We start from the raw sequence: 112756 nt of genomic DNA, 5'->3' as shown, positions 1-112756 counted from the left end.
AACGTCGATGCCGCCGTCAGCGTCATCGGGCTGATCGGCGAACGCGGCCGCGAGGTGCAGGAATTCTTGCAGGACGACCTTGGCGAGGAGGGCCTGGCCCGTTCCGTGGTCGTGGTCGCGACCTCCGACGAGCCGGCGCTGATGCGCCGCCAGGCCGCGTATCTGACGCTTGCGATTGCCGAATATTTTCGCGACGAGGAGCAGGACGTCCTTTGCCTGATGGATTCGGTGACGCGCTTTGCCATGGCCCAGCGCGAGATCGGCCTGTCCGCGGGCGAGCCGCCGACCGCCAAGGGCTACACGCCGACCGTGTTCACTGAGCTGCCGAAGCTTCTGGAGCGCGCGGGTCCGGGTCTCGGAGAGGGCGCCATCACCGCCATCTTCACGGTGCTGGTCGATGGCGACGACCACAACGAGCCGATTGCGGATGCCGTCCGCGGCATCCTCGACGGCCACATCGTGATGCAGCGCTCGATCGCCGAGCGCGGCCGCTACCCCGCCATCAACATCCTCAAATCCGTCTCCCGCACCATGCCGAAATCGGCCGACCCGCAGTTCTGGCCGACCATCCAGAAGGCGCGGGCGGTGATGGCGACCTATGCCGACATGGAAGAATTGATCCGTCTGGGCGCCTACCGCGCCGGCTCCAGCCCCGAGGTCGACGAGGCGATCCGCCTGCACGAGCCGCTGGAGGCCTTCCTGCGCCAGCGCAAGGACGAAAATGCATCCCTGGCGGACGGCTACCGCCAGTTGGCGCAAATCCTTGGTGATTTGGAAACGGAACGCTAACTTTGTCCCGTCATCATCCCATCCCACAGAGTAGTAGAGCCGGTCTTGGCCCCCGTCGGGCCTGTGGGGAGACCGGTGTTGTCCCACGTGCAGCCAAGGGACTTCTGGGGAGTACGAGTCGATGAAGTCACGTGATACACTCATCCGCCTGAAGAAATTTCAGGTCGACGAGAAGCGCCGCCGGGTCACCCAGATCGAGACCATGATCGCCGACTTCCAGCGGATGTCGACCGATCTTGAACGCGAGATCTCGACCGAGCAGGAGCGCGCCGGGATCAACGATCCCTCGCACTTCGCCTATCCGACCTACGCCAAGGCTGCCATCCAGCGTCGCGAGAACCTGACCCGCTCGGCCGACGAGCTGAAGGGCCAGCTCGACGAAGCCAAGGCTGCGCTGGCCGAAGCCTTCGAGGAGCTGAAGAAGGTCGAGCTCCTTGACGAGCGCGATCAGGCCCGCGAACGCGCCGAGGAAAACGCCCGCGAGCAGGCCGATCTCGACAGCATCGGCCTGATGCGTGCCCGCATGGGCGCCGTCGCCTGAGACGCTAGCCGCCAGACCTGCGAGAATTTGCAGAACCCGGACCCCAAGGTCCGGGTTTTCGCATGCCCTGTCCACAGTGTGGCGCCGCGCCCCCTTGGTGGTCGGCTTTGTCGGGCGCTATGGTGGCGGAGTGCCAGCGCCTGCGCGGAATGCGACGGGCCGCGCATTGGGGGGCTGAATGCTGACGCCAGCAGAGCTGGTCGGGCTGATTGGGGCGATGGCGCAGGGCGATCAGGCCGCGTTCGAGCGCCTCTACGTCGCCACGCGCGCGAAACTCTATGGCGTCGTGCTCCGTATCTTGCGCCGACAGGATCTCGCAGAGGAGGTCATTCAGGAGACCTACGTCAAGATCTGGAACAGCGCCGGCCAGTTCAATCCCGCTCTCGCGTCGCCGATCACATGGATGGCGTCGATCGCGCGCAACCGCGCCATCGACATCGTGCGCAAGAAGACGGAAGTCTCCATCGAGGAAGAGCCCCAGGCGATGGAAGTCGCAAGCGACAGCCCCGATCCGCTGGCGCGGAGGGAGATGACCGAGGAATTGAAGCGGCTGCTGGAATGTATCGGCCGGCTCGAGCCGGACCGTCAGAGGCTCGTGCTTCTCGCCTATTACAACGGCTGGAGCCGCGAGCAATTGGCGGAGAAATTCGCGGCGCCCGTCAACACGGTGAAGACGTGGCTTCGGCGCAGCATGATGGATATTCGCGAATGTCTCGGGCTATGAGATTCGGGCTACGGGAGCTCATACGGTGAGGGTGGGTCTGGACCGCAAGTGATGGCCTATACGGAGGACCATATCGCGCTCGCCGCGGAATATGCGCTCGGCACGCTCGACGCCGGCGAGCGCGCGCAGGTCGAGACAATGATGGCGGTGGACAAGGCGTTCGCCGATGTCGTGCAGGCGTGGGCATTCCGGCTCGGCGTCCTCAACCAGATGGTCGGCTCGATCGAGCCGCGTCCGATCGTGTGGGAGAACATCAGGTCCGAGCTCGCGCGGACGGGCTTTGCGCAGGATCCGCCAGCACTGCCGGACGCAGCGCCGCCGCCACCTGTGCCGGAATATTCCTCGCCCGAGACCGTGCCTCCGCAGGTGCCGTCGGAGAATATGCAGCCGGCGCCGCAGCCTCCTGAAGCGGAGCAGCCTGCCGCGGCGCGACTTGAGACCGATGCGATTCCCGACGTCGTGCCGATATTCATGCCGCAGGTCCACGCGCCGGACCCGGAGGTCGCGCGTGCGCCACCGCCGCCGGTTGCCGACAACAGCAACGTGATCCGGCTCGAGGGCCGCGCGAAGCGCTGGCGCACCATCGCATCCGCCGTCGGCGCGCTCGCGGCCGCGCTGCTCGTGACGCTGTCGCTTCAGATCTTCCTGCCCGACGCGCTGCCGGGCGGCCTGCGACCGGCACCGCGCATCCAGACCGTCGAGGTGAAGACACCGGCGCCGCTCCCGGCGTCGTCGCAATATGTCGCCCTGTTGCAGGGCCAGGGCGGAGGTCCCGCCTTCATCCTCACCATCGACGGCGCGACCAAGAACTTTACGGTGCGTAAAGTGGGCGCGACACCGGAGCCCGGCAAGAGTTTCGAGCTCTGGCTGATCTCCGACAAGCTGCCGCGTCCGCGTTCGCTCGGCGTGATCGGCGCCGGCGATTTCACCGCACGACCGGTGCTCGGCTCGTACGATGCCGACGTCGTCAACGGCGCGACCTACGCCGTCACGCTCGAGCAGGCGGGCGGTTCGCCCAACGGCCAGCCGACCTCGGCGCCAGTGTTTTCCGGCAAGCTGATCGAAACCGTGCCGCCGTCACAGCCGCAGGCGCCCGCGAAGAAGTAGGTTTCCATTGTCGTCCTGGCGAAAGCCAGGACCCATTGCCCCAAGAGCTTATTGCAAGAGTGAGCGCTGGCAACACGGGTGAGCAACCACTCAATCTCGGGGTAATGGGTCCTGGATCGGCGCTCGCTCTGTTCGCTTGTCCAGGACGACACCGGGGGCATTGGACGCTTCAACATCGTGGTGGCAATGCCTGATCGGTTCTGTCGCCAAGGTCCGTCCCGCCGTCGTCTTCCGACAAATTCCGCCGAATCCGCCCTCGATTTGAACCTCTCCGCGCTTCGCGGCGTCAAATGCCCGGAATTTGCAGTCGGCGCCCCCCAATCATGGTGCCGGAGAGGGGCGAGAAATCAGATGGATGCAGCGAAAACGTCGGGCATCTTCATTCACCAATATGCGGGGCTGCCACACGGCCCGGCCTTCGAGCATTGGCGCGAGCGGACTTTCGGGGCCTGCGGCCTCGATATTGGGCCGAGCCGAGGCGATAGCATCGATTGCCGGCTCCAGGTCAGCGTGGTCGACAATATCGCGCTCGCCATTCCCGAAGGCGCCTCCGCGCAATATTCACGCACCCAGAGCCATCTTGCCGACGGCAGCGACGATCTCGTCCTGATCGCCGCGCATGCGGGCCTCGTCCGCGTCGGGCAGAACGGCCATGCCGTGGAGCTTGCGCCCGCGCAAATGGTGCTCGTCGACATGGGCATCACCGGCACCGTCGGCCACACCGAGGAAGATCGCTTCACCACCATCCGCATGCCGCGCCGCGCGCTGCTCGACATCAATCCGCGTGCCGAGGACAAGCTGTCGCAAGTGCTCTCGGACGGCGCGGTTGCCGAGACCATCTTGCGCTACCACTCCCTTGCCGCCCATCATGCGCCGCATCTCGACGCCGTCGGCCAGCGCCTCACCGCGCAGCACATGGTCGATCTCGTCGGCCTCCTGCTCGGCACCGACGCCGAACATGCAAGTCTCGCGCGCGGGCGAGGTCATGCGGCGGCCCGTCTCGATCTCATGCGCGCCGACGTGATGGCTGCGCTTGGCCGCAACGATCTCTGCCTGTCCGAGATTGCCACGCGCTCCGGCTTGAGCCCGCGCCAGGCACAGCGTCTGTTCGAGCAGGCCGGAACGACCTTCACCGAGTTCGTGCTGGAACAGCGACTGCTGCAGGCGCGCAAGCTGCTCAGTGATCCCCGCGCCAGGACCCGCAAGATCAGCGACATCGCGCATTCGTCAGGCTTCTCCGATCTGTCCTATTTCAACCGCGCCTTCCGCAAGCGCTTTGCCGCGACGCCGTCGGAACTGCGCGAGGCCTGAGCCGCGCCGAGAATTTGTGCGGCGCGCCGGTGCCACCGCAGTTGGTCCGCCGGGCTGGATGAGTTATATCTGTCTGCGCGGTCAGACCGCCTGATCGTTCGTCGCTTCGTCGTCGCTCTCTTGGGAAATGCAGTCAACGGACATGGCGCGTATCGTCGTGCTCGGCGCCGGGTTTGCAGGTCTGTGGGCGGCCATCGGTGCCGCACGCAAGCGCGAGGAGATCGGCGCGGCCGGCGGTGACATCGAGATTCGTGTCATCGATCGCAATCCCTATCACAACATCCGCGTCCGCAATTACGAGGCCGACCTCAGCGAGGTCGCGCTTCCGCTGCCGCAACTGCTCGATCCGATCGGCGTCAGTCAAGGGATCGGCGAGGTCGAAGCCATCGATCCGGTACGGCGCGAGATTTCGCTGGTGACGGATGGCGGCGACGAGACGCTGGCTTATGACCGGCTGGTGCTGGCGCTCGGCAGCGAAGTGATGCGTCCGGACATTCCCGGCCTTGCCGAGCATGCTTTCGATGTCGACACTTATGCAGCAGCGCTCCGCCTCGAGGATCATCTCAATTCGCTCGGACGCAGCGCGCCTTCGCCGGGGCGCTCGACGATCGTCGTGGTCGGCGCCGGCTTCACCGGCATCGAGGTCGCGGCCGAGATGCCCGACAGGCTGGCGCGCGCCGGCATCACGGGGAGCCGCCGCGTCATCCTGGTCGATCCCAATCCTGCGGTGGGCGCCACGATCGGCGCACATGCACGTCCCGTCATTGATACGGCGTTGGCCGCGCTCGACGTCGAGACACGGCTTGGCGTCCGCGTCGTCTCCGTCGAGGCCGCCGGCCTGCGCCTGAGCTCGGGCGAGTTCATTCCGACACGGACGGTGATCTGGTGTGCCGGGATGCGCGCGAGCCCCTTGGCGGCGAGCTTCCCGGACGCACGCGATCGCCTTGGGCGGCTTCTGGTCGATCCCATGATGCGGGTCGCGGATGTCGGCGGCGTGTTCGCGGCCGGCGACGTCGCCTCGAGCGTGGTCGACGGCTTGCATCCAACCGTGATGTCCTGCCAGTTCGCGCGTCCCATGGGCCGCTTCGCCGGCCACAATGTGGTCGCCGATCTCGCGGGCCTGCCGATGCTGCCGCTGCGGATCGACTGGTACGTGACCGTGCTCGATCTCGGCGGCTGGGGCGCGCTCTACACGGAAGGGTGGGACCGCGAAGTCCGCGCCACCGGCGCGGCCGCGAAGGCAACCAAGCAGACGATCAACCGCAAGCGCATCTATCCGCCGTTGTCGGGCAGCAAGGACGAGCTATTCGCTGCGGCAGTCCCAACCGTGCAGGCGCCGCCGCCGACGTATGGGGCGCGGTAGTATCCGTGCCTGTTGCGGGATGACGGCGGTACGTTTTCCATCGTCATTGCGAGCGTAACGAAGCAATCCAGAATGTCTCTGCGGAGGGATTCTGGATTGCTTCGTCGCAAGAGCTCCTCGCAATGACGCAGCTGCACGCGCGTGCGCTCACGGTGACGACATACCCCAGACATGAGAAAGCGCCCGTGGGGGGCGGGCGCTTTCTGTAGTCGACTTGGGGTTGGGGTCGTCTACATATCCACGTGGCGACTTTGGGGGGCTGATAAAGAGCCGCGTGAATTCCTGAAACTCAAATCTCCTTAGCGAACGAGGGAAACGTTCGAGCTGGTGATAGCGATCGGCTTGCCCGCCTTCATGACGCGAGCGGTCTGGGTCAGGCCTTCATCTGAACTCGTACGCGCGGTGATCCCGAGACCCGCCACCGTGATGCCGGCAACGAGCGCGACAACCACGATCTTGAGGTGGGTCGAGCGATCTGCGCTGTAAATCGAGTGGTTCATGGAAGGCTCCTGCCGCCATCTACCCGAAGTAGTCGCCTGCGTGCTTGGACAGGTTCATGCTTCCGGTGCCTAACAACCTAGTATTGGGGGGATTCGTTCCCAAGAGGCGATCACAAGGGCGTGACAGGACGTGAGAAGCCGCGATCAGAAACGACCCTCGATCGTGCAATTTAGCAATTATTTCAAAGCTGTAATGTGTCTGCCAAGCGCCTTGCCCGCCGTCGATCGGCAAGGCGCCAAAACCTGAAAAACCATTTGCCTGTGGCCAAAAAACACACGGCTTCTTAAGGCAAATCAGATGCTTCCGACCGTTTTCAACCTCGCCCTGGGGTGGATTTCAGCCTGCGACAGCACGGTCGTCTGGGCCCGGAACCGCTCGACCAGGGAACGCACGAAGGGACGAATTGCCGCAGAGGTGACCAGCACCGGGGCCTCGCCTTCACGCGCCGCGCGCTCGAAGGCGTCGCGCACGCCGGTCATGAACTCCGACAGCTTCGAGGGCTGCATCGCGAGGCTGCGCTCCTCGCCTTGGCCGATAATGGATTCGGCGAAGGCTTGTTCCCAACGGGCCGACAGCGCGATCAGCGGCAGGTAGCCGCTGTAAGAGGTGTTCTGCGCACAGATCTGCCGCGCCAGGCGGGCGCGGACGTGCTCGACCATGGTGGCCGGATTGCGCGAGAAGGCGAGCGAGTCGGCGATGCCTTCGAGGATGGTCGAGAGGTCGCGGATCGAGATGCGCTCGGCGAGCAGCAGCTGCAGCACGCGCTGGATGCCGGAGACGGTGACCTGTCCGGGCACGATGTCCTTGACCAGCTCGCCCTGCTCCTTCGGCAGCTCCTTGAGCAGCTTCTGCACCTCGCCATAGGAGAGCAGGTCCGACATGTTGGCCTTGAGCAGCTCGGTGAGGTGGGTCGAGAGCACGGTCGCGGCGTCGACGACGGTATAGCCCTTGAGCGAGGCCTCCTCCTTGAGGCTGGCATCGACCCAGGTTGCGGGCAGGCCGAAGGTCGGCTCGGTGGTGTGGATGCCGGGCACCTGCACCTGGCTGCCGCCGGGGTCCATGACCATGAACTGGTTCGGCCAGATCTTGCCGGTGCCGGCGTCGACCTCTTTGATCTTGATGATGTAGGTGTTGGCTTCGAGCTGGACGTTGTCGAGGATGCGCACGGCGGGCATCACAAAACCCATCTCGATCGCGAGCGAGCGGCGAAGCGCCTTGATCTGCTCGGTGAGGCGGTCGGTGCCGTCGGGGCCATTGACCAGCGGCAGCAGGGCATAGCCGAGCTCGATCTTGAGATCGTCGATCTTCAACGCCGCGGAGATCGGCTCCTCCGCCGCAGCGGAGCCGGCTGCGCCCGGCGTTCCCGGCGCAGGTGCGGTCTTCGCGACTTCCTCAGCCCTGGCAGTCGCCCGGTTGCGGTTGCGGGCGTGCCAGGCGAGCGCACCGGCGCCGGAGCCGAGCGCCAGGAAGGGAAGGGTCGGGATGCCCGGCAGGGCCGCCAGCACCAGCATGACCGCCGCGGACATTGCGAGCGCCTGCGGATATCCGGAGAACTGCTTCATCAACGCCTTGTCGGCGGCGCCGGACACGCCGGCCTTGGAGACGAGCAGGCCGGCCGCGGTCGAAACGATCAGCGCCGGCACCTGGGTGACGAGGCCGTCACCGACGGTCAGCAGCGTGTAGCTGCGGCCGGCATCGGCAAAGGACAGACCCTGCTGCGCCACGCCGATGATCATGCCGCCGACGACGTTGATGAAGACGATCAGGAGGCCGGCGATGGCATCGCCGCGGACGAATTTGGAGGCACCGTCCATGGCGCCGAAGAAGCCGCTCTCGTCCTCCAGATCCTTCCGCCGCTGCTTGGCGACCGTCTCGTCGATCAGGCCGGCGGAGAGGTCGGCGTCGATCGCCATCTGCTTGCCGGGCATGGCGTCGAGGTGGAAGCGTGCCGCGACTTCGGCGATACGGCCCGAACCCTTGGTGATGACGACGAAGTTGACGATGATCAGGATGGCGAAGACGATGATACCGATGACGAAATTGCCGCCCATCACGAAGCTGCCGAAGGCTTCGATGACATGACCGGCGGCATCCGTGCCCTCGTGCCCGTGCGACAGGATCAGGCGGGTCGAGGCCATGTTGAGCGACAGCCGCAGCATGGTCGAGATCAGCAGAACGGTCGGAAAAGCGGAGAATTCCAGCGGCGCCTGGATGAACAGCGACGTCATCAGGATCAGGATCGAGAGTGTGATCGAAATCGCCAGGAACAGGTCCAGCACTATCGCAGGCAGCGGAAGGATCAGCACCACCAGGATGGTGAGAACGCCGAGCGCGAGCGCGATATCGCCGCGCTTGAGGATGTTGCCGACTTCGGCAAGGGTCGGGAAACCGGCGTTCGTGCTGCCTACGCCCTGTCCTGCGGTGACGTCGACCATGGTAGCTGCCCCTCCGCGCGACTGCCGTCCGCGCGCCCCAAATGTCTGCGCGGCGGCCGAGGGGCCGCCGTTCCGAAAGTGAGGCACCGCACTGGCGTCCACGGGAGCTCCCGTTCTACGCGGCTGACGACACTCGACTCCACTGGGCAATTCTTGCCGGGTGTATGGTTAGCAAAGGGTTAATAAAGGGTGCGGCATGGGGGCTGACCGGGGTATTTCGGCCATCTGGCAGGCAAGCAGTCGTCATGCCCGGCTTGTCCCGCCGAAGGCGTGGATGGCCGGGACGAGCCCGGCCATGATTTGTGGAAGCGTCTGGGGCCGATATCGGCGGACGGAGGAAGTGGCCCTACTTCGCCTTCTCCATCCGGGTCACCGTATAGCCCGAAGTCGCCTCTTCGGCTTCGAAAGTCACCTTGTCGCCGACCTTCACCTGCTTGAGCACGGCCGGGTCCTTGACGCGGTAGATCATGGTCATGGGTTCATCCATGCCGAGGTTCTTCGCGGGCCCGTGCTTGAGCGTGATCTTGCCGGCGCCCTCGTCGATCTTCTTGACCTCGCCGCTGATCGCGGCGCCCTGGGCTGCCAGGGCACCTGTGGCAAGGCCGACGGCCAGCGCCAGCGCGGCGGCGATACGGATGATGCGGTCCATGGGAGCCTCCCTTGCGTTACTTCACGGTGACGTGGCCGACCATGCCGTAGTCGCGGTGGTCGGGAATCAGGCAGGAAAATTCGAACGTGCCGGCCTTGCTGAACTTCCAGAGGATCTCGGCTGTCTTGCTCGGCGCGAGCCTGACCCCGTTGGGATCGTCATGCTCCATGTGCGGGTGCTTCTTCATCTCCACCGCATGCGCGAGATTCTCCTTTGTGGTGGCGAGCAGGAATTCATGGTCCTCCTTACCGACATTGCGCAGCACGAAGCGAATCTGCTCGCCGCGTTTGACCTCGATCCTGGCGGGGGCATAGTCCATCTCGTTCAGCAGGATCTCGATGGTGCGCGCGGGCTTTTTGGGATCGCCGGGCTCGCCGGCCGAAAAGGTGCCGTGCCCGTGCTGGTCGTGGGCCAAGGCCGGCGCGGTGGAAAGCGCGGCCAGCGCGAGACCGAGCTTGATCGTCGTCTTCATTGGTAGCTCCAGTTGGTGGTGGTTCATCGAAACGCTCACATCTTCATGTTCTTCATCGGCGGTCCGCCTGGTTGTTGCCGCACGGGCTCCGGGGCCGGCGGCGTGACCTCGTAGGCGACGGTGCCCTGCGGGAATTGGTAGGGGCCGGGATCGCGATAATCGTCCCGCGCGAGGCCTTCGCGGATCTTCATCACCGTGAACATGCCGCCCATCTCGATCGGGCCGAACTGACCGGTGCCGGTCATCATCGGCAGCGTGTTGTCGGGCGCGGGCATCTCCATGTTGCCCATCGCCATGCCGGTCGAGCCCATCGCCATGCCGTCAGGCGCGAGCTTGCCGACCGCCTTGGCGAGATCCTTGCGCGACACCCCGATCATATTGCGCATGTCGTGTCCCATCGCATTCATGGTGTGATGCGACTTGTGGCAGTGGAACGCCCAGTCGCCGGGGTTGTCGGCGAGCACGTCGAACACCCTGACAGCGCCGACCGGTACGTCCGTCGTCGTCTCCGGATATTGCGCGCTCTCCGGAATCCAGCCGCCGTCGGTGCAGGTCACCGCAAAGCTGTGGCCGTGCAAATGGATCGGATGGTTGGTCATGCTGAGATTGCCGATGCGCACGCGCACCTTGTCGCCGAGCCTGACCGGCAGCGGATCGATGCCGGGAAACACCCGCGCATTCCAGGTCCACATGTTGAAGTCGGTCATCTCGTTGACCTTCGGCAGATAAGTGCCGGGATCGACGCGATAGGTGCTCATGACGAAGACGAAGTCGCGGTCCACGGCCCGAAAGCTCGGGTCGCGCGGATGCACGACGACCATGCCCATCATGCCCATCGCCATCTGCACCATCTCGTCCGAATGCGGATGGTACATGAAGGTCCCGCTCTTCCTCATCTCGAACTCGTAGACGAAGGTTTTTCCCGGCTGGATGTGCGGCTGGGTAAGTCCGCCGACACCGTCCATGCCGCTGGGAATGATCATGCCGTGCCAGTGCACGGTGGTGTATTCGGGCAGCCTGTTGGTCACGAAGATGCGGACCTTGTCGCCCTCGACGGCCTCGATCGTCGGGCCCGGTGACTGGCCGTTATAGCCCCACAAATTCACCTTCATGCCCTCGGCGAATTCGCGCACCACGGGCTCGGCAACGAGATGGAATTCCTTCCAGTCGCCGTTCATCCGGAACGGCAGCGACCAGCCGTTCAGCGTGACGACGGGTCGATAGTCCGGCCCGCTGACGGGGTGCAGCGGCGGCTTCATCACGACCTTGTCCATGTGCGGGGCTTCCGGAATCGAGGCGGCCTGGGCGCGGCCGCTGACGACGGATGCGCCGGCGAGCGCGGCGCTACCCAAAAATCCTCGGCGGGAAAACATGTTGGCCTCCATGTCAGTGACCGCCATCGGCAGGCGCTGCCGCGGCGAGAGTGGTTGAATTGTCGCCGTCAGCAGGCGCGCCGCCGCCATTGACGGCGGTCTGCAAGTCGGATTGGGCAAGGAAAAATCTTTGCCTGGCATCGATTGCACCGCGCAGCGACGCGAGCCGCTGCCGCGCCTCGGTGAGCAGCGCGAAGATATCGACCTGCATGCTGGAGAAGCGGAGCTGCATCTCCTCGGTGATGATTTTTCGCAAGGGGATGATCTCGCGCTGATAGTGGCTGGCGATGTCGTAGCCGGAGCGATAGACCCGATAAGCATCGCGCGCCTCGGAGCGTACATTCACGGCGCGTTCGGTCAGCCGGTTGAAGGCGAAATTGTAGGTCTCCGCCGCCTGCCGCACCCGCACTTCTCCGCCGTCGAAGATCGGGATCTGAAACTGCACGTCGAAGCCGCGCTCGCGGAACGGCGCGCCTTCCGGATCCCGGGTGCGGCGGGAGATGCCGGCGAGATCGAGCAGTGTCACGAAGCGCGTCGCCTCCGTGAGGTTCAGCGACTTTGCGAGCGCGCTCAGCTCGAGCCGCGCGATCTGCAGGTCGATGCGATGGGCGACCGCGTCGGCTTCGATCGACGGCAAAGCCTGCGGCCGGCGCGGCAGCGGCGGCAGTTGATTGGGCAGCCGGAAGTCGAGCCCGCCGTCCCACAGCCCCATCAGGCGCGCCAGCTTTTCGCGCGCGCTCGTCGCCGTCTGTCGCGCGGTGGCGAGGTCGGCGGTGGTTTCGGCGTAAAACACCTGTTCTCGGGCCTGATCGAGCTTGTTGATCGAGCCAGTTTCGCCGAGCTTGACCGCGAGCTGCGCGGTTGATTCCGCCGTCGCCTTCGCATCCGTCAGCAACGCCACCATCTCGTTGCCGCCAACGGCGCGCCAATAAGCGCGGCGGACATCGGCGGCAAGCCGCAACGTCGCCAGGCTTGCGCGCAATTGCGCCTGGCGGAAACGGTCGCGGGCGATTTCCGAGCGGAACGGCAGGGTGGCGAGCGCGAGGATGTCGCCGACAATTTGACGCTCGATTTCGCTGGCGCCGTTGCCCGAGATCCGGGAGACCGAGAACACGGGATTGGGCGGCAGGCTCTGCTCGACGAGATCGGTCTCGGCCAGCGCCAGCTCGTTATAAGCGGCCTGAAGCCCCTTGTTGTTGAGCAGTGCGATCTGCACGGCGGTCTCGATGCTGAGTGTTCGCGACAGCAGCTGGCGAACGCGCGCGTCGACCGCGCCGGCTCCTTCGGTTGTTCGCACAAAGGCGACATCCTTGTTGATGGTCTGGCTCGTCAGTTCCGAGACGGCCTTCATGCCGCTGTCGGGCGAGAAGGCGGCGCAGCCTGCAAGTCCAAACGAGGTGAGACCGAGCAGGCTTAGCGCGAGACGATGTGTCATGGCGCGCTCCTACCGGTCTTGCTTGAGCTGCGGCGCGACGCTCTCGTTGCGCTCGCGCCATGGTGCCGGCGTCGCGGGCCGCAGGCTGGTGTAGGGCGCAATCGTCGAACGATAGCCGGCGCGCGCGATCTTGGCCGCGGGATCGGCAGGATCAGCGCCAGCGACTTGTATCGTTGCCGGCATGCAGCCGGACAACGCCAAGGCCGTCGCGGCCAGCAGCGGCCAATTGAATCGAAAGTGTCGTCCCCGCGCCGCGGATGCAGCGGCGGACTTCGCCCCGGAAAGCGTAAGCATGAGTCATCCCTGATCTGTCTGGAGACCACAGGTGCGCGCGCGCGGATGCGCGCTCGGCCTGACGTCGTCGCGCGTCAGATCAGGCGATCGGAGGGCGGTAGTGCAGGGGCGGCGCCGCGCTGTGCAGGCTGGCCACGATCTCGGGCGAGCAGGCGGAAACCGGCTGAAGCGACTTTGCGACGCTGGGCAGGTCGGCCGGCAGCGCGCTCACGCACATCATCGCGCAGCACGGTCCCGCCGTACCCTTGCCGCCGTGATGATGAGGGGTGGGGGGCGCGTCCTGCGCGGCGGCCTGGTGATGCGCATGCGGCCCGGCGTGGTCATGCGAAGCGCCGTCATGCGTGTGGCTGGCCTGCATCTGGTGATGCACCGGCACGCGATCGGCGAGGAGCGCGTCGTCGAGGCACGGTGCTGGAGCGCTACCCCAGGCGAGGCTTGCGGCCGGCGCGATCACGCAGAACAGATAGGCGAAGGCAATGAAGCGCCCCACCTTGATCCGCATCGATCGTGTCAATCGCAGCAACATTCCGCCGACATGCTCTCCGCGCCGCCGTGTTGCATGCGCTGATTTGCAAAATAATGACAAAACGCGCGTTCGCCAAGCTCCATCTTACCGCAGTGCACCGTGCATGCCCAATATCGCGCCACAATGGTTGACCCTGTGGTGATCCGCGGGCCATGGTCCCGCCCGTGCACGCACCAAATCAGTCTGGACAAACACCCGAAGCATTCACCCCTGATTCGCGTCAGGCCTGGATGCGCCTCGTCATTGCGCTTCTGATCGGCTCGATCGGCGGCGTCGGCATGTGGGCGATCGTCGTCATGATTCCCGCGGTGCAGGCCGAATTCTCCGCCACGCGCGGCGCGGTGTCGCTGGCTTTCACCCTGATGATGTTCGGTTTCGGGCTTGGCGGCGTCATCGCCGGCAGGATCACCGACCGCTTCGGCATCGTGGCGGCTATGGCGATCAGCATTGCCTTCCTCGGGGTCGCCAATGTGCTGGCGGGTCTGTCGACCCAGCTCTGGCAGTTCGTGGCGGCGTATTTCCTGATCGGGCTCGGCACGTCGGCGACCTTTGCGCCGCTGATGGCGGAGGCCTCGCACTGGTTCGAGCGCTATCGCGGCCTGGCCGTGACGATCGTCGCCAGCGGCAATTATGTCGCCGGCACGATGTGGCCGCCGCTCGTGAGCACGGGCATGCAGACGATCGGCTGGCGCTTCACTCATATCGGCATCGGCCTCGTCTGCGTCAGCCTGATGACCATCCTGGTGCTGGTCCTGCGCGCGCAGATGGGCGACGACAAGGTTCACGATCATGCCAATGCAGCGCCGCCGCGGGTCGACCTCAAGCTCTCGACCAACACGCTGACGGTGCTGCTCTCGATCGCCAGCATTTCCTGCTGCGTCGCCATGGCAATGCCGCAGGTGCATATCGTCGCCTATTGCGGCGATCTCGGATATGGCGTGGCGCGCGGCGCCGAGATGCTGTCGCTGATGATGGCCTGCGGCATCGTCAGCCGGATCGGCTCCGGCTACCTCGCCGACAAGATCGGCGGCATCCCCACACTGCTGATCGGTGCGGTGGCGCAAGGCTTTGCACTCGTGTTCTATCTGTTCTTCGACGGCCTGACCTCGCTCTATTTGATCTCCGCGATGTTCGGCCTGTTCCAGGGCGGCATCGTGCCGAGCTATGCCATCATCGTGCGCGAGGCGATGCCGGCGAGCGAAGCCGCAACCCGCGTCGGCATCGTGATCTTCGCCTCCGTGTTCGGCATGTCCTTCGGCGGCTGGGTCTCGGGCGTCATCTTCGATGCGACAGGTTCCTACGCCGCGGCGTTCGCCAACGGCGTGGCGTGGAACGCGCTCAATATCGGCATCGTCTTGACGCTGCTGATCCGCTCGCGGATCAATGCAGTCAGGACCGGTCCGGGTTTTGCGACCTAGACTGCCTGTCCCGCCTTCAGCAGCGAACAACCCGTGATCTTGTAGCTGCCGTCTGCCTGCTGCTCGAGCGTGTAGAGCGCTTCCCAGGCCTCGCCATTGGCATCGATGATATGGACGTGCTGGGCAATCCGGCTGCCCTCGCTCTTGCTGTCGCCAAATTCAAAGCTCTTGTGCCGGTACACCGGCGGGTAGCCGTTTTGCACCATGGACATGAAGATGTCGGGCGCGGGGAAGATCTCCTGGATCGCAGGAGCGGCGTAGGAATAGGCCCCGCGCGCGTCGTCGCGGCCGAATGCCTGCTCCTGGGCGCGGATGATACTCTGTGCCGTCGCGACATCGTCGGCGCGCGCTGAGATGGGACCGAAGGCGACACTGAGAAAGACCAGCAAGGCGGCGATGCGCATGACAAGCTCCGCGTTGAAATCCCGGCGGCGCGGATCCTAGCACATCTCGAGGGCTATCGCTTCCGCTTTGCAGCCGGCTTCGCAGGCTTGGCGGACGCGCGGACCTTGGCTTTCATGGCAGGCTGCACCCGCAAACCGTCAACGAACACGTCGAGCATCCGCAGCACCGAGCATTGCCAGCCGGGCTGGTCGTGCATGTAGCACATGCCAAAGAACGCGCGCAGCAAGTCCTCGGGACTGACGTCCGCGCGCATCGCGCCGGCCGCGGCTGCGCGATCGAGCAGCGAGCCGATCGCCTTGGTCAGGCGCTCAAAGGAAAAGGCATGCAACTCCGACCCGCTCTGCACCGCGAGTGCCAAGGCTGCCACCATGCCCTTCTTGGTGGCAACGAATTCGACTCCTGAGCGCAGCCAGCGCCTGAGCGCGTCGACCGGGTCACTGGCGTTCTTCAACTGCTCGGCGAGCTCGCTGAGCTGCTCGACCTCGCGCCGGTACACCGCCTCGAACAAATCCTCGCGGGTCGGGAAATGCCGATAGAGCGTGCCGATGCCAACGCCGGCGCGTTTTGCCACCGCCTCCAGGCTCGCCTCCGGACCACCCGCGTTGAACACGGCCTTGGCCGCCTCGAGCACGCGCTCGCGATTGCGCACGGCATCGGCACGGGGCTTGCGGGTCTGGTCGGTGGTGTGGTCGTCCATCCACGCAATGTAGATCACGAATTGGTTAGATTGAACCCTTACGGGGCTGCATCGCGTTGATGCGCACGGGCTTTTGACGAATTCCAAATATTTCCCGCCGGCCCTTGTTAAGCGGAGGCTGCCTCCGTATCTTCGCTGAAGTCGTTGCCCCGGATGATGTTCGGGGGGCGCATGTCGACGGCGGCCACGGCGGTGGCGCGCTGCGCGACGACTCATGTCCATATCTGATCGGAGCCTTGTATGAACCACTCCATCAGCCTCACCGTGAACGGTGCGCGGCGCGACTTCGTCCTCGACGATCCGCGCGTCACGCTGCTCGATCTCCTGCGTGAGCGCCTCCATCTGACCGGAACCAAGAAGGGATGCGACCGCGGCCAATGCGGCGCCTGCACCATTCTCGTCGACGGCAAGCGCATCAACTCCTGCCTCGCGCTCGCGATCAGTCATGACGGCGCCGACGTCCTCACAATCGAAGGCATCGCGCGCGGCGACCAGCTTCACCCCGTGCAGGCTGCCTTCATCGCCCATGATGGATTTCAGTGCGGCTTCTGCACGCCCGGCCAGATCATGAGCGCGATCGGCATGATGAGCGAGGCGCAGGCCGGCAACGATCCCGAGCGCATTCGCGAATGCATGAGCGGCAATCTGTGCCGCTGCGGCGCCTATGCCGGTATCGTCGATGCCGTGCTCGACGCGCAGGCCGGCATGGACGAATCCAATCAGAGGCGCTCCGCATGAAGCAATTTGATTACGTCAGGCCGGCCACGGTCGCCGAAGCCGTCGCGGCCGCGACGCAGCCGGGCGCGGTCTATCTCGCCGCCGGCACCAATCTGCTCGATCTGATGAAGGGCGGCGTCAGCCGTCCGGATCGTCTGGTCGACGTTACCCATCTCGACGGACTCGATCGGGTCGAGCGCCTTGCCGACGGTGGTATCCGCATCGGCGCACTGGTGAGCAACGCCGATCTTGCGCATGACGCAGACTTTGCCAAGGCCTATCCGGCCGTCGCCGAAGCGCTGCTCTCCGGCGCATCGGCGCAACTGCGCAATGCCGCGACCGCGGGCGGCAATCTACTGCAACGGACGCGCTGTGCCTATTTCTACGACACCGCAAGTCGCTGCAATAAGCGCGAGGCCGGCAGCGGCTGCGACGCTCGCGACGGCGAGAACCGCACCCACGCCGTGCTCGGCTGGAGCGAAAACTGCATCGCCACGCATCCGTCCGACTTCTGCGTGCCGCTGGTTGCGCTCGACGCCATCGTCGAGATTGAGGGCAGGAACGGGCGGCGCGAGATCGCGCTCGACGAATTGCATCGCCTGCCCGGCGATACGCCCGAGCGTGAATCGGCGCTCGAACCGGGTGATCTCATCGTCGCGGTGCGCCTGCCGCCTGCGGCGCGGGGCTTTGCCGCGCATGCGCGCTATCTTAAGGTCCGCGATCGAACGTCCTACGCGTTTGCCGTCGTCTCGGCTGCGGCTGCGCTGCGGATCGAGAACGACAAGATCGTGGAGGCGCGGCTTGCGCTCGGCGGCGTCGCGGCAAAGCCCTGGCGCGCCCGCGCTGGAGAGGACGTGCTCAGGAACGTCGCGCCCACGGTGGACGCTTTCCAGGAAGCCGCCTCGCGCGCGCTCGCCGACGCAAGACCGTCGGGCGACAACGCCTTCAAGATCGAGCTCGCGCGCCGGATTGTCGTGCGCGCGCTGAGCCTCGCCGCCGCCGGTACGCCCGTGCGCATCCCCGCGCTGCCGGCCTCTCCCTTTGCCTCGACGTCCGGAGCCATTCATGCCCGAGCTTAATCTCACCAGCGCACCCGCCCATCTGCGCCATGGCTCGAACATCGGCCAGCCGCTGACCCGCCGCGACGGCGTCCTCAAGGTCAAGGGCCAGGCAACCTACGCCGCCGACAATCATCCGCCCGGCATGCTGTTTGCGGTGATGGCCGTCGCCAGCATTTCGCGCGGCCGCGTGACTTCGCTCGATGTCGCCGCTGCCAAGCGCCACCCCGGCGTCGTCGATGTCATGACGCCAGACCACAAGCCTGGGCTCGCGATCGATCCCGAGATCAAGACCAACCCCTTCGTGTTCCGGATGGAGGTGTTGCAGAGCAATGAGGTCCGCTACGCCAACCAGCCGATCGCCGTCGTGATCGCCGAGACGCTGGAGGCTGCGACGGAAGGCGCGGCGCTGCTGGCGCCGCGCTACGAGACGCTGCCCGCGCTCATCGGCCTCGATGCGGGTGAAAGCTTCGTGCCGCCGGTCGTCGGTGTCGGCAACCCCACGGAAAATCACCGCGGCGATGTCGAGGCGGGGCTTGCCTCCGCCGACAAGCGGATCGACGCGATCTACGAGACGCCGCCGCAATATCACAATGCGATGGAGCCGCATGCGATCGTGGCTGCCTGGGACGGCGACAGTCTGCAGATCGACATGCCGACCCAGGGTCTCATGCTGTCGCTGGCGCGCGTTGCCGAATTATTCGGCATCGCGCACGACAAGATCCACATCCGCAGCCCGTTCCTCGGCGGCGGCTTCGGCTCGAAGGGGCTCATGGCCGGCCCTCCGGTGCTCGGCATCATGGCGGCAAAGCTCGTCGGCAAACCGGTCAAGCTGGTGCTGCGCCGTGAGCAGATGTACGGCCCGGTCGGCCATCGCGCGCCGACGCGGCAGCGGCTGCGCATCGGCACAGATGGCGAGGGGCGCCTGACCGCGCTCGATCACCATGCGAGGACCGTGTCGAGCACGTTCGACGATTTCTACGAACCCGCGGCTGATGCCTCGCACACCCTCTATGCGGCGCCCGCGATCCGCACCTCGCATGATGCCGTGCGCGTCAACACCGGCACGCCGTTGTTCATGCGCGCGCCCGGCGAGGCCACCGGCTCGATCGCGCTAGAGAGCGCGATCGACGAGATGGCGTGGGCTTGCGGCATCGATCCGCTCGCCTTTCGTCTGAAGAACTATGCCGAGGTCGAGCCCATCACCGGCAAGCCGTTCTCGTCCAAGGCATTGCGCGCCTGCTACGAGCAGGGAGCGGCGCGCTTCGGCTGGGCGAAGCGATCGCTCCAGCCGCGGCAGATGCGCGACGACGATGGCCTTCTGGTCGGCTGGGGCATGGGCACCGCGACGTTCCCGGCGCTGATGTTCCAGGCCGAGGCACGCGCAGTGCTTCGCCGCGACGGCTCCGGCGCCATGGAAATCGGCGCGCATGACATGGGGCAGGGCGCCTGGACGGCGCTGGCGCAGATTGCGGCCGACGAACTGGGGCTTGATATCGACCGCGTCGAGTTCAAGGCGGGTTCATCCGACCTGCCCGATGCCGGCATCGCCGGCGGCTCGGCACACACGGCAACCGCGGGTGCCGCGATCCACAGCGCAGGCGCGGCCGTGATTGCAAAACTCGCCGATCTCGCCACCGGTGACGAGCGCTCGCCGCTGTTTGGCGCCGGCAATGCCGGGGTGATCGCGCGCGATGGCAGGTTGATCCGGCGCGACGACGAGAGCCGCGGCGAAAGCTACGCCGAGATTCTCGCGCGCGCAGGCGTGGCCGAGGTCGAGGCGCGCGGCACCGGCACGCCGAATCCGGCGGAAATGGAGGAGTATGCGATGCATGCCCATGGCGCGGTGTTCGCGGAGGTGAAGGTCGATCCCGAGCTCGGCCAGGTCCGCGTCACCCGCATGGTCGGCGCTTTCGCCGCTGGACGCATCGTCAACCCGCGCATGGTGCAGAGCCAGCTGTTCGGTGGCATGATCTGGGGCCTGTCCTTCGCGTTGCACGAGGAAGCCATCACCGACCGCCGCACGGGCCGGATCATGAACGCCAATCTCGGCGAGTACCATATCCCGGTGAATGCCGACGTGCCGCCGCTCGACGTGATCACGGTCGATGAGCACGACCCGCACGTGAACGCGCTCGGTATCAAGGGTGTCGGCGAGATCGGCATCACCGGCAGTGCGGGCGCGGTTGCCAACGCGGTGTGGCACGCGACGGGCGTCCGTGTCCGCCGCTTCCCGATCCGGATCGAGGAGTTGCTGACGTAGCCTTTAAGCAGCGGCGGGCGAGGCCGTCTCGCTCTCCGCCTGCTAGTGCAGCTTCTTGCGAAGAGCCTTGAGCGCTTCTCGCTGCGACTCGATGTAGTTCGCGATGGCCTTGCGCAGCTCCTCCGAATGGAGCTTGTCGTTGTCGCGCTGCACTTCATCGAGTGCGGCCTCTGCATTTGCGAGCGTGATCTTCATAGCGAGCCCTGTTACGAAGCGGCTCCGGAAAGCGGAGGCTGCTTGGCTATGGCTCGAAATATATAGAGGATCAGGCTGCGGAAATTGAGATGGCTCAAGCTCCGTAAGATACCGGTGGCTCCGTAGGATCGCGGATAACTTCAAAATGTCGGCGGTGTGCAGGCCGAGATCACCTCGCACGGCTTGCCGCCGACGCAGCGGAAGCGATGCGGACGCCGGCTCTCGAAGTAATAGGCATCGCCCGGATTGAGGATGCGGCGCTCGTCCTCGACGGTGACTTCGAGCTTTCCTGAGATCACGATGCCGCCTTCCTCCCCGTCATGGACGAGGTGAACGCGCCCGGTGTCGCTGCCGGGCTCGTAGCGCTCCTTCAGGATCTGCAGGCTGCGACCGAACAGATTGTCGCCGATCTGCCGATAGGAGATCGGCTTCTTGCCGACCTCGGTCAGCTCTTCGCCGCGGTAAAATATCTTGCGCCGGCTCTCCGGCTCCAGCGCGAAGAATTCGGCGAGCCCCATCGGAATGCCGTCGAGGATGCGCTTGAGGGCGCCGACCGACGGGTTCATCTGGTTGGATTCGATCAGCGAGATCGTCGAATTGGTGACGCCGGCGCGCTTGGCGAGTTCGCGCTGCGACAGCTTCTGGCGCGCCCGGATGAATCGCAGCCGTCCACCGATATCGACGCTCATGTCCCTGTCCCGTGTTGCAGGTGTTGCGGATCGCGCAAATATGGACCGGCAGCCCCAGTCAAATCAATGGCTTGCAGCCTCTCAGAAAAGGACTTGTTGCGCTTTTCAAGCCGTGCCTCTGGTAGCAGGTCAGCAAAGGAGCGTGGCCCGTGACCCTTCATCAGATTCCGAACACCATCAAGACCGACTCGTTCTGGATGCCGTTCACGGCCAACCGGCAATTCAAGAAGGCGCCGCGCCTGTTCTCCTCGGCCGAGGGCATGCACTACACCACCGTCGACGGCCGCAAGGTGATCGACGCCTCCGCCGGCCTCTGGTGCGTCAATGCCGGCCACGGCCGCAAGCAGATCGCCGCCGCCGTCGAGCGCCAGCTGATGACGCTGGACTTCGCACCGTCGTTCCAGATGGGCCATCCGCTGGCATTCGACTTCGCCGAGCGTCTAGCCGAGATCGCGCCGAAGGGTCTCGATCGCATCTTCTTCACCAATTCCGGCTCCGAGTCGGTCGACACCGCGCTGAAGATCGCGCTCGCCTATCACCGCGCCAACGGCCAGGCGAGCCGCACCCGTTTGATCGGCCGCGAGCGCGGCTATCACGGCGTCGGCTTCGGCGGCACCTCGGTCGGCGGCATGGTCGCCAACCGCCGCGCCTTCGCGACCCTGCTGCCGGGCGTCGACCACATCCGCCACACCCACGATCTCACCCGCAACGCCTTCGCCAAGGATCAGCCCGAGCATGGCGCCGAGCTCGCCGATGATCTCGAGCGGTTGGTGGCCCTGCATGGCGCCGAGACCATCGCCGCCGTCATCGTCGAGCCAGTGCCCGGATCGACCGCGGTGTTGCCGCCGCCGAAGGGCTATCTCCAGCGCCTGCGCGAGATCTGCGACAAGCACGGTATTCTCCTGATCTTCGACGAGGTCATCACCGGCTTCGGCCGCCTCGGCACGCCGTTCGCCGCCAACTTCTTCGGCGTCACGCCTGACATGATGACGACGGCCAAGGGCATCACCAACGGCACCGTTCCCTGCGGCGCCGTGTTTGCGAGCCGCAAGGTTCACGACGGCCTGATGGTCGGCCCGGAGAACGCGATGGAGCTGTTCCACGGCTACACCTATTCGGCGCACCCGGTCGCCTGCGCCGCGGGCATCGCGACGCTCGACATCTACAAGGATGAAGGCCTGCTGACGCGCGGTGCTTCGATCTCCGAATATTGGCGCGACGCGCTGCATTCGCTGAAGGGCCTGCCTAACGTCGTCGATATCCGCAATTGCGGCCTGATGGGCGCGGTCGAGTTGTCGCCGCGTGACGGTACGGTCGGCGTGCGTGGCTACGACGTCATGGTCGACTGCTTCAATCGCGGGCTGTACTTCCGCATGAGCGGCGATAGCTTTGCGCTGTCGCCTCCGCTCATCGTCGAGAAGAGCCACATCGACGATATCGTGTCGATCCTCGGCGATGCCATCAAGCGGGTGGCCCGATAATTGCTCTCGCCGTTGCGGAGTTCCCTTTTGCAGCGGCGAGCGTGATGCCGCAGGAGTTTGACCAAGCGTGAAAGTTCTGATCCTCGGCAGCGGTGTCATCGGTGTCACCTCTGCCTACTACCTCGCGCGTGCCGGCCATGAGGTGACGGTCGTCGACCGTCAGCCCGAACCGGCGCTCGAGACCTCCTTTGCCAACGCCGGCGAAGTGTCGCCCGGCTATTCCTCGCCCTGGGCCGGTCCCGGCGTGCCGGTGAAGGCGGTCAAATGGCTGCTGATGAAGCACGGCCCGCTGGTGATCCGGCCGAAGCTCGATCCCGGGATGTGGGTCTGGCTGCTCAAGATGCTGCGCAACTGCACCAGCGAACGCTACGCGATCAACAAGAGCCGGATGATTCCGATCGCGGAATACAGCCGCGATTGCCTGCGCGACCTGCGCCGCGACATCGGCATCCAGTATGACGAGCGCTCGCAGGGCACGCTGCAGCTGTTTCGCTACCAGGCCCAGCTCGACGGCACCGGTGAGGACATCGCCGTGCTCAAGCAATACGGCGTGCCGTTCGAGGTGTTGAGCCGGGAAGGCTGCATCGCGGCCGAGCCGGCTCTGGCGGGCGTGAAAGAGAAGGTCGCGGGCGGACTACGCTTGCCGCAGGACGAGACCGGCGACTGCCACATGTTCACGCAGGCACTGGCCAAGCATGCCGAAGCGCTCGGCGTGCGCTTCATGTTCAATACCGGCATCGACCGCATCGTCACCGACGGGGCGCGCGTCAGCGGCGTCGCGACCAGCGCTGGGATGTTGCAGGCAGACGCTTACGTGCTCGCGCTCGGAAGCTGGTCGTCGCGGCTGGTCGCGCCGCTCGATATTTCGCTTCCAGTCTATCCCGTGAAGGGTTATTCGATCACGGTACCGATCAAGGACGCTTCCGGCGCGCCGGAATCGACGGTGATGGACGAGAGCTATAAAGTCGCCATCACGCGCCTCGGCAATCGCATCCGCGTCGGCGGCACCGCCGAAATCTCCGGCTTCTCGAGCCAGCTCTATGGTGCGCGACGCGCCACGCTCGATCACTCGCTGACCGATCTGTTCCCGCGAGGCGGCGATCTCTCCAAGGCGACGTTCTGGAGCGGCCTGCGCCCGATGACGCCGGACGGCCCGCCCGTGATCGGCCCGACGCAATACGCCAACCTTCACCTCAACACCGGCCATGGCACGCTAGGCTGGACCATGTCCTGCGGCTCCGGCCGCGTGCTCGCCGACATGCTGTCAGGCAAGAAGCCGGACATTGATGTGAGTGCGCTGACAGTGGACCGGTACAAGTACCGGTTTGGCTAAGACTCTATCCTCCCGTCATTGCGAGGAGCTCTCGCGACGAGGAATCCAGAGTGTCTCCGCGGTGAGAATGTGGATTGCTTCGCTTCGCTGGCAATGACGGCTGCGCTACGCCGTCCCCGTCACGCAATTCACCCACAGCACCACCGCCTTCGCGTCATTGGCTGGATTTGAAAACCGGTGCGGCCGACGGCTTGCAAACCGAAAACTGTCGCCCGTCTTCAGCGACCACGTCTCGCTGTCCACCGTCAGCATCATCTCGCCTTCGAGAACGAGGCCGGCTTCCTCGCCGTCATGGGTGTAGAGCTCGTCACCGGTGGAGCCGCCCGGCTCCAGATGCACCAGGAACAGGTTGAGCCGGTTGTCGGGGCTGGCGGGGCTCAGCAACTGCTTGGACACGCCGGTGCGCCAGAGCTTCAGCTCGGGCCGCTGCAGTCCGCGCGTGACCACCTGATCTGGTGCACCGTCGGCGTTCGGGCTGGCGCCGAACAGCGCGGCGATGCCGACGCCGAGCACGTCGGCGAGCGTGGCCAGCACGCGCAGCGACGGCGACGACAGTCCGCGCTCGATCTGGCTGAGGAAACCGATCGACAGCTCCGTGCGCGAGGCGACCGTCTCGAGCGAGAATTGCCTGATGCGCCTGAGATCGCGAATGCGGCGGCCGACCGCAACATCCATCGCCGGCTCGGCCGCTTTGGCGATAGCCCGGGCGGAGGCTTTCACCTTCACCTTCTTCACCGGCTTTGCGGCGGCCGGCCTGTGCATTCTCTTGCCACCGCTCACGTCAAACCGCTTCCTTCATGTGCATGAAAACCACTTGCATCGGCCGCAGAAGTGTGACCAAATTTTCATACTGGTGAAAATAGGCCGAAACGGCTTTGCCCGCAACGTCTGCGATGAACGAGGTTTGCGAGCGCCGCCATCGGTCGGGCCCAAGGGGGATGCGATGAAGCGTTTTGGTCTGGCCGCGCTCGCGGCACTCGCGATTGCCGCAGCAGCGCCGGCTTCGGCGCAGCAAGTGCTGAAGGTCGGCTCGACGCCGACAGGCATTCCCTTCACCTTCCTCGACACCAAGACCAATAGCATCCAGGGCATCATGGTCGATCTCGTCACTGAAGTGGGCAAGGATGCCGGCTTCAACGTGCAGATCGAGCCGATGCAGTTCTCGGCCCTGATCCCGTCGCTGACATCAAGCAAGATCGACATCATCGCGGCCGCGATGTTCATCACAGCGCCGCGCAAGGAGGTCGTCGACTTCTCCGACCCGATCTACACCTATGGCGAAGGCCTCGTGGTCCCCAAGAGCGACACCAAGGCCTACGCCACCCAGGACGATCTGAAGGGCGAGACGGTCGGCGCTCAGGTCGGCACCGCCTTCGTCGACGCGCTGAAGAAGTCCGGCCTGTTCGCCGACGTCAAGGCCTACGACACCATCCCCGACATCCTGCGCGACGTGAACACCGGCCGCCTCAAGGCCGGTTACGCCGACTATCCGATCCTCGCCTACAATCTGAAGCAGGGCGGCTTCCCCGAGGTGCGCCTGGTCGATGGCTACAAGCCCGTCACCGTCGGTTCGGTGGGCATCGGCGTGCGCAAGGGCGAGGCCGCGCTGCTCGGCAAGATCAACGCTTCGCTCGCCAAGCTGAAGGCCAACGGCACCATCGACAAGATCCTCGATAAATGGGGTCTGAAGGCACAGGGTTGATCGGCAGAGGCCATCGATGAAAGCTGATCGATGAAAGGCTTCTGGCACGACGCGGCCGAATTCTTCCCGATCCTGATGAGCGGCGTCGCGCTGACGATCGTCGTCACCATCGGCTCGCTGCTGCTTTCGACGGTTCTTGGCCTCGTCTGGGCGATGATGCGGGTCTCCGGCATCCGCGTCCTGTCGCTGCTCAGCGCCAGCCTGATCAACGTGATCCGCGGCATTCCGATCATCGTGCTGTTGTTCTACCTCTATTTCGTGATGCCCGATCTCGGCGTTACCCTGTCCGCGTTGCAGGCCGCGATCCTCGGGCTCGGCATCGCCTACTCGGCCTATCAGGCGGAGAATTTCCGCGCCGGCATCGAGGCCATCGACAAAGGGCAGATCGAGGCGGCGCAATCGATCGGCATGGGCTGGTGGCTGACCATGCGCCGGGTCGTGCTGCCGCAAGCGGTGCGGATCGTGCTTCCGCCCTACGGCAACGTCATGATCATGATGCTGAAGGACTCTTCGCAGGCCTCGACCATCACGGTCGCCGAGCTCGCCCTTCAGGGCAAGCTGATCGCGTCCTCGACCTTCAAGAACACCAACGTGTTCACGCTTGTCGCGCTGATGTATCTCACCATGAGCATTCCGCTGATCCTGCTGGTCCGTCACTTCGAGAAGCGGGCCGGCAAGAAATGATCGAGTTGACCGACGTCCACAAGAGCTTCGGTGCGAACGAGGTGCTCAAGGGCATCACGGCGTCCGTCCAGAAGGGCGAGGTGGTCTGCATCGTCGGCCCCTCCGGCTCCGGCAAGTCCACCATCTTGCGCTGTATCAACGGTCTCGAAAGCTACGACCGCGGCGAGATCAGCGTCGAGGGATTGAAGGTCGACCGCGACGCGCCGTCGATCGTGAAAGTCCGCACCCAGGTCTCGATGGTGTTCCAGCGCTTCAATCTGTTTCCGCACCGGACGGTGCTGGAGAACGTGGTTGAAGGTCCGCTCTATGTGAAGCAGGAGCCACGCGCTGCCGCATTCGAGCGTGGCCGCGCGCTGCTCGCCCAGGTGGGCCTTGCCGAGAAAGCCAACGAGCATCCGCCCCAGCTCTCCGGCGGCCAGCAGCAGCGCGTCGCCATCGCACGGGCGCTGGCGATGCAGCCCAAGGCCATCCTGTTCGACGAACCGACCTCGGCGCTCGATCCTGAATTGGTCGGCGACGTTCTCGGCGTGATGCGCAAGCTCGCCGACGACGGCATGACCATGGTCGTCGTCACCCATGAGATGGGCTTTGCCCGCGACGTCGCCGACCGCGTGCTGTTCATCGACGGCGGCGTCATCGTCGAGCAGGGGCCGGCCAAGTCGCTGCTCAATCAACCCCAGCATCCGCGCACGCAGGACTTTTTGCGCCGCGTGCTGCATCCGCTCTGACCGGTCTTCGCCATGACCACGCGCCTGCCTCTGCCGCCGTCCCTCTACGCCGACACCGCCGTCGTGCCGCCGACTACGCCGCCGCTCGACGTCGACAGGACGGTCTCGGTCGCGATCGTCGGCGGCGGCTACACCGGCCTGTCCACGGCGTTGCACCTGGCGGAGCAGGGTGTCGAGGCACTGGTGCTGGAGGCGCAGGAGCCGGGCTGGGGCGCATCCGGCAATAATGGCGGCCACACCAATCCGGGACTGAAGCACGACCCCGATCAGATCGAGGCCGATTTCGGCGCTGAGCTCGGCCGCCGCATGATCGACTTCTCCTACGGCACCACGAATTTTACGCATGATCTGATCCGCCGTTACCAGATCCCGTGCGAAGCGCGGCAGAACGGTACGTTGCGCGCGGCCTATAACGAGGCCAGCGCGGCCGCCATCGAGAAAACCGCACAACAGTGTATCGCCCGCGGAATGCCGGTGTCGTATCTCAATCGCGAGCAATTGCGCGGGATGACCGGCACGGATCGCTATATCGGCGCCATGCTGGATGCGCGCGGCGGCGATCTGCATCCGCTCAGCTACGCCCGTGGTCTCGCGCGTGCTGCAATCTCGGCAGGCGCGAAGGTGCACGGCGAAACACCCGCACTATCACTCCGTCGCGAGGGCAGCCGCTGGCGCATCGAGACGCCGCGCGCGGTGGTGCATGCCGACAAGGTGCTGCTCGCGACCAACGGTTTTACCGACGATCTCTGGCCGGCGCTTCGCCGCACCATCGTGCCGGTGTTTTCCTCGATCGCGGCCACGGCCCCGCTCTCTGACGACGTGGCCCGTTCGATCATGCCGACGCGTCCCGTCCTTTACGAGAGCGGCCACATCACCGTCTATTACCGCATCGATCAGCAGAACCGCCTCTTGATGGGGGGCCGCGGCCCGATGCGCTGGATCAGTTCGCCGCGCGACGTCGCCTATCTCATGCGATACGCCGAACGGCTATGGCCGCAGCTCAAGGGCGTGGCCTGGACCCATGGCTGGAACAGCCGGCTCGCCATCACCGCGGATCATTACCCGCACGTGCACGAGCCCGCGGACAACATCCTGATCTCGCTCGGCTGCAACGGTCGCGGCGTCGCGCTCTCGACCGCGATGGGCGCGCAGCTCGCGCGGCGTCTGATCGGCGGCGCCAAGGCCGAGCTCGACATGCCCGTCACCGGCATCAAGCCGATCCCGATGCATGCCTTCTGGCCGGTCGGCGTGACGACGGCAGTGATCGCTGGTCGCCTGCGCGACCGGCTGGGGATCTAGGCTCAGCCCTCCGCCACCGCGTCGGCCCAGGGCTGGAAGATCTCGACCGCGCCGGAATTGGTGTCGCCGTCGCGCATCACGACGCTCGGGCAGGCGAACTTCTGCGGCAAGGACTGCACCCGCGCTTCCTCATAGTCGAATCGCGCCGCGAGCGTCTCGCGTGTGTCCGCCGGCAACCTGGTATCGCCGATCACGATCGCGCCTTCGCTGGCGTCGATGCGCGGTTGATGGATTGCGGCATCGAGATCCATGCCAAAATCCATCGCAAACGACACGATCTGCATCACCGACGGGAGGATGCGGCGACCGCCGGAGGCACCGACCGCGAGCCGTCTGCCGTCCTTGGCCTCGGCGATGACGGGCGTGTAGTTGGTGAGACAGCGCTTGCCAGAGGCGAGCGAGTTGGTGGTGCCTGGCTTCGGGTCGAACCACATGATGCCGTTGTTCATGGCGATGCCGGTGTGCGGCGTGACGTATTTCGAGCCGAAGGACGACAGCAGCGTCTGCGTCACCGCCGCGATGTTGCCGTGGCGGTCGACCACGGAGAAGTGCGTGGTGCAGGCGGGCGCCAGATAGTCCGCGCCGTGCGAGCGCTTGCCGTCGGCATCGCCCATATCCTTGAGCCGCTCGCGATAGGCCGATTGCAGCGCGGCGGCATATTCGGCATAGGCGCCCGCATCGGGCGCGCTTCCCGGCTTCAGGTTCTGCTGCAACAGGCGCAGCGCATGCGCCATGGTCGGTCCGGCCGTCAGCTCCGGTGTCGCAAACACCTTGCCGCCGCGATAGGGGATCGCCAGCGGATCGCGCAGATGGGCTCGGAACGCGGCGAGGTCCTCCACCGATAGCGCGCCGCCGTCAGCCTTGATGTCGGACGCGATGCTCCTGGCGAGGTCGCCCTGGTAGAAATCGCGCGGACCGGCGTCGGCGAGGTGCGCCAGTGTCGCCTTCAGCGTGTCCAGCGGCAGCCGCGTCTCGGACTTGATGCCCCACGGCGCGCTCGGCGGGAGGCCGTCCTTCAGGAACGTTGTCGCGCTCGCGGGATAGCGCCGAAGATCGGACGCCGATGCCGCGATCGTCAGCGTGGTCCACCAATCGACCAGCAGGCCTTCGCCGGCGAGGGCGACGGCCGGCGCGACCAGATCCTTCCACGGCAGCCTGGCGTGACGGCGATGCGCCTCCTCCATGCCGGCGACGACGCCGGGCACGGCGATCGAGCCGGGGCCGTGGATGTTGCGGTCGTCCTTCACCCGCTGCCAGGGAAACAGGTCGGAAGCCGCGCCTTCGCCGCTGAGCGGATAGTCGGCGGCGCGCAGGCTTTGCGGCGCGCACATGCCGTAGTCGATCACCTCGTAGAGATTTTCCGCGGCACGGTAGAGCACCATCGCGCCGCCGCCGCCCATGCCGCTGTTCCAGGGCTCCAGCACGTTAAGCGCGAAGGTGGTGGCGACGATCGCGTCCACACAGTCGCCGCCCGCCGTCAGCACTTGCGCCCCCACTTCGGCCGCCCGCCGCGATTGCGCGGCGACGATGCCGCCTTTGGATGTGACGGCGGGCTTGCGGACGGTTTGGGTGTGGCTGAACTGGTGCGGCATGATGATGTCTGTGTGCTGTCTTCGGTTTGGCTTCGTTGCGCTGAGCTCCGCGAAGAATGGCACATCGCCCCCATCGAGAACATCGAAAGGGCGACGCGGCATGGCTGGTGTGTAACAGCGGGGGTGGCGCAGTCGGCAAGACGTAGATGCCAAGACGAGAAAGCCCGGGACAGGCCCGGGCATGACGAGTTATGAGACCGATCAGTGGGAAGCGGAAGCCGCAGGGCTCAGCGCGCGCGATCCAGCCGGCTGGCCTGATACCTGGCGTGCCATTTCGGGCCAGGCCCGCGCATGTAGTGGAGCTCGGGGCGGTAGGGATTGCCCGCGATCCGGATCAGCGTCAGCCATTTGCTGGCGATGAAGTTCAGGGGCTGGCGGAGCAGGGTCAGTGACGCGAGCAACATGGCATCACCTCAGTGCGGCTTGCCGAGCATGGCAGTGAAGGGGAGGTCGAAGATCTCCTCGCCGTCGGAGCCGCTGACATGGATTACCCAGTCGCGCCAATCCTCAGCGCCGGGCGTCAGGATCATCGCGTTCATGATCTGGGCGGCACGGTCGCGCGCCTCGGTCAGGTTGGTCACGGCTGTGCCGCTGCGATCGATCAGCGTGCCGTCCAAGTTGGAGCAGTGAAAATAGACCTGGACCATATGCGTCTCCTATTGGGAGCGATTGGGACGGCAAACCGATACCATTCCAAGCCTTCGCGAAACATTCGGGTCGAGCCCGGTAAGGGAATCTACGGAGATTGGTCGGCGCCAAGCCCCCTGCTGGTTTGATCACAAGGGGGTGTTGATCAACTGGACGGCGTTCCCGCGGCATGGAACAACCCTGGACGGAACGTCCGGGAGGCGCCGTGAACCACCTCACATTTTGGCGTGAAAGCCGAAGCCTGCGCGCATGCACGGGCGCGTTGGTGGTCCTCCTGACCCTCGCCTCGGTAGGCTCATCAGAACCGGTCCGCAAGAGCGGCTATGCGATCGGCACGGAGACCTGCGGCAGCGCCGATCTCGCCTTTCCCAGAATCCAGATCGACATGAAGGCGGGATTTTGCGCTGGCCTCGTCGCCAGCGAGGAGGATCGGCTGAAATTCCCGCGCTCGATCATCCAGGTGCCCGGTCGTGACCTGTTCGTGGTCGCCGACATGGCGGGCTGGGGCCATACCGATGGCCGGCTGCTGTTGCTCGACCCGCGGGCACCCCAGGGACAGCGGTTCAAGGAGTTGCTGACTGCAATCGAATATCCGTTCGGCCTCGCGATCGGCCCGGACAAGAAGCTCTATGCCTCGAGCGCGGAGACGATCTTCCGGTTCGATCCGCTCGCCGACAATCCGCGCGACACGGTCGAGACCGTCGTCCGTCACATGCCCGGCCGCCGGATCACATTGCCCGACGGCAAAAAGCTCGACGAGAGCGCGCATCCATTCAAGCAGTTTGTCTTTGATAAGAACGGCCGGCTGTTCGTCAATGTCGGCTCGCAGAGCGACGACTGCATCACGCCGGCGCCGATCACGAGACCTTGCGCGGCGGCCGAGGGCGTTTCCGCAATGGCGTCGATCTGGCTGTTCACGCCGCCCCCGGGCGGTATCTTCCCGGCGTTGAAGCCTGGCGAACCCGACCCGCCGCACGGTGTCTATGCGCGCGGCCTGCGCAACTCGATGGCGCTGGCGCTGCATCCGAACTTCCCTGATGCGGGCTATGCCTTTCTGCAAGGCGAGAACGGCCGCGACCTGCCTGACATTTTCAAGCCGAACGAGGAGATCAACGCGATCGAGCAGGGCAGGCATTACGGCTGGCCCTATTGCTACGATTTGTCGACGCCGAGTCTAGAATTCAGGATCGTATTGCGGTCGGGGGTCTACAAATCGCTGTGCACCGCCAACGCTCTCTACAAGGCGCCGTTCTCGCTGCTGCCGCCGCACGGCGCGCCGCTCGCGATGCTCTATTATCACGGCGCGAAATTTCCGGAGCTCGAGGGCAAGCTGCTGGTCGGCCTGCATGGCTACCGCCCGACCGGCAGCCGCGTCATCGTCTATGACGTCGACGATCACGGCTTCCCGAAGCCCGCCCCGGCGCCGGTACGCTATCATGTCAGTTGCGCGGCCGATCCGACCCACAGCTTTCAGACCGAGGCCGGCGCCGTCGCCGCCGCGCCGTTCGAGGAGCTGATCGCAGGCTGGCACCGCGTCAACGGCGCGCGGCCGCAAGGTGCGCCGGTCGGCATGACGGTCGCGGAGGACGGCGCAATCTGGCTGGTCGAGGACAAAAACCAGACCGTGATCCGGATCGACCGCGCCGCGGGCGATGCGCCGTCGCCGCTGCCCTGCGACGTGCGTAGCCAGGCGCTGATCGAGCAACTGGCGGTCTTCGTGGCCAGGGACGCGCAGAACAGCGTCCGGCTCACCAATTTGCGCAAGGGCCTCGTCGAAAAGCACTGCGTCGGCTGTCACTCGGATTTCGGCCTGAAGCCGGGCCTATCGGACGCTCAGAAGGACGCGACGGTGCTTCGCTTCATGCTGTCGCAGGATGGCTGGATCTATCCTGGTGATCCCGATTCCGGAAAGTTGCGCACGCGGCTTCGTGGGTTGGGCGCGGAGAAACTGATGCCGCCGGGTGGCGACGGCCTGCCGAAGGCCGAACCCGGTTACACGCGCCTGCTCGACACGGCGGATCTGCTGGTGTCAAGAATGGTTCCAGGCATCCGGATGCGGATCAAGTCCGGCCCGCCGCAGCGCAAGTTCTTTGGCAAAACGAACAAGGAATGCGGCGAAATACCGGCTGCCAAGGTCGTCGTCGTGACACAAAGGAATGCTGTAGACAAACCCGGTTTCAGCCGCTTCTTCCGACCGGCCGATGCCTATCTGAATGGCGAGTGCAGCGACGGCGATGGCTATTACATCCGGCAGGAATTTCTGGTGCCTGTGCAGTAGCGTTGTTCTCGTCCTTGCGACGGCACCGGCCCGAGCGGAAACGAAACTGTTCGAAAGCGTGCAGGTGACGCCATCAGGCGAATACACGTTCGGCATCGAAGGGCCGGCCGCCGATCTCGACGGCAATCTCTTCGTCGTCAATTTCGGCAAGCCCGGCACCATCGGTAAGCTGCCCGTCGGCGGCACGGCGTCCGAGCCGTTCACGGCGCTGCCCGAGGGCAGCGTCGGCAATGCCATCCGCTTCGCGCGCGACGGCACCATGTTCATCGCCGACTACAAGAAGCACAACATCTTCGCGATCCCGAAGGGATCGACCGAGCCCGCCATCTGGTTTCACTCCGACGAGATGAACCAGCCCAACGACATCACCATCGCCCGCGACGGCACGATCTACGCGAGCGATCCGAACTGGAAAGGTCGCGAAGGCCACATCTGGCGCATCGCGAAGGGAGCCGACGGAACGGTGCAGGGACAGCTGATGTCGGCGCCGCGCGCGATGGGCACGACCAACGGCATAGATCTCAGCCCTGATGACAAGACGCTCTATGTCGGGGAATCCAGCAGCGGTCAGATCTGGTCCTATACGGTCGCCGGCAACGAGCTCACCAGTCCAAGACTCGTCAAGGCATTTCAGCCCGACACTGTCGACGGCCTGCGCACCGACATCGCTGGCCGCCTGTATGTTGCGCGCATCCTCAAGGGCACGATCACGTTGATGAAGGCCAATGGCGCGGTGGAGCGGGAGATCACGCTGAGAGCCAAGGAGCCGACCAACCTCGCCTTCGGAGGCCACGACGGCAAGACGATCTTCGTCACTCAGCGTCAGGGCGGCTTCGTCGAGTCCTTCCGCACCGACCAGCAGGGCCGCGAGCACTGCCTTCAGCGCGGGCGCTGCTGAGCTTCACGAGGGATCTGCTTCCGGCGCAGGGCGGTGCGACAGGGGCGGCATTCTTCTTGCTTGCATCTCGCCGCCGCGGGGATTTAGACATCTGTGGCACCCTCAAAGCGACCACGGAGTGTTCGAGTGAAAGCCGTCCATACCGAGCTGCATCGCAGCCACGATCCGCAATTCTTCCTGGTTCGCGGTGTGGTCAAGCGCACCACCGAGCAGCCCGAACGTGCCGACCGCCTGCTCAAAGGGCTCAAGGACGGCAAGCATCAACTGGTCGAGCCGACCACATTCGGGCAGGGACCGCGTGCGCGCATCCACAGTCCGGAATATCTGTCGTTCCTGAGCGAGGCCTGGGAGGCCTGGACCGCGCTCGGCGATTCCGGCCCGGAGATGATCGGCAATATCCATCCGGTGCGCCATGCCGCGACTTATCCCACCCATATCACCGGCAAGCTCGGCTGGCACACCGCCGACACCGCGGCGCCGATCGGCCCGGGCACCTGGGCTGCGGCCTGCGCTGCGACCGACGTCGCGGTCACCGCGGCACAGATGGTGATGGACGGCGAGGATGCGACCTATGCGCTCTGCCGGCCGCCCGGCCATCACGCCTATCGCGACATGGCCGGCGGCTTCTGCTTCCTCAACAACAGCGGGATCGCGGCGGCGCATCTGCGGCAGAGGCACGAGCGTGTCGTGATCCTCGACGTCGACGTCCATCACGGCAACGGCACGCAAGGAATCTTCTACGCGCGGCCGGATGTCTACACGGTCTCGATCCATGCCGATCCCGTCGCGTATTATCCTTACGTGTGGGGCTATGCGCATGAGCGCGGCGAAGGTCCCGGCCTTGGCACAAATCTCAACATTCCCCTGGCGATCGGCACCGGCGATGACGGCTATATCCAGGCGATGGACGTCGCGCGCAAGGCGATCGAGTCCTTTGCGCCCGGCGCCCTCGTCATCGCGCTCGGCCTCGACGCCTCCGAGCACGATCCGCTCAAGGGTCTCGCCGTCACCACGCCGGGCTTCCGCCGCATCGGACAGGCCATCGCGAAGATGGGCCTGCCGACCGTGTTCGTGCAGGAGGGCGGCTACCTCTCGGACATCCTCGGCGCGAACCTGACCTCGGTGCTGGCCGGATTCGAAGAGGCGCGCTGATTCTCGCTGAGTGGCCCATCATTCTCCGTCATTGCGAGGGTAGCGAAGCAATCCAGAATCTTTCCGCGGAGGGACTCTGGATTGCTTCGCTACGCTCGCAATGACGATGTGGATGGTTAGGTCGACTTCATCCACAACTCAAAACATCCCGCTTGCCGCGAGCGCCTTGCAGACGTGCTGCATCTCGGTCTCGTCCGCGACCATGTCGAGCATGATCGTGGTCAGCCCCTTCGCGGCAAACTCCTTCAGCTTCGCGCCGATCTCCGCGTAGCTGCCGACGAGGTAGGGGCAGTCGGCCTGGAAGGTCAGGAACGGCAGCAGCCAATAGCCATTGTCCGCGAGCTCGCCGCTCTGGCTCTCGTAGAGGCGCCGTTTCCACACGGAATCGCTGTTCTCCACGGTGAGCGCGAGCAGCTCGCGATCGTCGGCATTATCGCGGAAACGCGCCTTTGCCGCTTGCCGCGCCTCGTCGCGTCCCTCGCGGGCGAAAATTCCAAAATTCATGCCCGGCGCATCGAGGCCGCGGTCGAGATCCGGCGGCAACATCTGCATCTTGATGCAGCCGGTCTCCTTTGCGACGCGCTGTGCCGGCTCGGACTGGCCTGCGACCAGAAATTCCGGCATCAGCTCCGGCGGCAGGCGCGGCCGCAGTTGCAGGTTGCTGGCGCGGTAGAACCGGCCCTCGAAAGTCGTCGGACGCGGGCTTGCCAGCAGCTGGCGCATCAGCGCAACGAATTCGCCGAGCCGGACATAGCGATCGGCGTGCGACTGCTCGTCGCCGAGCCCCTGCAGATCGCTGACCGCCGTCCCCGTGATCATGTTGAGATAGACCTTGCGGCCGTGGAGCTGCGCAAAGGACGAGACGAATTTTGCCGCCGTGAACGGGTGCATGTAGACCGGATTGACCGCGATCAGCGGCGAGGATCGGGTCGTCTCGCCGATGATGTGCTGGGCCATCGCCCAGGGCTCGACGAACACGTCGTTGCCTTCGAATAGCAGGATGCCTTCGAAGCCGTTGCGATCGGCGAACTGCGCCACCCGCATCAGCTCGTCGACATATTTCTTGGGGTCGCGGTTGCGCGAAATCGCGGGAAAGACGCGCAGCCGCCGCGGCGTCATTCAGCCGCCTCCTGTAGCGGCCATCCATTGCGGGTGATGGGAAGGCCGCCGGTGGCGCGGGAGCCGTCCGCGATCGCGAGACGATGCGAGGGCGACGGCGAGATCAGCTGGAATCGCCAGCCTTGCGGATCGTCGGGGATATCGGGCTTGAAGCTGATCTCGATGGCCTCGCGCGATACCTGCATCGCGAAGGCGTCGAGCGGCAAATTGAGGCCGAAACCCCTGGCCTTCAGATAGGCTTCTTTCAGCGTCCAGTAGTCGAAGAAGCGCTCGGTCGCGGCGGGCTCCGGCAGCCTGCGCAGCGTTTCGACCTCTTCCGGCGCGAAGAACCGAAGCGCGGTCGACAGCGGCGCCACCCGACGCGACACGGTCTCGACATCGACGCCGACGGTCTCATGCCCCGACACGACGCAGGCGACGCAGCCGTCGGCGTGCGACAGGCTGAAATGCAGCGTGCTCGATGTCCTGGGTGATGCGACAAACGGCCGCCCGTAACGCCCGGCCGCAAATGACCAGTCGGTCGGTGCGACCTCAGGTGCGACGTGCGAGAGCGCAAGGCGCAACATCGAGTGCGCGAAAATATACTGTCGCTGGTGCCGCTCGAACACGAAGCGGTCGGCTCGTACCCGTTCGTCGACCGAGAGCAGGCGCCGGCACGTATCGATCGCACCTGGCGTGTCAAAATTCTCGATCAATCCGACAAACAGTTCAATTCTGTCGTCTGCCATCAATTGGGCCCATGGCGCCAGGCCGGGGCCAAATCCCCTGCCATGACGGAAGAATCAACTGAGCAAGAATCAACTAAGCGGACCGCTTCTAGCGGTCCACTCGGGCGAATCCTTGTCGATTGCTGGCCGGTTTACGGGCGCAAGCTTGTGCGAGACCCCAACTCGACACGCGAGCGGCCAAATGTGAAAAATGAAGCCCGAAAACTGAAGCCTGAAGATTCGTGCGGCGTCCCGGCCGACGAGTCTTACGTCTTCTTCTTCTTGGACTTCTTGGAGCCGCCCAACATCGAAATGCTGGCGTCGACGTCCTTCAGCGCGGACTGCAGCTTCTTCTTCTCGGCGCCGAGCAACTTCTGCAGGGCCTTGCGGTCCTTGTCGCTCAACGAGGTGCCCTTGGTAAATTTGATGAAACCCATAACGAACTCCCCGGTTGAAAATACTCGTCCAAATCAAAACGCGAGAATAATCTTGCGCGATGGCGCCAAATAATCAAGATGCAACTTGGTCATTCACAGCTTTGACGAGTGACCCCGTATTCGTCCGTGATGTACGGTCGGTCATGCCGCCCTGCGATTGAGCAATCGGCCGAGCGGTGTGTTGGGTTGGGCGAGGGCGGCCGCGAGCAGCGCGACGAGATCCTCCATCCACTGGCCGACCGTAGCGCCGTCGAGCAGCTCGCTCTTGTAATTGCACGAACCGGTGATTCCCGTCGGCCGCTCCTTGAGCATCAGCGACAGCCATGTCTGGTCGATCGGCAGCACCGGCTGGCCTTCGCGGGCGATGTTGCCGATCGATCCTGTCGTGAGATCAGGCAGATCGAGCGGCTGGCGCAGCGGATTTTGCAGGGTGAAATAGACCTGGAGCAGCGAGGCTGGATTGACCCCCTCCTGCTCCAAATGATCGGCCAGGATGTTGAAAGGCAGCTCCTGGCGCGCATGCGCGTCAAGCACGCTCTGGCGGACCCGGACTACGGCTTGCGCGAACGACAGCTCCGGCGTGATTTTGGTACGAACAATCACCGTGTTCTCGAACGGACCGACGATCCGGTCGGTGTCCGGCTGGGCGCGATTGGCCATGGCGGTGGCGATAGAGATGTCGTGGCGGCCGGTCCGCGCCAGCAGCACGGCTTTCAAGCCGGCCAGCAGGCACATGAACGCCGTGCAATTGTGCTGGCCGGCGAAAGCCGCGAGCCGGCCGATCAGCTCACGCTTGAGACTGACCGGATGGTGCCCCCTGGACGGGCCCGGCCTTGATTCGCCCTCGAAGAGGGGAGCCGCCCCGCGCAAATTCTCGGTCCAGTCGGCCGCCTGACGGCGGGCGGCATCGGTGCCGCACCACCAGCGCTGCCAGCGCGCCACGTCCGAAAAGGCCGGCGGCGGTTTCGGCAGCGGCACCGACGAATATCCGGCCAGCGCCGCATAGCGGTAGGACAATTCCTCGAACAGCACGCCGATCGACCAGCCATCGACGACGGCGTGGTGCAGCGTCAGCAGCAACACGTGATCGCCATCGTGGAGCCGCAACAGCCGGGCGCGCAGCAGCGGCGCGCGCGTGGTGTCGATCGGGACATAGGTCTCCTGTTCGATCAGGAGATTGATCTTGCGGAGCTCCAGCGCCTTGCGCCGCTTGTTGTTGTGGGGCTGACCGTCGCCGATCGTCCCGACAGTCAGGACACGGCCGAGGGCGCCGGGCGCGGCGATGCGGCTGACGGGCTCCCCGCCGCTCCAGCCGAAATGAGTCCGCAGCGATTCGTGCCGGCGCACGATGTCGTCGATCGCCTGCGCCAGGGCGGCCGGATTCAGCGGCCCCTGGAGGCGGAAAGCGAAAGGCAGGTTGAACAGCGGCAGTCCGCGAAGATTCTGCTCGATCCGCAGCATCTGGTCCTGCGCGATCGAGAGCGTGGGTGGGCTGCCTTCGGCCAGGCTCGCGCCAGCCAGCCTTGCAAAACTTGCAGCCGGCTTGCGCGGCTTTGCCGCCACGACCTCGTCGACCCGCCGGGCAAGCTCGTCGATCGTCGGTGCCTCGAAGATGGTCTTGATCGGCAGCGACGCGCCGAGCGCCCGAGCGACCCGCGCCATGACTTGGCCCGCCAGCAGCGAATGGCCGCCGAGGTCGAAAAAATTGTCGGTGACGCCGAGGCTCTCGACCTTCAGCAGGTCGATCCAGATGTCGGACAGCACCTTTTCGGTGAAGCGCCGCGCCGGCACGGCCGCATCCGGTCCGAACGTTTCCTGCTGCGCCGGCGCCAGCAGCGCGGTCCGATCGATCTTGCCATGGGCATTGAGCGGCACCTGATCCAGGAACAAGAACGCGGACGGGATGGCATGGTCCGGCAGCCGGCTCTTCAGGAAGTCGCGCAGCTCGCTGGCGCTGCTCCGGCTGCCGGATCTTGCGACGATATGGGCAATCAGCCTGACATCGCCGCTCGCTTCGCGACGCGGCTCGACGATGCCGGCGCGCACACTGGGATGGTCGGCAAGCGCGTTCTCGATCTCCTTGAGCTCGATACGGTAGCCGCGGACCTTGACTTGATGGTCGGCGCGACCGAGGCATTCGATCGTGCCGTCGGCACGGCGGCGGGCGAGGTCGCCGGTCCGGTACAGCCGGCTGCTTGCTTTGCGCGAGCACGGATCGGGCAGGAAGCGCTGCCGGTTCTGCGCGGGATCGTTGACATAGCCGCGGCCGACACCGGCGCCGCCGATGCAGAGCTCGCCGGTCACGCCGACCGGCTGCGGCTGCAGGTTTGCGTCGAGCACGTAGAGCTGCATGTTCGGCAGCGGCGCGCCGACCGGGACATGGCCTATGTCGGTCGCCGGCGCCTTGGTCAGGCGATGCAGCGAGACGTCGTCGGAACATTCCGACGCACCATAGGCGTTGATCAGCGGCACTTTCGGACAGCGGGCGAACCAGGCCTTGCACAGATCGACGGGCAGCGGTTCGCCCGTCGAAATCAGAAGGCGCAGCCTCGCAAAGGCGCGTCGGACCTGTGCCTCGTCCATACGATCGAGGATCACTCGCAGCAGCGACGGGACGATCTCGAGCACCGTGATGCCCTCGCGCTCGATCTCGCGCGCGAGCAAAATCGGGTCCTGCACGATCGCGGTACCGCAGACATGGACGCGCGCGCCGACCATGGGCCCCGCGAGGAACTGCCACACCGAGATGACAAAACTCTGTGGCGCGGTCTGCGCGATCACGTCCCGGGACGAGAGGTTCAGCTCGGAGATGAGCGAGGCCAGATGGTTCGAAAGCCCGCGCTGCTCGATCATAACGCCCTTGGGCGCCCCGGAGGACCCGGAGGTGTAGATGAGATAGGCGAGGCTCGAAGCCGCGCGCCGCGCCGCACGGGCCGGCTTGGTCGACGCTGGCGCGATCGCGTCCTCGAGCTCGGCCATTTGGATGCGCTCGACCAGCGGTTCGAGCAGCGCCTCCGCCATGGATGACTGCGCCCGTCCGATCAGCAGCATGCGGGCCCCGCTCGATCCGAGGATGGTTGCGAGCCGTTCCCGCGGCTGGTCGGGATCGAGATTGAGGAAGGCGGCGCCCACGCGTTGCACGGCGATCATCGCGGCGAGCAGGTCGGGCCCGCGATCTGCAAGCAAGGCGACCACGGCCTCGGCGCCGACGCCTTCGAGAGTGAGCCAGCGCGCAGCCGCTTGGCTGCGGCGCGCCAGCTCGCGGTAGCTCAGGGATGTGCGGCCGTCCGACACCGCGATCGCGTTCGGCGTCTTCTTGACCTGGCGATCGAAACCTTCGCTCAAATTGCCGCGCGCGACGAAATTGGCCAGCACGCCCCGGCCCTGCGCCAGCAGCTGCCGGCGTTCGGCCTCGGTCAGGAGTGCCAGGCGGGAGATGCGCTGCTCCGGATCGGCGATGACGGATTTGAGCAGGGTTTTGAACTGAGCGGCCATGCCCTCGATCGTCGCCGCGTCGAACAGATCGGTGGCGTATTCGAAGAAGCCGGTGAAACGGCCGTCGGCCTCGACCAGTTCGAGCGTGATGTCGAATCGCGCCACTTTTGGATCGATCTCGATCCGCCGCGTCGACAGACCGGAGAATCGTGCCGCCTCGATCGAGGCATTCTGGAGGATGAACATGATCCGGAACAGCGGATTGCCGTCCGTCCTTCGTGCGATCTGAAGCGAGCGCAGGACTTCCTCGATCGGGAGATCCTGATTGCGATAGGCATCGAGCGTGACCTGCCGTACCCGGCGCAACATGTCGCCGAAGCTCGGATCGCCGCCAAAATCATTGCGCAGGATCAGGGTGTTGGCGAACAGTCCGATCAGGCGCTCGCTCTCGATCTGATTGCGGTTGGCGATCAGCGATCCGGTCGCGACATCTTCGTGTCCGGTGTGACGGAACAGCAGGCACTGGAACACGGCGAGCAGGGTCATGAAGGGCGTGACGCCCTGGTTCTGGCTCAGCGCGCGCAGGTCGGCCGACAGGGTTTTGGAGAATTCGAGATAGTGACGGGCACCGTGGCCGCTCCAGACCTCCGGCCTTGGGCGGTCGGTTCGCAGCGGCAGCGTGATGACGCCGTCCAGTTGCACCCGCCAGTAATCGAGCTGCTCCTTGGCCGCCGGCGTCTGCGCCCAGCTCTGCTGCCAGAGCGCAAAGTCGCGATACTGGAAGGCGGGCGAAGGCAGTGCCGCCACGTCGTTCTTGCGCGCTGCCGAATAATGGGCGGCGAGTTCTTCCCAGAACAGCCGCTGCGACCAGCCGTCGGTGACGAGGTGGTGGACGTTGACCACCAGCACATGGCTGCTCTTGTCGAACGAGAGCAGCGTGACCTTCAGCGGTGCCTCGTTCGCAAGGTCGAACGGATGTTGCGCGAGCCGGAGTGCTTCGCGCCTGACAACAGCGACCCGCTTGTTCGCGGGGCAGGGCTTGAGCTTGATCCGCTCGAACCGCGGTGGCGATTGCAGCACAAGCTGCACCGGCTCGCCCTCGCGTTCGACGATGACCGACCGCAACGCCTCATGGCGCGCCGATACGGCGGTGAGGCTCGCAGAAAGTGCGGCGACGTCGAGCCCACCCTTGAGGAGCGCGACTTCGACGACGTTATAATTGTAGCGCGTGGGGTCGAGCCGCGAGAGCACGTACATCCGCTGCTGCTGGAACGACAGCGGCGCGTCTGCTTCCCCGGCCTGGCGCCAGGCCGGTAGCATCGTTTCGCGATGGATTGCGGCGGTCTCGATCCGGGCCGCAAGCGCGGCGGCCGTGGCGCAATCAAAAACGTCCTCGAACGAGAAATCGACATTGAAGCGTTCGCGCAGGCGCGAACGCATCTGCGTCACCGCGAGCGAGTCGGCACCGAGCGCAAAGACGTCCTGATCGCCCCCGACCTGCGGCAGCTCCAGCAGATCGGCCCAGATCCCGGCGAGCTCGGTCTCCAGCGCGTTGCGCGGCAGACGGGCCTCCTCCTCGCCGCCGTCCGTTGCAATCAATTCGGCGAGCGCATTGCGCTTGACCTTGCCGCTGGCGCCTTTCGGCAGCGTCGCGACGCTGCGGATCAGGCTCGGCACCTTGTAGGCCGCGAGTCGTTTCCGGGCGAACTGGCGCAACTGGTCCGAAGTCGCCTCGGAATTCGGCCGCAGCACCACGATTGCGGCGACGTTCTCGCCGAGCTTCGGGTGCGGGACGGCAAACACGCCGGCCTCCAGCACCGCCGGATGGCTGAGCAGAACCTCTTCCACCTCCAGAGGCGAGATCTTCTGCCCGCCGCGGTTGATGACGTCCTTGATGCGGCCGACGATGAAGAGATAGCCGTCGGCATCGAGATAGCCGAGATCGCCGGTCCGGAACCAGCCGTCGCGGAAGGCAGCCTGCGTCGCCGCCTCGTCATTATAGTAGCCGCGGCTCATGTTGGGTCCGCGCAGCATGATCTCGCCGTGCTGGCCGCTGGCGAGCGCGCGGCCCGTCTCGTCCATGATTGTGATCTCGGGGCCCGCGGCGCGGCCGACCGATCCGACCTTGCGCAGCTCGAACGGGTTGGCCGCGATCTGCGAGGCCGCCTCCGTCATGCCGTAGGTTTCGAGCACGGGAACGCCGAACGTCGCCTCCAACCCGTCGAGGATCGCAGGCGCAAGCGAGGCCGAGGCGGAGCGGATCACGCGCAGCGACGACGATCGGGCAAGATCCGGGTTGGCTTCCGCCGCCGTCAGCAGCGCGCGATGGATGGTCGGCACTGCCGTGTACCAGGTCGGTTGCAGCTGCCGCATCCAGCCGAAGAAGGAGGCTGCGTCGAAACCCTCGGTACAGACTACGCTGGAGCCCGCGGCCAGCGCCGTCAGCAGGCCGGAAATCAGACCATGGGCGTGAAACAGCGGCAGGACGTTGAGCAGACGATCGTGGGACGCGAGCGAGAGCGCGCGGCCGGCATTGTAGGCGGAGAGGCACACATTGCGATGCGTCAGCGGCACCATCTTCGGTCGCGCCGCCGTGCCCGAGGTCAGCAGGATGAACGCGTCGTCGTCGCCGCGCGAGGCGCCGCTGCTGCTCGCCGGTCCGACCGCCGGCCCGACCAACGCGCAGCCGCCGAGATCGTCTTGCGGCCCCGGCACGAAATCGATCACCGCAATATCGAGCGCCTTGGCGACATCGCGGGCCGCCGAGTTCGTGTCGGCCCGGGTGACGAGCGCCGTCAGCTTCAATTCGCTGAAATAGCGTTGCAGCTCGTCCGCCGTCAGATCGGGATTGACGGGAACGCAAGCGCAGCTCGAGGCTACCGCGATCAGGGCCAGTGCGCTGTCGGCACCGCGCGGCAGCGCAATCGCGATGCGGTCGGTAGAAGCGATGCCAAGCCCGCGCAGCGTGCGGACGAGATCCTGCGTCCGCGCGCCAATCCCGCCGTAGTTGAGGACCGGCCGGCCGGGGGCGAGGAGGGCGGGGGCCACCGGCATCTTGCGGGCATGGAAATCGAGAAGACCGCCGATATCCTCGAATATCTTCGCTTCGGCCGTCGTACTCGCTTCCCGCGGGGCTGGGCGTGTGGCGTCCGACAATTCCGTTCCCTTTTGATCCGATTGGGCTATTCTTCCAAGAAGTTAGGAAACGCGTCCAGTCTGAGGTGAAGTTTTGGCCCCAAAATCTGTGGTTGCGGGGCCCTAAGCCCTTCGACGGAGTGATTGGTCGGGCGGAATCACCATGCTGGAGAATGAGCCGGGCACGGGAGCGGAAGGCGGGCTGAAGCGCTGGCTCGAGGGTATCGGTCTTAGCCACTATACCGATCTCTTCGCGCAGCACCGTCTCGATCTCGACGTCACGGCGGACCTGACCGAATCCGATCTGGTCGAGCTCGGATTGCCGCTCGGCGATCGGAAGCGGCTCCAGCGCGCCATGACCGCGTTGTTCCGGGCCGAAACCGCGGAGAAGCCCGACGCGACGGCGCGCCCGCAAATCCGGACGGAGGTCGGCGCCGAGCGGCGTCAGCTCACCACCATGTTCTGCGACATGGTGGATTCCACCTCGCTCTCGGTGCAGTTCGATCCGGAAGACGTGCGCGACATGATCGCGAGCTTCCGCGAAACCTGTGTCCGCGTCGTGAAGCATTACGAAGGTTTTGCTGCCCGCTTCGTCGGAGACGGTATTTTGGTCTATTTCGGCTATCCGACCGCACATGAGGACGACGCCGAGCGCGCCGTGCGTGCGGGGCTGGAAATCGTCCGGGTGCTGTCGACCGCTCGCGCGATCGAGCCGCGTGGCGCGCTCAGCCACTCACCCGCCGTCCGCATCGGCATCGCAACCGGTCTCGTCGTGGTTGGCGACCTCGTCGGACAGGGCACCGAAGAGCGCGACTCCGCGGTCGGAGAAACCGTCAATCTCGCCGCGCGCCTGCAGGGCCTGGCGCCGCCCAACGGTGTGGTGATTTCCACGTCGACCCAGTCGCTGCTGAAGGGGAAGTTCGACTACCGCGATCTCGGCGTCCACGTGCTCAAGGGAATCTCGGAGAAAGCCCAGGCCTGGCACGTGATGCGCGCCTCGCGGGTGGAGACCCGCTTCGCCGCCGCCATGGGCACGCGGCTGACCCCGCTCGTCAACCGGGAGGAGGAGATTGCGCTGCTGATGGGGCGCTGGCAGCAGGCCAAGGAGGGCGAGGGCCAGGTCGTGGTCAAGTTCGGCGAGCCCGGCATCGGCAAGTCGCGCATCATCCAGGAGATCTTCGACCGGATCGCGGGCGATCGCCATGGACAGGTCTCGTTCCAGTGCTCGCCCTATTACACCTCCACGGCGTTCTATCCGTTCGCCGAGCAGCTCAAATTCTCTCTCGGTCTCGATCGCGAGGATGCGTCCGTTCAGTCGCTGGCGAGCCTGGAGACCGCGATCGCCGCCGCTCATGGCGACATCGAGCAGGTTGCGCCGCTGTTTGCCGTGCTGTTGTCCATTCCGACCGGCGACCGCTATCCGCCGCTCGAGCTGTCGCCGCAGCAGCAAAAGGATGCGACCGTCGCGGCGCTGGTCAATCATTTCCTCGGCCTTGCGCGCGAGCAGCCGCTGGTGATCGCATTCGAGGATCTGCACTGGATCGACCCGACGTCCCGTGAGGTGATCGATCTCCTGGTCGACCGGGCACAGAACCGGGCAATCCTGGTCATCATCACCGCGCGCACCGAATTCCAGCCGAGCTGGAACGCCCATTCGCATATCACGACCCTGGTGCTGAACCGGTTGAGCCGGCAGTTGCGCGCGACGCTGGTCGAGCGCGTGGCGGGACGCGAGCTTCCCAAGGAGGTCATCGAGGAGATCATCGTCAAGACCGACGGCGTGCCGCTGTTCCTGGAGGAGCTGACCAAGACGGTTCTCGAATCCAACCTCCTGACCGAACGGCACGGGCGCTACGTGCTGTCGGGTCCGTGGCGGCAGCTTGCGATCCCGGCGACGCTGACGGACTCGCTGATGGCGCGGCTGGACCGGATGGGGCCGTTCAAGCGGATCGCGCAAATCGGTGCCACCATCGGCCGCGAATTCTCCTACGAGACTCTGCACGCGGTCGCCAACACACCCGCCGAACAGATCGAGGCCGCGCTCAATCATTTGGAGGAGGCCGGACTGATCATGCGCCGCGGCCATCCGCCCGACGCGCTCTACTCCTTCAAGCACGTGATGATTCAGAACGCCGCGCATGCGAGCTTGCTGCACAGCGAGCGGCGCAAGCTGCATTCCCGGATCGCCCAGGTGCTGGCCGAGATGTATCCCGAGAAGACCGAGCGCGAACCGGAACTGCTCGCCCATCATATGACCGAATCCGGCCAGAGCGAGAGCGCCGCCAGCTTCTGGCTTAAGGCCGGTAAGCAGGCGGCCAAGAGTGGCGCCAATCTAGAGGCGATCGGGCATCTGGGCCGCGGCCTCGGCGTCGTGCAGGCCAATGCGCGCATGCAGGGCGCCGATGAGATGGAGCTCGAATTGCGCATCGCGCTCGGCAACGCGCTGATCGCCGCCAAGGGCTATGCCGTGCAGGAGGTCGAGGAGAACTACGTCCGCGCCCTCGAACTCGGCCAGCAGCTCGACGACGACGAAAAGGCCTTCGCCGCCACGCGCGGGCTCTGGGTCTGTCATTTCATCCGCGCCGATCTGACCCGCGCGCACGATCTCAGCGTCGAGCTGTTGAAGTTCGCCAAGCGCGAGCGGCTGAACGAGGGGACGCAACCGGCGCAGCAGACCGGCTATCTGATCGAGGCGCATCGCTCGATCGCGATGACTATGCTCTATCGCGGGCGCTTTGCCGCGTCCCAGCATCATCTGCACCGCTGCATCAACCTCTACAGCCCCGACCTGCACTCCGATCTGATGGAGCGGCACGGCACCGATCCCGGTGTCGTCTCGCTGTCCTATCTCGGCTACCTCCTGTGGTTCCTCGGCCGGCCCGACGCGGCGCGCCAGCACAGCGAACAGGCGATCGCGAACGCCGAGAATATCCGCCACCCATTCACGCTCGCCTTCGCGCTCGTGTTCGGCGCCTATCTCTGCCAGCATTTGCGCGATGTTGAGGGCACGCGCGACCATGCCAACCGCGCCATGATCATCGCCACGGAGCACAATTTCCTGCACTGGAAGCAGCAGGCGGCGATCCTGCGCGGCTGGGCGCTGGCGCAGCTCGGCGAGGCCGACGAAGGCCTCAGCCAGATGCGGTTCGGCCTCGACGAATACGAAGCGATGGATTCCTGGCTCGCCGGCTGCTGGTTCCGCTGCCTGCTCGCGGAGGCCTACGCCAAGGTCGGAATGCGCGATGCCGCCTTGCGCGCGCTGGACGGTGCGCTCGCGACCGCAAGACGGACCGGCGACCACTCCTACCTCGCCGAAGTCTACCGCCTGCAAGGCGAGATCACCCTGTCGGATGAGAATCCGGCCTCGGTGCAGGAGGCCGAGGACCTGTTCAACCTGTCGCTGGAGATCGCGCGTAAGCAGGGCGCTCTGTCCTGGGAGCTTCGCACCGCCGTCAGCCTCGCGCGCCTGTCGCACCAAGCCGGCAAGCGCGAGCACGCTCGTCTCCTGCTCGTACCGATTGTGGCCAAGTTCAGCGAGGGCTTTTCCACGCCGGACCTGAAACAGGCGATGCAACTGATCGACGAGCTCGGCGTGGACGCGCTTGTTCGTAAACAGGCCGATTCCGTGAGATGAGCGATCTTGCCGCCGCGCGTGCGCGTTACGTGGAGCTGATCTCAAAACGCGAGCGGATCTCTTCAACGCGCCTGCTCGAAGCCCTCGGCACTGTTCCGCGCGAAAAGTTTCTGGCGAAGGGGCCGTGGCGCATCAAGACCGAGGCGGCGCGCAACTATCGGCTGACGCCGGATGCTGATCCCGTTCATCTCCAGGACAATGTGCTGGTCGCGATCGATGCGCGCCGCAAGCTTGATACCGGACTTCCGAGCCTGTGGGCGCATTTCATCGATTTGCTCGACGTCGGGGAAAAAGACCGTGTGGTCCAGATCGGCTGCGGGCTCGGCTATTTCTCAGCCGTGCTGTCGAAGATCGTGGGGCCCAAGGGCAGGGTGCAGGCAATCGAATGCGACGAGCGGCTTGCGGCGCGCGCCGCAACCTATCTTGGCGCCTATCGCAACGTCGCGGTCGTCCATGGCGACGGATGCGAGGACATCGGCGAACCCGCCGACGTGATCATCGTTCATGCCGGCTTCTCGCAGCCGCATCCGCTCTGGCTTCGGTCGCTTCGTCCGCGCGGCCGGCTTCTGGTGCCGCTGACCCAGCGGGACCGCGAAGGCGCCGCCCTCAAGATCACCCGCAAGGGCAGGGGGTTCGAAGCCGAGGCGGTGCAGCAGATCCGGATATTTCCCGGCCAAGGCCGCGGTCTGACCGCGCTCGACGACCGCGTCGCCGACTGGTGGCAGCGCGCCTCCGCGCTGGCGCCGCTGCGCTTTCGCGGCATCGCGCAGGGGTTGCCGTCGGATGGCTAATGCTTCGTTTCATTTTACCTTGATTGCGAATGTAAGTATCCAACGCGTCTCGGCGCCGCTATGACTGCGGCCTGATCGCCATACGAGCGCGCGCCATGCATTCCGTTGCCCTGCTGACCGCCAGCTACGCCAAGGATATCGAGCGCTTTTCGCTGCTCAGCGAGAGCATCGACACCTGGTTGACGGGCTACACACGGCATTATGTTCTCGTTAACGATGAGGATCTGCCGCTGTTCGCGCGGTTCGCTTCCGACAAACGCGTCATCGTTCCGGCCTCGCGCTATTTGCCGAAATGGCTGTGGGCGTTGCCGCCGGCTCTGCAGTTCATCAGCAAACGGCGCGTCTGGCTGTCGCTGCTGTCGTCACCTGTTCATGGCTGGCACATTCAGCAGATCCTCAAGATCGCCGGCGTCCTCAACGCGCCAGAGCAGCGCGTTTGCATCCTGGATTCGGACAATCTGTTCTTCCGCGAATTCGACGTCGGTGAGTATGCCGGCGCCGAGAAGACCCCGCTGTTCGTCACGCGCAACGGGATCGACGCCGCCCACCCCTTGCATGTCCTGTGGCTCCGCACCGTCGATCAGCTCCTTGGCATCAAGGACCGGTCCTTCCCCGCGGACGACTATGTCGGCAACGCGCTGGTCTGGGACAAGGACACCGCGCGCGCGATGACCGATTCGATCAAGTCGGCAACGGGATTGAACTGGGTTCTGGCACTGTGCCGGAAGAAGAAGTTCTCGGAATATCTCATGTACGGCCATTTCGTCGCGAACGCGCCCGCGCATCTGGCCACTCATCGGGTCACCGAGGACAGCATCGCGGTCTCGCATTGGGACGACACCCGCCTCGACCGTCCCGCCATCGAAGCGATGATGCGCGCCGCTTCGCCCGACCAGGTCGCGCTGTGCATCCAGTCCTATTCGTCGACCTCGATCGACGACATCCGCGACGTGTTCCGCCTCAGCTCGCGCGACCGTCGCGGTCCGAGTCTTTCGCCCGAGCACATGGGCGACGAGGCTCAGTTCGAAGTGCCGAAAGCTCGCTAGACCTTACACGTCTCTCGTGAACTTGCTGATCACGTTCATGAACGGCTTCGGCTTGAACTCGCCGTCGAGCGGCAAAGGACGGTTCGGCTGCTTGTCGGCGCGGGCAAAGGTGCCGTTGATCCAGCTGTAGCGGTCCGAGAGGCCCCAGGTCAGGATCGAGCGCACCGGTCCGCTGGTCGAGATCGCGGTCAAGAGATCATCGACGCGCTTGGCGACGATGGCATCGCGCTCCGCCGGCGTCCCCGTCAGCTTCTGGTCGTCGACATCGAGCTCGGTGACGAGCACCTCGAGGCCCCAGGCGCGCAGCTCGGTGACGAATTCGGCAAGCCCATGGGTGTCGATCTCGAGCTCGGCATGCAGATGCGCTTGCAGTCCCACGGCGTGCAACGGCACGCCCTGGTCGAGCAGCTCCATGATGAGATGGCGGTAGGCAGCGCGCTTCGCGACGAACGTGTCCTTGGCCGACTCGATGTCGTATTCGTTGATCGCGAGCTTGACGAAGGGATCGGCCGCGGCCGCCGTGCGGAACGCCAGCGGAATCCAGCGGTTGCCCAGATGCTGCGTCCAGAACGACTCGCGTCGGTCTTTCGGGCTGTGCGGATTGTCCGGGATCGGCTCGTTGACGACGTCCCACGACGTCAGCTTGTCCTTGTAATAGGAGACGACGGTGCCGATGTGGTCGACATAGGCGCGCTCGACGCCCTTGGTATCCTTGATCTGCTTGGTCCAGTCCGGAATGTCGTGATACCAGGCGAGCGCGTGGCCGCGCATCGTCAGGTCGTTCTGCCGGGCGAAATCCAGGATCGCGTCGGCGCGTTCGAAGGCAAAGGTGTGCGCGTCCGGACGCAGCATCGGCCATTTCAGCTCGAGCACCGGCACGACTTGTGTGCAGTAGGTGCTGATGGCTTCGCCGAGCCTGGGATCCGCTTGCAGATCCCAGAGCGTGGCCGCGGCACCAAATCCCTGATAGCGCTGGGCGAGTTTCGACGCCGGCGCTGCGGACGCCGATGCGGCTGCCGCGAGTGCTGCGGCGCTGCCGAGGAGAAATTCGCGTCTGTCGAGCCTGGTCACGGCATTCCTTATCGGAGCCAACGCGCCACCGTACCAAGCGACGCCTTGCAACGCCGGGGATTTCCCTCGTTGGGTTAACTTTGCCAGTGCGAAATCACGGTTCCTTTCGGTGGCCGTGGCGCCGTCAGGGAAGGGCAAATTTAACGCTAACCCGCGAAAGCGGCTTCAAAACCGGATTCGCCGCCCGATCTCCAGACTTATGTGACACTCTTGAGAGATGTTGCGGCGCAATTCGTTCGCCCGCCATGGTCCAATTGATGAACGGCCGTCACACTCGCAACAATGTTGTCGGTCCCGTGCTCGCATGCTGAACCGCCATTTCTCGATTTATCTCGTCGCCTACATCCTGCCTGCGGCGGTGGGTTTCTTCGCCGTCACGGCCTACACGCGACTGCTGACGCCGGCGGAGTACGGCGTTTATGTCGTCGGCATCAGCCTGGCCGGCATTCTAGGCGCGATCTTCTTCGCCTGGATCAAGCTGTCGGTGTCGCGCTATCAGGCGATGTCGGCCGAGGTGGATTTCCGCGGCACTGCAATGGTCGCCTTCGCGCTCACCGTTGCCGTCCTCTGCGCCACCACGCCGCTGGTTTTCCTGTTCCGCAATGATCTCAGCGTTGGGCTGCTACTTGCCAGCATGTTCGTCGCGATCATGGCGAATGCCGTCGATGTCGGCCAGGAGTTCGAGCGCGCAAAACTGCGCCCTTACAGGTTCGCGGCGATCTCGATCGTGCGCAGCGTGTCGAGCGTCGGTTTCGGCCTGCTCGGCATCTGGCTCGGCTGGGGTGGACTGGGACTGCTCGCCGCATTCGGCCTGGGTTCGCTCGCCGGGATCATCCTGAACCTTCTCGGTGACCGCACCAGGATCGCGCGCTTTCAGCGCAGCCAGTTCGTGCAGCTCGCGCGCTACGGCCTGCCGCTGACGCTGGCCGGATTGTCGGTTGCGGTCTACTCGGCCTGCGACCGCCTCATCGTGGCTTATTTGCTCGGCAAGGACGCCGCCGGAATCTTTGGCGTCGCCGCCGATCTGCCGCGACAGTTCATGGTCATGATCGCCTCCAGCGTCGCCGCGGCGACCGTGCCGTTGGTGTTCCGGTCATTGTCGGACAAGAACATCGAGACGACGCGGGAGCGGCTGACCGAGAGCCTCGAACTTCTGCTCGTCGTAGTTGCGCCCGTCGCGGTCTGGCTCGCGCTCGCAGCCGACCAGGTCGCCGGCACGCTCGTCGGCGTCGACTTCCGCGCCGGCGTGTCGGTATTGCTGCCGACCCTGGTGCTCGCGCGCTTGTTCGGCATCGCCAATCAGTTCTATGTGCAGATCAGCTTCCAGCTTGCCGAGCGACCGTTCATGCTGGCGGCGCAGTCGTTCCTGACGCTGGTCGTCAGCGTGGCGTTGATGTTCGTGCTGGTGGCCGGCCATGGTCTCTACGGCGCGGCGCTGGCGACCCTTGCAACCGAAGCGATCGGTTTCCTCGTTGCCGTCGTGCTGATGCATCGCGCCCATCCGGTCCCGTTCGACCTCCACCGCCTCGCCGGCGTTGCGGTCTCCGCCGCGGCGATGGCGGCTGCGATCCTCGTGGCACGATCCCAGGTCAATGGCATCGGCCTCGTCCCGCTCATGCTCGTGAGCCTCGCCGGCGGGCTCGCTTATGCCGCTGCCGCGTGGTTGCTGAACATCGCAAACGTCCGGACGCTGTCGCTGCGTTTCCTGCGAACCTTCAACCGCAAGGCGCTGGGCGTTTAAGCCGCGATGCCTGACGAGGCTCGGCCTCAGCGTCTGAAGCTCTGAAAGCGCCGCCTGGCCTGGCGATGGCTCGGTTCCGACCGGAAGCGCACAGCCGCCCGGGTCTAGGGCGGAGGGCGATTTTGTTGCGTCCGTGGCCATAACTGTGCTTCTTGGGCGGCATGTCGGGAGCAGAGCAGATATGACCCAAGGAACGCCGGAAATCCGCGCATCGGCGCAGTTGCTTGCCCGCTATCGCGAGCCTGACAATACGCGGGGTGTCCTCGAACTGGCGATCACGGCGATCCCGTTCGTCGTCATCTGGGCTCTGATCTGGGTCGCTCTTGACCAGGGCTATTGGTTTGCCCTCCTGCTCGAGGTGCCCGCGGCGGGTTTGCTGGTCCGCCTCTTCATGATCCAACACGATTGCGGACACGGCTCGTTCTTCCGCGGCCGCGTTGCCAACGATTGGGTCGGCCGTGCCATCGGCGTGATGACACTGACGCCATACGGCTACTGGCGGCATAACCATGCGGGCCATCACGCGAATTCCGGCAATCTCGACCACAGGGGCTTGGGCGACATCGATACGTTGACCACGCGCGAATTTCTCGGGCGGTCGCGATGGCGCCGGACGCTGTATCGCTTGTATCGACATCCCCTCGTGATGTTTGGCGCCGGTCCCTCGTATTTGTTCATCTTGAAGCACCGATTGCCGGTCGGGATGATGCGTCGCGGCTGGAAACCCTGGCTGAGCACGATGGGCACGAACATCGCCCTCGCGGTTCTCGCCGTCACGATGATCTGGCTGGTCGGCTATGGGCCGTTGCTGCTTGTGCATCTGCCGATCGTTGTCCTGGCGGCGTCGATCGGTGTGTGGCTGTTCTACGTCCAGCACCAGTTCGAGCACACGCATTGGGCCCACGACGAGACCTGGAACTTTCACGACGCCGCGCTGCACGGCAGCTCTCACTACCAATTGCCGGGTGTCTTGCGATGGTTCACGGCAAATATCGGCGTCCACCACATCCATCATTTGTCCAGTCGAATTCCCTGCTATCGCTTGCAGGACGTATTGCGCGACCATCCGCAGTTCGCTGGTGTCGGGCGGATCACGCTGCTCCAGAGTTTGCGGACCGTGCGGCTGACCTTGTGGGACGAGGAACGGCAGCGGCTCGTCTCCTTTGGAGAGGCAGCCTTGTTTGGCAAGGCAGCCTTGTTTGAAAAGGCAGCCTTGACTCCAGTGGCTTAGCTTTACGCCGCCCCGCGCGGCCGCCGACCGGCGTGAATTCGCGCGATCGGAACGCGATGGGCGTCTAGCGGCCGTTCAACGTGGCTTCGCCGTCCGACGCCGGGCGCTGGCAGCCGTGTCACCGATCCCCGGTCATTCTGTCGCAGCGATAGACCGCCAGCTTCGGCCGCGCGGCGCCCTTCCGCCTGCGTTAACCGTCGTATATGAGATTTATCGCCGGAACGTGCCGAATGTCGCCACAGACGGAACGTAAGGCGGCGGCGATTTCTTAATTCAAAGATCGCAATCTGATCAATGACCGGCGGACTGGCATTTCGACCGAGGATGGCATGAGAAACCTGATGACAACGGCGCAATCCACCGTGGCGATGCGGCGTTGGGGGCCCCCCGGAATTGTGACCCTGGCGGCAATGCTCGCCTTTGCGGCCGTGGCTCCGGCCAATGCGGCCAAGCAGGCGCGTCAGCCGGCCGAGGCGGTGGCACCGCGCGAGGCTGGCGAACCGATCATGGCGATCGTGTCGATCAAGAGCCAGCAGGTCACCTTCTACGACGCCGAGGGCTGGATTTTTCGCGCGCCGGTGTCCACCGGCACGACGGGACGCGAGACGCCGGCCGGCGTCTTCGCCATCATCGAGAAGGACAAGGACCACCACTCGACCATGTATGACGACGCCTGGATGCCGAACATGCAGCGCATCACCTGGAACGGCATCGCGCTGCATGGCGGGCCGCTGCCCGGCTACGCCGCTTCGCATGGCTGCGTGCGGATGCCGTTCGGCTTTGCGGAGGGCCTGTTCGACAAGACCAACATCGGGATGCGGGTGATCATCTCGCCGAACGACGCGGCTCCGATCGACATCGTTCATCCCGCACTGTTCATGCCGAAGCGGGACGCCATTGCGGCGGCGCCGGGCCAAATTGGCAGGCTCTCCGGCGAGGCCGAGGAGGCCACAAGGGCGGCCGACGAGGCCAAGAAGGCCGCGACGGCGGCCGCGAAAGAGGCGGCATCGCTGCCGGCCTCGTTGCGCAAGCTGGAACAGCAGAAGACCCGCGCCGACGCCGAGCTCGCCTTCGCCGACAGGCAGCTCGCGGCCGCCAAGACCGATCAGGCCCGCGCCAAGGCCGAGGAGCTGAAGCAGAAGGCCGCCACCAAGGCCGCCGACGCGGCGACGCAGCTCGATGCCGCCAAGAGCGCCGCACAACCGAAGCGCGACGCGGTGGCTGCCACGAAAGAGGCCGCCAAGGCGGCAGCGGCCAGGAAGGCCGATGCCGTGAAGGCCGCGACCGACGCAAAGCTCGCACTCGAGCCGGTCTCGGTCTACATCAGCCGCGCGACGCAGAAGCTCTACGTGCGGCGGAACACGCACAAGCCGGCACCGGACGGCGGCGGCGAGGTGTTCGACACCAGCATCGAGGTTCCCGTCGCGATCCGCAATCCGGATCAGCCGCTCGGCACGCATATCTTCACCGCGATGGCGAAGACCGACACAGGCCTGCGCTGGAGCGTGGTCACGATCGAAGACAGCGACAACGCCAGGAACGCACTCGACCGCATCACCATCCCACAGGAGGTGCTCGATCGCATCGCGCCGACCGCGTTGCCGCGCTCCTCGATCATCATCTCGGACGAGCCGCTGAGCAGCGAGACCAACTACCGCACCGAGTTCGTCGCAGTGCTGAGCAACCAGCCCCAGGGCGGTTTCATCACGCGCAAGCCGACCGCGCCTCCGATGGCCATGGCGAGCGATGACGGCTGGGACAATGGCGGCAACGGTTTCGGCTTCTTCTTCCAGCGCGATCCGAATCCGCAGCCCGTCAATCCGCGCCGGCGCGGCCAGTATCAATATTATCAGCCGGCACAGCCGATGCAGCGGGGCTTCTGGTAGGAGCGGGCGGATCGAAGCTCGCCACTATCGCCGCGCCTCGATGACGATAGCCTGGATCTTGCCTTCGATCGGTCCGGACCCATGGCGCGTTCGGATCGCCTCGGCAACGATGTCGGTCGCAGCCTGAAGCTTGCTGGCATCGCGTGCCTCGATCTCGCTGCGCAGCGGCGTGCCCTGGCAGAGCGCGATCGCGACGTGCTCGGGCGACGGGGCCCGGCTTATTTCAGCTCGCGTTTCGATCGATATGTCACGGAAGCCTGCGCGTTCGAGGTCGGTTCTGATGACGGCCTTGTCGTGATAGCCGTGCGGCGTCCGGGCCATGAAACGAGGCGGGTCGTCGGGAAACAGCTTTTCGAGCGCGACGGTCGCTTCATGCGTCAGCACATTGTCCTCGATGCGATCCCAGACGTTGAACACGAACGTGCCATTGCCGTTGAGGACGCGCTTCACTTCCCCGTAGGCCTTCACGCGGTCCGGAAAGAACATGGCGCCGAACTGGCAGCAGACCACGTCGAAGGCTGCATCGTCGAAGGGCAGGGCCGATGCGTCGGCCTGGCGCCACGAGATGCGATCGTCGTCTGCCTGACGCTGCGCCGCGACAGCCAGCATCGGCTCGTTGAGGTCGGTCGCGACATAACGAACGCCGCGCGGCAGCGCCGCCGCCACCGCGCGCGTCACGGCGCCGGTGCCTGCCGCGATCTCGAGCAGCACGGAGGGAGACCGGGCCGCGACACGTCTTGCCATGTCGTCGGCGTAAACGGCGAAGATCATCGGCACCAGATATTCGTCGTAAAGCTTCGGGATCGAGCCGGCGAAAACCTTGTCAGTGTTGGACATGCTTGCCTCGCTGAAGTTCGGAGACGAGGCTCACGTTACCATGGATTGCCGTCTACCGCGCCAGCAGCACGGTGAACCCGGCTGATTCCTGCATCGCCTTGCTGGCCGCCTGCGTCATGGGCTCCCGCCGACCTCGCGGATCGGCCGCGTGCCGTCCCAGCTCAAAGCAGCCTGCCGGACCTTCTCGAAGAACGGCCCCTTGGTGCCGCTGATGTCGGAGATCTCGATCACGGTGCCTGGATGGGCCTGGGTGTCGAAATAGGCAAAGCGCCCCTTGTCGCCGCCGATCTGGCCCTCGTGGCCGATCCTGTAGCCGAGCCCGAGCGCCCTGTCGTAGAGCGCCTGGTAGTCGTGGCTCCAGTAGGACATGTGCTGAAGGCCTTCGTGGCCGGACTCGAGGAACTCCCTGTACAGCGAGGGCGCGTCGTTGCGCTGCTGGATCAGCTCGATCTGGAGATCGCCGGAATTGGCCAGCGCGATGCTCATCTCGACGGCGGAGTTTTCGCCGCGATGGCAAAACCAGTCGGTCTTGACGCGGTCCATGTAGTACCAGGGACCGACGCCCATCACCTCGATCCAGTGCTTCATCGCGGAGTGGATGTCCCGCACCACATAACCGTTCTGGCGTACCGCGCCGAAGATGCGGCTCATGCCCGCGCTCCTCTTGTCAGCTTGATCACTTCAGTTCAATGCCCGCGTCCTTGGCAACCTGCTTCCAGGCCGCGATGTCGCGGGCGTTGATGTCACGCTGCTCGTCGCCCGGCACGAATTGCGGCGTGATGCCAAGCCCCAGCAGCTTCTCCTTCACCTCGGCATCGGCGAGCGCGTCCTTCAGCGCCGCGGACAGCTTTCTTGCGATCGGTTCGGCAAGCCCCGCAGGCGCATACATCGCCCAGGACAGGCTGCGGTCGAACGGCACGCCTTGTTCCTTGTAGCTTGCGACATCCGGCAGGCTCGGCGAGCGTTCGCCGCAGGCGGCCAGCGCCTTGATCGAGCCGTCCTTCACCAGCGGCGTCGCGGTCGCCATGTCGAGTGTCGCCAGCGAGATGTGGCCGCCGAGCAGATCGCCGGCCAGTTTGGCGATGCCGTTGAACGGCACGTGGTCCATCTTGATTCCGGTCTGCTGCATCAGGATTTCCGCGCAGAACTGTCCGGTCGAGCCGACGCCCCAGCTTCCGTACTGGATCGGCTCGCCCTTCCTGGCCAGCGCGATCAGGCCCTTGATGTCGTTGGCGGCAAAATCCTTGGTCGCCACCAGCATGATCGAGGACGTGCCGATGCGCCCGATCGTGGTGAAATCCTTGATCGAATCGTAAGGCAGTTTCGGATAGATCGCCGGCGCCAGCACATGCGTGGTCATGCCGCCTACGGTGATGGTGTAGCCGTCATTCGCCGACGCCGCGACCATCTGGGTGCCGAGCGTGCCGGCAGCCCCGGTGTGGTTCTCGATATAGACGCTCTGTCCGAGCGTCTTGCCCATCCTGTCGCCGAGCAGTCGTCCGATCACGTCGCCGCCGCCACCGGCCGCATAAGGCAGCTCTTGTGCGTGGGATAGGCGGCCGGATCCTCGGCCCGCGCAGGCAGCATTGCCGAGAACGTTATGACCAATGACAAAGTTGCGGCGCGCAGCAGACGAAAATGGACGAAGCGCGCCATGACCTGATCTCCCCAGATTGCTCTCCGCTTCTTTTGAGAGCGGAGTTGAAGCGCAAGACCGAACGAGCGATCGTGCCGGCGGTTGACTAGCGAACGATCGTTCGTTAGTCAAGCCCGCATGGCTGTCCACACCACCAGCGCGGCGGAAGCGGCTGCGCCCACGACCCGCGCGCGCATTCTCGCCGAGGCGCTCGATCTGTTCGCGCAGAGCGGCTATGGCGGCGCCTCGATGCGCGAGCTCGCGCGTCGCGTCGGCATTCGCGAGAGCAGCCTCTACAATCACTTCGCCGGCAAGGCCGCGATCCTCGAGGCGATCGTCAGCGAGCACGGCCCGGCCAGCTCGGCGAGCCGGCTGGAAGAGCCGCGCTACAAGCAGCTCGCGCGCCAGCCCGCCGCGTTCTGCCGCCAGTTTGCACTGGATCTCGTCGAGCAATGGTCCGATCCGCGCGAGCACCAGTTCCAGAAAGTGATCACCGCCGAGCGCAACCGCGTGCCCGGCATCCGCGCCAAATTCGCCGATCATTTCTATGCGCGCGAGCAGAGCATGATGACGGATTATTTCCGCGGCTTTGCGCTCGCCGGTCTCGTCTCGACGCCGGACCCACGCGAGACCGCGCGGCTGTTCGCGGCCGGGCTGATCTACATCCGTCTCGAGCATTACGTGATGGGCGCGGCACCGTCGCCGCGGCCGAAGGTGATCGAGGCGATCGACTGCTATCTCGCCTTCTTCCTGTCGCTGATCGCGGCGGATGGCGGGACACAGGACAATAAGAAACGAAAAGCCAAGGGAGAGACTCGTGGCAAGGCTGCCCCTGATTGATCCGGAGACGACGAGCGGCGACATCCGCGCCTCGTTCGACCGCATGCCGGTCAAGCTGAATATTTTCCGCATGATGGCCCATGCCGAGGCCAACATGATCCCGGCGATGCGGCTCGGCAATTCGATCCTGCACAAGCAGAAGCTCAGTGCGGTCCATCGCGAGCTCCTGATCCTTCAGGCCGCCCAGCTCGAAGGCGGTGCCTATGAATGGCGCCAGCACGTGCCGATCGCGCTCGGAATCGGCTGCACGCAAGCACAGATCGATGCGGTCGAGCGGGCCGACTACGATGCCGCCGGCCTGAGCGAGGCCGAGCGCGCGCTGCTGAAATTCGGCCGCGAAGTGGTCGAGCACGTTCGCGTTCCCGAGCTGATCTTCGCCGCCATGCGCGCGCATTTCAGCGACCAGGAGATCGTCGAATCCATCGTCGCGCTCGGCTTCTACATGATGATGGCGCGTGTCACCGAGGCGACCGAGACCGATCTCGACCCGGCAGCCGGCATGAAGGTCTACGACAGCGGCAAGAGATAAGCGGCGCGCATGCGTGAGAATTCCGAGACCAGGCCGGAGCGCTATGTTCTCCCGCCGAGCGCGGAATCGCTGGGCGAAGCGCCGGGCAGGGGACGCCTTGAGAGGCGTCGCATCCTGATCGTCGGCGGTGGCCAGCGTGTGTTCGACGCCGCCACCGATCCGATCGGCAACGGCCGCGCCATGAGCATTCTTTGCGCGCGCGAGGGCGCGAAGGTCGCGGTCGCCGATCTCAACCACACCTCCGCGCAGCAGACGGTCAAGCACATCACCGACGAAGGCGGCGAGGGCTTTGCCATCACGGCCGATGTCACCTCTGAATCCGACGTCCAGCGCATGATCGAGGAAGCACATCGCGCCATGGGCGGGCTCGACGGCATGGTCCTCAACATCGGCACCTTCGGCAAGGTCGGCCTCGACGCCGTCAGCCCCGAGGAGTGGAATGCGATCTACGACGTCAACGTTCGCGGTCCGATGCTGTGCTGCCGCGCGGGCCTGCCGAAATTCGGCAACGGCGGATCGATCGTCTTCATCTCCTCCATCGCCGCTCTGAAGGCCGGCTCGCAGATGGCGGCGTATGATTCCTCGAAAGCCGCGCTCGGCGGCCTCATGCGCAACATCGCCCATCTCGGATCGCGCCGCGGCATCCGCGCCAACCTCGTCTATCCCGGTCTCGTCGACACGCCGAACGGTCGCGAGGCCGGCGCCGGCCGCCCCTCGCGCGGCAAGGGTCACGTCCCGTTCGGCCGCCAGGCCACCGCCTGGGAAATCGCCTATGCCGTGCTGTTCTTCCTCTCGGACGAGAGCGTCTACGTCACCGCGCAAACGCTCGCGGTCGATAGCGGCCTGAGCGGGATGTGACGTCGATCCGTAACAGGCTGCGGCTCGACGCGACAGTTTCGCAGGGCCTGCTCATCTGATAAGCCTCAAAGGCATGAAAACCGCACTGCTGAAATCCGAAGACTACGCCCGCTCGCCCTGGAAGAACGGCGGCGGCATCTTCACCGATATTGCGGATGCCCATCGCGCTGAATCCGTGAAGGATTGGGACAGCCTGCTCTGGCGCTTCGCGACCACGCCGATTGTGGCGCCGGGGCCATTCTCCCATATGCCCGGCATCGACCGCCTGCAGATGGTGGTCGGCGGACGCGGGCTGGTGCTGAAGTCGCCCACCGAGGAATTCGACGAGCGCGAGCCGTTTACGACGGTGCGCTTCACCGGCGAGCTCGAGATCGTGACCCGGCTCGAGGAAGGGCGAGTCGAGGTGGTGAATTTGATGGGCCGGCGCGGTGCGGTCGCGCTTGAGCTCGAAGCGCTTAAGGAGCCCGGTGAGCGGCGATTGTCCGCCGGCACGCATCTAATTTATGCGGCGCGCGGCGACTGCACTATCCGTCTCGAAGGCACGGATTTTTCGATTTCGCACGAAAACACCTTGAAAGTCGAACTGACGGGGGCATCGACGCTTGCGCTCGTCTCGGGGCTGGCCGTGCTGGGCTCTATCCAGATCGTCGGCTGAACGGCGTTCCAGCCCACCAGAGCGATGCGCACAATCCGTGCAACTGGCTAGGTTGACGCCGTCGCGCCGGAGCACGATATCTGCCCTGATGCAGCCGCCGCCCAAAAGCCAAAGCACGATATGGGCGGCCACGATATGAACGGGCAGATATGACCGCGCCAGAGAACAAATCCGCCACGCTGTCCGACGGCGTCGTCGACTGGTTGATCAACGGCACGCGCGACCAGCGCTTTATCGACAATATCTTTGCCGAGATGTGCATCCGGCTTCAGCAGGCCGGCATTCCGCTGGCGCGCTCAACCCTTCACGTGCTGATCCAGCACCCGCAATGGCTGGGCGCCCGCTTCATGTGGGCCGACGGCATGCGCGAGGCAGAGATTGCACGGGTCGACCATGACGTCCGCGAGCGGTCTGAATATATCGGCAGTCCCGCCAACGAAATGTTCGACGGCGCGACCGAGTTGCGCGAAAATCTCGAGCAGGACCCAGCGCTCGGCCGCAAGCACGCGCTCTACCGCGAGATGCGCGCGCAGGGCCTCACCGACTATGTGGCTTGGCCGCTCTATCATACGCTCGGCAAGCGCCATCTCGTCACCTTCGCGACCAACCGGCCCGGCGGCTTCGACGACACCCATGTCGCTGCCCTCAAGAACTTGTTGCCTGTGCTGGCGCTGGTCAGCGAGATCCGCGTTAAGAATCGATTGGCGCGAACGCTGCTCGAGACCTATGTCGGCTCCCATGCCGGCGAGCTCATCCTGGCCGGCGCCACGCGGCGCGGTACCGGTACGACGGTGCGCGCCGCGATCATGATCTGCGATCTGCGCGACTTCACCAAGATTTCCGACAATTGGCCGCGCGACGACGTCATCGATCTGCTCAACGATTATTTCGACGCGATGTCGGAGCCGATCGCGCGGCATGGCGGCGAGATCCTGAAATTCATCGGTGACGGCCTGCTCGCCATCTTTCCGCTGAGCGAGCCCAAGGCCTGCGCAAACCTGCTGCATGCCATGACCGAAGCCAGGCAGGCCATGATCGCGTTGAACGCGCGCAACGACGGCACCGGCCGAGCGCCGCTGAACTACGGCATCGGCGTCCATGTCGGCGACGTCATGTACGGCAATATCGGATCGTCCACCCGGCTCGACTTCACCGTGATCGGTCCCGCCGTCAACATGGCCTCACGCCTCGAAGCCTTGACCAAGCAATTGGGAAAGAAAGTGTTGCTGTCACGCGACTTTGCCGAGCTGGTCGAGCGAGAGTTCGAGCTGGAGCATGTCGGAAAATATGAGGTGCGCGGCTTCAGCGATCCGATCGAGCTTTTTGCGTTTTGAAGATGACGGAGGCCCCCGGCTAAGCAGCGGGCGATCATCGAGTCCTGTTGCCAACGCAGGATTGTGTGACTACGCTCGGTGCGAAGCGCAACCAAGCGTTTCGTCCAAGCGTGTCATCGATCGGCCGCAGTACATGCCAAAATTCCTCCGCATCGGAATCCATCAGTCGAACGTATCGGGTTACACGTCGAAGGCGTGGTGTGTCCGGCGCGTTGGCACGGCGATCCTCCTGAAATGGGGCGCCGTGGAAGTCCAGGGCGCGGGTGACGGACGAAAGGTCTACTGGACGCGTCTGCCGCAGCAGAAGACAATTCGCTGCGGCAGCGCGCAGCGTGCCCAGGATTACGCCAAGGCCGCGATCGCGCGGCGCCGCAATCATCGCTATGAACCGCTGACCGGCGCGATCGTGCTCCGGCGCCGACCGGCCGCAGGCAACACCGAGCTCAAGCGGGCGCTTGCCACGATCCTGATCGTCGATATCGTCGGCTCCACCGCAAAAGCCGCAAAGCTCGGCGATGTCCGCTGGACCAAGATCATGGGCCATTATTACGCGGCGGTCCGCAAGGAGCTGAAGAGCTCGCGCGGCAAGGAAGTCACGACGACGGGCGACGGCGTGCTGGCGACGTTCAAGACGCCGGCCGCCGGAATCAATTGCGCGACCGCGATCCAGAAGGCCGTGCGTACGCTCGGCCTCGAGATCAGGGTCGGCCTGCATGCCGGCGAATACACCGTGAGCGGCACTGAGGCGGTCGGCCTGGCCTTCCACATCGGCACCCGCGTCGCCGCAAAGGCGAGCGCCGGCGAGGTGCTGGTGTCGAGCGCGGTGAAGGAGCTGATGGCGTCGCAGTCGGCGATCAACCTGAAAGATCACGGCATTCACCGGCTCAAGGGCGTGCCGGAAAAATGGAGACTCTATAGAGTGGAGGGGTGAGAGTGGGTGAAGCTCTCACCGTCCTTCGTAAACGGGTGGACGCTTCTGTGCCTCGGCATCCCGCCCTTCCTGGAAGTCCCTGGTCGTGAGCAGCGCACGATATTGGTCGCCAAGTTGGGCAAGCGCGGCCTCGGGGTCTTCGAGCGCAAGGTGCGAGGACGCAATCGAGGTCTTGATGCCGAGGGGAGCGCATGCGGCGATCTTCTCGGCGATCTCGACGGCCTTCGCGCGAGCGGCGTCGCGGTTTGTTGCCACCTCCTGAACCGTTCCCATCCGGAGCGCTTCGTTCGCATCCCAATGATCGCCCGTCAGAATGAACCGCATGGCATTTCCCCAGCCGGCTTCTCGTGGGAAGCGAACGGTTGAGCCGCCGCCGGGAAAGCGGCCGTGCGTGTTCTCGTCCTGGCCGAAATCCGTGTCTTCCGATGCTATGCGGATGTCCGCAACGAGGAAGATTTCGTGCGCCATATTCCAGGTATCGCCATGCACCGCGACAATCAGCGGCTTGGTGAGCGCCGGTTTGGTCCGCCCGAGAGGGTCGATGAAGCCGGGTCCCTCCATCATCGTCTTTCCCGATTGAGCAAATGCCTTGTAAGCGTCGACATCGACACCTCTGGAGAAGCGTTCGCCGTAGCCGAACAGAACCGCTGCACGCAGCGAGGGATCTCGATCGTACTGGTAGTAGGCTCTCGCCAGGCTCTCTGTCGCCTCCGGGTCCAGCCGATTGTCGATGCCAGGCCGGTTGATGCCGATCAGCACGATGTGGCCTTTGCGCTCGATGGTGATCTTCGTCCGCTCACCGTACGGAATGTCCGCCATCGGCGCGGACTCGTCAGATTGTGACATCATGGATTCTGTCTTCCCGTGCTGATGAGAGCGCTGCAGCGATGATGTGGTATCATGCAGAAGATTGCATCAGGCCCGACATGGGCGATATGCGTATCGGAAAACGCATCTGCGTTTTCGAAACGACGATGAACGAGGGTGTGGGCTCAAGAGCGTGCCGGAGCGGTGGCGGGGTGGGGACTGAGGCGATTGCGCGCGGGGCGGATCCACGCCCTCATCTCATCTGGACGACGATTTTCCCCCTGGCTCGTCCCTTTTCGAGATAGGCCAGCGCGTCTTTCGCCTGTTCGAACGGAAAGACCTTGTCGATCACCGGCCGGATACGCTCCGCCTTGAGAAGCTCGCCGATCTCGGCGAGTTGCCTGCCGTCCGGGTGGACGAACACGAACGAATACTCCGCGCCGATCTTGCCGGCGCGGCGAATGATCTTGCGGCTCAGCCATCCGAACAGGAACACCATGACGACGTTCATCCCGCGGTCGCGCGCGAACGCGGCGTCCGGCGGCCCGACCAGCGAGGCAATCCTGCTCCCCCGCTTCAGGATCCGAAGCGATGTCTCGACCGCATCGCCCCTGAGCGTGCCCAGCACCGCGTCGTAGTCCCGCAGCACTTCCTCGAATTGCTGGGTCTTGTAGTCGATCACCTCGTCAGCCCCGAGGCTGCGCACCAGATCGATATTTCCAGTGCTGGTCGTCGTCCCCACTTTGGCGCCGAAATATTTCGCGAGCTGGATCGCGAACGTGCCGATCCCGCCGGCGCCGGCGGGGATGAAGACTTTCTGGCCGGGTTTGAGACGTATGCGCTCCCTAAGAGCTTGCCACGATGTCAGGCCGACCATCGGGATCGAGGCCGCGTGCACGAAGTCCAGGTTCGGCGGCTTGAGCGCGGCGGCATCCTCCGGCACGGTCGCGAATTCGGCGAGAGCGCCTGTGCCGAGATCAAAGATGCTGGCGAAGACGGCGTCGCCCGGCTTGAAGCGGGTCACGCGGCTTCCGACCTCGACGACGACGCCCGCCAGGTCGCTGCCCAGCGTGGCCGGCAGTTCAAACTTCAGGATCGGCTTGAACGTTCCCTTCGGAATCATGTTGTCGATCGGGTTCAACCCCGCGGCATGAACCTGGACCAGGATTTCGTTCGGCTTCGGCGTCGGCCGCGGGATATCGGCCAACGCGATCTGGTCCGGCTTGCCGTAGCGCTTGAACACGAGGGCTCTCATTTTTTCTCTCGGTCCGAAGGTTCTTCGCACTGGCAAGATTGCGGCCCTCAGAAAGCCCGCGCGGTGCGGGCGGGCTGCAGCGCCGCCGTCGCATCCAGCCGCAAATCCTTTCGGATTCCGGCATCCACCAGGGCTGCGGGCGCGAACCGGCGCAGAAATCGCAGGCGCTTCGCAAGGCTGCCGGCCGCGTATTTGAGTTGCGGGCGCACCGCGCTCGCGGCCTTCAGCACGGCATCGGCCACGACGCCGGGCTGTTCGGCCGTCGCCATCACCTCGTTCACCCGCTTGGTCGCGCCGGCGCGCGCCTCGCGATATTCGTCGAGCGTGGCGTCGGGCTCCATGAAGTTCGCGTCGAACGGCGTCTTGGTGTAGGCGGGCTCGACTACGGAGACCCGGATGCCCCGCGTGCGCAGTTCATGGTCGAGCGATTCCGAATAGCCTGCCGCGGCGTGCTTGGTCGCGGCATAGAGCGCGCCGTAAGGCATCGGCAGAAAGCCGAGCACTGAGCCGATGTTGATGATGCGGCCGCTTCCATGGCGCCGCATGTGCGGCACGACGGCGCGCGTCATCCGGATCAGGCCGAAGAAGTTCGTCTCGAAAATCGCGCGCGCCTGCTCCATCGAGCTCTCTTCCGCGCCGGCAGGGGCAACGCCGAAGCCGGCGTTGTTGACGAGCAGGTCGATGCGACCCTCGCGCCGGATCACTTCGCCGACGGCGGCTTCCACCGATGCATCGCTGGTGACGTCGAGAGCCAGCATCTCGAACGCCTGCTTGCCCGCCTGCGCGCCCCGCCTGCTGGTGCCGAACACCTTGTAGCCGGCGTTCGCGAGTCGCTCCGCCGTCGCCTGGCCGATGCCTGAGGAGGCGCCGGTCACTAGCGCGATCTTCGGTGTAATCCTGTTCATAATGCCTCTCCGACGCCACTACCGGGCCTGAAATCGTTTGATTACGATCGTAACTATTGATATACATGACGATCGTAATTATAAAAGTCAAGCCCCGCCTCTAAGGATCGGTCCCATGCGCGTCTCAAAGGAACAGGCCGCCAAAAATCGCGAGCATATTCTCGAGACTGCCTCGCGCCTGCTGCGGGAGCGCGGCATCGCCGGCGTCGGTGTCGACGCACTCGCCGAGGCGGCCGGGATGACGCACGGCAGCCTCTACAGCCAGTTCGGCTCCAAGGAGCGGCTGGTCGAGGAGGCGGTGGCCCATGCGATCGACGCCAAGGGTCAGGAATTCCCCGAGGCCTTCGAGCTCGAGGACTATGTTTCGCACTATCTCTCGCCGGGGCATCGCGACGATCCCGCCGCCGGCTGCCCCTTCGCTGCGCTCGCCTGTGAAGTGTCACGTCAAAGCAGCGGCCTGAAGCAGCGTTTCACCGCCGGCGTGCGCGGCGTGATCGGCTTGCTGAGCAGCCGAATGGCCACCGATCTGAAGCCACGCCAGCGCGAGGACAAGGCGCTCGCCGCCGCCGCCTCCATGGTGGGAGCCCTCGTGCTTGCCCGCGCCGTGGACGATCCCAAGCTGTCGGACGATATTCTTCGCGCGACGAGGAATTCGCTGGCGGGGTGAGGCCGCGTCCCGGCGGGGCGCCGAAAGTCCGGAACAAAATTCCGGTGACGACGTTCGACGTCGCGGACAGCCAAAAGCGATGGCTGCCGATCTTCGACATCGACATACTTTCGAACGCGCATGGATGACTACAGCGATCTGGTGCTCGGCATGTTGGCCCTGGCCGTCGCTGCCCTCCTGTTGGTGGCGGGCGAGCTCTATCTCGTGACCCGGCCAGAGCCGCCGCAAACTCACGCGCCGGCCCCACCGGTCGTTACATCGTCGGCCGAAACCATTTTTTGTCATGTCGATTTTGGAGCGTAAGCAGACCAACTCGAAGAGGTGGGCAATGGGAAGCACTGCAACTGTTCCGATGCTGTCGTCTGAGGGCGGATTGACACATTACCTGGCGGAAATTCGCAAGTTTCCGATGCTGCGGCCCGATCAGGAAATCGCCTACGCCAAGCTATGGCGCGAGCACGGCGACCGCGAGGCAGCCTATCATCTCGTCACAAGCCATCTGCGGCTCGTTGCCAGGATTGCGATGGGATATCGCGGCTACGGCCTGCCGGTTGCGGACATCATTTCCGAAGGAAACGTCGGCCTGATGCACGCCGTCAAGCGCTTCGAGCCGGAGCGCGGCTTTCGGCTCGCGACCTACGCGATGTGGTGGATCAAGGCGTCGATCCAGGAATACATCCTGCGGTCCTGGTCGCTGGTCAGGATTGCCAACAGCGGGGCGCAGAAGAAGCTGTTCTTCAAGCTTCGCCGGACCAAGGCGGAAATTTCCGCCCTGGAGGATGGTGATCTCCGCCCCGAGCACGCCAGCCGGATCGCGCGGCGGCTCGGCGTGCAGGAGAACGACGTCATCGAGATGAACCGGCGCCTCGGCGGCGACCTGTCGCTCAATGCCTTGGTGCGCGACGCCGACGGCGGCGAAGTCCAGGACTGGCTCGTCGACCCCGCGTCCAGTCCTGAAGCCGCGTACGCCGAGCAGGAAGAAACCAGACGGAGGCGTGAAGCCCTCGCCGGCGCCATGGGCGTCCTCAAGCCGCGCGAGCGCGACATTCTCGAGGCGCGCTGGCTCTCCGAGCCGCCGCTGAGACTTGAGCAGCTCGCGGCACGGTATGGCGTTTCACGCGAGCGGGTGCGGCAGATCGAAATGCGCGCGTTCGAAAAGGTTCGGGCTGCTATCGGCGGACGCCTCGCAGCCGGCTCTTGAAACCAAATCGGCGCCTCCTAATTCTTTTGGCAGCCGCATGCGAGTGCGGTGCCGGACGCCAAAGCAGGGTCCGGCAAGGCCATCGGGGCTCGCCCCGGTGATGCTCTTAATCCATGTTGCTCACAGGAGGATGTGGTTATGAGAACCGACGATATGTCTCCCCTCTGGCGTTCGACCATCGGTTTCGACCGCCGTTCCGCCGCGTCGCATCGCGATCGATGCTGCCGGCAATGCCGACCCGAAATCGAGCACAAGCAGGCGGCCTGACGAGTTGATCGTCCGGGCTTTGCAGCGCGTGCGTGGCCCTCGCCGCGCGCCGAGCTGCGCCAATCGACAATTAAGACAGGAGATAAGGAGAAACGACAATGGCACTACGCGATCTCATTCCGTGGAACAACGGCTCACGCAACATGGCCGTTCAACGCGGCGAAGCCGGCAACCCGCTGCTTGCGCTTCATCGTGAGATGAACCGGCTGTTCGACGACGCCTTCCGCAGCTTTGATCTCAGTCCGTTCGGCTCCTCGACCGCAATGGGCTGGCCGAACGTCGAACTCGACGAGAGCGACAAGGAAGTCAAGGTCGTCGCCGAGCTTCCCGGTCTCGAACAGAAGGACGTCAACGTCGAGCTTGCAAACGGCGTGCTGACGATCAGCGGCGAGAAGAAGAGCGAAACGGAAGACAAGGAGCGTCTCTTCAGCGAGCGTTACTATGGCCGTTTCGAGCGGCGCATTCCGGTCGATGACGTCGACCAGGACAATGTCGCGGCTTCCTTCAACAACGGCGTTCTCACCGTCACCCTGCCGAAGTCACCGGCGGCACAACAGAAGGTGAGGCGCATCGCGATCAAAGGCAAGTAAGAACGATGTGTAAGCATGGCCGTGGGCGGGAGCCGCCGCTCCCGCCCGCGTCCGGCCGGCGGCCGCATTTGCGTCCGTCGGCTCGCTGCAAATTTTCCGGAACGCTCGGAAACTTCAATTCCGGTCTGGCGTTTTGCGGTCGGTTTCCAAGTTCTGGGAGTCGCACATGAAGAAACTTGCTTTGGTCCTGACGATGATCTCGGCCCTGTTCGTGGCGGCGGCCTCGCCGGCGGAAGCCCATGGCTGGCGCGGCGGCTGGCACGGCCATTGGGGCGGTCCCGGCATCGGCTTCGGTCTTGTTGCCGGTGCGCTTGCGGCGGGGCTGGCGGCCGATGCCTATTATGGCCCGCGCTTCTATGGCCCGCCCTACGGCTATTATGGACCGCGCGTCGTGCGGCGGGCCTATTATGTGCCTTACGCCTACGCTCCACCGCCCTATTGGGATCCCTGGTGGTGACGAGACAAGGCCCGGACCATCATCCGGGCCTTTTGCGTGAGGGTCATCCACTGGATGCGCGTCGCGCCGCGTCTATTTGCGGTTCGCTCCCGTCGAGCCTGAGCCCGGCATGGCCTGCTGACCGCCCTGGGTTTGCCTGGTGTCGTTGTCGCCTGGCCGGGTCGTGGAGGACTTGGCCGGTGCGTTCGCGCCGCCGCCATTGTTGTCCGATGACGTGTTGAGGCCGGAGGCTCCCGCTCCCGTTGTGCCGCCGGTGCCTGAGGAGTCGATGCTCGACCCGGTCCTGGACGCACCCGCGCCGCCTTGCGCGAATGCGGAAGAGGGGAATGCGAGAGCCGCAACGAGCCCTGCGAGAACCAGCTTTTTCATGTCCGCTCCTGTGCTTGACGTCGTCACATGCCGTGCCGAGGCAAAGATCTCGGCACGCACCTGTTCCTGGGCGGGAGCGGAAATCCCGCGACAGCGACGATGAGTCATCCCGAGCTCATCGCACGCGGGGCGATCCGTTCCTGCGCCTGCGGCGTCAACTCGTAGCGATCGCCGGCTTTCACCAGCCAGCCCGCCTCGATCATGCGTCGCGTCATGCCCGCGCTGCACAGCGGGTGGCTGCCGCCGGGATGAAACAGCGCGCCCTCGCGTTCGATCAGGTAGCCGTAGAGCCGCGCCTGTCGAAGCGGGTTTTGCATCCCTGGTGTGGGCGCCTCCATGGTCTCTCGCGCAGTCCTCCAAGACGGCCTGAGATGCCGGGCCGATCCCCCGTCAGGCGGCCCCGGCCTGTGGCCCGGGGGCGGGGCTTCGAGCCGAGGCCGCCATTGCCGGAATCGCAAGGACCCGGCGCGGCCCAATACGCAACGGCCCCAGGTCGTTCCAACGACGTCGTTCCTGCGAGCTCGGTCCTACAAACTATCCGTTGCTCTTTCCGGATGGGTGTCGGCAAGGCGAATTGCCTAGGCCGACCAACGATCCTGCTCTTCCTGGTGAGCATGCTCGTTCAGCCGTTCGACGATCTGATCCGCGATCGTGTCCGACTCGGCCGAGGCCACCGGCTCGCCCTTGTGGGTCCTGAGCTTGTCCTTGTCGGCTTCGATGGGGAAATCGTCGGGCTTCAGTCCGGCATCTTTGGTCATGGCGCGCCTCATTGTGTCTCGCATCCGGAAAACACGGGCGAGGGCCGTTCGTTGCTGGAACAATGAAGGCGCAATCGAAAGCCACAGCCTGGCGCAAGCGCCGCGCGGCCCGCGCTTTGCTCAGGCCCCGCCGACGGCCCGGATCACGGTCCCGCTGCCGCCGCACGTCGCGCAGGGCGCGCCGTCGATCCGCCCCTTGCCATGGCAATCCGGACACACATCTTCGCCGGTGCCCATCGTCCCCGGTGCGGCTTCGTCCCCGGGGTTGAGCGCCGCCGAACCCGTCGGCGGTGTCCCGGTCTTTACGCCCTCCGTGTCGGTCTTGGTCATCTGCAGCTCCCTCGAAAAGACCGCAACGCGTCTTGCCGCAGGAAGTGCCAATCGTGATGTCAGATGCGGTGCACGTCAGTCGCGAGCCTGCGCAACCTGGGAAAGTACGCCGTCCGCATTGGAGGCCATCACCTCATCATCACCGCACGCCCGTGCCTTTGCAGCGCTGGCACTTCACCACCTTGTCGCCCTTCTTGAGCAGGCCTTTGCCTTCGCAGTTCTTGCATTTCTGCTTCTTCTTGATGTTCGGGCCTTTTTCATTGGTCATGGACGGCTCCTGCCGCGAAAGGGCGGTTGATTGAGCATTGTATGGGCGGGTTCTCGGCGAGAACACGCAGCGTTTCTGGTGGGGCAGCCCAGCGGAACAGCCGAACGGTGCCAGATAAGCCCTACGCTCATGTCGGCTTCGGCACCACCCGCACAACGATGGCGCGTGATCGCGCCGATTGTTCGTCGCCACACGGCTCCCCGGCCTCGGAACGTTCACCGCCTAAATGCATTTAGGTGGTGTCAGATGATGGAGGCCCGAATGGCGAGCGGACTGGCGCACCGGCGCTTGGCGTTGAACGGGAATGTCGATCTTCTATCGCGAAGCGGGGCGCGCCGGCGCGCCGGTCCTGCTGCTGCCGCACGGCTATCCCTGTTCCTCCTTCCAGTTCCGCCGGCTGATGCCGGCGCTCGCCGACCAATGGCGGACGACGTCGCCGCCCGGGTGCCGCCCGACCTCTGGAAGCTTCATTGGCCACTCATGGACACGCCAGTGCGCCGACAGGTCTGCGTCGGGCTGATGGAGAAGCTGGAGGAGAATCTCGGCTGGTTCGCGCGCTATCAGGCGTATCTGCGCGAGCACCGTCCTCCAACGCTCGTGGTGTGGGGCCTCGAAGACGGATACATGCCGGCCGAGTCCGCCCGCGCCTATCGCCGCGACTTGCCCGATGTCGATCTGCACCTGCTCGACGGCGCCGGTCACTGGCTGCTCGAGACGCATTTCGATGAGGCGCTGCCACTGGTCCGCGCCTTCCTTGCGCGTGTCCATGCCTGATCGTCCCACGGCGCGGCCTTCGCCGCGCTGGTGTCCCTTCGCCGCCTAAAGGAGGAAGCAAGCATGCCAACCAATCCTTCCATCGCACGAATCTGGCGTGGTCGTACCCGGCGGGACATCGCCGACAGCTACGAGCAATATCTGCGCGCTGAAGGCATTCCGCCGCTCGAGAAGACGGCGCTCGGCGTCCAGCTGCTGCGCGAGGACCTTGACGAGGAGACATGGTTCACGACCATCTCCTACTGGTCCGACATGCAGGCAATGACTGCCTTCACCAAGGGCGAGCCGACCAAGGTGCATCACCTCGACCGCGATCCCGAACTCCTGATCGAACTCCCTCAAAGGGTGGAAATCCACCGCGTTCTGGTCGATCGGTACGGCATGCGCTGAGCACGACGGTGCGCAACTTTGTCCTGTTCGCCGCAATGTCGTTGATCTGGGGGCTGACCTGGGCCGCCATCAAGGTCGGGCTCGGCGATCTGCCCCCGCTGCTGCTCGCCGCCGCGCGATACCTGCTGGCGGCCGCACTGCTGGCCATCGGGGTGCGCGGGGCCGGCGCCGCATTCGCCGAAGGCCGCGCACGGCCAACGATCGTTTCAGCTCTGCTGGTCAACACCGACACCTACGGCTTGCTGTTCTGGGGGATGCAGCACGTGCCATCAGGGCTGTCGGGGCTGGTCAACCTTACCCTGATTCCGGTCCTGCTGTTTGCCCTCGCCGCGTTGACCGGCGAGGAGAGGCCGACCTGGCATCATGCCGTCGTGCTCGCGATCGGTTGTGTCGGTGTCATCGGGCTGTTCTGGGCGCGGCTCGGGGCCGGGTCCGATGCGAGCGGCCTTGGGCTCGCGGCGATCGTCGCCGCGACCGTGAGCTATTGCGTCGGCAGCGTGGTCGCGCGTCCGTTGGTCGGTCCGGTGAAGCCCCTGGCGCTGACGATGGTGCAGGCGGCGATCGGCGGCGCCGCCCTGCTCGGCCTTTCGCTGGTGCTGGAACCCGTATCGAGAGACACGCTCGACGCTTTCCTCACTCCGGCGGCAATCGGCAGCCTGTTGTTCCTGTTGCTGCTCGGAACGATCGTGGCTTATACGATCTATCTCGTGCTGCTGCGTGAATGGGGTACGATGCGCGCAGGTCTGTATGCCTTTGTCTCTCCGATCATCGCGCTTGGCACCGGTGCGTGGTTGTTCGGCGAGGCGATCGGCTGGCTCGAGATCGGCGGCGCTGCCCTCATGCTGGTGGCCGCCGCGATGGCGCTGCTCCGGCCTTGGGAAGAACGTCCGACGTGAAGCGTTTGCGCAGCATCGCCGATCGACCGCCGCCGCTTCACCGCGTAGCGGGGAATCTGGCGCTCGATTTCGCCAACACGATCAGCTGGCGCGGCACGGACCAAGAGGTCGATCACTTGCGCGACGCCGAGGGAATGCTGGCCTGGGCAAGGGATGCTGGACTGGTGGGCGTCGATTTTTCGCTTAATGCAAGGCAGCGGGCGTTGCTGGCCGACGATGGCCGGCGCCTGCGCAACGCGATCGACAAAGTAGGCGCTGCGATCGCGGACGGCGATGAACCGCCGGCGCTGGGCATGGCGGTGATCCACGATGTTGCGGCCCGTACCTTCACGGCCGCATTGCTGACCGGTTCGCCGGCCACCATCGAATTCACGCACGGGGACCGGATCCTTGGTCCGCTTGCCTGGGCTGCGGTCGACCTGCTGCGCGGCGACGAACTCGACCGATTGAAACGATGTCCACAGCACGACTGCCACTGGCTGTTCATCGATCGCACCAAAAACAGATCCCGTCGCTGGTGCGAAATGGCCACCTGCGGAAACCGCGCAAAGATGCAATCGCGCCGGTAAGCCGACAGCCGCCTTGAACAACAAGCCTTCAGCTCTATTTTGCGCTCGAGAAAGCATCCGCTGCGTAGACGACCTTGCCGCCCACGACCGTCAGCAGAGACGCCGTGGCGCCGATCTGCTCGACGGGGATGGACATGAAATCCCGATCGAGAATCGCGAAGTCGGCGAGCTTGCCGGTCTCCAGCGTGCCGCGCCGCGTCTCGTCGAAGCAGAACCACGCGCTTCCCACGGTGTAGAGGCGCAAGGCATCTTCGCGGCTGGGTGTTTCGTCCGGGCCGCGCGTCGAGAGTCCGCCGACGGTCTTGCCGTCGAGCATCCATTGCAGCGCCACGAACGGATTGTAGGATGCGACCCGATGCGCATCCGTGCCGGCCCCGACATGGACTCCCATGCGCAACGCCGTGACGAGGGGTGGCATGCTGCGGGCGGCTTCGCCGACCTGCGCCACGATACGGTCACCTCCGAGATACATCGCGTCCTGCATGGTCCAGCCGATACCAAGGGCTTTCATGCGCGCCAGCGTTTGGGGCGAGGTGTTGTCGAGATGGGCGATGGACCAGCGCAACGGCGCGAGCGGCGTCTCCTTGTTGACCTCGTCATAGAGGTCCAGGAGGTGATGGACGGATTTGTCTTCCTGCCAGTGGATGGTGACTGTCAGCCCTTGTTTGGCCGCCCAGCGAATGATCTCGCGGAACTTGTCCTTGGCGGCCGCGTCAGGCGCATTGTTGTTGTACATGGCGCCGGTGATCCGCTCGCCTAGTCCGTTGAACCGCAGCATGTCGTCGCCGAATCCCATCGGCAGGAACGGCGTGAGAGTCTTGTACTCGTCGAATTCCGCGCCGACATTCTGGGCGAACAGGCTGAAGGCAACGCGAACCGACAATGATTTGTCACGCCAGAGCTTTTGCAAGGCCGCGTAGTGGCTGGGATAGATGCTGAAGCCGCCGGGATCCACGATCCCGGTCACGCCGAGACGATTGAGCTCCGTGAAGAACTGCCGGGTCCCGGCGACATTCTCTTCGAAATTCGGCCTCGGCAGCCGATCGAACAGCGCGGAGATACTGACGATGGAGCCGTTGAGCCACCCCGTGGCGTCGCCCGATGCGGCGCGCTCAGTCGTGATACCGGCCGGCAACTGATCCGCGGACATCCCGAGGGCTTGCTGCGCTTTTGGCGTCATCAGCACCGCCGAATAGAACAGCTGGATGTAAGCCGGATTGTCGGGAACGGCCGCCATCACCTCGGCGAGCGTTGGCCGCCGCTTCTCAGTAAACTGCAATTCGCTCCAGCCGCCGGCCACGATGATCCAGGATGCCGGGCGCGCTGTTGCCGCCTGGCGCAAGCGTTCCATGGCCTCGGGAATCGTCTTTGCGCCGATCCAGTTGACCTCGGTTGCGTAGGTGAGGCCGGCGCGCACGGCGTGAATATGGGAATCGATCAATCCCGGAATGATGGTGCGTCCACCTGCGTCGACCCGGCGCGTCGCGGGCCCGATCAGGCCTTCCACGGCATCGTTGCCGCCAATAGCAACGATCCTGCCGTCGCGGACTGCGAGAGCCTGCGCGATCGTCGATGCGGGATCCAGCGTCACGAGCTTTGCGTTCGTGACAATGAGGTCGGCCTTTTGTGCGTAAGCCAAACTGGCCCAGCACGAGATCAGCAATATTGCCAGAAGCTTGCGCATGGTCAGTCCCGAAATGAGAGAGGCAGGTGTGAAAGAGGCCGAAGCGGCGCCACACATCCGCCGCTGGATGCGCTCGCGGACATCGCGTGTCGCAACGGTGTCGTGATATTGATCATGTCTAGCACCAACAAAATCAGCCGGCCCACCGAAAAATTTGGTGGCGGCCCAAGCAATTGATGTTGCAGCCGCCTTCGCCCGCCTCGCAGCAGTTCGTCCGTCTTCGCTCTCACTTCGTTCAATCTACGCCGGACACCACGCTTCGCCCTCGTTCTCCGCGCGGCTGCGCCACCCGTAGCCCGAGGTCAAGATAGAACCGCCCGGACGCATCGCATCACAGGCGCGCCCGCATCCAAAGCGCTCGACGAGGCCGGCGACGAGAGCGCCCGAACGACGCCTTGCCTTCGAACGGCACGACCCGTTTTTCCGGTGGATTGTGGTAAGCGGAAAGAAAAGGCCGCGCCTTCGGGTGCGCGGCCTTCGTTGCGTTCAGACGGACCGCTCTCACCAGTGGTGGCGATGCCAGCGGTGCCGAACGACCGGGTAGGATCCGCGGTAATAGGCGTATGCAGGTCGCACGACTCGACGGTAGCGGTAGCCGTAGGACACGGGCGCCGTGTAGTAAGTCGTGGTGGCGTACCCGCCACCCCAGCGATACGGCTCGTCATACCCGTAGTCGTACGCATAGGGTCCGCCGTAATAGCCCGCTCCATAGTAGCCGGGGGCACCGTAGTAGCCATAACCTGGTCCCCATCCATACGCCGACGAGGCAAGCCCGCCGATCACAGCGCCGGCCAACAGGCCGCCGGCGATGCCCGGTCCCCAGCCCCCTCGCCAGTGGGCTTCTGCAGGAGACGTGGCGGCCACCGAGGACAGACCAAGAGCGCCGACCAGCAGCGCCGACATCGCGATCTTCTTCATCGAGATTCCTTTCACATTGCTGCGCCCTGTCGATAACGGGAAAATAGGCAATGGTTGCAGCTGCACCCCCGCGGCGAGGGGGCAATGGATCCTCGCCTCCTGACTCACCTCCTTTCGTATACTTCCGGGAAAAACTGGAAACCTTCCAGATTGCCTTGAGTTGGCAGCGACTGGGTTCGGTCTCCGGAGACAGTAAGTATGGTCGACGAAGTCGTCTTGAAGAACGCCACGGAGACCGCCTGGACGGTGTATCGGGCGCGGCACCCCGAGGTCGATGCGCATGACAGCCGGCGCTGCCTTCTGGAGCGCCACCTCCACAGCAGGTCGGAAGCGCGAGAGAGCGATACCGAAGAACTCGCTGGCTTGGGATAGCCTACCTGCAGCGGCTTCCTCCAGACGAATGTTGACGATCGTGAAGACGCTCGCAGCGCGCGTGGTCCGTGGAAGCACGAGGCCCAATTGGACGCTGCTTGCGATTTCATCCCTCATTTCCGCTGGCATCGTCACGGTCCTGCGGTCCGTGTTCGGGGCCTAGCCGATGCGGATTGCCCAGCTTGCTCCCTTGGCCGAGAGCGTACCTCCAAAGCTCTACGGCGGCACCGAGCGTGTGATAGCCTGGCTGGTGGACGAACTGGTCGAATCCGGGCACGACGTCACCCTGTTCGCAAGCGGGGACTCGAAGACGAAGGGAAAGCTCCACGCGGTGTGGCCGCGCGCGTTGCGCCTGGGGCGGAAGGGTGCGGATCCGAACGCCGCCTGCGCGCTTCTGATCGAGGCCATCGCCGAGCGCGCGCGCGACTTCGACGTGATCCACTCCCACGTCGACTGGTTGCCTCTTCCGGTGCTGAGCCGGACCGGCGTGCCTTTCCTGACGACGATGCACGGTCGGCTCGATCTGCCCGGCCTGCCCCAGGTAATCGGTGCCTTTGCGGACGCTCCATTCGTCTCGATTTCCGCCGACCAGCGTCGGCCGCTTCCGGAAGCGAACTGGATCGCGACGATCCAGCACGGACTGCCCAAGGACATGTTTAGGCCCTCCTACGAACCAGGTTCGTACCTGGCCTTTCTGGGGCGGCTGACGGCGGACAAGGGTCCGGAGGACGCTATACGAATCGCGCGCGCGGCCCGGATGCCGCTGCGGATCGCGGCCAAGATCCCTCGGGCGGAGACGGCCTACTTCAAGAACGAGCTCGAGCCGAACATCGATGGCCAGGCGGTTCAGCTCGTCGGCGAGGTCGACGACGCGAAGAAGCAGCCGTTTCTCGCGAACGCAGCGGGCCTGCTGTTTCCGATCGATTGGCCCGAGCCGTTCGGTCTGGTGATGATCGAGGCGATGGCCTGCGGGACACCCGTGATCGCTTATCGATCAGGCTCGGTACCGGAAGTCGTGGAGGATGGCGTCACGGGCTTCATCGTCGACGGTGAGGAGCAGGCGATCAGAGCAGTGAAAGAACTGGGCCGGCTGGACAGACGAGTGGTCCGCGCCCGGTTCGAGGAGCGCTTCGCCGCAAGCCGGATGGCGAAGGAGTACGACGCCCGATATCGCGACTTGGTCGCTCGCAGAGGACGCCTCGCGTGAGAGATCTATTGCGCGGCTGGTTTGTCGGACAGGCGCGATCGAATCCTTGGCAATCCGTTCCCCGTCGGGAACAAGCGGTAATTCGGGGCGTTGAAGCCGGGCATCCGAACGGATGCGGCTCACGTTGGAGGAGATAATCCATGAAAAGCTTCCTTGCCGTCGCGTTGCTTGGCACTGCTGTGATCGGCGGCGCTGCTTTCGCGCAATCCACTCAGCCCGTCGATCGCACGGCGCCGGCGGCCACCGCCCACCCCGCCGATGCGAAGATGGCGTTCAAGGGAAATTGGCGCGCCTCGAAGCTGATGGGCCTGAACGTCTACAACGAGGCCAACGAGAAGCTCGGCGATGTCAACGAACTGCTCGTCGACAAGAACGGCAAGATCAACGCGGTGGTTATCGGCATCGGTGGCTTCCTCGGCATGGGCGAGCACGACATCGCGGTCTCCATGGACAAGCTGAAGTTCGTTGAAGAGCCGGTTCGAACGAGCTCGAGCGGCACGTCGACCCCGGCCCGCGACACCACCACGACCGGGACCGCGTCCACAACCACGACGAACCGCACCGCGAACGATTGGGTTCCTGACCACGCCGTCATGAGCGGCAATAAGGAGCAGTTGAAGGCGCTACCGCAGTTCAAATATTCGGACTACAACTAAGCGCGACGAGTGCTCTCGGCGAATTGGGGCCCCATTACGGGGCCCTTTTTTGTGCCCACAGGGCTAGTGTACCGATCTGGCGCAATGAAAAACGGCCCGCCCAAATCATTGGGCGGGCCGTTCATCCGTGCGGGGTCATCCGCTCAGTGCATGTGAACCAGGAAATAGCCGACGCCGCCAACAACCAGGACGGCTGGAACGGCCCACAAAATCAGTACGGGCATTTTTTCCTCCAATCGTTGTCAGAATGCTTAAACGGCTCTTACCGCCGTCGCGACTATTACTGCTCGGTGCAGACCTTCGTGGTCTTGACCGCGGACTCTGCCTCTACCTTGGTCTTGTAGACGCCGTCGCCCACGACCGTCGTGGTGGTTGTGGTCGGCTTGGTGTCGACGATGGTGCACTTCTTGGTGGTGGCATCGCGCACGATGTAGAACTCGGCGGCGCTGGCGGCCTGCGTGCCGAGGGCGAAAGCGGCAAGAGCGCCGCACACGATAAGCTTCTTCATGGTGTTCTCCTCAAAGTGAAAATGACTCGTAAGTAGTCATTGCCAACGACGCTGCGCGACCGAAGTTCCCACTCTCACGATTTGCACAATTCGGGATAAAAGAAAATGCACATCTCGCGCAATTGCCTAGTTTTCCCCGAATGGAACCACGCGTCTCGCCCCAGGTTGTCCGACGTCCGCATTAAGGAGGTTCAGATGAACAAGCGTTTATTTTTGGCTACCACCGCTGCAGTCGCGATCGCGACTTCCGCTTTTGCCCAGTCTTCTCCGAGCACGTCGAACTCCAATCCGCCGTCTCGTCAGCAGGATTCCACATCCACGACGCCGTCGACTTCGCCGACCAATTCATCTTTGGGATCCGCACAGTCCGCCAATCCTTCGACGAATTCGGCCCAGACGCAGTCGCCGTCCTCGAGCGGTCAGACCGCTGCAGGCCAGCCGTCCAATTCGGGTACCGGCACCAACACCACGCAGGCGCCTGCCTCGAACAACTCGACCAACCAGGCTCAGACCAATCAGCCGTCCAATCAGACAACTACGCCTTCCAACCAGGCGCAGACCAATTCTCCTTCGAACACGAATACCCAGACGCAGAGCGCCAATCCGCCTGCTCCGGGCAATAACCAGGCACAGTCCCCGGCGGGCAGCGGTTCGACCAACACGGCGCAGCAGCCGAACAATCAGCAGAACACGGCCGATCGCTCCTCGAACACCAACGTGAACGCGTCGGTGAACATCAACGATCAGCAACGGACCCGGATCAGCACGTCGATTTCGCATCTGAACGTGCAGCCCCTCAACAACGTGAACTTCTCGTTGTCGGTGGGCACGGCGGTGCCGCGCGATGTCCGCTTGCAGCCGCTCCCGGCGGAGGTCGTCGAGGTCGTGCCGCAGTACAGAGGCTACAACTTCGTGTTGGTGAAGGACGAGATCGTGATCGTGGAGCCTTCGAGCTACCAGATCGTCGCGGTCCTCCCGTACTCGGGTCGTTCGACCGCGGCTGCGCCGGCCCGCACCGAACAGCGCAAGGTGACGTTCAGCGATCGCGATCGCGAAGTGATCCGCAAGCACGCCAAGGCGCGTTCCGAGGCGCGTCCCGTCGAGCGCGAGCGGCAGACCACCGGCAGCACCGCGCGCACCGAAATCCGCAGGGGTGAGCGCCTGCCGGCAGACGTAGACGTGGAGACGTTCCCCGAGGAGGTCTATCGCGACGCACCGAGCCTGCGGGAGTACCGGTACATCAACCGGGATAGCCGGACTTACATCGTCGAACCGCAGGAACGTCGCGTCATCGAAGAGATCGATTGATCTCGTCACAACAAGGAGAACGAACATGAGGACTATTGCTCTCGTAGCGTTTGCGGCCACCGCCATGCTCGCGTCGGCGGCCTCGGCAGCTCCGCTCAATCCCAGTCTGGTTGGATCGGAGGAGGCGGCAAACGTCGATCAGGTTCGCCTGGTCTGCAACGAGTACGGCCGCTGCTTCCGCACCCGCGGTCCCCGCTATGTGCAGCGTTACTACGGCGACGATGACAGCTACGTCGTGCGCAGGAGCTATGGCTCCTACGGCGGTCCGGGCTATTACGATCGCGGATACGGCTATTACGGAGGCGGGCCGAGCATCGGCTTCAGCTTCGGTACCGGCCGCTGGTGATCGATGATCTAGGCGCCGCCCGCAAGGGCGGCGCCATTCTGGATGGATCGACAGTTCAGTCTGCCGCTCCAGCGGGCCTCGTGTGGCTGCCAACGATAGGCAGCCGATCAGCCTCGCGCAGCAGTCAGGCTCAGGCTCATCACGCGTACGACGAGGTTCTGAGAGCGCTACGTCGATCCGCAAGGGAACGATCGGCATTCCACCGCGTCGAGTCCTTGCTCTCGGCCCCCTTGCCCCCCAAAGCCCCAGCCGGGAGCAAAACCTAGCCCATAGGTTGGCGACCTCGACCCCGGTCGAGGTCGTTTATCCGTTTCCCTCGTGAATTCCGGGCGTCGTGCCGGCCGCTGCGGGAGCATCGACCTTCTCCAAGGATCCACGTGAACCGCCCCAGACGATCTTTCTTCCTCGTCGAAGACGAAGCCTTGATCCGAATGATGCTCGTCGACATGATCGAGGAGCTTGGACACGCTGTCGTCGCCGAGGCAGGGCGGATCGAGGATGCGGTGCGACTTGCGCACGATCCGGCCTTCGATATTGCCATCCTAGACATCAACCTCGGAGGTCCGACAAGCACTCCCGTCGCGGAAATTCTCGCGAAGAGATCTGTTCCGTTCGTCTTCGCGAGTGGCTACGGGCAAGAAGATATACCCGAGGGCTTCAAGAATAGACCGATGCTGCGCAAGCCCTTCCAGTTGGATGGTCTTGACCGAGCGATCCAAGCGGCCGTGGCGGAGCATGAGAACTAGCCGCGTTCCACCTTCGAACCGGTCTCCTGCCGCTGCGGATTCAGATCTGCTTCGAGTTCGGATATAATGTCCTGCAGCAGCCGCGCAGCCAAAGGATCCGTCGTCTCGGCGTGAAGCTTGCGGAATCGGTCTAGTTCCTCGGCGTGTTTTGGTGATCGATCGACCATAGTGTTCTCGCAAGCTCCGACATCATCTACGTCACAAGCCGTCCATGGTTGCAGAGGAAATCCGAAAATGCTTCGCGGTCTTCAGCTGTCGAGCGCGATCGAGACTTGCACCTCGCAGCCTTGCGAAAGAGGCTTCCTCGCGACGGTGCCCTTCATGTGGGTGGCGAGGAGGTTGATGAGCCGAGTGCCAAGTCCGCTCTTCGCTTCCGCGGAGCAACCGATTCCGTCGTCCCTCACCGACACCAGAACGTGGGTTTCCTTGGCCCGCAGCTCGACCTCCACCGAGCCGTGGCGGCCCTCCGGAAATGCGTACTTGAAGCAGTTCGTTGACGATCAGCCCGATCGAGGCCGCCTGCGAACTCCTCACCCAGATGTCCTCGCAGCGGACCCGGATCGAGATCGTGCGCACGCCCCGGTGAAAATCCGCAAGGCTGGCGCATAAGGACTCGATGTCCGGCGCCAGCGCGATCCGGCTGGTGTCCGCCGTCTCGCGCAGCCGGTCGTGAACCTTTGCGACGTCCACCCGGCTTACCGCGGACGCAATCGCCCTCTGCACGCCCGGGTCGGTTTCGGAGCGGGCCTGCAGCCTGAGAATCGATACGATAGTGGCGAGGTCGTTCCCGCGTTCGATGTGCGAGCTCCTGGAGCAGAACGTCCCCCGGCGGTCGAGGCCGGCCGGGGTATGAGGTACGTCATGGCGAGAACGGCGGCCGCGGCTGTCGCAACAATTCCACACCCGCGGCCGAAAAGGACAGATGACAAGAAGATGGCGGGAATGAAAAGCAGGAGCGGGTAGGATCGAAGGTATTCATCCGCCATCACCCTGGCGAAAAAGGCGAGACCGACGAGGCCGAGGGTGAGGAGGTAGCGCACCCAGACCGGAAAATCTGACTTGGCCGTGAAGAGGCGGTGCAGAAAGGCTTCCATGGAAGGCCAACGTTCCGCCCAGCCGCGCTGTTCCGAGGAAGGATTGCTCGTCGCTCGGTACTCCGGACTTCAGTGCGGTAATACCTTCTTAGGCCGCGTGTGCGACGGCTCTCGGCGCCGCGAGCTTGTCAGGGACAACCCGGACGGGCTTGAACTCGGTTTCGGTTTCAGCAACGCCTTCGCACCGGACTCACAAAGCCATGGACGATCGTGGTTACCGGCTCTTGGCGCTCCAGCTTCGACATGAACCATCGCATCTCGATCCTGCACCTCATGCAGGTGGGCGACTCCAGTTCGGACAGTGAATTCTTCAGACGATCTACCATTCGGCGAAGTCTGCTGCGCGGTACGATACCACGGCCGTTCGAGACGTCTGTAGGATTTGGGACGCAAGCGGCCGGCAGTCTATTCCTCTGGTCGCAACTGAACCTCACATAGGGAGCCACTTTGCCATGCAAGAACGTTCGGGAGGCAAAGCGGTCCGCACAAAAGTGCTTTCATTGGTGGGCCCGGCAGGACTCGAACCTGCAACCAGACCGTTATGAGCGGCCGGCTCTAACCATTGAGCTACAGGCCCCGCCGCGAGACGGCCGCGAAAGCTGCGGCCGGCAACGGTGCGCGGTTCGTTTACAGGGACGGAGGCGGGGGTGCAATGCTGGCGCCGGCGGTTGCAAACGTTGGCGCGGCAAGCCTTGGGATTTTTGAATAACCGAAATTGGCGATGATGCCCTTATAGTCCTGTTTTGCCCGACGGCGCAAGCCCATCTCGCCGAGCCTTCGTCCCCGCCCTCTGGCAATCGCGCCAGGGGGCTCGGTTTTCGATTCTGTAACCCCTTGTAATGCCAAGATCTTTCTACTGTGCATGGGGTTGTTTTCGCACATTTTGTTGGAGAGGGGTCTTCCGATCCCCTCCGATGTCGCGTTGGCGCGCTGCAGGCGCGCGGCAGTTCCGCAGGCCTAGTCCACCGACACGCCGGCGAACTCCACCACCTTGCGCCACTTCTCGGTCTCGTCGGTGACGAGCTTGCCGAACTCGGCCGGCGTCATCGGCTTGGGGATGCCGCCGGTCTCGGTGAGGCGCGCGACCAGCTTCGGGTCCTTCAGCGCCTCGTTGACGGCCTTGTTGAGGATCTCGATCACGTCGGCCGGCGTGCCCTTCGGCGCGGAGATGCCGTAGAAGCCGACCGATTCGAAGCCGGGCAACGTCTCGGCGATCGCGGGCACATCGGGCACGCTCGGCCAGCGCTGCGGCGAGGTCACGCCGAGCGCGCGGACATTGCCGCCCTTGGCCTGCTCCATCGCGGAGGGCAGGTTGTCGAAGATCAGCTGCACCTTGTTGGAGATGATGTCGGGGAAGGCGATCGCAGATCCCCGATAGGGCACGTGCACCATGTCGCACTTGCTCATCACCTTGAACAGCTCCGCCGACATGTGCACCGAGGTGCCGTTGCCGGACGAGGCAAAGGAGATCTTGCCGGGATTGGCCTTGCAGTAGTCGATGAACTCCTGAACCGTCTTGGCGGGAAACGCGTTGGAGACGACCAGCATGTTGGTGAGCTGCATGATGCTGGCGACCGGCACGGTGTCGCGCAGGAAGTCGAACGGCAGCTTCTTGTAGAGCGAGGTCGAGATCGCGTTGTTGGGCGCGACGAACAGCAGCGTGTAGCCGTCCGGCGGCGAGGCGATCGCGGCAGCGGCCGCGATGTTGCCGCCCGAGCCGGTGCGGTTCTCGACGATGAATTGCTGGCCGAAGCGGTCGGTCAGCCACTGCGCCATGATCCGCGCCACGATATCGACCGGGCCGCCGGCGGAGAAGCCGATGATCCAGTGCACGGGACGGTCGGGATAAGCGGCGGAGGCGGGAGGTGCGGCGCCCAACAGCGTTGCAAGGAAAACCAGCCCGAAAACACTGTTACGCAAAATTCGCAACATGACGCCTCCCATTGTTCTATTGTCGTTGGGCTGCATGCTTTCACAAAATCGGGGCGCTGCCTACATCGCCGCAAGTCGATGTTGACGCGCCCCCGCCGGGACCGACCATGAGATTCGCTTTTGTTTTCCTGCTCGGCGCGGCGCTGCTTTCAAGCCCCGCCGCCGCTCAAACCGGAGCCAACGCCATTCCGACCAACACACCCAGCCTGACGATCAGCTTGGGCACTGCGACGCCCGGCGGCGGCTTTCCGCTCTATGGCAACGCCTTTGCGCAAGCGATGAACGCAGCCGATCCGCAAACCATCATTGCCCCGCGCAACACCAAGGGCAGCAACGAGAACATCCCGCTGCTGGAGAAGGGCGAGCTCGATCTCGCTCTGGTCGCGGGCGAGCCGGCCTATGAAGCCTTCGCCGGCATCGGCCGTGCGAAGGTCTCGTTGAAGATTCTCACGGCGATCTATTCCAACCCCGGCATGTTCGTGGTGCGCGCGGACAGTCAGTACAAGACCATTCGCGATCTCGTCGGTCAGCCCGTCGCGTTCGGCGCCAAGGGCTCCGGCCTGCCGATCCTGGCGCGCTACGTGCTCGATGGCCTCGGCCTGAAGCAGGACGAGGACTTCAAGGCGATCTATCTCGACCGCGCCGGCGACGGCCCCGCGATGGTCGAGGATGGCCGCGTCGCAGCACTCTGGGGCGCCGGCATCGGCTGGCCCGGTTTCGCGGCGGTGGCCTCGAGCGTATCAGGCGCGCGCTTCATCGCGCCCAGTGCCGAGGAGATCGCGCGCATCCGCGCCAAGCATGCGTTCCTGAAGCCGCTCACCGTGCCGGCCGGCAGCTACCCGAACCAGTCCGAGCCGATCGCCTCGCTCGGCTCCTGGAGCTTTGTGCTGACACGCGAAGATTTGCCTGACGATGTCGCCTATCGCCTGGCGAAGACGCTTCACGGTGTCGAGCCGACCTTCTGCAAGCAGCTCGCGCAAGCCTGCGAGACTACGGCCGCGAACACCGTCGCCGCCGCGCCGAAGCCCGAGCTGATCCATCCCGGCGTGATCAAGTACTTTCGCGAGATCGGGGTGGTGAAGTAGCGCGCTTCCTTCCTTCTCCCCCTGTGGGAGAAGGTGGCGCGAAGCGCCGGATGAGGGGTATCTCTCCGCGAACTCAACAGCGAGTTGGACTCGCGGAGACGACCCCTCACCCGGCTTCGCTTCGCGAATCCACCCTCTCCCGCAAGGGGAGAGGGTGCACCGTCAGCGCGGCGTCGCTACACCCTCACTTCTTCACCATCGCACACGCCGGGTCCGGCGGACCGAACGCCTTGTCGCCCGAGATCGTGGTGAGGATCTTGTAATAGTCCCACGGATATTTGCTTTCCTCCGGCGTCTTCACCTGCACCAGCCACAGATCGTGCACCATCAGATTGTCTTCGCGTAAGCGGCCGTTGCGGGCGAAGAAATCCTCGATCGGCTTTTCCCGCATCTTGGCGGCCACCTTGAGCGGATCGTCGGTGCCGGTGTCCTTGATGGCGTTGAGATAGTGCATCACGCTCGAATAGACGCCGGCCTGCCACATCGACGGCATCTTGTTCATCTTGGCGAAGTAGCGCTTCGACCATTCGCGGGTCTTGTCGTCCAGGTCCCAATAGAACGACGTCGTCAGCAACAGCCCTTGGGCGGCCTGCAGGCCGAGGCCGTGGATGTCGGTGATCAGCGCAAGCAGTGCCGCCATCTGCTGGCCGCCCTTGAACACGCCGAACTCGGAGCCGGTCTTGATCTCGTTCATGTTGTTCGGCGGACCCGCCGCGATGCCGATGATCTTGGCCTTGGAGGACTGCGCCTGCAGCACGAACGAGGAGAGGTCGGGCGTTGCCAGCGGCGGCTTCACCGAGCCCAGCACCTTGCCGCCATTGGCGGTCACGACCGCCGAGGCGTCGCGCTCCAGCGAATGGCCGAAGGCATAATCGTCGGTGATGAAGAACCAGCTGTCGCCGCCGCGCTTGACCACCGCGTCCGCGGTGCCGACCGCGAGCGCGCGGGTGTCGAACACCCACTGGATCGCATAGGGCGAGCAGAACTTGCCGTGGAAATCGGCGGTGCCGGTGGAGTGGGTGATGAACAGCCGCTTCTTCTCGTTGGCCATGTTCTGCACCGCGAGCCCGACCGCGGAGACCGGTACGTCGACGATCAGATCGACCTGGTCGACGTCGTACCAGCGCCGCGCGATGGCGCCGCCGATATCGGCCTTGAGCTGGTGGTCGCCGACGACGATGCTGATCGGCTTGCCGAGCACGGTGCCGCCGAAATCGTCGATCGCCATCTGCGCCGCCGTCACCGAACCCTGGCCGGTCGGCGCCGAGGCCGGACCGTTCATGTCGGTGAGCACGCCGATCTTGACGACGTCATCGGACACCTGCGCCATTGCGGCGCCCGGCAGCAGCGTCGCCGCCAGGAACGTCGCTGCAAAGCCGGCAGCGACCGGCAGTCCAAATCTCGTTGGCTTCATATTTGTCCTCCCCTGATCCGGCGCGTTGGCCGGTGTACCCCGGGTATGGCCCGGCTGAATTGGTTTCTTTTGCAACTATTTGGGGGCGGGCGTCAACGTCAGGCGGCGAAGCGGATTTGTCCGGCCGGGGAGGGATCGTAGCCGGTCAGCTCCTCGGCGCGCTGGAGCAACCGCTTTTCGCCGAGGAACCGGATCAGGCCCTTCATAGCGGGGCGGAAATAGCTGCGCTGCCGCATCGCGAGGTCGAAGTTCTCCCAGACCAGCGGCACGAAATCGAGGCCGGCCGAGCGCGCGGACGCACGCGTCGCGATGCCGCAATCGGCCTGTCCCGCGCGAACGATCTCGGCGAGATCCGGCCCGGTCAGGGCCGGCATCTCGATCCGGCGCAAATCGCGCGTCGAGGCGCCGGCGCGCTTGAGCAGCACATCGAGCAGCATCTGCGCGCCCGTGCCCTGTTGCCGCATCGCCATCCTGGCGCCGAGCGCGAGCACGTCGGAAAGGCCGCGCAGCCGCTTGGGATTGCCCGGCGGCAGCACGAGACCCTGCTCGCGACGCACGAACGCGACCAGCAATGCATCATGCAGGTCCGGAGCGTCTCGCAGGACCGTTGCATTGGCGTCGGCGGCGAGATTGCCGTCGGCATCGAGGCTGTGGAAGTGCACCGCCACGGCCATCACCTCGTCGCGCTGCAAGCGCTCGAGCCCGCGCGCGCTGCCCTCGCTCATCGATCCCAGGCCCGAGCCGGATTCGCGCAGAGCCCAATCCAGCAGCTCGTCCTGGCTGCCGCCGACGACCGGCGGCGGCTCAGCGATCAGCATGCCGGCCGGGCGCGCCAGTCCGGACAGCACCCAGAGGTCGAGCTCGTGCCGCGGGAAGAGCCACTTTCCGGTCACCTTGGTGCATGGGATCGCGCCGGTGGTGACGAGTTCGTAAAGCTTGCGTTCGCCAAGCCGAAGATAGTCGGCGGCTTCGCTGGTCGTCAGGAATTCCATCCTGCATTCCTATGCAAATTCTTGCTTCTTTTTGACGTTCGACGCAGGTGGAATTCTGCATTTCAAGTTTTGTCCGCCACGACCATGCCCGATCATCTCGCTGCTTTGCAACACATCCCCACGCGCGATCTCTGCCTTGGTGAACGATCCTGAATCGCTCGCGTGGTGCGGATCTTGCGGTCTTCGCGCGCGGCGCATTGCCGGAATTTCCCGACGCTGCGGGCACAATGTGCAAACGCGTCACGAGTGCGGCGCAATCCATCAGCATCATGATCGCGTCATAGCCAGTGGGAACCCGATCATGGCCGTCCGCCGCCTCTCCGTTGCACTCGCGCTTCTCTGCGGCCTCGTCGCCGGCGTTACAGCGTCATCCGCGGAGGACCGCGCGATCGTGCTCGCCACGACCACAGCGACGCAGGAGTCCGGCCTGCTCGACTATCTGCTGCCGATGTTCCGTGAGAAGACCGGCATCGAGGTGACGGTGATCGCGCGGCGCGCCGACGAGGTGCTCGAGGGGGCACGAAGGGGCGAAGTCGACGTCGTGCTGATGCATGCACGGCCGCAGGAGGAGAAATTCGTTGCCGACGGTTTTGCGGTGAAGCGCTTTGACGTGATGTACAACGACTATGTGCTGATCGGGCCGAAGAGCGATCCCGCCGGCGTGAAGGGCAAGGACATCGCGACCGCGCTGAAGGCGATCGAGGGCAAGGGCGCGCCGTTCGTGACGCGCGGCGACCGCTCGGGCACGCATGCCGCAGAGCTCGCGCTCTGGATCGTCGCCGGCATCGACATCGCCCGTACCAAGGGCGCATGGTATCGCGAAGCCAAGCAGGACATGGCCTCAGCCCTTGATGCAGCGCGCACGGCGAACGCCTATGTGCTGTCCGACCGTGGCAGCTGGATCGCTTTTCGGGATCGCGGCGATCTCGACATCGTCGTCGAAGGCGACAAGCGGCTGCTCAATCAGTACGGCGTGATGCTGGTGAACCCCGCGAAGTTTCCGAACGTCAAGAAGGAATTGGGGCAAGACTTCGTCGACTGGCTGATCTCGCCGGACGGGCAGGCGGCGATCGCCGGATACAAGGTCGACGGACAACAACTGTTCTTCCCCAATGCGGACAAATCGGGCGGCTGACGTTCGTGTCGCCAGCGGTTGCCAAACCGGGCGATGCATGGTCCATCATGGCGCATGACCCAGCGCCTGCCGCCATCGCTGACGCCACTCGACACCGCGCTCGCCGCGTTGCTGAAGGGGCTTGATCCGCTCACGCCGGTGGAGTTGCCGCTGAGCGAAGCGGCCGGCTGCATCGCCGCGGGCAATCCGCTGCTCGCGCCTCGACCATCCTGTGACGTCGCTGCCGCGGACGGCTGGGCGTTATGCGCCAATGATCTGGTCGGCGCGTCCTCCTATTCACCGCTGCCGCTGCCGACAGCGCCCGCCTGGGTCGATGCCGGCGACGCGATGCCGGCGGGATGCGACTGTGTGCTCGATGCTGACGCAGTCGAGGTGTCTGGTCCGCTCGCCCAGGTGTTGGCGGAGGGCGTGCCGGGGCAGGGCGTCAGGCGCGCAGGAAGCGACATCGACGGACGAACGCCTGCCGCCGCAGAGGGGTATCCGGTCGGTCCTGCCGCTCTTTTGCTCGCGCGCGCCGCCGGGCTGGACCGGCTGAGCGTGCGCCGTCCGCGGCTGCGCATTGTCAATGTATCAGGTGCAACGCTGACCATGCATTTGATCGCGGACATTGCTCGCGCCGCTGGACTGGATGTGCAGACGAGCGAGGCCGGCGCGCGAGACGCGGGATCGATCGCGGAGACGTTGGGGACGCCTACCTGCGATCTCCTGCTGACGATCGGCGGCAGCGGCGTCGGTCGCAAGGATGCCGCGGTCACGGCGCTGGCCCAGGGTGGTGACGTGATCGCCCATGGTCTTGCGCTCCAGCCCGGACGCACCGCCGCGATCGGGCGGCTGGGAACCATTCCTGTCGTCGGCTTGCCCGGATCGCCGGACCATGCGCTCGCGGTCTGGCTCGCGCTCGTGCTGCCGCTCGTCGACCTTCTGTCGGCGCGGCAGCCGCGCCGACAGATAGTCTTGCCGCTCGCGCGAAAAATTGCATCCAGCGTCGGCATCGCCGAAATGGTCCTGCTGGCCGAGGAACATCATGCGTGGGTGCCGCTTGCGGTAGGAGAATGGCCGCTCCAGGCAATGGCCCGTGCTGATGCATGGCTGCTTGTTCCCGCCGGCCACGAGGGATTTGCAGCGGGCGCGCCGGTCGATGCCTATCTGATGCGGGAATGATATGGGTTTAGCATGACCATGATCCCGCAATCGCAAGTCCGCAGCGCACTCGAACAGGAACAGTTCCTGAAAATCCTTTCCCGCGAGGAGGCCCAGGCACGCTTCGAGGCTGCGCTGTTCCCTCGCGCGATCTCAAGCGAAAGACGCAAGCTCGCAGCAGCGCTCGGCGCGTCGCTTGCTGAAGACATCACTGCGCCAATCGACGTGCCACCGTTCGACCGTTCCAACGTCGACGGCTTCGCGGTGCGCTCAGCGGACCTTGCGACAGCCGGCGAAGGTGCGCAAGTTCGCCTCGGGCTGAATGGCGAGACTATTCACTGCGGCACCGTACCCGCGCTGCAGGTGGCGGCGGGAACGGCAACGCCGATTGCCACCGGCGGTCCGCTGCCGCGCGGTGCCGATGCCGTGGTCATGGTCGAGCATACCCAGCCGGCGGGATCGGCCACCATCGACGTCCGTCGCGCCGCCTCGCCCGGGCAATTCATATCCTACGCAGGATCCGATATCGCGCGCGGCGAGGCGCTGCTGCGCGCCGGCACGATCGTGGGCTCGCGCGAGGTGGGCATGCTGGCGGCTTGCGGTCTTGCCGAGGTGAGCGTCGTGCGCAAACCTCGTGTGGCCGTGATCTCCACCGGCGACGAACTGGTTCAGCCCGGCGAGGTGCTCGCGCCTGCTGCGATTTACGATACCAACGGCGCGATCGTCACTGCTGCGATCGACGAGAACGGCGGAGAGGCGGTTTTCCTCGGCGCCATTCCCGACGACGAAGCTCAGCTCGAAGCCGCCATGCGGCGTGCGCTGGCGGACGCCGACATGCTAGTGCTCTCCGGCGGCACGTCGAAAGGCGCCGGCGATCTGTCTCATCGCATCATCGGCCGGCTCGGCCAGCCCGGCATCATCGCGCATGGCATTGCGCTCAAGCCCGGCAAGCCGCTGTGTCTTGCGGTGTGCGACGGCAAGCCGGTGGTGATCCTTCCCGGTTTTCCGACCTCGGCGATGTTCACCTTTCACGACATGATCGTGCCGGTGTTGCGCAAAATGGCCGGACTGCCGCCGCGCTCCGATGCCAAGGTGAACGCGACCGTGCCGGTGCGCATTGCTTCCGAGCTCGGCCGCACCGAATTCGTCATGGTCTCGCTGGTCGAAGGCAAGGACGGCTTGATCGCTTATCCCTCAGGCAAGGGGTCCGGTGCGATCACGTCGTTCGCGCAGGCCGACGGTTTTCTGCGCATCGACGCACTCGCCGACCAGATGCCGGCCGGGACCGAAGCCGAGGTGACGCTGTTCACGCCGCATGTGCGGGTGCCCGATCTCGTCATCGTCGGCAGTCATTGCGCCGGCCTCGATCTCGTCACGGCGCAACTCGCGCATGCCGGGCTGACCGTGCGCTCGATCGCGGTCGGCAGTCTCGGCGGACTTGCGGCGGCGCGGCGCGGCGAATGCGATCTGGCGCCGATCCATCTGTTCGACGACAAGAGCGAGACCTACAATGCGCCTTACCTCGTCGAAGGTCTCGAACTCGTGCCGGGCTGGCGACGGATGCAGGGCATCGTGTTCCGCAAGGGCGACAAGCGTTTCGAAGGCCACAGCGCGAAGGACGCCGTCGTCGCGGCGCTCGCTGATCCCTCCTGCATCATGGTCAACCGCAACCAGGGCGCCGGCACGCGCATCCTGATCGACCGGTTGCTCGGTGGTGCGCGCCCGGAAGGCTACTGGAACCAGCCACGCTCGCACAACGCGGTGGCCGCGGCGGTCGCGCAGCATCGCGCCGACTGGGGCATGACCATTGCGCCGGTCGCCAAGGCGGTCGGCCTCGGTTTCATTCCGCTCGCGGAGGAGCATTATGACTTCGCGTTGGTGACGGCGCGGAAGCAGCGTCCGGCGGTGCGGGCCTTTCTCGATGCGCTCGGCTCGGACGAAGCGCGTGCCGCGCTGGAGCGGGCCGGATTCCGGCCGGCGTAGAGCTTGGTTAGGACGCCGCATCCAGTGCGGCGAGCCGCTCGGCTTCCGCGATATCCTCGACCGTATTGGCATTGAAGAACGGATCGAGCGGTTCGGTCGGCCACGTCACGGTCGCGAGCGGATAACGCGCGGTCCAGCGGTCGATCTTGCGGAGATCCTCGACCACCAGCGCGTGACGCAGTTCGTCGCGCAAGCCAACGCGCCACAAGCCTATCACCGGATGCGACTGGCCGCCCGACGCCGCAACGGCGAGCTCGGCATTCGCCGCGATGCGTTCGTCATGCAAGCGTGCAACAAGATCGCGCGGCAGAAAGGGGCAGTCGCCGGCGGCGCTGAGCACCCACTTCGCCTCAGGCCGGTTCGCCGCGGTCCAGTCGAGTGCGGCAAGGATGCCGGCGAGCGGACCGGGAAAGCCGGGCACGTCGTCGGCAACGACCTGCAAACCGAACGCGGCGAAGCGGGCGGGATCGCCGTTGGCATTGAGGATCAGCCCGCTGCATTGGGGTGATAGGCGCGCGATCACGCGTTCCAGAATGGTGCGGCCGCCAATGGTGCGCATCGGCTTATCGCCGCCGCCCATGCGCCGCGCGAGGCCACCGGCGAGCAGCACGCCTTGCGTGGTCGGAAAGCTAATCGTCACCACCTTCACCCTTGCGCTTGTGCTTGGCCGCTTCCTCCTCGACGTAAGCGAGGTTCTGGTCGTAGACGATGCGCTCTTCCCCCGACAACGCGATGAAGCGTTTGCCGCGCGCGCGGCCGACCAGCGTCAAGCCCACCTGCCGGGCGAGATCGACGCCCCAGGCGGTGAAGCCGGAGCGCGACACCAGGATCGGAATTCCCATGCGGACCGTCTTGATCACCATCTCAGAGGTGAGCCGTCCCGTGGTATAGAGGATCTTGTCGGATGCATCGACGCCGTGGCGGTACATCCAGCCCGCGATCTTGTCGACGGCGTTGTGACGGCCGACATCCTCCGTGTAGCAGAGCGGCTCCCCCTCCCTGCACAGCACGCAGCCGTGGATCGCACCGGCCTCCAGATAGAGCGAGGGCATGGTATTGATGGTCTGCGTCATCTGGTACAGCCAGGAGGTCCGCAGCTCCGCCTTCGGCAGCGCCACGCTCTCGACCGCCTCCAGCAGATCGCCGAAGGCGGTGCCCTGCGCGCAGCCCGATGTCTGCGTGCGCTTCTTCAGCTTGGCTTCGAAATTGGTGTGATGCTCGGTGCGCACCACCACGACCTGGAGGTCGTCGTCGTATTCGACCTCGGTGACCGCGTCATTATACTTCAGCATGTTCTGGTTGAGCAAATAGCCCAGCGCCAGATATTCCGGATAGTCGCCGATCGTCATCATGGTGACGATCTCCTGCGAATTCAGGTAGAGCGTCAGTGGCCGCTCCACCGGCACCTTGATCTCGATTCTGGCGCCGGACTGGTCGGTCCCGGTCACGCTCTCGGTGAGGCGCGGGTCGTCGGTATCAGGGACGATCAGGGGCACTGGGGCTTTGTCGATCTTCATCATGGCCGCGACGTTAGCATGACATTCGGGTCAAGCCGATATAAGCATGCTAGCGAGCGAACGAAATGCCGCCCATTCGTCATTGCGAGCGAAGCGAAGCAATCCGGGCTGCCGCTGTGGATCCATTCGTAGATGCTTCGCGGCGCTCGCAATGACGGAAGAGAGAGTGGTTCCATCAGGGACCTGGTCGCTCGCGGAGACGGAGCTGGAATGAAAGTCATCGGCCTTGCGGGCTGGAGCGGTGCGGGCAAGACCACGCTGTTGACGCGGCTGATCCCGCATTTCAATGCGCTCGGGTTGCGCGTCTCGGTCATCAAGCATGCGCATCACCAGTTCGACGTCGACGTTCCCGGCAAGGACTCCTGGCGCCATCGCGAAGCCGGCGCGGCCGAGGTGCTGGTTGCTTCGTCAAATCGCTGGGCGCTGATGCACGAATTGCGCGGGGCGGCGGAGCCGCGTCTGCCGGAACTGTTGAGCAAATTGTCAGCCGTTGACCTCGTCGTGGTCGAGGGTTTCAAGCGCGAGCCGCATCGCAAGATCGAGGTGCATCGCGCGGCCAACGACAAGCCGTTGCTGTTTCCCGATGATCCCGGAATTTACGGGATCGCGGCCGATGTCGCCATTGAAACGCGACTGCCGACCGTCCATCTCGACGATATCGCCGCTGCCGCGGAATTGCTGCTGCGCGCGGCGATGCCGGTCGAGGAAGCGGTCGCGAAAAGCGCTGCGATGCGCTGACGAGGCACCATGGCGCAATTGTCGGACGATTGTTTTGCCTTCGGCGGACCGATGATGTCGGTCGACGAGGCGGTTGGCCTGATCACGACCCGCGTCAACGCGATTGTCGATCTCGAAACCGTAAGGCTCATCGATGCTGATGGGCGGGTGCTGGCCCGCGATATCGCGGCGCCGCTGCCGTTGCCCCCCTTCACCAATTCCGCTGTTGACGGCTACGCCGTGCGCAACGCCGATCTTCCGGACAGCGCCGAGCGGGCACTCCCGCTCGACGGCCGCATCCAGGCTGGCGGTCTGGCACTAGCGCCGATCAAGGCCGGCCACACCGCGCGCATCTTCACCGGCGCGCCGATGCCGCCGGATGCCGAAACCGTCTTCATGCAGGAAGACGTCCGCGTCGATGACGCCGGCCGAATTGTGCTGCCGCCGGGGCTGAAGCCGGGCGCGAATGTCCGCCCTGCGGGAGAGGACATCCCCCAGGGCCACGTCGCGCTGCGCGCAGGCCAGCGCTTGCTGCCGCAACATGTCGCGCTCGCGGCGGCGTTCGGCCTGGTCGGGCTCGACGTCGTCAGGCGCATCCGTGTCGCGGTGTTCTCGACCGGTGACGAATTGACCTCGCCCGGCGAGCCGCGCGCGGCCTCGCAGCTGTTCGATTCCAACCGCTTCATGCTGATGGCGATGCTGCGCCGGCTCGGCTGCGAGGTCAGCGATCTCGGCATTTTGCGCGACGAACGTACCTCGCTTGCGAATGGCCTCAAGCAGGTCGCAGGCACGCACGATCTGATCCTCACCACCGGCGGCGTCTCGACCGGAGAGGAGGACCACGTCAAGGCCGCGGTCGAAAGCATCGGCTCGCTGGTGTTGTGGCGGATGGCGATCAAGCCGGGACGGCCCGTGGCGATGGGCATCATTGAGGGCACGCCGCTGATCGGATTGCCGGGCAATCCCGTCGCGAGTTTCGTCACCTTTGTGCATGTGGTGCGGCCGACGGTGCTGGCCCTTGCGGGCAGCCTGCCGGCGCCGCTGTTGCCGATCCCGGTGCGTGCGGCATTCACCTACAAGAAGAAGGCGGGCCGACGCGAATATGTTCGCGCCTCCTTGCGGCGCACGCAGGACGGCGCACTCGAGGCAATCAAGTTTCCACGCGAGGGGGCTGGGCTGTTGTCCTCTCTGGTCGACACCGACGGCCTCATCGAGCTCGATGAGGAGGTCACGCGTGTCGAGCCGGGGCAGAGCGTGGGTTTCCTGTCCTATGCCGATTTGCTCTGAGTCTGAACGTGATGCTGGTGCTGGCTCGGCGTTGACGCCATCGGTCGCTCCCGCCATGTTGCGCCGATGACCAGAACGACGCTCGATCTCACCGGACTGAAATGCCCGCTGCCCGCCCTGAAGACGCGCAAAGCGCTGAAGCCGTTGCATCCGGGGGATCAGCTCGAAGTGTACTGCACCGATCCGCTGTCGGTGATTGACATTCCGAACCTGATCCGGGAGACCGGCGACACGGTGGAGATCACCGAGCGCAACGACGCGCGCATCGTGTTCTTGATTGAGAAGGCCGATCGATCGATAGAAAATATCAATGGTGCGCCGCCCACTTAGCTCGCGGTCACTCGGTTGATACCTACCTTTTGTCTATCGACATCGATCATCACTTCTGCCCCAATTGACGTCCTCCGCCGAGACGCGGAGGTCGAGTCTTGCCTGTGATATGCGGAGCGAATGGGCCATCGAAAGAAGCCCGGCCGTGGCCTCGGGCATAGTCCCCACGGTTAGGGGTTTAACGTCTCGGATGCGCGTGACGATCCTGGCGCGCGCGTCGATCATTGTGCGGAGCAGCAGGGACAAAGGCTGCGCCGCAGGCTGAGGAAACAGGACCGTCGTGGCAGGCCGTTCAGAAGGGCGGCTTTAGGGGAGGAATGCATGTCTACCATCGAGAGCGCTGGAACACTTTCGGGTGCCGGCGCAGGTTTTCTGGATCGCGAGCGGACCATCGCGACCGCCGGGTTCAATCGCTGGCTGGTGCCGCCGGCTGCGCTGTGCATCCATCTCTGTATCGGCATGGCCTACGGCTTCTCGGTCTTCTGGTTGCCGCTGTCGCGTGCGATCGGAGTCACCGCGCCGAAGGCGTGCGCAGACATGTCACTGTTTCAGGAGTTGTTCACGACCAGCTGCGACTGGAAGGTCGCCAGCATGGGGTGGATGTACACGCTCTTTTTCGTGCTGCTCGGTATCGCGGCTGCGGTCTGGGGCGGCTGGCTGGAGCGCGTAGGCCCGCGCAAGGCCGGCTTCGTCTCGGCCTTGTGCTGGTGCGGCGGCCTCTTCCTCGGTGCGATCGGGGTTTACACCCATCAGCTCTGGCTGTTGTGGCTGGGTTCGGGCGTGATCGGCGGCATCGGTCTCGGTCTTGGCTATATCTCGCCGGTCTCGACGCTCGTGAAGTGGTTCCCGGACCGTCGCGGCATGGCGACCGGCATGGCCATCATGGGTTTCGGCGGCGGCGCCATGATCGGCGCGCCGCTGGCTAACCTCTTGATGAACTACTTCAAGACCCCGACCTCGGTCGGCGTCTGGGAGACCTTCGTCACGATGGGCGTCATCTACTTCGTGTTCATGATGATCGGCGCGTTCCGCTATCGCTTGCCGCCGCCCGGCTGGCAGCCCGAGGGCTGGACCGCGCCGTCGAAGGCCAACGCGATGATCTCGAAGGCCAACGTCCATCTCAACGATGCGCACAAGACGCCGCAATTCTGGCTGATCTGGTGGGTGCTGTGCCTGAACGTGTCGGCCGGCATCGGTGTGATCGGCATGGCATCGCCGATGCTGCAGGAGATCTTCGCCGGCAAGCTGATCGGCCTGCCGGAGGTGGGCTTCAACGCGCTCGATGCGGGGCAGAAGGCGCAGATCGCCGCGATCGCCGCGGGCTTCGCCGGATTGCTGTCGCTGTTCAACATCGGCGGCCGCTTCTTCTGGGCATCGCTGTCGGACAAGATCGGGCGCAAGAACACCTACTATACGTTCTTCATCCTGGGCATCGTGCTCTACGCGCTGGCGCCGACCTTTGCGGCGATGGGTTCGAAGCTCCTGTTCGTGCTTGGCTTCGGCATCATCCTGTCGATGTATGGCGGCGGCTTCGCCACCGTGCCGGCTTACCTCGCCGACATGTTCGGAACCCAGTTCGTCGGCGCCATCCATGGCCGGCTGCTGACGGCGTGGTCCACCGCAGGCATCATCGGTCCCGTCGTCGTCAACTACATCCGCGAGTTCCAGCTCGCGGCAGGCGTGCCGCGCGATCAGCTCTACAACACGACTATGTACATCCTCTGTGCGATGCTGATTGCGGGCTTGATCTGCAACTATCTGATCAAGCCGGTCGATTCGAAGTGGCACATGAAGGACGCCGATGTCGCCAAGTTGCAGGCTGCAAGCGCCAGCGCCGCCGCCGCGGGGCCGCACGGCTCCTACGGCATCGGATTTGGCGGGCTTGACGCCAAGGCGGCGCTGTTCTGGGCGTTCGTCGGCGTCCCCCTGCTTTGGGGTGTTTGGAAGACATTGGAGAGCGCGGTCAAGATCTTCTGACCGTCGTCGAGACAGAAGCGGGATGCTCATCAGGCGTCCCGCTTCGTTGGCCTTTCGGACATCACCAGAAATGGGACTTAGGGGGATTGAAATGATTCGCACCCGAATTTGCCTTCGAATTTGCCTCGCGGCCGTGTTGCTCGTCGCTGGCCTTCATGCCGCATCCGCGCAGACGGCGACGCCGTCGGCGGCGCCTGCTGCAGCGACGCAAGCCAAACCTGGCAAGATGAAGCTCACCATGCAGAAGCTGAAAGACATGAAGGCGAAATGGGCAACCAACAAGCCGAAGCTGAAAGCCTGCCGCGCCGACGTGAAGTCCAAGGGCCTCGCCGGCGACGATCGCTGGTTCTACATTGAAGAGTGCATGAGCAAGACTTGAGATCGGGTTCCATCCGACGCTTGCGCAAAAGGGCACGGCGGGCGACCGCCTGCCTCGCTGGTGAAGGCGACTGACCTTGACCACCCTAAATCATTCTAGAGACGCTCTAAATTCTCTTGCATCTGGCATACCAGAGATTAGAGTTGCGTCGAATTTGGCTTGATCGGCGGGACGCAGGAACCGGTGGTTCCGTTTGATCGAGTCGGAAAATGAAGACTGATCGCCTTGGCGGTCCGGTCCAAACTCATCACGCATTTGAAGAGAACGCGACGTCTCCATGAGCAGCAACGACGACGTTCACAAGGTTCGCGAGTTCGAACATCCCGGCCAGGGACGGAAGCGCGCCAAATCCACACCCAAGGGACGGCAGGTCGATCCCACCGCCTCTCATGAGATCGCGCAGTTGCTCGGCGACCGACCGCGGCGTCGCGACCTGTTGATCGAATATCTGCACCTGATCCAGGATCAGTACCGCCAGATCTCGGCCGCGCATCTCGCCGCGCTCGCCGACGAGATGAAGCTCGCCTTCGCCGAAGTGTTCGAGACCGCGACCTTCTATGCGCATTTCGACGTGGTAAAGGAAGGCGAGCCCGATATCGCGCCGCTGACGATCCGCGTCTGCGATTCGCTGACCTGCGCGATGCTCGGCGGAGAGAAGCTGCTCGCGGATTTGCAAGACGCGTCAGGTCCCGGCATCCGCGTGGTGCGTGCGCCCTGCGTCGGCCGCTGCGACACGGCGCCTGCCGCGGAAGTCGGACACAACTTCGTTGATCACGCCACGGTCGCCAATGTCATGGCGGCGGCGAAGGCTGGCGATACCCACGCGCATCTGCCCAACTATATCGGCTATGAAGCCTATGTCGCCGGCGGCGGCTACAAGCTGCTCAATCGCCTGTGCTCGGGCGAACTACCGACAGACGACCTGCTGAAGGCGCTCGACGACGCCTCGTTGCGCGGTCTCGGCGGCGCCGGCTTCCCGACGGGACGTAAATGGCGCGCGGTGCTTGGTGAACCCGGCCCGCGCCTGATGGCGATCAACGGCGACGAGGGCGAGCCCGGCACGTTCAAGGATCGCGTCTATCTCGAGAGCGATCCGCACCGTTTCCTCGAGGGCATGCTGATCGGTGCGCATGTGGTGCAGGCCTCGGATATCTACATCTACCTGCGCGACGAATATCCGGCCTCGCGCGAAATCCTCGAACGTGAGATCGCGAAGCTGCCGCCGGGCGGTCCGACGCTGCACATGCGCCGCGGCGCTGGCGCCTATATCTGCGGCGAGGAATCCTCGCTGCTGGAAAGCATCGAGGGCAAGCGCGGCTTACCCAGGCACAAGCCGCCTTATCCATTCCAGGTCGGTCTGTTCGGCCTGCCGACCTTGATCAACAATATTGAGACCTTGTGGTGGGTGCGCGACATCATCGAGAAGGGCGCCGACTGGTGGAAGGGCCACGGCCGGCATGAGCGGCACGGCCTGCGCAGCTTCTCGGTTTCGGGCCGCGTCAAGAATCCCGGCATGAAGCTCGCGCCTGCTGGCATCACCGTGCGCGAGTTGATCGACGAATATTGCGGCGGCATGGCCGATGGCCATCAGTTCTACGCGTACCTCCCGGGTGGTGCGTCCGGCGGCATCCTGCCGGCGGCGATGGACGACATCCCGCTCGATTTCGGCACGCTTGAAAAATACGGCTGCTTCATCGGCTCTGCCGCGATCGTGATCCTGTCGCAAAAGGACAGCGTGCGCGCGGCCGCATTGAACCTGATGAAGTTCTTCGAGGACGAGAGCTGCGGCCAGTGCACGCCGTGTCGCGTCGGAACCCAGAAGGCCGCGCTGCTGATGCAGCAACCGGTCTGGAACCGCGCTCTCCTGGACGAATTGAGCCAGGCGATGCGCGATGCCTCGATCTGCGGGCTCGGACAGGCGGCATCGAATCCGCTTGCCACCGTGATTAAATATTTCCCTGACGAGTTCAAGGAAGCGGCCGAATGACGAAGATTACGTTCGAGCTCGACGGCAAGCAGGTCGAGGCCAATGCAGGCGAGACGATCTGGCAAGTCGCAAAACGCCAGGGTCGCGAGATTCCGCATCTGTGCTACTCGCCCGCGCCGGATTATCGCCCCGACGGCAATTGCCGCGCCTGCATGGTCGAGATCGAGGGCGAGCGCGTGCTCGCGGCGTCCTGCAAGCGCACGCCATCGGTCGGCATGAAGGTGAAGACCGAGAGCGCGCGCGCGGTTTCCGCGCAAAAAATGGTCATGGAGCTGCTGGTCGCCGACCAGCCGGCGCGCGAGACCTCGCACGATCCGGACTCCAAATTCTGGCACTGGGCCGAAACCACTGGGGTCACCGAGAGTCGCTTCCCCGCCGCCGAGCGTTGGGCGACCGACGCCAGCCATCCGGCCATGCGCGTCAATCTTGACGCCTGTATCCAGTGCGGCCTGTGCGTGCGCGCCTGCCGCGAGGTCCAGGTCAACGACGTCATCGGCATGGCCTATCGTAGTCACGGCTCGAAAATCGTGTTCGATTTCGACGATCCCATGGGCGAGTCCACTTGCGTCGCCTGCGGCGAATGTGTGCAGGCCTGTCCGACCGGGGCCCTGATGCCGGCCGTAATGCTGGACGAGAAGCAGACCCGTGTCGTCTATGCCGACAAGAAGGTGGACTCGCTCTGCCCGTTCTGCGGCGTCGGCTGCCAGGTGACTTATGAGGTCAAGGACGAGAAGGTGATCTATGCCGAGGGCCGTGACGGCCCCGCCAATCACAACCGCCTTTGCGTCAAGGGCCGCTTCGGCTTCGACTACATCCATCATCCGCATCGCCTGACCAAGCCGCTGGTGCGGCTGCCCAACGCGAAGAAGGATTCCGACGACCAGGTCGATCCGGCCAATCCGTTCACGCATTTCCGCGAAGCGAGCTGGGAAGAAGCGCTCGACATCGCGGCCAAAGGCTTGGTCAAGATCCGCGACGAGAAGGGCGTGAAGGCGCTGGCCGGCTTCGGTTCGGCGAAGGGCTCCAACGAGGAGGCCTATCTGTTCCAGAAGCTGGTGCGCACCGGCTTCGGCTCCAACAACGTCGACCATTGCACCCGTCTGTGCCACGCCTCGTCGGTCGCGGCGCTGTTCGAAGGTCTGAGCTCGGGCGCCGTGTCGGCGCCGTTCTCGGCTGCGATGGACGCCGAGGTCATCATCGTGATCGGCGCCAATCCGACCGTGAATCATCCAGTCGCCGCGACCTTCATCAAGAACGCGGTCAAGCAGTACGGCGCAAAGCTGTTCGTCATGGACCCGCGCCGGCAGACGCTGTCGCGCCATGCGACCAAGCATCTGCAGTTCAAGCCGGGCTCCGACGTCGCCATGCTGAACGCGATGATCCACACGATCATCACCGAAGGGCTGACCGACGATCAGTACATCGCCGGCTACACCGATGGGTTCGAGGAGCTCAAGGAGAAGATCAAGGAGTTCACACCGGAGAAGATGGAGCCGATCTGCGGTGTCCCGGCGCAGACCCTGCGCGAGGTCGCGCGAACCTATGCGCGGGCAAAATCGTCGATCATCTTCTGGGGCATGGGCATCAGCCAGCATGTCCACGGCACCGACAATGCGCGCTGCCTGATTGCGCTGGCGTTGATCACCGGCCAGGTCGGGCGTCCCGGCACCGGCCTGCATCCGCTGCGCGGCCAGAACAACGTGCAGGGCGCTTCCGATGCCGGTCTGATCCCGATGTTCCTGCCGGATTATCAGCCGGTCGGCCGCGACGACATGCGCGGCGCCTTCGAGAAGCTGTGGGGCCAGGATCTCGATCCCGTGCGCGGTCTGACCGTGGTCGAGATCATGAACGCGATCCATGCCGGCGAGATCAAGGGCATGTATATCGAGGGCGAAAACCCAGCGATGTCCGACCCCGATCTCCAGCATGCGCGCCAGGCGCTTGCCATGCTCGACCATCTCGTGGTGCAGGATCTCTTCGTCACGGAGACCGCGTTCCACGCCGACGTCATCCTGCCGGCCTCGGCGTTTGCCGAAAAGGAAGGCTCCTTCACCAACACCGATCGCCGCGTGCAGCTCGCACGCCAGGTGATCAAGCCGCCGGGCGATGCGCGGCAGGATCTCTGGATCATCCAGGAGATCGGCAAGCGCATGGGGTTGCCGTGGAATTATGCCGGTCCCGGCGAGCTCTTCACCGAGATGGCGGAGTTGATGCCGTCGCTGAAGAACATCACCTGGGAACGGCTGGTCCGGGAGGGCGCGGTCACCTATCCCGTCGACGGTCCCGACGTGCCCGGCAACGAGATTATCTTCACCACGGGCTTCCCGACCGCGAGCGGCCGCGGCAAGATCGTTCCGGCTCACGTCATCCCGCCGGACGAGATCCCCGACACCGAATATCCGATGGTGCTCTCAACCGGCCGCGTGCTCGAGCATTGGCACACCGGCTCGATGACCCGCCGCGCGCAGGTGCTCGACCAGATCGAGCCCGAGGCGGTCGCGTTCATGTCGCCGAAGGACATGCACAGGAAGAAGCTCGCGCCGGGCGATTTCATCCGGCTCGAGACCCGCCGCGGCGCGGTCGAGGTCAAGGTCCGCTCCGACCGCGACGTGCCCGAGAACATGGTGTTCATGCCGTTCTGCTACGCTGAGGCGGCGGCCAATCTCCTGACCAACCCGGCGCTCGATCCGTTCGGCAAGATCCCGGAGTTCAAGTTCTGCGCGGCCAGGGCGGAGCGGGCCGAGATGCGCGACGCGGCGGAGTAGGCTGCGCGCTCGCCGGTTATTTGGTGACACAATGCCTGCGGTGTCGTCCCGGCGAAGGCCGGGACCCATACCGCGAGGTGTCTCGTTAGCGGATGGTGGGCGTACCGAACGACGAGTCTTCTCCAAACTCCTCCCTGTGGTTATGGGTCCCGGCCTTCGCCGGGACGACGCTGAGGCTGTGGTGCATGTGTCCACCCGTGTCGCCGTCCCTTCGCTCCTCGCAGCGGCGGTGCTAGACATCGTCCATGTCCAAAGCCACCCCAGCCACACGCGCGCTCACGGCCGCCGGTGTTGCCTTCACTGTCCACACCTACGACTACGATCCCGACGCCGAGAGCATCGGCCTTCAGGCTGCATCCGCACTCGGCGAGGATCCCGCGCGCGTCTTGAAGACGCTGATGGCGCTGGTCGACGGCAAGCCGGTCTGCGTGATCGTCCCGTCCGATCAGGAAGTCTCGATGAAGAAGCTCGCCGCTGTTGTTAGCGGCAAGTCGGCGCAGATGATGAAGCCGCCTGAGGCCGAGCGCCTCACCGGCTACAAGGTTGGCGGCATCAGCCCATTCGGGCAGCGGAAGCTTGTGCGCACCGTGATCGAGCAGAGCGCGCTCGCACATGATTACGTGTACGTGAATGGCGGTCAGCGCGGACTGCAGGTGCGGCTCAGTCCGGGCGATGTGCGGGACGTGTTGAAGGCGATCGTCGCGGAACTGGTCGCCTGAGCGCGGCGCTCTGCTATTGTTTTTGCAACAGCTTCAGCCGACAGCGCAGCGCTTCGCGGATGTGTGTGCGCGCGAGCTGCTCCGCTTTGCCGCCGTCGCGAGCCGCGATGGCGTCGATGATGGCCTGGTGCTCGCCGTGGCTGGTCGACGGGCGACCGGATACGGTGAACGTGGTTGGACCGAGCAGGGCGATCCAGTCCTGCAATTCCCGCGAAGCGTTGTCGAGATAGCGGTTGCGCGCGGCGCGGCAGATCGCCTCGTGGAAGGCGCGGTTGAGCCGCGCCATCTCGGCGGGATCAGTCCCCGACGCTTCCACGAAGGTCTGCTCGATGTCCCTGAGCGCGTCGACCTCGGTCGCAGACGCGTGCTCGGCGGCAAGTCGGGCGGCGGCGCCCTCCATGATCTCGCGCATGGCGTAGAGCTCGAGCACCTCCGAGATGTCGAGGTTGCGTACGATCAGGCCGCGGCCGCCGGCAGGTTCGACGAACCCACGTGCGGCAAGCCGCCCGAGCGCTTCCCGCACCGGGGTGCGGCTGACCTTCAGCCGCTGGGCGACCTCTTCCTCGCGCAGGCGGTCGCCGGCGCGGTAGCTGCCGGCCTGCAGCGCCTCGCAGAGCGAGCGGAACACTGCTTCGCCGAGCGCCACGCCGCCGCCGCGCGCGATCGAGCCGCCTGCTTTTGTCGGGCGTCTTGCCATGCATCCTCGTGCTCGCCACGCGCATCCTTCCCATGCAGGATAACGCTTGCCGGACATTCGTATATCTTTGTATACAAAGGTGCGCAATGACCAGCCGGATTGGCCGGGGCCGGCGGGCAGAATGTCTCCAACTTCGTCGCATCGGACAGACGGCATGAGCAGCAAATACGATGTGCTGGTGATCGGCGGCGGCAACGCGGCGCTGTGTGCGGCGATCAGCGCGCGACGCGGTGGGGCATCGGTGCTGGTGCTCGAAGGCGCGCCAAAGTTCTATCGCGGCGGCAACACGCGCCACACCCGCAACATGCGTTGCGCACATGACGAGGCGACCGAAATCCTCACCGGCCCCTACACTGAGGAAGAGTTTTGGGAGGATCTCCTGCGCGTCACCGGGGGCCAGACCGACGAGGTGCTCGCCCGGCACATGATCCGCGAGTCCAAGGACATCTTGAACTGGATCGTCGAGCAGGGCGTGCGCTGGCAGCCCTCGCTCGGCGGCACGCTGAGCCTCGGCCGCACCAACTCATTCTTCCTCGGCGGCGGCCGCGCGATGTTGAACGCACTTTATCTCACCGCCGAGAAGCTCGGCGTCGAAATCGAATACGACGCCGAGGTCATCGACCTCATGATCGAGGACGGCATGTTTCTCGCCGCCCACCTCAGGCGGCCGATTAAAGGCGACACCGAGATCCGCGCGACGTCGCTGGTCGCCGCCGCCGGCGGATTCGAGGCCAACATCGAATGGCTGAAGCAATATTGGGGTGAGGCCGCCGACAATTTCCTGATCCGCGGTACCCCCTATAACCGCGGCTCGATCCTGAAGATGCTGCTCGACAAGGGCGTGCAGGAGGTCGGCGATCCCACCCAGTGCCATGCGGTCGCGATCGACGCGCGCGCGCCGAAATTCGACGGCGGCATCATCACGCGGCACGATTCTGTCGTGTTTGGCATCGTCGTCAACAAGCACGCGCAGCGCTTCTATGATGAAGGTGAGGACATCTGGCCGAAGCGTTACGCGATCTGGGGCCGGCTGGTGGCCGCGCAGCCCGAACAGATCGCCTACATCATCTTCGACTCCACCGTGGTCACGAGCTTCATGCCGACGCTATTCCCGCCGATCGCAGGGCAGACGGTGGCTGAGCTTGCCGGCAAGCTCGAGCTCGATCCGGCCGCGCTGGAAAAGACGATCACCGAATTCAACGCCGCGGTGCAGCCCGGCACCTTCGACCACACCATTCTGGACGATTGCCGCACGGAAGGCATCACGCCGCCGAAGACGCATTGGGCACGGCGGATCGAGACACCGCCCTACCTTGCCTATCCGGTGCGGCCCGGCATCACCTTCACCTATCTCGGCACGCGCGTGACCAGGGAAGCGCGCATGCTGATGGCTGACGGCAAGCCGTCGGCCAACATGTTCGCGGCCGGCGAGGTCATGGCCGGCAACGTGCTCGGCAAGGGCTATGCCGCCGGCATGGGCATGACCATCGGCAGCGTGTTCGGGCGGATCGCAGGACGGGAAGCGGCACGCCACGCGAAGAATTAGGCGGAAGAACAGACACGAGGGAGGAACCATGTCACGCATTGCCATTGCTTCGATCTCGGCGCTGCTGACCGTCGGCTACGCCCACGCGGCCGAGCCGATCACGCTGCGAGACATGGGCTCGTTCCATGTCGGTGGCCGTCTTGTCGAAATCTCGGGCCAGCCGGTGAGGGAGGTCGTGTTCGCGCCCGGCGGAGTGCCGGCCAAGGTTGATCCCAACGGCACGTATCAGGTCGAGCAGATGTATGTTCAGTATTTCCTGCCGGCAAACGAGAAGGGTGCCTATCCTTTGCTGATGTGGCATGGCGGCGGACTGACCGGCGTCACCTACGAGACCACGCCTGACGGACGCGAAGGCTGGCTGAATTATTTTCTACGCAAGGGGTGGGGGGTCTATAACTCCGACGCAGTAGAGCGCGGACGCGCGGGCTGGGGGCAATATCCCGATATCTTCAAAGGCGAGCCGGTCTTCCTGACCACGGCCAACCCGTTCGAGCGTTTCCGCATCGGCGATGGGCCGAACTCGTACGATCCCGATCCCGCCAAGCGAAAATTGATGCCGGGCAACCAATTCCCCGTCGAGGGTTACGAGAATTTCGTCAAGCAGAACGTACCGCGCTGGACCACGACCGACGATGCGACCATCGCCGCCTATATCGCTGAGATCGATCGCGTCGGCCCCTCGGTGCTTCTGTTCCACAGCCAGGCCGGCACCTTCGGCTTCAAGGTCGCGCAAGCCCGCCCTGACAAGGTCAAGGCGCTGATTGCGATCGAGCCGGCCGGCATCGGCGATCCCGCCAAAGCGGATGTGCTGAAGAACATCCCGACCCTCATCATCTACGGCGACTATATCGAGCGCGATTCGCGCTGGCCCAAGATCCGCGCCAACGGCATCGCCTTTGCGGACGCCATCAAGGCGGCCGGCGGCAGCGTCGACATCATCGATCTCCCGCAGACAGGCATCAAGGGCAATTCGCATATGGTGATGATGGACAAGAACAATCTCGAGGTCGCGGCCCTGATCCAGAAATGGCTCGAGGGCAAAGGCCTGACGAAGTAAAGCCATGCACGGAAGCAGAATTTTGGATGAAGGCGACCGCCTGATGACGATCTGCAATTCCTGCCGTTACTGCGAAGGCCTTTGCGCGGTTTTTCCCGCCATGGAGATGCGCCGCGCCTTCTCCGACGGCGACCTCAATTATCTCGCCAATCTCTGCCATGGCTGCGGCGCCTGCTACGTCGACTGCCAGTTCTCGCCGCCGCACGAATTCAACGTCAACGTCCCGCAGACGCTGGCGATCGCGCGCGCGGAATCCTATGCGACCTATGCCTGGCCGCAGGCGCTGTCCGGTGCCTTCGCCCGCAATGGTCTCGTCATCAGCATCGTCGCCGCGCTCAGCATGGCCGCCTTCATACTCGGCTTCGCTGCCCTAAACGACCGCAGCGTGCTGTTTGGCGTGCACACTGGCCCCGGCGCGTTCTACAAGTTGATGCCGCACAACGCGATGGCAGCGTTGTTCAGCGCCGCCTTCCTTTATGCGATTTTCGCGCTGGTGATGAGCGTGCGTGCCTTCTGGCGGGATATCGGCCCGCCGATCGGCGGCCGTGCGGACGGCGGCTCGATCTTTCAGGCGATGCGCGACGCTGGTGAGCTGCGCTACCTCCATGGTGGCGGCGTCGGCTGCTACAATGAGGATGACAAGCCGACCGACCGGCGCAAGCTTTTCCATCACCTGACCTTCTACGGCTTCCTGCTCTGCTTCGCCGCGACCTCGGTCGCAACGCTGTATCACTATCTGCTCGGCCGCGAGGCGCCGTATCCGTGGTGGGATCTGCCGGTGGTTCTCGGCACGCTCGGCGGCATCGGCCTGATCATCGGGCCGATCGGCCTGTTCGTCGCCAAGATGCGGCGTGATCCGGCGCTGCTCGACGAGCAGCGCTACGGCATGGATGTCGGCTTCATCGCCATGCTGTTCCTGACCGGGTTCACCGGCATGCTGCTTCTGATTCTGCGGGAGACTGCCGCCATGGGACCGCTGCTGGCACTCCATTTAGGTGCAGTGTTCGCGCTGTTCATCACCATGCCCTACGGCAAGTTCGTGCACGGCATCTATCGCTTCGCGGCGCTGGTGCGTTATGCGCAGGAGCGACGCGGAGAAGCCGGTTCTTGAGATTCAGGCGGCGCGGAAGCGGCCGATCGGGGCACCGCGCCTCGCCTGATTGAGGCGCCTCGTGCATCTCTGTTATGCCACCTCGCGCTCTGGTCCAGACGCCTGCTCGCGGGCCATCGTCGTTGCCGTGACGTAGTCGGTCTTGCCGGTCCCGAGCAGTGGCACCTTGTCGACCACCATGATCGCAGCGGGAACGGTCAGCTCGGACGCGCCGATCGCCTTGGCGTGGCCTTGCATGGCGCTGCGCTCGGCGTTCTTCTCCGTCGTCAGCAACACGATGCGCTCGCCCTTTCGCTGGTCCGGGATCGACACGGCGACTGAACCGGCCTGCGGCCACAGCGTTGTCGCGATGTTCTCGACCGCCGACAGCGAGACCATTTCGCCGGCGATCTTGGCAAAGCGCTTGGCGCGACCCTTGATGGTGATGAAGCCGGCCGGGTCGATCGCCACGATGTCGCCGGTGTCGTGCCAGCCGTCGGCGAGCGGCTCGAGCACGCCGGGATTTTCGGCCCGCAAGTATCCGAGCATTACGTTGGGTCCGCGCACCGACAGGCGTCCGCCTTCCTCGATGCCGGGGACCGGGTCGAGGCGGCTTTCCATCAGCGGCGACAGGCGGCCGACCGTGCCTGGACGATTGGCCATCGGCGTGTTCATCGCCAGCACCGGTGCCGTCTCGGTGACGCCATAGCCTTCGAGGATGCGGATGCCGTAACGCTCCATGAAGACCTGCCGGGTGCGATCCTTGACCGCCTCCGCGCCGGCGATCACCAGGCGCAAGGTGCGGAAGTCGTAGGCATGGGCCGAGCGTGCATAGCCCGTGAGGAATGTGTCGGTGCCGAACAGGATCGTGGCTCCGGTCTGGTAGATCAGCTCGGGCACGATCCGGTAGTGCAGCGGCGAGGGGTACATGTAGATCGGAATGCCCGCGAGCAGCGGCATCATCATTCCACCGGTCAGCCCGAAGGAGTGGAACACCGGCAGCACGTTGAACACCTTATCATTGGCGTTGGCATCGACCCGCGCCAGCGCCTGTGCGGCGTTCGCAAGGATATTGCGGTGGGACAGCACAACGCCCTTGGGCGTGCCTTCCGAGCCCGACGTGAACAGCACGACCGCCGGATCGCTCGCCTGGCGGGCGACGCGGGGCGCGGTGCCGGCGAGCAGGCCCTTGATCTTGTCGGCCGTGCCGATCGAAGCACGGACGTCCTCGAGGTAGACCACGCGAACTTCCGCGGAGATCGCCGCCATCAGCTTGTCGAGCTTGCCCTTCTCGATGAAAGCTTTCGACGTCAGCACGGTTTTGACCTGCGCGGCTTTCATGGCGGCAAGCACGTTGACCGGGCCCGCCGAGAAGTTGAGCATTGCCGGCACCCGGCCGATGTTTTGCAGCGCCATGAAGACGACGGCGACGCCAGCGGAATTCGGCAGCAGCACACCGACATTCTCACCGATAGCGGTGCCGTTCTCCAGCTTCCGGCTCAAGACCTGCGCGCCCAGGATCAGCTTGCGATAGGTCAGCTTGGTACCGAGCGCGTCCTCGACGATGACCTTGCCGGTGTCGCGGTCGCGATAGGCGTGTCCGAGCGCCTCGAACAGGGTGTGATCGAGCATGGCGTTCTTCACCATGGCGTCGATCATCACGTCCTGAAGTGCTGCGCCCGCGGCGTTACGGCGCGCCTTGCCCTTGAGCGACGGATCGACCGGAAGCTTGACTGGCGGCAGGATGGTGACGGTCACCCGCGGAAACCACGAGCGCTTGATCTGGCTGCCGTTGAGATAGCTGAGATGCGAGCGCTGGGCGCCTTCGATGCGGACCGGGACGACGACTGCGTCGGCCTTGTCCGCGATCATCGCGGTGCCGTCATAGACCTTCATCAGCGAGCCGGAAACAGTGATGCGTCCTTCCGGGAAAATCACCACCGGCTCTCCGGCGGCGACGAGCTTGATGAGGTCGCGCGCCGCCAGCGGCTTGGTGGGGTCCATGGTGTAGTGCTTGACCACCCGCAGGAACGGCTTGGCCCACCAGGCCTTGGCGATGCCGGTATCAACCGCGAAGCTCGCGTCGATCGGGAGCACGGCGTGCAGGAGCGGGCCGTCGATCAGGCTGACATGATTGGGCGCGATCAGCATGCGCGTGCCAGCAGGCGGCAGGTTCTCCAGCCCGCGGACCTCGGTGCGGAACAGCGCGCGGAACAGCAGCCCGCCAAAGTCGCGCACGCCTTCCTTGCCCCACTTGGTCAGCACGAACCAGACTGCGCCGAAGCTGATGACGCCGAGGCCAAAGAAGATCCAGCCGATGTGCAATCCGCCGGCCTGCAACAGCGCGACGAACAGCGAGCCGGCCACCATGAAGGCGGCCTGCAGCACGTTGCCGGCGGCGATAATGCGGGCGCGCTCGGAGGGGGCGGACCAGGCCTGGACGGCGGCGAAGGACGGAACGACGAACAGCCCGCCGCCGAATGCGAAGGCGACGAAGTCGAGCAGCATGCGCAGGCCCGCGAACGAAGTTGCGAAGTCGGCAGCAGTGATGTCCTGGCCCTTGGCGGTCACGCCGATCGCCCAAGCGAGGTCGATGCCGGCAAACCCCATCATGACGGCGCCGATCGGCACCAGCGCGAGGTTTGGGCGAACGTGGCTCAGATTCGCGGCGAACAGCGAGCCGATGGCGATGCCGATTGCGAAGATCGCGAGACACAACGTCACCACGCCCTCGGTGCCGCCGATGACCTCCTTGACCAGCGCCGGCAGCAGCGAGAGCACGATGGCGCCCACCAGCCAGAACCAGGAGACGATCACGGTGCCGTCCCACAGCCGGTGGTCGGCGTGCAGCGTCTTCAACAGGCCGAGCGTCGAGGTCCAGGGATTGGCGTTGACCGGCAGATCGGGTGCAGACGGCGTCGTCGCGGGAATGCGGGAGGCGAAGGTCCAGGACAGCAGGGCCAGCACGACCACGGCCGATGCGACCCAGCCCATATGCGCGGAGCCGGCCACGAACTGGCCACCGGCAACGGTGCCGAGCAGGATGGCCATGAAGGTCGCGCCTTCGACCAGCGCGTTGCCGGTCGCGAGCTCGCCGAGCTCGAGCTGGTCCGGCAGCATCGCGTATTTCACGGGTCCGAACAGCGCGGCGATGACGCCGAACAGTGCGAGCGCTGCGAACAGCAGCGGCACCGAGTGCAGGAAGAAGCCGGCCGCGGCAAAGCCCGCGGCAAAGATCTCGGCGAATTTGAGCCGCCTTGCGACGACGGATTTGACGTATTTGTCGGCGAGCTGGCCGCCGAGCCCGGACAGGATGAAATAGGGGAAGATGAACACCGCGCCCGCGACCGTCACCAGCGCATCACCGTGGCCGGTCGCGGCACTGTAAAGCAGGATGATGACGAGTGCGTTCTTGAGCACGTTGTCGTTCAGCGCCGAGAAGAATTGCGCCCAGAACAGCGGCGCGAAGCGGCGTGACGACATCAAATCCCTGATCATGACTAGTCCTGTTTTGGAAACGCTGTCTGAGGTTGTTTCATTGTCGGATGGGCGTCGGGACCCGAGGAGATGCGACGGGCATTTGCGGGTTGACGAACGATCGCCCCGGCCTGCTCTGCGCCTTTACCTTCCGATCCTGTTGGTCTCCGCGTGGCGACGTTTGGTTCGCAAATGGCTGGTCGCGGCTCTATCACGCCCCGGCAAGGAGGCGTGCGCGCCTCAGGTAAGGTGGGCAAGGCGGCGAAAGGGCGAGAGGCGGCCGAGCAGGCTAATGCGGCGGCCCTCATGACGGGCGCGGTCGCGGTTGGCCCGCCACATCCGGAAGGTCGCCCGCCGCTCGGTCAGGACGCCGGCGATGTCGCAGGCATTTGCAATGCGATCGATCGGCCCCGTCGCGAACCGCAGGAGGGCGCGGCCAGATCCGGTCACGAGAGCTGTGGCGTCATCGACGAAGGTGGAGGCGATATCAACAGCGAGGGTTTGCATTTTGCAGATCTCCAGGTTAATTTGAACATTGTTCAAATGAGTACCTTGAAAATGAACAATGTTCAAGACGAATCGTTGCGAGACCGAAAAAAATCTCGTCGGCGGCAGCAGATCGTGGAGATCGCTCGCAGCATTATCGCGACTAAGGGGCTGAAATCGTTGAAAGTCCGGGATGTTGCGGACGCCGCAGGCTGCTCGGTTGGGAGCGTCTACAACGAGTTCGGCGACTTCGACGGGGTGATCCTGACCGTGAATCGGGAGACCGTTAAGGAGCTGACGGTGCGGCTGGGCCAGGTTCCCGCCGAGGATCCCGTTCGCCAGCTCTACGGGCTGGCCGCGACCTACCACGAATTTTTTGCGGAGCACGCCAATCTGCTGCGCTCGCTGTTCGAACATCGGATGGAGGACGACCGCCCTTACCCCGATGACATCCTTCAGATGGTGATGGACGCCTTCGCGCTGATGCATCCACCCCTGGTGCGGCTGCTTCCGAATGCAGACGACGTGCAGATCGCGCTGCTGTCACGCACCCTGTTTTCCGCCGTGCACGGGATCATCTCGCTCGGCCTCGAAGAACGCATGGTAGCCGTGCCGCCGCAGATGCTGCGCCAGCAAGTCGATCAGTTTCTGGATGCGCATCTCGCAGGGCTCGGGATTGTGCCAGTACGATAAAGTGTGGAGCGCTGCTACGCGCTGGCGGCCTTGCGGTGCCGCGAGGTGACGACGACGACGTCCGTCGTCCCGTTGTCGACCTGAACACGGTTGCGTCCGTTCTTCCTTGGCGCGATAGCAGGCGGCATCCGCGCGCCGCATCGCGTCCTCGAGCATGGTGTTGCCGTCGGTGATGCAGGCAACGCCGATGCTGGCGGTCACTGCAAAGCAACGATCGTCCCACGCGAAGACGGATAGCTCGAGCGACCGGCGCAGCCGTTCGGCGATATCCACGGCGTCGTACGGCGTGCTTTGTGGAAGGATTAGGCCGAATTCGTCACCGCCAAGCCGGGCCACCAGGTCATGCGGCCGTCGTTCCTGTTGCAGGAGACGCGAGATCTGGCAGAGCAGGCGGTCGCC

The 112756-nt window shown here is 64.7% G+C and carries 106 protein-coding genes, 1 tRNA gene and 3 pseudogenes (1 of these 110 running past the window's edge); 62 read left to right on the top strand and 48 right to left on the bottom strand.

The features are described 5' to 3' along the window. The 6 genes from fliI to IVB13_RS16630 form a co-directional block, all read left to right on the top strand. On the top strand, window positions 1–789 hold the 3' portion of the coding sequence (gene fliI, locus IVB13_RS16655) for a flagellar protein export ATPase FliI (RefSeq protein ID WP_247489690.1). It extends 537 nt beyond the left edge of the window; the window shows 789 of its 1326 coding nt (coding positions 538–1326); its start codon lies beyond the left edge, outside the window; its stop codon occupies window positions 787–789. A gap of 121 nt (window positions 790–910) precedes the next feature. Continuing rightward, a complete protein-coding gene (gene fliJ, locus IVB13_RS16650; protein ID WP_007606301.1) occupies window positions 911–1330 on the top strand; it encodes a flagellar export protein FliJ in 420 nt (139 codons plus the stop codon). 178 nt (window positions 1331–1508) lie between these two features. Next, a complete protein-coding gene (locus IVB13_RS16645; RefSeq protein WP_018455718.1) occupies window positions 1509–2054 on the top strand; it encodes a sigma-70 family RNA polymerase sigma factor in 546 nt (181 codons plus the stop codon). A 51-nt stretch (window positions 2055–2105) separates the two neighbouring features. Beyond that, window positions 2106–3161 (top strand): anti-sigma factor, encoded by a 1056-nt coding sequence (locus IVB13_RS16640; RefSeq protein ID WP_247489688.1) that lies wholly within the window; start codon window positions 2106–2108, stop codon window positions 3159–3161. 351 nt (window positions 3162–3512) lie between these two features. Then, window positions 3513–4472 carry an AraC family transcriptional regulator gene (locus IVB13_RS16635; protein ID WP_247489685.1) on the top strand — a complete coding sequence of 320 codons (960 nt, stop codon included), beginning with the start codon at window positions 3513–3515 and terminating at the stop codon, window positions 4470–4472. Window positions 4473–4614: 142 nt separating this feature from the next. Further along, window positions 4615–5835 carry an FAD-dependent oxidoreductase gene (locus IVB13_RS16630; RefSeq protein WP_247489684.1) on the top strand — a complete coding sequence of 407 codons (1221 nt, stop codon included), beginning with the start codon at window positions 4615–4617 and terminating at the stop codon, window positions 5833–5835. Between the two features lie 299 nt (window positions 5836–6134). Here the strand turns inward: IVB13_RS16630 and IVB13_RS16625 are convergent, their stop codons facing one another. The 8 genes from IVB13_RS16625 to IVB13_RS16590 form a co-directional block, all read right to left on the bottom strand. Continuing rightward, window positions 6135–6335 carry a hypothetical protein gene (locus IVB13_RS16625; RefSeq protein WP_018455714.1) on the bottom strand — a complete coding sequence of 67 codons (201 nt, stop codon included), beginning with the start codon at window positions 6333–6335 and terminating at the stop codon, window positions 6135–6137. A gap of 294 nt (window positions 6336–6629) precedes the next feature. After that, entirely contained in the window at window positions 6630–8771 is a 2142-nt protein-coding gene (gene flhA / locus IVB13_RS16620) for a flagellar biosynthesis protein FlhA (protein ID WP_085383680.1), read from the bottom strand. A gap of 346 nt (window positions 8772–9117) precedes the next feature. Beyond that, a complete protein-coding gene (locus IVB13_RS16615) occupies window positions 9118–9420 on the bottom strand; it encodes a copper-binding protein (RefSeq protein WP_247489682.1) in 303 nt (100 codons plus the stop codon). Between the two features lie 16 nt (window positions 9421–9436). Beyond that, complete coding sequence (locus IVB13_RS16610) at window positions 9437–9892, bottom strand: cupredoxin family protein (RefSeq protein ID WP_085383679.1); 456 nt, start codon at window positions 9890–9892, stop codon at window positions 9437–9439. A 35-nt stretch (window positions 9893–9927) separates the two neighbouring features. Beyond that, entirely contained in the window at window positions 9928–11265 is a 1338-nt protein-coding gene (locus tag IVB13_RS16605) for a copper oxidase (RefSeq protein ID WP_247489680.1), read from the bottom strand. 13 nt (window positions 11266–11278) lie between these two features. Continuing rightward, the gene (locus tag IVB13_RS16600; protein WP_247489678.1) at window positions 11279–12700 is read right to left on the bottom strand and encodes a TolC family protein; all 1422 of its coding nucleotides are present in this window, start codon (window positions 12698–12700) and stop codon (window positions 11279–11281) included. A gap of 9 nt (window positions 12701–12709) precedes the next feature. Continuing rightward, window positions 12710–12994, bottom strand: coding sequence for a hypothetical protein (locus tag IVB13_RS16595; protein ID WP_018455708.1), 285 nt, complete (start codon window positions 12992–12994; stop codon window positions 12710–12712). Between the two features lie 79 nt (window positions 12995–13073). Then, window positions 13074–13520, bottom strand: a complete 447-nt coding sequence (locus tag IVB13_RS16590; RefSeq protein WP_346731625.1) for a hypothetical protein — start codon at window positions 13518–13520, stop codon at window positions 13074–13076. A 152-nt stretch (window positions 13521–13672) separates the two neighbouring features. Between IVB13_RS16590 and IVB13_RS16585 the strand changes: the two genes are divergently transcribed. Next, window positions 13673–14938: an MFS transporter gene (locus IVB13_RS16585; RefSeq protein WP_026233006.1), complete on the top strand. Its 1266-nt coding sequence runs from the start codon at window positions 13673–13675 to the stop codon at window positions 14936–14938. Here IVB13_RS16585 and IVB13_RS16580 read toward each other — a convergent pair. Beyond that, on the bottom strand, window positions 14935–15342 hold the full coding sequence (locus tag IVB13_RS16580; protein ID WP_018455705.1) for a DUF4864 domain-containing protein: 408 nt from the start codon (window positions 15340–15342) through the stop codon (window positions 14935–14937). The two genes, IVB13_RS16585 and IVB13_RS16580, sit on opposite strands and share 4 nt — an antisense overlap. Window positions 15343–15395: 53 nt before the next feature. Next, window positions 15396–16040: a TetR/AcrR family transcriptional regulator gene (locus IVB13_RS16575; RefSeq protein ID WP_247489702.1), complete on the bottom strand. Its 645-nt coding sequence runs from the start codon at window positions 16038–16040 to the stop codon at window positions 15396–15398. 240 nt (window positions 16041–16280) lie between these two features. Between IVB13_RS16575 and IVB13_RS16570 the strand changes: the two genes are divergently transcribed. Genes IVB13_RS16570 through IVB13_RS16560 form a run of 3 tightly spaced genes read left to right on the top strand, consistent with a single transcriptional unit; the run spans window position 16281 to window position 20078 of the window. Continuing rightward, window positions 16281–16778: a 2Fe-2S iron-sulfur cluster-binding protein gene (locus IVB13_RS16570; RefSeq protein ID WP_247410369.1), complete on the top strand. Its 498-nt coding sequence runs from the start codon at window positions 16281–16283 to the stop codon at window positions 16776–16778. After that, window positions 16775–17836 (top strand): xanthine dehydrogenase family protein subunit M, encoded by a 1062-nt coding sequence (locus IVB13_RS16565; RefSeq protein WP_085357878.1) that lies wholly within the window; start codon window positions 16775–16777, stop codon window positions 17834–17836. Before IVB13_RS16570 ends, IVB13_RS16565 begins: the two co-directional genes overlap by 4 nt. Then, window positions 17823–20078 (top strand): xanthine dehydrogenase family protein molybdopterin-binding subunit, encoded by a 2256-nt coding sequence (locus tag IVB13_RS16560; RefSeq protein ID WP_247489674.1) that lies wholly within the window; start codon window positions 17823–17825, stop codon window positions 20076–20078. Before IVB13_RS16565 ends, IVB13_RS16560 begins: the two co-directional genes overlap by 14 nt. A 42-nt stretch (window positions 20079–20120) precedes the next feature. Here IVB13_RS16560 and IVB13_RS16555 read toward each other — a convergent pair whose 3' ends face one another. Then, window positions 20121–20273, bottom strand: a complete 153-nt coding sequence (locus IVB13_RS16555; protein WP_018455699.1) for a hypothetical protein — start codon at window positions 20271–20273, stop codon at window positions 20121–20123. A 140-nt stretch (window positions 20274–20413) separates the two neighbouring features. Then, on the bottom strand, window positions 20414–20962 hold the full coding sequence (locus tag IVB13_RS16550; RefSeq protein ID WP_007600574.1) for a cupin domain-containing protein: 549 nt from the start codon (window positions 20960–20962) through the stop codon (window positions 20414–20416). A gap of 149 nt (window positions 20963–21111) precedes the next feature. Here IVB13_RS16550 and IVB13_RS16545 point away from each other — a divergent pair, with 149 nt between their 5' ends. Both IVB13_RS16545 and IVB13_RS16540 read left to right on the top strand, forming a co-directional pair. Continuing rightward, window positions 21112–22443, top strand: coding sequence for an aspartate aminotransferase family protein (locus IVB13_RS16545; protein ID WP_247489672.1), 1332 nt, complete (start codon window positions 21112–21114; stop codon window positions 22441–22443). 67 nt (window positions 22444–22510) lie between these two features. Next, entirely contained in the window at window positions 22511–23776 is a 1266-nt protein-coding gene (locus IVB13_RS16540; protein ID WP_247410372.1) for a D-amino acid dehydrogenase, read from the top strand. 105 nt (window positions 23777–23881) lie between these two features. Here the strand turns inward: IVB13_RS16540 and IVB13_RS16535 are convergent, their stop codons facing one another. Next, window positions 23882–24538 carry an XRE family transcriptional regulator gene (locus IVB13_RS16535; protein WP_018455696.1) on the bottom strand — a complete coding sequence of 219 codons (657 nt, stop codon included), beginning with the start codon at window positions 24536–24538 and terminating at the stop codon, window positions 23882–23884. Between the two features lie 181 nt (window positions 24539–24719). Here IVB13_RS16535 and IVB13_RS16530 point away from each other — a divergent pair, with 181 nt between their 5' ends. The 4 genes from IVB13_RS16530 to IVB13_RS16515 are packed head-to-tail and all read left to right on the top strand — an operon-like array spanning window position 24720 to window position 28189. Continuing rightward, a complete protein-coding gene (locus IVB13_RS16530) occupies window positions 24720–25478 on the top strand; it encodes an ABC transporter substrate-binding protein (RefSeq protein ID WP_018455694.1) in 759 nt (252 codons plus the stop codon). Between the two features lie 30 nt (window positions 25479–25508). Beyond that, entirely contained in the window at window positions 25509–26162 is a 654-nt protein-coding gene (locus tag IVB13_RS16525; RefSeq protein WP_018455693.1) for an amino acid ABC transporter permease, read from the top strand. Continuing rightward, entirely contained in the window at window positions 26159–26890 is a 732-nt protein-coding gene (locus IVB13_RS16520) for an amino acid ABC transporter ATP-binding protein (RefSeq protein ID WP_018455692.1), read from the top strand. Before IVB13_RS16525 ends, IVB13_RS16520 begins: the two co-directional genes overlap by 4 nt. Window positions 26891–26902: 12 nt before the next feature. Further along, window positions 26903–28189, top strand: coding sequence for an FAD-binding oxidoreductase (locus IVB13_RS16515; RefSeq protein WP_247410374.1), 1287 nt, complete (start codon window positions 26903–26905; stop codon window positions 28187–28189). Between the two features lie 2 nt (window positions 28190–28191). Here the strand turns inward: IVB13_RS16515 and IVB13_RS16510 are convergent, their stop codons facing one another. The 3 genes from IVB13_RS16510 to IVB13_RS16500 form a co-directional block, all read right to left on the bottom strand. After that, on the bottom strand, window positions 28192–29781 hold the full coding sequence (locus IVB13_RS16510; protein WP_247489670.1) for a gamma-glutamyltransferase: 1590 nt from the start codon (window positions 29779–29781) through the stop codon (window positions 28192–28194). A 227-nt stretch (window positions 29782–30008) separates the two neighbouring features. Continuing rightward, complete coding sequence (locus tag IVB13_RS16505; RefSeq protein WP_018455689.1) at window positions 30009–30185, bottom strand: hypothetical protein; 177 nt, start codon at window positions 30183–30185, stop codon at window positions 30009–30011. A gap of 9 nt (window positions 30186–30194) precedes the next feature. Continuing rightward, on the bottom strand, window positions 30195–30428 hold the full coding sequence (locus IVB13_RS16500) for a hypothetical protein (protein WP_007606355.1): 234 nt from the start codon (window positions 30426–30428) through the stop codon (window positions 30195–30197). 206 nt (window positions 30429–30634) lie between these two features. On the opposite strand from IVB13_RS16500, the gene IVB13_RS16495 reads away from it, so the two are divergent. The 3 genes from IVB13_RS16495 (at window position 30635) to IVB13_RS16485 (ending at window position 34757) form a co-directional block, all read left to right on the top strand. Next, complete coding sequence (locus tag IVB13_RS16495) at window positions 30635–32707, top strand: PQQ-dependent sugar dehydrogenase (protein ID WP_247489668.1); 2073 nt, start codon at window positions 30635–30637, stop codon at window positions 32705–32707. After that, window positions 32664–33605: an SMP-30/gluconolactonase/LRE family protein gene (locus IVB13_RS16490; RefSeq protein ID WP_026233001.1), complete on the top strand. Its 942-nt coding sequence runs from the start codon at window positions 32664–32666 to the stop codon at window positions 33603–33605. The genes IVB13_RS16495 and IVB13_RS16490 overlap by 44 nt, the downstream gene beginning before the upstream one ends. Window positions 33606–33731: 126 nt before the next feature. Next, on the top strand, window positions 33732–34757 hold the full coding sequence (locus IVB13_RS16485) for a histone deacetylase family protein (protein WP_018455686.1): 1026 nt from the start codon (window positions 33732–33734) through the stop codon (window positions 34755–34757). 138 nt (window positions 34758–34895) lie between these two features. On the opposite strand, the gene IVB13_RS16480 is transcribed toward IVB13_RS16485, so the two are convergent. The 4 genes from IVB13_RS16480 to IVB13_RS16465 all read right to left on the bottom strand — a co-directional run bounded on the left by IVB13_RS16480 (window position 34896) and on the right by IVB13_RS16465 (window position 43611). Continuing rightward, entirely contained in the window at window positions 34896–35876 is a 981-nt protein-coding gene (locus IVB13_RS16480; protein ID WP_018455685.1) for an LLM class flavin-dependent oxidoreductase, read from the bottom strand. After that, a complete protein-coding gene (locus IVB13_RS16475; RefSeq protein WP_247489666.1) occupies window positions 35873–36604 on the bottom strand; it encodes a 4'-phosphopantetheinyl transferase superfamily protein in 732 nt (243 codons plus the stop codon). The genes IVB13_RS16480 and IVB13_RS16475 overlap by 4 nt, the downstream gene beginning before the upstream one ends. A gap of 245 nt (window positions 36605–36849) precedes the next feature. After that, window positions 36850–37020: a hypothetical protein gene (locus tag IVB13_RS16470; RefSeq protein WP_162847227.1), complete on the bottom strand. Its 171-nt coding sequence runs from the start codon at window positions 37018–37020 to the stop codon at window positions 36850–36852. A 141-nt stretch (window positions 37021–37161) separates the two neighbouring features. After that, a complete protein-coding gene (locus tag IVB13_RS16465) occupies window positions 37162–43611 on the bottom strand; it encodes a non-ribosomal peptide synthetase (RefSeq protein WP_247489664.1) in 6450 nt (2149 codons plus the stop codon). 142 nt (window positions 43612–43753) lie between these two features. Between IVB13_RS16465 and IVB13_RS16460 the strand changes: the two genes are divergently transcribed. From IVB13_RS16460 to IVB13_RS16450, 3 genes are all read left to right on the top strand, one after another. Further along, window positions 43754–47224, top strand: a complete 3471-nt coding sequence (locus IVB13_RS16460; RefSeq protein ID WP_247489662.1) for an AAA family ATPase — start codon at window positions 43754–43756, stop codon at window positions 47222–47224. After that, on the top strand, window positions 47221–48015 hold the full coding sequence (locus IVB13_RS16455; protein ID WP_018455681.1) for an rRNA adenine N-6-methyltransferase family protein: 795 nt from the start codon (window positions 47221–47223) through the stop codon (window positions 48013–48015). Before IVB13_RS16460 ends, IVB13_RS16455 begins: the two co-directional genes overlap by 4 nt. Window positions 48016–48110: 95 nt before the next feature. Beyond that, the gene (locus tag IVB13_RS16450) at window positions 48111–49061 is read left to right on the top strand and encodes a DUF6492 family protein (protein WP_018455680.1); all 951 of its coding nucleotides are present in this window, start codon (window positions 48111–48113) and stop codon (window positions 49059–49061) included. Window positions 49062–49064: 3 nt separating this feature from the next. Here the strand turns inward: IVB13_RS16450 and IVB13_RS16445 are convergent, their stop codons facing one another. Further along, window positions 49065–50132 carry an endo-1,4-beta-xylanase gene (locus IVB13_RS16445; protein WP_018455679.1) on the bottom strand — a complete coding sequence of 356 codons (1068 nt, stop codon included), beginning with the start codon at window positions 50130–50132 and terminating at the stop codon, window positions 49065–49067. Between the two features lie 304 nt (window positions 50133–50436). Here IVB13_RS16445 and IVB13_RS16440 point away from each other — a divergent pair, with 304 nt between their 5' ends. The 3 genes from IVB13_RS16440 (at window position 50437) to IVB13_RS16430 (ending at window position 54990) form a co-directional block, all read left to right on the top strand. Continuing rightward, window positions 50437–51873 (top strand): oligosaccharide flippase family protein, encoded by a 1437-nt coding sequence (locus IVB13_RS16440; protein ID WP_018455678.1) that lies wholly within the window; start codon window positions 50437–50439, stop codon window positions 51871–51873. A 181-nt stretch (window positions 51874–52054) separates the two neighbouring features. Next, complete coding sequence (locus IVB13_RS16435) at window positions 52055–53104, top strand: fatty acid desaturase (RefSeq protein WP_018455677.1); 1050 nt, start codon at window positions 52055–52057, stop codon at window positions 53102–53104. 329 nt (window positions 53105–53433) lie between these two features. After that, the gene (locus IVB13_RS16430) at window positions 53434–54990 is read left to right on the top strand and encodes a L,D-transpeptidase (RefSeq protein WP_026233000.1); all 1557 of its coding nucleotides are present in this window, start codon (window positions 53434–53436) and stop codon (window positions 54988–54990) included. Between the two features lie 24 nt (window positions 54991–55014). Here IVB13_RS16430 and IVB13_RS16425 read toward each other — a convergent pair whose 3' ends face one another. The 4 genes from IVB13_RS16425 to IVB13_RS16410 form a co-directional block, all read right to left on the bottom strand. Next, window positions 55015–55827, bottom strand: coding sequence for a class I SAM-dependent methyltransferase (locus tag IVB13_RS16425; protein ID WP_247489661.1), 813 nt, complete (start codon window positions 55825–55827; stop codon window positions 55015–55017). A 114-nt stretch (window positions 55828–55941) separates the two neighbouring features. Then, the gene (locus IVB13_RS16420; RefSeq protein ID WP_247489659.1) at window positions 55942–56478 is read right to left on the bottom strand and encodes a VOC family protein; all 537 of its coding nucleotides are present in this window, start codon (window positions 56476–56478) and stop codon (window positions 55942–55944) included. A 25-nt stretch (window positions 56479–56503) separates the two neighbouring features. Then, window positions 56504–57334: a tripartite tricarboxylate transporter substrate binding protein gene (locus tag IVB13_RS16415; protein ID WP_247489657.1), complete on the bottom strand. Its 831-nt coding sequence runs from the start codon at window positions 57332–57334 to the stop codon at window positions 56504–56506. Next, complete coding sequence (locus IVB13_RS16410; protein ID WP_247489655.1) at window positions 57331–57483, bottom strand: hypothetical protein; 153 nt, start codon at window positions 57481–57483, stop codon at window positions 57331–57333. Before IVB13_RS16410 ends, IVB13_RS16415 begins: the two co-directional genes overlap by 4 nt. A 118-nt stretch (window positions 57484–57601) precedes the next feature. Between IVB13_RS16410 and IVB13_RS16405 the strand changes: the two genes are divergently transcribed. The 6 genes from IVB13_RS16405 to IVB13_RS16380 all read left to right on the top strand — a co-directional run bounded on the left by IVB13_RS16405 (window position 57602) and on the right by IVB13_RS16380 (window position 62610). Continuing rightward, window positions 57602–58303: a TetR/AcrR family transcriptional regulator gene (locus tag IVB13_RS16405; RefSeq protein WP_247403587.1), complete on the top strand. Its 702-nt coding sequence runs from the start codon at window positions 57602–57604 to the stop codon at window positions 58301–58303. Continuing rightward, window positions 58281–58832 (top strand): carboxymuconolactone decarboxylase family protein, encoded by a 552-nt coding sequence (locus IVB13_RS16400; protein ID WP_085384392.1) that lies wholly within the window; start codon window positions 58281–58283, stop codon window positions 58830–58832. The genes IVB13_RS16405 and IVB13_RS16400 overlap by 23 nt, the downstream gene beginning before the upstream one ends. Window positions 58833–58841: 9 nt before the next feature. Then, a complete protein-coding gene (locus tag IVB13_RS16395; RefSeq protein ID WP_247489653.1) occupies window positions 58842–59690 on the top strand; it encodes an SDR family oxidoreductase in 849 nt (282 codons plus the stop codon). Window positions 59691–59763: 73 nt separating this feature from the next. Next, window positions 59764–60345: a HutD family protein gene (locus tag IVB13_RS16390; RefSeq protein ID WP_247489650.1), complete on the top strand. Its 582-nt coding sequence runs from the start codon at window positions 59764–59766 to the stop codon at window positions 60343–60345. A gap of 149 nt (window positions 60346–60494) precedes the next feature. Then, the gene (locus tag IVB13_RS16385; protein WP_247489648.1) at window positions 60495–61679 is read left to right on the top strand and encodes an adenylate/guanylate cyclase domain-containing protein; all 1185 of its coding nucleotides are present in this window, start codon (window positions 60495–60497) and stop codon (window positions 61677–61679) included. 133 nt (window positions 61680–61812) lie between these two features. Continuing rightward, complete coding sequence (locus IVB13_RS16380) at window positions 61813–62610, top strand: adenylate/guanylate cyclase domain-containing protein (protein ID WP_247372482.1); 798 nt, start codon at window positions 61813–61815, stop codon at window positions 62608–62610. A 15-nt stretch (window positions 62611–62625) separates the two neighbouring features. Here the strand turns inward: IVB13_RS16380 and IVB13_RS16375 are convergent, their stop codons facing one another. From IVB13_RS16375 to IVB13_RS16365, 3 genes are all read right to left on the bottom strand, one after another. Further along, window positions 62626–63429: an enoyl-CoA hydratase-related protein gene (locus IVB13_RS16375; protein ID WP_249803237.1), complete on the bottom strand. Its 804-nt coding sequence runs from the start codon at window positions 63427–63429 to the stop codon at window positions 62626–62628. Window positions 63430–63670: 241 nt separating this feature from the next. After that, entirely contained in the window at window positions 63671–64672 is a 1002-nt protein-coding gene (locus IVB13_RS16370; protein ID WP_018455665.1) for an NADP-dependent oxidoreductase, read from the bottom strand. Window positions 64673–64719: 47 nt separating this feature from the next. Continuing rightward, window positions 64720–65577, bottom strand: a complete 858-nt coding sequence (locus tag IVB13_RS16365; RefSeq protein ID WP_247489645.1) for an oxidoreductase — start codon at window positions 65575–65577, stop codon at window positions 64720–64722. Window positions 65578–65692: 115 nt separating this feature from the next. On the opposite strand from IVB13_RS16365, the gene IVB13_RS16360 reads away from it, so the two are divergent. The 5 genes from IVB13_RS16360 to IVB13_RS16340 all read left to right on the top strand — a co-directional run bounded on the left by IVB13_RS16360 (window position 65693) and on the right by IVB13_RS16340 (window position 68759). Further along, entirely contained in the window at window positions 65693–66244 is a 552-nt protein-coding gene (locus IVB13_RS16360; RefSeq protein WP_204513726.1) for a TetR/AcrR family transcriptional regulator, read from the top strand. 120 nt (window positions 66245–66364) lie between these two features. Further along, entirely contained in the window at window positions 66365–66547 is a 183-nt protein-coding gene (locus IVB13_RS16355) for a hypothetical protein (protein ID WP_018455661.1), read from the top strand. Between the two features lie 25 nt (window positions 66548–66572). Beyond that, window positions 66573–67445: an RNA polymerase sigma factor RpoH gene (rpoH, locus tag IVB13_RS16350; RefSeq protein ID WP_247489643.1), complete on the top strand. Its 873-nt coding sequence runs from the start codon at window positions 66573–66575 to the stop codon at window positions 67443–67445. A 365-nt stretch (window positions 67446–67810) separates the two neighbouring features. After that, entirely contained in the window at window positions 67811–68302 is a 492-nt protein-coding gene (locus tag IVB13_RS16345) for an Hsp20/alpha crystallin family protein (protein WP_018455659.1), read from the top strand. 166 nt (window positions 68303–68468) lie between these two features. Then, window positions 68469–68759, top strand: a complete 291-nt coding sequence (locus tag IVB13_RS16340) for a hypothetical protein (protein ID WP_018455658.1) — start codon at window positions 68469–68471, stop codon at window positions 68757–68759. 72 nt (window positions 68760–68831) lie between these two features. Here IVB13_RS16340 and IVB13_RS16335 read toward each other — a convergent pair whose 3' ends face one another. From IVB13_RS16335 to IVB13_RS40205, 5 genes are all read right to left on the bottom strand, one after another. Next, entirely contained in the window at window positions 68832–69128 is a 297-nt protein-coding gene (locus IVB13_RS16335; protein ID WP_026232997.1) for a hypothetical protein, read from the bottom strand. Window positions 69129–69232: 104 nt separating this feature from the next. Continuing rightward, on the bottom strand, window positions 69233–69445 hold the full coding sequence (locus IVB13_RS16330) for a hypothetical protein (protein WP_018455656.1): 213 nt from the start codon (window positions 69443–69445) through the stop codon (window positions 69233–69235). Between the two features lie 261 nt (window positions 69446–69706). Then, a complete protein-coding gene (locus IVB13_RS16325; RefSeq protein ID WP_247489641.1) occupies window positions 69707–69886 on the bottom strand; it encodes a hypothetical protein in 180 nt (59 codons plus the stop codon). A 120-nt stretch (window positions 69887–70006) separates the two neighbouring features. Then, window positions 70007–70216, bottom strand: coding sequence for a hypothetical protein (locus IVB13_RS16320; RefSeq protein WP_018455654.1), 210 nt, complete (start codon window positions 70214–70216; stop codon window positions 70007–70009). A 139-nt stretch (window positions 70217–70355) separates the two neighbouring features. Beyond that, window positions 70356–70484 carry a hypothetical protein gene (locus IVB13_RS40205; protein WP_018455653.1) on the bottom strand — a complete coding sequence of 43 codons (129 nt, stop codon included), beginning with the start codon at window positions 70482–70484 and terminating at the stop codon, window positions 70356–70358. A gap of 261 nt (window positions 70485–70745) precedes the next feature. Between IVB13_RS40205 and IVB13_RS16315 the strand changes: the two are divergent. From IVB13_RS16315 to IVB13_RS16300, 4 genes and pseudogenes are all read left to right on the top strand, one after another. Next, window positions 70746–71258 (top strand): annotated as a pseudogene (locus IVB13_RS16315) (alpha/beta hydrolase). A gap of 63 nt (window positions 71259–71321) precedes the next feature. Then, the gene (locus tag IVB13_RS16310; RefSeq protein WP_018455651.1) at window positions 71322–71648 is read left to right on the top strand and encodes a hypothetical protein; all 327 of its coding nucleotides are present in this window, start codon (window positions 71322–71324) and stop codon (window positions 71646–71648) included. Between the two features lie 8 nt (window positions 71649–71656). Continuing rightward, window positions 71657–72544 carry an EamA family transporter gene (locus IVB13_RS16305; RefSeq protein ID WP_247489639.1) on the top strand — a complete coding sequence of 296 codons (888 nt, stop codon included), beginning with the start codon at window positions 71657–71659 and terminating at the stop codon, window positions 72542–72544. Next, the gene (locus IVB13_RS16300) at window positions 72541–73113 is read left to right on the top strand and encodes an ABATE domain-containing protein (RefSeq protein ID WP_247489637.1); all 573 of its coding nucleotides are present in this window, start codon (window positions 72541–72543) and stop codon (window positions 73111–73113) included. The genes IVB13_RS16305 and IVB13_RS16300 overlap by 4 nt, the downstream gene beginning before the upstream one ends. Before the next feature lie 34 nt (window positions 73114–73147). Here IVB13_RS16300 and IVB13_RS16295 read toward each other — a convergent pair whose 3' ends face one another. Continuing rightward, window positions 73148–74797 (bottom strand): amidohydrolase, encoded by a 1650-nt coding sequence (locus IVB13_RS16295; RefSeq protein WP_247489636.1) that lies wholly within the window; start codon window positions 74795–74797, stop codon window positions 73148–73150. A 501-nt stretch (window positions 74798–75298) separates the two neighbouring features. Beyond that, the gene (locus IVB13_RS16290) at window positions 75299–75715 is read right to left on the bottom strand and encodes a hypothetical protein (protein WP_247489634.1); all 417 of its coding nucleotides are present in this window, start codon (window positions 75713–75715) and stop codon (window positions 75299–75301) included. A 198-nt stretch (window positions 75716–75913) separates the two neighbouring features. Between IVB13_RS16290 and IVB13_RS16285 the strand changes: the two genes are divergently transcribed. The 3 genes from IVB13_RS16285 to IVB13_RS16275 all read left to right on the top strand — a co-directional run bounded on the left by IVB13_RS16285 (window position 75914) and on the right by IVB13_RS16275 (window position 77950). Next, complete coding sequence (locus IVB13_RS16285) at window positions 75914–76087, top strand: hypothetical protein (RefSeq protein ID WP_240543238.1); 174 nt, start codon at window positions 75914–75916, stop codon at window positions 76085–76087. A 166-nt stretch (window positions 76088–76253) separates the two neighbouring features. Further along, window positions 76254–77294 (top strand): glycosyltransferase family 4 protein, encoded by a 1041-nt coding sequence (locus IVB13_RS16280; RefSeq protein ID WP_247489631.1) that lies wholly within the window; start codon window positions 76254–76256, stop codon window positions 77292–77294. 140 nt (window positions 77295–77434) lie between these two features. Then, complete coding sequence (locus IVB13_RS16275) at window positions 77435–77950, top strand: PRC-barrel domain-containing protein (RefSeq protein WP_085350354.1); 516 nt, start codon at window positions 77435–77437, stop codon at window positions 77948–77950. A gap of 280 nt (window positions 77951–78230) precedes the next feature. On the opposite strand, the gene IVB13_RS16270 is transcribed toward IVB13_RS16275, so the two are convergent. Then, the gene (locus IVB13_RS16270; protein ID WP_085350355.1) at window positions 78231–78458 is read right to left on the bottom strand and encodes a hypothetical protein; all 228 of its coding nucleotides are present in this window, start codon (window positions 78456–78458) and stop codon (window positions 78231–78233) included. Window positions 78459–78653: 195 nt separating this feature from the next. Here IVB13_RS16270 and IVB13_RS16265 point away from each other — a divergent pair, with 195 nt between their 5' ends. The 3 genes from IVB13_RS16265 to IVB13_RS16255 all read left to right on the top strand — a co-directional run bounded on the left by IVB13_RS16265 (window position 78654) and on the right by IVB13_RS16255 (window position 80858). Continuing rightward, window positions 78654–79766: a DUF1236 domain-containing protein gene (locus IVB13_RS16265; protein ID WP_085350356.1), complete on the top strand. Its 1113-nt coding sequence runs from the start codon at window positions 78654–78656 to the stop codon at window positions 79764–79766. Window positions 79767–79791: 25 nt separating this feature from the next. Continuing rightward, window positions 79792–80112, top strand: a complete 321-nt coding sequence (locus tag IVB13_RS16260) for a hypothetical protein (protein WP_085350357.1) — start codon at window positions 79792–79794, stop codon at window positions 80110–80112. 371 nt (window positions 80113–80483) lie between these two features. After that, window positions 80484–80858: a response regulator gene (locus tag IVB13_RS16255; protein ID WP_085350358.1), complete on the top strand. Its 375-nt coding sequence runs from the start codon at window positions 80484–80486 to the stop codon at window positions 80856–80858. Here the strand turns inward: IVB13_RS16255 and IVB13_RS16250 are convergent. The 4 genes and pseudogenes from IVB13_RS16250 to IVB13_RS16235 all read right to left on the bottom strand — a co-directional run bounded on the left by IVB13_RS16250 (window position 80855) and on the right by IVB13_RS16235 (window position 83884). After that, window positions 80855–81025: a hypothetical protein gene (locus IVB13_RS16250; protein WP_162847249.1), complete on the bottom strand. Its 171-nt coding sequence runs from the start codon at window positions 81023–81025 to the stop codon at window positions 80855–80857. The two genes, IVB13_RS16255 and IVB13_RS16250, sit on opposite strands and share 4 nt — an antisense overlap. 81 nt (window positions 81026–81106) lie before the next feature. Beyond that, window positions 81107–81340 (bottom strand): annotated as a pseudogene (locus tag IVB13_RS16245) (hypothetical protein); the annotation flags it as partial. Window positions 81341–82453: 1113 nt separating this feature from the next. Beyond that, window positions 82454–82529, bottom strand: a tRNA-Ile gene (locus IVB13_RS16240). A gap of 380 nt (window positions 82530–82909) precedes the next feature. Continuing rightward, window positions 82910–83884 carry a tripartite tricarboxylate transporter substrate binding protein gene (locus IVB13_RS16235; protein WP_247489629.1) on the bottom strand — a complete coding sequence of 325 codons (975 nt, stop codon included), beginning with the start codon at window positions 83882–83884 and terminating at the stop codon, window positions 82910–82912. Window positions 83885–83991: 107 nt separating this feature from the next. On the opposite strand from IVB13_RS16235, the gene IVB13_RS16230 reads away from it, so the two are divergent. Next, the gene (locus tag IVB13_RS16230; RefSeq protein ID WP_247363727.1) at window positions 83992–84969 is read left to right on the top strand and encodes a TAXI family TRAP transporter solute-binding subunit; all 978 of its coding nucleotides are present in this window, start codon (window positions 83992–83994) and stop codon (window positions 84967–84969) included. Window positions 84970–85153: 184 nt separating this feature from the next. On the opposite strand, the gene IVB13_RS16225 is transcribed toward IVB13_RS16230, so the two are convergent. Together IVB13_RS16225 and IVB13_RS16220 are read right to left on the bottom strand one after the other, a co-directional pair. Continuing rightward, window positions 85154–86383, bottom strand: a complete 1230-nt coding sequence (locus IVB13_RS16225; protein ID WP_247489626.1) for an ABC transporter substrate-binding protein — start codon at window positions 86381–86383, stop codon at window positions 85154–85156. Window positions 86384–86481: 98 nt separating this feature from the next. Then, window positions 86482–87375, bottom strand: a complete 894-nt coding sequence (locus tag IVB13_RS16220) for a helix-turn-helix transcriptional regulator (RefSeq protein ID WP_247489624.1) — start codon at window positions 87373–87375, stop codon at window positions 86482–86484. A gap of 301 nt (window positions 87376–87676) precedes the next feature. Between IVB13_RS16220 and IVB13_RS16215 the strand changes: the two genes are divergently transcribed. From IVB13_RS16215 to IVB13_RS16205, 3 genes are read left to right on the top strand one after another with little or no spacing between them, the layout of a single operon-like run. Continuing rightward, window positions 87677–88510, top strand: coding sequence for a substrate-binding domain-containing protein (locus IVB13_RS16215; protein WP_247489623.1), 834 nt, complete (start codon window positions 87677–87679; stop codon window positions 88508–88510). Between the two features lie 54 nt (window positions 88511–88564). Beyond that, window positions 88565–89671, top strand: a complete 1107-nt coding sequence (locus IVB13_RS16210) for a molybdopterin-binding protein (RefSeq protein WP_204513742.1) — start codon at window positions 88565–88567, stop codon at window positions 89669–89671. Between the two features lie 12 nt (window positions 89672–89683). Then, window positions 89684–91633 carry a molybdopterin biosynthesis protein gene (locus IVB13_RS16205; protein WP_085359758.1) on the top strand — a complete coding sequence of 650 codons (1950 nt, stop codon included), beginning with the start codon at window positions 89684–89686 and terminating at the stop codon, window positions 91631–91633. Window positions 91634–91640: 7 nt separating this feature from the next. Here IVB13_RS16205 and mobA read toward each other — a convergent pair whose 3' ends face one another. Then, window positions 91641–92276 (bottom strand): molybdenum cofactor guanylyltransferase MobA, encoded by a 636-nt coding sequence (gene mobA / locus IVB13_RS16200; RefSeq protein ID WP_085384396.1) that lies wholly within the window; start codon window positions 92274–92276, stop codon window positions 91641–91643. Then, window positions 92263–93153, bottom strand: a complete 891-nt coding sequence (gene fdhD, locus IVB13_RS16195; protein WP_085359762.1) for a formate dehydrogenase accessory sulfurtransferase FdhD — start codon at window positions 93151–93153, stop codon at window positions 92263–92265. The genes mobA and fdhD overlap by 14 nt, the downstream gene beginning before the upstream one ends. Before the next feature lie 207 nt (window positions 93154–93360). Between fdhD and mobB the strand changes: the two genes are divergently transcribed. The 8 genes from mobB (at window position 93361) to ybaK (ending at window position 103311) form a co-directional block, all read left to right on the top strand. Beyond that, a complete protein-coding gene (mobB, locus tag IVB13_RS16190; protein WP_085350470.1) occupies window positions 93361–93888 on the top strand; it encodes a molybdopterin-guanine dinucleotide biosynthesis protein B in 528 nt (175 codons plus the stop codon). 9 nt (window positions 93889–93897) lie between these two features. Continuing rightward, window positions 93898–95154, top strand: a complete 1257-nt coding sequence (gene glp / locus IVB13_RS16185; protein ID WP_204513743.1) for a gephyrin-like molybdotransferase Glp — start codon at window positions 93898–93900, stop codon at window positions 95152–95154. Between the two features lie 66 nt (window positions 95155–95220). After that, window positions 95221–95484, top strand: a complete 264-nt coding sequence (locus IVB13_RS16180) for a sulfurtransferase TusA family protein (protein ID WP_018456154.1) — start codon at window positions 95221–95223, stop codon at window positions 95482–95484. 321 nt (window positions 95485–95805) lie between these two features. Then, complete coding sequence (locus tag IVB13_RS16175; RefSeq protein WP_018456153.1) at window positions 95806–97461, top strand: OFA family MFS transporter; 1656 nt, start codon at window positions 95806–95808, stop codon at window positions 97459–97461. Between the two features lie 91 nt (window positions 97462–97552). After that, complete coding sequence (locus IVB13_RS16170; protein ID WP_247489621.1) at window positions 97553–97840, top strand: hypothetical protein; 288 nt, start codon at window positions 97553–97555, stop codon at window positions 97838–97840. A gap of 277 nt (window positions 97841–98117) precedes the next feature. Then, a complete protein-coding gene (locus IVB13_RS16165) occupies window positions 98118–99827 on the top strand; it encodes an NADH-ubiquinone oxidoreductase-F iron-sulfur binding region domain-containing protein (protein ID WP_018456151.1) in 1710 nt (569 codons plus the stop codon). After that, window positions 99824–102592 (top strand): formate dehydrogenase subunit alpha, encoded by a 2769-nt coding sequence (fdhF, locus tag IVB13_RS16160; protein WP_247489619.1) that lies wholly within the window; start codon window positions 99824–99826, stop codon window positions 102590–102592. Before IVB13_RS16165 ends, fdhF begins: the two co-directional genes overlap by 4 nt. Before the next feature lie 245 nt (window positions 102593–102837). Continuing rightward, window positions 102838–103311: a Cys-tRNA(Pro) deacylase gene (ybaK, locus tag IVB13_RS16155; protein ID WP_247397726.1), complete on the top strand. Its 474-nt coding sequence runs from the start codon at window positions 102838–102840 to the stop codon at window positions 103309–103311. Window positions 103312–103324: 13 nt separating this feature from the next. Here the strand turns inward: ybaK and IVB13_RS16150 are convergent, their stop codons facing one another. Then, complete coding sequence (locus IVB13_RS16150) at window positions 103325–104008, bottom strand: GntR family transcriptional regulator (protein WP_085350046.1); 684 nt, start codon at window positions 104006–104008, stop codon at window positions 103325–103327. Between the two features lie 154 nt (window positions 104009–104162). On the opposite strand from IVB13_RS16150, the gene tcuA reads away from it, so the two are divergent. Genes tcuA through tcuB form a run of 3 tightly spaced genes read left to right on the top strand, consistent with a single transcriptional unit; the run spans window position 104163 to window position 107722 of the window. Further along, on the top strand, window positions 104163–105554 hold the full coding sequence (tcuA, locus tag IVB13_RS16145) for an FAD-dependent tricarballylate dehydrogenase TcuA (protein WP_085350045.1): 1392 nt from the start codon (window positions 104163–104165) through the stop codon (window positions 105552–105554). A gap of 28 nt (window positions 105555–105582) precedes the next feature. Continuing rightward, the gene (locus IVB13_RS16140; protein WP_247489617.1) at window positions 105583–106611 is read left to right on the top strand and encodes an esterase; all 1029 of its coding nucleotides are present in this window, start codon (window positions 105583–105585) and stop codon (window positions 106609–106611) included. Between the two features lie 4 nt (window positions 106612–106615). Beyond that, window positions 106616–107722 carry a tricarballylate utilization 4Fe-4S protein TcuB gene (gene tcuB / locus IVB13_RS16135; protein ID WP_247489615.1) on the top strand — a complete coding sequence of 369 codons (1107 nt, stop codon included), beginning with the start codon at window positions 106616–106618 and terminating at the stop codon, window positions 107720–107722. A 72-nt stretch (window positions 107723–107794) separates the two neighbouring features. On the opposite strand, the gene IVB13_RS16130 is transcribed toward tcuB, so the two are convergent. Beyond that, window positions 107795–111199 (bottom strand): acyl-[ACP]--phospholipid O-acyltransferase, encoded by a 3405-nt coding sequence (locus IVB13_RS16130; RefSeq protein WP_018456144.1) that lies wholly within the window; start codon window positions 111197–111199, stop codon window positions 107795–107797. 219 nt (window positions 111200–111418) lie between these two features. Next, window positions 111419–111685, bottom strand: a complete 267-nt coding sequence (locus tag IVB13_RS40440; RefSeq protein ID WP_018456143.1) for a hypothetical protein — start codon at window positions 111683–111685, stop codon at window positions 111419–111421. A 51-nt stretch (window positions 111686–111736) separates the two neighbouring features. Between IVB13_RS40440 and IVB13_RS16125 the strand changes: the two genes are divergently transcribed. After that, window positions 111737–112357 (top strand): TetR/AcrR family transcriptional regulator, encoded by a 621-nt coding sequence (locus IVB13_RS16125; RefSeq protein ID WP_247489700.1) that lies wholly within the window; start codon window positions 111737–111739, stop codon window positions 112355–112357. A 14-nt stretch (window positions 112358–112371) separates the two neighbouring features. On the opposite strand, the pseudogene IVB13_RS40435 reads toward IVB13_RS16125, so the two are convergent. Continuing rightward, window positions 112372–112756: pseudogene (locus IVB13_RS40435) on the bottom strand (GGDEF domain-containing protein); the annotation flags it as partial.

This window comes from Bradyrhizobium sp. 17 (genome assembly GCF_023073515.1).
GTDB lineage: Bacteria > Pseudomonadota > Alphaproteobacteria > Rhizobiales > Xanthobacteraceae > Bradyrhizobium > Bradyrhizobium canariense_D.
This window is presented reverse-complemented; position numbering and strand designations above follow the sequence as displayed.

Bases quoted from the DNA above. Each gene is read 5' to 3' on its own strand.
- IVB13_RS16385 (WP_247489648.1), top strand. From the start codon at position 60,495: ATGACCGCGCCAGAGAACAAATCCGCCACGCTGTCCGACGGCGTCGTC.
- IVB13_RS16630 (WP_247489684.1), top strand. From the start codon at position 4,615: ATGGCGCGTATCGTCGTGCTCGGCGCCGGGTTTGCAGGTCTGTGGGCG.
- IVB13_RS16605 (WP_247489680.1), bottom strand. From the start codon at position 11,265: ATGTTTTCCCGCCGAGGATTTTTGGGTAGCGCCGCGCTCGCCGGCGCA.
- IVB13_RS16585 (WP_026233006.1), top strand. From the start codon at position 13,673: ATGGTCCCGCCCGTGCACGCACCAAATCAGTCTGGACAAACACCCGAA.
- IVB13_RS16455 (WP_018455681.1), top strand. From the start codon at position 47,221: ATGAGCGATCTTGCCGCCGCGCGTGCGCGTTACGTGGAGCTGATCTCA.
- IVB13_RS16365 (WP_247489645.1), bottom strand. From the start codon at position 65,577: ATGAACAGGATTACACCGAAGATCGCGCTAGTGACCGGCGCCTCCTCA.
- IVB13_RS16615 (WP_247489682.1), bottom strand. From the start codon at position 9,420: ATGGACCGCATCATCCGTATCGCCGCCGCGCTGGCGCTGGCCGTCGGC.
- IVB13_RS40440 (WP_018456143.1), bottom strand. From the start codon at position 111,685: ATGCAAACCCTCGCTGTTGATATCGCCTCCACCTTCGTCGATGACGCC.
- IVB13_RS16125 (WP_247489700.1), top strand. From the start codon at position 111,737: ATGAACAATGTTCAAGACGAATCGTTGCGAGACCGAAAAAAATCTCGT.
- ybaK (WP_247397726.1), top strand. From the start codon at position 102,838: ATGTCCAAAGCCACCCCAGCCACACGCGCGCTCACGGCCGCCGGTGTT.
- IVB13_RS16645 (WP_018455718.1), top strand. From the start codon at position 1,509: ATGCTGACGCCAGCAGAGCTGGTCGGGCTGATTGGGGCGATGGCGCAG.
- glp (WP_204513743.1), top strand. From the start codon at position 93,898: ATGGCGCAATTGTCGGACGATTGTTTTGCCTTCGGCGGACCGATGATG.
- IVB13_RS16260 (WP_085350357.1), top strand. From the start codon at position 79,792: ATGAGGACTATTGCTCTCGTAGCGTTTGCGGCCACCGCCATGCTCGCG.
- IVB13_RS16390 (WP_247489650.1), top strand. From the start codon at position 59,764: ATGAAAACCGCACTGCTGAAATCCGAAGACTACGCCCGCTCGCCCTGG.
- IVB13_RS16550 (WP_007600574.1), bottom strand. From the start codon at position 20,962: ATGAGCGTCGATATCGGTGGACGGCTGCGATTCATCCGGGCGCGCCAG.
- IVB13_RS16600 (WP_247489678.1), bottom strand. From the start codon at position 12,700: ATGACACATCGTCTCGCGCTAAGCCTGCTCGGTCTCACCTCGTTTGGA.
- IVB13_RS16430 (WP_026233000.1), top strand. From the start codon at position 53,434: ATGAGAAACCTGATGACAACGGCGCAATCCACCGTGGCGATGCGGCGT.
- IVB13_RS16580 (WP_018455705.1), bottom strand. From the start codon at position 15,342: ATGCGCATCGCCGCCTTGCTGGTCTTTCTCAGTGTCGCCTTCGGTCCC.
- IVB13_RS16520 (WP_018455692.1), top strand. From the start codon at position 26,159: ATGATCGAGTTGACCGACGTCCACAAGAGCTTCGGTGCGAACGAGGTG.
- fdhF (WP_247489619.1), top strand. From the start codon at position 99,824: ATGACGAAGATTACGTTCGAGCTCGACGGCAAGCAGGTCGAGGCCAAT.
- IVB13_RS16410 (WP_247489655.1), bottom strand. From the start codon at position 57,483: ATGGCGCGCTTCGTCCATTTTCGTCTGCTGCGCGCCGCAACTTTGTCA.
- flhA (WP_085383680.1), bottom strand. From the start codon at position 8,771: ATGGTCGACGTCACCGCAGGACAGGGCGTAGGCAGCACGAACGCCGGT.
- IVB13_RS16450 (WP_018455680.1), top strand. From the start codon at position 48,111: ATGCATTCCGTTGCCCTGCTGACCGCCAGCTACGCCAAGGATATCGAG.
- IVB13_RS16165 (WP_018456151.1), top strand. From the start codon at position 98,118: ATGAGCAGCAACGACGACGTTCACAAGGTTCGCGAGTTCGAACATCCC.
- IVB13_RS16210 (WP_204513742.1), top strand. From the start codon at position 88,565: ATGACCCAGCGCCTGCCGCCATCGCTGACGCCACTCGACACCGCGCTC.
- IVB13_RS16460 (WP_247489662.1), top strand. From the start codon at position 43,754: ATGCTGGAGAATGAGCCGGGCACGGGAGCGGAAGGCGGGCTGAAGCGC.
- IVB13_RS16370 (WP_018455665.1), bottom strand. From the start codon at position 64,672: ATGAGAGCCCTCGTGTTCAAGCGCTACGGCAAGCCGGACCAGATCGCG.
- IVB13_RS16280 (WP_247489631.1), top strand. From the start codon at position 76,254: ATGCGGATTGCCCAGCTTGCTCCCTTGGCCGAGAGCGTACCTCCAAAG.
- IVB13_RS16235 (WP_247489629.1), bottom strand. From the start codon at position 83,884: ATGTTGCGAATTTTGCGTAACAGTGTTTTCGGGCTGGTTTTCCTTGCA.
- IVB13_RS16610 (WP_085383679.1), bottom strand. From the start codon at position 9,892: ATGAAGACGACGATCAAGCTCGGTCTCGCGCTGGCCGCGCTTTCCACC.
- IVB13_RS16395 (WP_247489653.1), top strand. From the start codon at position 58,842: ATGCGTGAGAATTCCGAGACCAGGCCGGAGCGCTATGTTCTCCCGCCG.
- IVB13_RS16330 (WP_018455656.1), bottom strand. From the start codon at position 69,445: ATGCAAAACCCGCTTCGACAGGCGCGGCTCTACGGCTACCTGATCGAA.
- IVB13_RS16475 (WP_247489666.1), bottom strand. From the start codon at position 36,604: ATGGCAGACGACAGAATTGAACTGTTTGTCGGATTGATCGAGAATTTT.
- fliJ (WP_007606301.1), top strand. From the start codon at position 911: ATGAAGTCACGTGATACACTCATCCGCCTGAAGAAATTTCAGGTCGAC.
- IVB13_RS16515 (WP_247410374.1), top strand. From the start codon at position 26,903: ATGACCACGCGCCTGCCTCTGCCGCCGTCCCTCTACGCCGACACCGCC.
- IVB13_RS16215 (WP_247489623.1), top strand. From the start codon at position 87,677: ATGGCCGTCCGCCGCCTCTCCGTTGCACTCGCGCTTCTCTGCGGCCTC.
- IVB13_RS16140 (WP_247489617.1), top strand. From the start codon at position 105,583: ATGTCACGCATTGCCATTGCTTCGATCTCGGCGCTGCTGACCGTCGGC.
- mobB (WP_085350470.1), top strand. From the start codon at position 93,361: ATGAAAGTCATCGGCCTTGCGGGCTGGAGCGGTGCGGGCAAGACCACG.
- IVB13_RS16480 (WP_018455685.1), bottom strand. From the start codon at position 35,876: ATGACGCCGCGGCGGCTGCGCGTCTTTCCCGCGATTTCGCGCAACCGC.
- IVB13_RS16420 (WP_247489659.1), bottom strand. From the start codon at position 56,478: ATGAGCCGCATCTTCGGCGCGGTACGCCAGAACGGTTATGTGGTGCGG.
- IVB13_RS16565 (WP_085357878.1), top strand. From the start codon at position 16,775: ATGAAGCAATTTGATTACGTCAGGCCGGCCACGGTCGCCGAAGCCGTC.
- IVB13_RS16525 (WP_018455693.1), top strand. From the start codon at position 25,509: ATGAAAGGCTTCTGGCACGACGCGGCCGAATTCTTCCCGATCCTGATG.
- IVB13_RS16290 (WP_247489634.1), bottom strand. From the start codon at position 75,715: ATGAAGAAGATCGCGATGTCGGCGCTGCTGGTCGGCGCTCTTGGTCTG.
- IVB13_RS16560 (WP_247489674.1), top strand. From the start codon at position 17,823: ATGCCCGAGCTTAATCTCACCAGCGCACCCGCCCATCTGCGCCATGGC.
- IVB13_RS16150 (WP_085350046.1), bottom strand. From the start codon at position 104,008: ATGGCAAGACGCCCGACAAAAGCAGGCGGCTCGATCGCGCGCGGCGGC.
- IVB13_RS16250 (WP_162847249.1), bottom strand. From the start codon at position 81,025: ATGGTCGATCGATCACCAAAACACGCCGAGGAACTAGACCGATTCCGC.
- IVB13_RS16310 (WP_018455651.1), top strand. From the start codon at position 71,322: ATGCCAACCAATCCTTCCATCGCACGAATCTGGCGTGGTCGTACCCGG.
- rpoH (WP_247489643.1), top strand. From the start codon at position 66,573: ATGGGAAGCACTGCAACTGTTCCGATGCTGTCGTCTGAGGGCGGATTG.
- IVB13_RS16555 (WP_018455699.1), bottom strand. From the start codon at position 20,273: ATGAAGATCACGCTCGCAAATGCAGAGGCCGCACTCGATGAAGTGCAG.
- IVB13_RS16275 (WP_085350354.1), top strand. From the start codon at position 77,435: ATGAAAAGCTTCCTTGCCGTCGCGTTGCTTGGCACTGCTGTGATCGGC.
- IVB13_RS16530 (WP_018455694.1), top strand. From the start codon at position 24,720: ATGAAGCGTTTTGGTCTGGCCGCGCTCGCGGCACTCGCGATTGCCGCA.
- tcuA (WP_085350045.1), top strand. From the start codon at position 104,163: ATGAGCAGCAAATACGATGTGCTGGTGATCGGCGGCGGCAACGCGGCG.
- IVB13_RS16590 (WP_346731625.1), bottom strand. From the start codon at position 13,520: ATGTTGCTGCGATTGACACGATCGATGCGGATCAAGGTGGGGCGCTTC.
- IVB13_RS16170 (WP_247489621.1), top strand. From the start codon at position 97,553: ATGATTCGCACCCGAATTTGCCTTCGAATTTGCCTCGCGGCCGTGTTG.
- IVB13_RS16265 (WP_085350356.1), top strand. From the start codon at position 78,654: ATGAACAAGCGTTTATTTTTGGCTACCACCGCTGCAGTCGCGATCGCG.
- IVB13_RS16345 (WP_018455659.1), top strand. From the start codon at position 67,811: ATGGCACTACGCGATCTCATTCCGTGGAACAACGGCTCACGCAACATG.
- tcuB (WP_247489615.1), top strand. From the start codon at position 106,616: ATGCACGGAAGCAGAATTTTGGATGAAGGCGACCGCCTGATGACGATC.
- IVB13_RS16635 (WP_247489685.1), top strand. From the start codon at position 3,513: ATGGATGCAGCGAAAACGTCGGGCATCTTCATTCACCAATATGCGGGG.
- IVB13_RS16225 (WP_247489626.1), bottom strand. From the start codon at position 86,383: ATGAAGCCAACGAGATTTGGACTGCCGGTCGCTGCCGGCTTTGCAGCG.
- IVB13_RS16500 (WP_007606355.1), bottom strand. From the start codon at position 30,428: ATGGTCCAGGTCTATTTTCACTGCTCCAACTTGGACGGCACGCTGATC.
- IVB13_RS16470 (WP_162847227.1), bottom strand. From the start codon at position 37,020: ATGGGTTTCATCAAATTTACCAAGGGCACCTCGTTGAGCGACAAGGAC.
- IVB13_RS16130 (WP_018456144.1), bottom strand. From the start codon at position 111,199: ATGATCAGGGATTTGATGTCGTCACGCCGCTTCGCGCCGCTGTTCTGG.
- IVB13_RS16285 (WP_240543238.1), top strand. From the start codon at position 75,914: ATGGTCGACGAAGTCGTCTTGAAGAACGCCACGGAGACCGCCTGGACG.
- IVB13_RS16180 (WP_018456154.1), top strand. From the start codon at position 95,221: ATGACCAGAACGACGCTCGATCTCACCGGACTGAAATGCCCGCTGCCC.
- IVB13_RS16490 (WP_026233001.1), top strand. From the start codon at position 32,664: ATGGCTATTACATCCGGCAGGAATTTCTGGTGCCTGTGCAGTAGCGTT.
- IVB13_RS16440 (WP_018455678.1), top strand. From the start codon at position 50,437: ATGCTGAACCGCCATTTCTCGATTTATCTCGTCGCCTACATCCTGCCT.
- IVB13_RS16405 (WP_247403587.1), top strand. From the start codon at position 57,602: ATGGCTGTCCACACCACCAGCGCGGCGGAAGCGGCTGCGCCCACGACC.
- IVB13_RS16510 (WP_247489670.1), bottom strand. From the start codon at position 29,781: ATGCCGCACCAGTTCAGCCACACCCAAACCGTCCGCAAGCCCGCCGTC.
- IVB13_RS16220 (WP_247489624.1), bottom strand. From the start codon at position 87,375: ATGGAATTCCTGACGACCAGCGAAGCCGCCGACTATCTTCGGCTTGGC.
- fdhD (WP_085359762.1), bottom strand. From the start codon at position 93,153: ATGATGAAGATCGACAAAGCCCCAGTGCCCCTGATCGTCCCTGATACC.
- IVB13_RS16335 (WP_026232997.1), bottom strand. From the start codon at position 69,128: ATGAAAAAGCTGGTTCTCGCAGGGCTCGTTGCGGCTCTCGCATTCCCC.
- IVB13_RS16625 (WP_018455714.1), bottom strand. From the start codon at position 6,335: ATGAACCACTCGATTTACAGCGCAGATCGCTCGACCCACCTCAAGATC.
- IVB13_RS16505 (WP_018455689.1), bottom strand. From the start codon at position 30,185: ATGTTGCTCGCGTCACTGACCCTGCTCCGCCAGCCCCTGAACTTCATC.
- IVB13_RS16360 (WP_204513726.1), top strand. From the start codon at position 65,693: ATGCGCGTCTCAAAGGAACAGGCCGCCAAAAATCGCGAGCATATTCTC.
- IVB13_RS16570 (WP_247410369.1), top strand. From the start codon at position 16,281: ATGAACCACTCCATCAGCCTCACCGTGAACGGTGCGCGGCGCGACTTC.
- IVB13_RS16355 (WP_018455661.1), top strand. From the start codon at position 66,365: ATGGATGACTACAGCGATCTGGTGCTCGGCATGTTGGCCCTGGCCGTC.
- IVB13_RS16325 (WP_247489641.1), bottom strand. From the start codon at position 69,886: ATGACCAAAGATGCCGGACTGAAGCCCGACGATTTCCCCATCGAAGCC.
- IVB13_RS16425 (WP_247489661.1), bottom strand. From the start codon at position 55,827: ATGTCCAACACTGACAAGGTTTTCGCCGGCTCGATCCCGAAGCTTTAC.
- IVB13_RS16375 (WP_249803237.1), bottom strand. From the start codon at position 63,429: ATGGCGGACATTCCGTACGGTGAGCGGACGAAGATCACCATCGAGCGC.
- IVB13_RS16205 (WP_085359758.1), top strand. From the start codon at position 89,684: ATGACCATGATCCCGCAATCGCAAGTCCGCAGCGCACTCGAACAGGAA.
- IVB13_RS16435 (WP_018455677.1), top strand. From the start codon at position 52,055: ATGACCCAAGGAACGCCGGAAATCCGCGCATCGGCGCAGTTGCTTGCC.
- IVB13_RS16640 (WP_247489688.1), top strand. From the start codon at position 2,106: ATGGCCTATACGGAGGACCATATCGCGCTCGCCGCGGAATATGCGCTC.
- IVB13_RS16230 (WP_247363727.1), top strand. From the start codon at position 83,992: ATGAGATTCGCTTTTGTTTTCCTGCTCGGCGCGGCGCTGCTTTCAAGC.
- IVB13_RS16320 (WP_018455654.1), bottom strand. From the start codon at position 70,216: ATGACCAAGACCGACACGGAGGGCGTAAAGACCGGGACACCGCCGACG.
- IVB13_RS16575 (WP_247489702.1), bottom strand. From the start codon at position 16,040: ATGGACGACCACACCACCGACCAGACCCGCAAGCCCCGTGCCGATGCC.
- IVB13_RS16295 (WP_247489636.1), bottom strand. From the start codon at position 74,797: ATGCGCAAGCTTCTGGCAATATTGCTGATCTCGTGCTGGGCCAGTTTG.
- IVB13_RS16380 (WP_247372482.1), top strand. From the start codon at position 61,813: ATGCCAAAATTCCTCCGCATCGGAATCCATCAGTCGAACGTATCGGGT.
- IVB13_RS40205 (WP_018455653.1), bottom strand. From the start codon at position 70,484: ATGACCAATGAAAAAGGCCCGAACATCAAGAAGAAGCAGAAATGCAAG.
- IVB13_RS16175 (WP_018456153.1), top strand. From the start codon at position 95,806: ATGTCTACCATCGAGAGCGCTGGAACACTTTCGGGTGCCGGCGCAGGT.
- IVB13_RS16595 (WP_018455708.1), bottom strand. From the start codon at position 12,994: ATGCTTACGCTTTCCGGGGCGAAGTCCGCCGCTGCATCCGCGGCGCGG.
- IVB13_RS16535 (WP_018455696.1), bottom strand. From the start codon at position 24,538: ATGCACAGGCCGGCCGCCGCAAAGCCGGTGAAGAAGGTGAAGGTGAAA.
- IVB13_RS16340 (WP_018455658.1), top strand. From the start codon at position 68,469: ATGAAGAAACTTGCTTTGGTCCTGACGATGATCTCGGCCCTGTTCGTG.
- IVB13_RS16270 (WP_085350355.1), bottom strand. From the start codon at position 78,458: ATGAAGAAGCTTATCGTGTGCGGCGCTCTTGCCGCTTTCGCCCTCGGC.